The organism is Micromonospora sp. NPDC048999 (assembly GCF_040649295.1).
In the GTDB taxonomy this organism is placed as follows: Bacteria; Actinomycetota; Actinomycetes; order Mycobacteriales; family Micromonosporaceae; genus Micromonospora.
On sequence record NZ_JBEZFI010000014.1, the window covers coordinates 1 to 110613 of the forward strand.

The window sequence follows — 110613 nt, forward strand, 5'->3', positions numbered from 1 at the left end:
GGAACACGCCAGCCCGACCGAGGAGACCCTGCCCAACGCACGGCCTGCTTGACAACCGCCATTGAGACTCGTCCGGTAGGGCGCTCCACCTTGTCCCCGTCCGGGGAGGCTGGACGGTCTGACGACTGCCCGACGAGGAGATCCGCCTGCAAGCGCAGCCGGTGGCCGGTGGTATCAGCGATGCTGGCAATGCTCCATGCAGCCTGGCGGGCGCATGCGGTCATTGGCACACTGTCGCAGTGTCGGTTGCCCAGGAAGCCCGCCGTGCCGGGCATGCCCATCGTTTTCTGATCGCAGTCACGGCAAGCTGGCTCTCCTTGATGGCCTGCAACTACCTGGCATACCCGTTATACGACGCGCTGTCGCTGCTCGCTCTGCTGGTGATAGCCGCATGCTGGCTGTTGGCCGTGGGCGGTTCCGTGGCCGCTCTGGTCGCGCTGCTGCGCCGACGCGCGTACGGCTGGGCTGCCGGCGCCCTAGTCGTCGCCCTTGGGTCCGGGCTGGTCGTGGGGGCCACGAACTGGCAACGCACATACGTCGACAGCCAGTTCCGCCTGCACCGGAGCCAACTGGCTGAGCTGGCCGCAAGCCACCGAGCCGGCACGCTCCCGTCTGATGCCGTCTTGCCATGGCGGCTCAGGTATCTGTCCATCGACGGGCAGGCGCATCGGCGCGATGGCGCGCTGTATCTGCCGGTATGGCAGGACTGGCGAGCCGAGAGCGGAGTCGGTCTCGGGTACTTCCCGACCTCGCCGGGTCCGGACACGTTGATCGCTACCGCTGCCGGCGATAAAGGCCACCCCGTGCGGTATCTCGGAGACGGCTGGTGGTGGATCGCCTAGGTGTGGGCCATCCACGGGCCAGTAACCGTGGTGCCCAGCGGTCATGAGGGGGCACGACCGGCATCCGACTCTGCCGCCTGCCGCAGGCGTTTCGGGCATCGCGGTCGGTTGAGCACGCTCTTCCAAACTGCGGCTACGACCCGGCGCTGGGCCAAAACTCGTCGTCCTCCTCGTCCGGCGACGAAGGGGCGTACTGCCGCGGAGCGCCGTTGCGAATCATCCAGACGCGGAAGAACCAGTCCTCTTGGTCCATCACGAAGAGCTGCGCTGCGTTGGGGTTGTGCCAGGCAAGGGAACCGAAGTGGTCCACAACAGCAGCGAGGTCGGCATGGTTGAGCGCGCCGGCGTACACCTGGCATTCGGGGTTCTTGTGCCCGCCCCACTGACTGTTCGCGTCGGTGATCAGGCGCAGGTAGCCGCAGCCGCCCGGGCTCATGCCTACCTCACGACGGGGGCACTCCTTGTCGAGCCACTCGCTGAACGCCTCGGCGTTCAGGCGGTCCTGCGGGTACACCGACAGCATCACGTTGGCCACCCAGCTCACCACATCCCCCAATCCACGCCGAGACGGTACAGCCACCCGTACAGCCAAGACCACCCGCTGACACCGACGCGACCCGACAACGGCAGACGGGCTTACCAGGGAAGCAGGCACCTGGCCAGGCATCCGCGATCTTCTTCTAATCCCAAGGCCGTCGCCTGGTGGTCGGCGGTCCGCATCGAGTCCGCAAGAGGTTGGCGGACAGCGGACGAGTGGTGTGAGATGTCGAGAGGCGTTTCCGCTGCTAGACGCCCAGGTACCCAGGTCGACGGCGCGGGCAACTTGATCTCATAATCCCTTGGTCACCGTGCCATCCACGTGCCAGTAGCCCATACCCCCGACGGTCACCAGCGGGCACGAACGGTCCCCGCGTCCTGCGGCTGGCCTGCCCCACCAGGTCCTTGTCGGCCGTGATCTTCGACCTTCCAAACTGACGGTGCGGGTTCGATTCCCGTCGCCCGCTCCAACGGTCTCCGGCCCAGTCCAGAGGCTGCGTGCCCCGATTCCGGCACGACAAGTCGGGTACGAGGGCTCGGGTACGGAGAACCGCCGACGGGCCAGCTCCGCCACTGGCGCGTGCTCAGCGGTCCGCCATTCGGGCATCGCCCGCGTTGCTCGACATCACGGCCCACCTCCACCCAACGGCGCGTCTCATTGTCACAGGGCCAGGACCGGCAACGCCCTTACTGGGGCTCGACGCGTCCGACGCCAAGCCACTCGGGTGGCCAGCGAGCGCGTCGGCCGGTAGCCGGCGCGCTCAAGCGTTGCCTACGTACCGCCAGCCACTCGCGGCAGATCAGCGGACGGCGGGGCTGCGTACGATGCGAGGCCGGGCATCCCCTCGTCGGGTGGAGGTAGCGACGGATGTCAGGCCAGCAGGACGGATTCGCCCTCGGCGTCGATCTCGGCACCTCGAACACGGTGGCCGTGCTGCGCTGGCCGGACGGGCGTACCCGGCCGTTGCTCGTGGACGGGCAGCCGATCCTTCCCTCCGGTGTGTACGCCGAGGCCGACGGCCGCCTGCACGTCGGGCGGGACGCCCAGCGGCTCGCGCAGGCCGCCCCGGATCGGTACGAGCCGAACCCCAAGCGCCGGGTCGACGAGCCGCAGGTCGCGCTCGGCGACCGGCGGCACAGCCCGGCGGAGTTGCTGGGCGCGGTCCTGCGCACGGTCGGGGAGGCGGCGGTGGGCGCGGTCGGGTTCCTCCCGCCTGCGGTGGTCACCTGCCCGGCGACCTGGGACGCCGTACGAAGGCAGGTGCTGGCCGACGCGCTCGCGCTGGCCGGCTGGCCGCAGGCGGCCGAGCACACCATGTCCGGTCCCATCCCGCCGGGAACCCGGCTGCTGCGCGAGCCGGTGGCCGCCGCGCGCTACTACACGCAGGTGCTGCGGCGGCCGGTGCCGGTCGGCGACTGTGTGGCGGTCTTCGACTTCGGCGGTGGCACGCTGGACGTGGCGGTGGTCCGCAACGAGGGCGCCGACCCGTGGGGCGACTCCGGCTTCGCCGTGGTCTCCTGCGGCGGCCTGGCCGATCTGGGCGGGCTCGACCTCGACGCCGCCCTGCTGGCGCTGCTCGGCGCGCGGATCGGCGCCGCCCACGCGACGCAGTGGGCGCGGCTGGCCGAGCCGGTGAACGCCACCCAGTGGCGGGACCGGCTCCAGTTTGCCGAGAACGTGCGGGGCGCGAAGGAGATGCTCTCCCGCAGCACGCAGGCGCCGGTGGCCGTGCCGGGCATCGAGGTGGCCGTACCGCTGACCCGGGAGGAGTTGGAGCGGATCGCGACGCCGCTGCTGCGCCGGGCGGTCGCCGAGACGCGGCGGGTGGTCGCCGCCGCCGGGCTGACCCCGGAGCGGCTGGCCGGGCTGTTCCTGGTCGGCGGTTCGTCCCGGATCCCGCTCGTGGCGCGGCTGCTCCACGCCGAGCTGGGGATCGCGCCCACCGTGTTGGAACAGCCGGAGCTGCCGGTGGCCGAGGGCGCGTTGACCGACCTGCCGCTGCACCGGAACCAGCCGGCCGCGGCCCCGCTGCCGCTGGTTCCGGTCGGTGCCGGGCCGGGCGGCACACCGGACGCGGGCGTCGCGGCTGCCCGACCTGCCGGCACACTGCCGCTCGCTCCGGGAACGCCACCCGCCCACGCGGGCCGCATCCCGGCCGGGCCGGCCGGCACGCTGCCACTCGACCCGGGCACGCCGCCCTCCGTCGACCCGGCCATTCCGCAGCAGGCGGGGCCGTGGCCGGGCGTACCCGGATCGGGGGTGCCGGGCGTACCCCGGTCGGGCGTGCCAGGATCGCCGGCTGCGCCGGCCCGCGGCGACCGGCGACGACGGACGCTGTGGATCTCGCTCGCGGCGGTGGCGGCCCTCGCCGGGGTGACCACCGCGGCGGTCCTCTACCTGACCCGCGACCGGCATCCCGAGCTGGACTTCCACCCGCTCGACAAGGGGGTCCGGGTGGCGGCGGGCGAGCAGCGGCCGAGTGACATGTTCACCGCGATCGGGGGCGATCGGGCCTACCTGGCCTACCGGCGCGACGACCGTCGGCTGGCGGTGATCGCCGTGGACGCGACCACCCGCCGGGAGCTGTGGCGCGGGGAGAGCGCCGACCCCGCCGACCGGTGGCGTGGCATTGTCGCGCTGCCCGGCGCGGTGGCGCTCCTCGCGGATGGCTCGGGCAGCGATCCCGGACGGCTGGAGGTGCTCGACGCCACCTCCGGCAAGCCCCAGTGGCAGTACCCGGTGCGCAACGACGACGAAATCTTCGCCGGCGCCGAGGTGGTGGTCCTGGCCGACCGGACCGGCAAGCGGCTGGTCGGCTTCGACCTGCGCGACGGGAAGCAGCGGTGGTCGCGACTCGACCCGACCGACGAGTACGGCAACTCGCGGACCAGTGTGTACGCGGTGACCACCGAGGAGGACCTGGCCGGGCCGGGTTTAGTCGATGGTGCGCCGCGCGACCCGGCTCCGGTCCGGCGGCTCGTGCAGGTCAGCGCCGACCGCTCGGTGCGGGTGATCGACGTCAGCACCGGGAAGGTGCTGGGTCACCAGACCAACGTGGCCAGGCCGACCGACCTGGTCGCCGCCCACGAGGACCGGCTGTACGTGGTGGACGACAAGCTGCTGCTCGCGTACGACCTGGAGAGCCTGAAGCCGACGGTGCTCTACCGGTTCCCGGACGATCGGCGCCGGGCCAAGCGGCTGGTGCCCTGCGGCGAGCACCGGGCCTGCCTGCTGGAGATGGCGAACGTCGATGCGGAGACCGCGACGGTGGTGGCCGCGACCGAGGGGAAGGACGCGCAGCACTGGCCGGCGCCGGGCATGGACCAGTTGGTGCCGGTCGGCGCGCGGGTGCTGGCCGGGCGGACGTACCCGAAGCCGGCGGTCACCCTGTTCGGGCCGGACGGCCGGCGGGTGCTCGACGAGGAGGACGGGGTGGCCGTCCGGGTGAACGCCGGCAACCTGCTGCTCTTCGCGGATCGGCTGAGCAGCGGTGCGGACAACCGCAGCGTGGCCGGCGTGGGCGCGGCTTCCGGCAACGTGGTGCAGTTGGGCGGCCTGAGGGACGTACGCGGCGAATCCTGCTCGTGGAACACCGAGGTGATCGCCTGCGGTGCGGCGAAGGACTTCGTGCTGTACCGCTTCGTCGCCTGATCGCGCCGCGTCCCCTGGTGACGGGTCAGTGGCCGGTCACCCAACTCCAGGCCGCCATGACCCATTCGGTCTGCTGCAGGTAGGCGACGCCCACTCCGACCAGGAAGAGCGCGGTCACCAGGTGCGCGCCGCGGGCGCTGCGGCGTACCCGGCCGAGTTGCCGTTCCCAGACCAGCCGGCCGAGCAGCCGGGCGAGCGCGAAGAGGCCGGCCGACGTGAGCAGGCTGAGCCCGAAGGTGAGCAGTGGGGTGGTGAGGTTGCCCCGGCCGGAGATCGCCCAGATGCCCCAGCAGACGAAGGCGAACAGCGCGCCCGCGGCGCTCCACTCCCCGCCCCGGCGCAGCTGCGCCAGGTGCCAGCTCAGCGGGCGGCGCGGGGCGGGGCCACCGGACCAGTCGGCCGGTTCGGCGGTGGGGAACTGATCGGTCCGGGGCGTACGCGGCTGACCGACGGCGGCCACCCCGCGCCGGAACCCGTCCCGCTGCGGTGGCACCCCGACGCCGGACTGCGGCGGCACCTCCACGGTGCGCTCCGCCCACGGCTGTGTCTGGTCCGCCATCTGCTGCCTCCCCCTCGACCGACGCCGGGCACGGTACCGAGGGTAGCGAGCCGGCAAATGGGTAGCCGACCCCGAAGGCGATGGGTTACACACATCCGATGATCGACGCACTGGTGCCCCGGGCCGAGGACTTCGACGAGATCTCCGCACTGCTGGCGCTCGCCTTCGCGGGCGACCTCGATCCCGAGCTGTTGGAGGTCGACCGCGCCGTCTTCGAGCCGGAACGCTGCCTGCTGGTCCGCGACGGCGGGACCGCCGTGGCGCACGCCGGCGCGTACACCCGCGAGCTGACCGTGCCGGGCGCCGCCGTGCCCGCCGCGCACGTGACGATGGTCGGGGTCGCCCCCACCCACCGCCGCCGGGGCCTGCTCACCGGGCTGATGCGCCGGCAGCTGCGCGAGGTCCGCGACGCCGGCCGCGAACCGGTCGCGGTGCTCTGGGCCAGCGAGGGCCGGATCTACCCCCGGTTCGGCTACGGCCTGGCCGCGCAGCGGCTCACCCTGAGCTGCGACACCACCGAGCTGCGGCTGCCGGAACCGGCGTCCGCCGAGGGCACGCTCCGCCTGGACCGTCCGGCCGCGCACCAGGCCGAGCTGGCCCGGTTGTACGACCGGGTCCGCGCCGACCGTCCCGGCTGGTCCAGCCGGGACGAGCGCTGGTGGGCGTACGTGCTCGCCGACATCAAGGCCCGGCGGGGCGGCGCGACCGAGCGCCGGGTGCTGCTGCACGAGGGACCCGCCGGCCTCGACGGGTACGCGCTCTATCGAACGAAGGAGGAGTGGGGTCCGGGCGGCCCGCGCGGCGAGGTCCGGGTCGCCGAGGTGGTCGCGGCGAACCCGGACGCGTACCTCGCGTTGTGGCGGCTGCTGCTGTCGATCGACCTGACCCGGCGGCTGTCGTTCGGCCGGGCCGCCGTGGACGAGCCGCTGCTGTGGCTGGTGAACGAGCCGCGACAGCTCGGCGCTCACCTCGACGACGCCCTCTGGGTACGCCTCGTGGACGTCCCGGCCGCGCTGGCCGCCCGCCGGTACGCCACCGACGTCGACGTGGTCGTCGAGGTCACCGACGAACTGCTGCCGGAGAACACCGGCCGGTGGCGGCTGGTCGGCGGGCCGGCCGGGGCCGAGTGCACCGCCACCTCGGCGCCGGCCGGGCTCGCCTGCGACGTACGCGCCCTCGGCGAGCTCTACCTCGGCGGGGCCGGGCTGGGGGCGCTCGCCGCCGCCGGTCGGATCCGGGAACTCGTACCGGGGACGGTGGCCGCGGCCGGCCCGGCCCTCGGCTGGCACCGCGCCCCGGCCCCGATGGAGGTCTTCTGACGCCGGCCGGCCGGGCTCACCCCGGTGCCGGCCGGTCGCTCGGCCGTCGGGGCGGTACGGTCGAGCGATGGGTGATGCGGAGCGACGGCGGCGCCGGTTGCGGCACCACGGTGACGCCGGGCCGCCCGGCGACGAAGGCGCCTCCGGGCGGGCCGGCAGGCACGAGCCCGTCGGTGCCTTCGCGGAGGGGCCGACCGCGAGCACGCCAGCGGTGCACGACGACGACGGTTCCAGGTCGCGGCGTGGCGTCAGACGCGCCGAGCCGGAGTCGACAGAGCCCCGGGCACGCCGTACCGGGGCCGCCGAGGAGGGCGAGCGTGGGCTGCGCGGCCTGGTCGGTTCGGGCTCCTCGCAGGTGAGCGTGACCGCCGCGCTGCGGGCTCGGGACGCCGCCCGGCCGACCGACGCGGACCTGGCCGAGGCCGAGGCCCGCGTCGCGATCGTGCGCCGCAACTGGGTGCCCCGCGAGGAGTTGCCCCGCACCGGCCGATGACCGCCACCGGGCAGGCCCGGTGGGCGAGGGTGGCGTCAGGCGGGCAGGTCGGGCAGCTGACGGGTCTGCTCGTACGCGGCCACCTGGTCGATCCGGCGGGAGTGCCGGGGGTTGCCCGAGAAGGGCGTGGTCAAAAACGCCTCGACCAGGGCGGTCGCCTCGTCCAGGGTGTGCTGCCGGGCACCAACGGCGATGATGTTGGCGTCGTTGTGCTCCCGCGCCAGCTGAGCGGTGTCGATGTTCCAGGCGAGCGCCGCACGCACGCCGGCGATCTTGTTGGCCGCGATCTGCTCGCCGTTGCCGGAGCCGCCGATGACCACTCCGAGGCTGCCTGGGTCGTTGACCACCCGGTCGCCGGTGTGCAGGCAGAACGCCGGGTAGTCGTCGTCCGGGTCGTAGGCGTGCGGACCGACGTCGACCACCTCGTACCCCTGCTTGGCCAGGTGGTTGGCCAGGTGCCCCTTCAGCTCGAAACCGGCGTGATCAGATCCCAGGTAGACGCGCATACCGCGCAGTCTGTCAGGCCGGCCTCGGTGCCGGCGCGCGGGCGGCGGCACCGAGGCGGATTGTCACAGTGTCACCGGGTCAGCTCGGCGACGACCAGGCCGCCCCGCGCCTTGGGGGTGAACCAGGTGCTCTTGCGCGGCATCTTCTCCCGGGCCAGGTTGACCGCGACGAAGTCGTCCACGGTCACCGGGGCGATGAGGATCGCCAGTTCGGCCCGCCCGGCGTCGACCTCGCCGGTGAGCCAGCTCGCCGGGTAGTCGCCACCCACGTAGGTGATCCGCTTGTCGCCCGGGTCGAGGCCGAGCGCGTCGCGCAGCAGCAGCCGTTCGACGAGCGCGTGGTCCAGGTTCTCCAGCCGGCCGCCGTTGACGTGCGGCAGGGTGACCGCGTACCCCTGACCGGCGACGTGGAGGTGGACGGTGCCGCCGGTCGCCGGGACCTCGACCGGCCCTTCGACGGGGGTGACCTGCGCGCCGACGGCACGGAGCCGGTCGAGCAGCTCCGCCGGGGTGGTGGTCAGCTCGCCGACCAGCCGGTTGTAGGGCTGGATGGCGACCGAGGCCGGCGTGGTGATCACCGAGAGGAAGCGGGGCAGGCCGCCGGTCTGCGCGGCCAGGCTGCGGTGGTTGCCGTCCGCGACCACCAGCTCGCCGCCGCCCGCGAGGGCGGTCACCTCGTCCTGCTCGGGGCCCGGGCCGAGCAGCCAGATGGCGTGCGTCCGGCCGGCCTGGTCGACGTCGGTGGCGGCGGGTGCGCCGGCCGACTCGGTCGCCGCCGCGAGCGCCGCGTGCAGCTCGTCGCCGCGCCCGGTCTGGAGCAGCAATACGGGTGAGAGCAGGTGACCCAGCGCCTCGGCCAGGGCGACCCGCTCCCGCACCTTGGCGATGAAGACGTCCTCGTTGCGGATCACCAGGCCGGGCTCGTCGGCCCGGGTCGAGATCTGATCGGTGTCGACCATGGCGAAGAGGCCGCAGGCGGTTTCCTCCCCCGGCGCGCTGATCCGGTAGAGCACCACGACCTGCTCGGCCGGGGTGTAGCTGCCGTCCGCCTTGGCCTCGGCAAGCCGGGCCACCGCGTCGGGCAGCGCGTCAAGGAAGGACTTGCCGAGGCTGTCCGGTGCCCGGTGGGGCATCTCGATGCCCAGGGCACTGTGCGGGTTTGCCGCGACGATCGCGGTGATCTCCGCGTCGTCGGCGAACTCGTCGTAGTTCTGCGCGCCGGTGCCGCCAGTGGTGATCCAGGCCCGGGCGATCGGATGCACGACCGTCATGTTCGCTGACGCTACCCGCGCCGCCCACCCGCCAGCGCCGGACCCTCGCCGCTTCCACCTTATGAAAGGAGGGGCCCCTTCTTAACGCATTCGGTAGAGCAGGGGGCCCCGCTTAACAACCGGGTGAGGCGCTGCGCCCGGCGGTGGCGCTGCGGTGCCGGCCGGCGGCTGCCCGGCTGCCCGGTGCCGGGGTGGCCGGCCGGGCCACGGTGGACGCGGTGAGGCGTACGGTGGTCGCCCCCGGCGCCGGACGGCTGCCTGCGGCGCCGGACGGGCCGGTGCCGGTGGTCCGGGGCGGTAGGGCCGCGTCGGCGGGCGGGGTCAGCCGGGAGGTGGCCACCACCCGGGCCACCCCGACCACGATCGGCGGGGCGAGCAGGTCGACCATCTCCGCCGGCAGGGACGGTCGAACTGCGGGCCAGTCGCCGTCCGCCACGGACCAGTACGCCGCGCCGGAGTCATCGGTCGCCGTCTGCGGCGCCTCGTCGGGCATGAGGCGGTGCTTACTCATGGGATTGCCTCCAGGAGCTGCCGGGGTGCGGCCCGCACGGGCCGCCGGCTGGGACACCCGGTGAAACGAACCCCGCGCCGACCGGGTGACGCCGGCGGCACGGGGTTCGCGCCGTTAAGAAGGAGCCCCTGCTCCACCGGAGGCGTCAAGAAGGGGCCCTCCTTGCAAACTCAGTCGAAGACGGGGCCTAGTTCGCGGCTGCGCTTCAGCTCGTAGAAGCCGGGGGTGCCGGCGACCAGCAGGACGCCGTCCCACAGCCTGCCGGCGGCCTCGCCCTTGGGTGCCGGGGTGATCACCGGACCGAAGAAGGCGACCTTGTCGCCGTCCGGGCCGGGGGCGTGGATCACCGGGGTACCGACGTCGGTGCCGACCGGCCGCATGCCGGCCTCGTGGCTGACCCGCAGCGCGTCGTCGTACGCGGTGGATTCGGCGGCTTCGGCGAGCACCGGATCCAACCCGACGTCGGTGAGCGCCCCCACCAGCATCTCCCGGTCGAGCGGCTCCTTACCGAGGTGGATCCGGGTGCCCATGGCGGTGTAGAGCTTCGCCAGCGCCGCCGCGCCGTGCGCCTGCTCGACGGCGATGCAGACGCGGACCGGACCCCAGCCCTTCCGCATCAGGTCCTGGTACTTCTCGGGCAGGTCCCGGCCCTCGTTGAGCACGGAAAGGCTCATCACGTGGAAGCGGATGTCCATCTCTCGGACCTTCTCGACCTCCAGTAGCCAGCGGGAGGTGATCCACGCCCAGGGGCACAGCGGATCGAACCACATGTCCACGGCGGCACGTTCGGTCATGGTGAAATCCCTTCACGACTCTGCGCGCCGGATCTCCGGCGCCGTTTCCTCGATCCTCACCCCGACCGGCATCGACCGGCGCCGGAATGAGAGCGTGACCTCGGCCACCGAAGGGTGTCGGTGCATGGAAGACTCGGGTTCGTGCCGGCCGTCACGAGCGGGCCGGCGAGGCCGGTGCCGCAGGCGCGGCGATGAAGAGTGGGATGGAGACGACAGTGCCGGGAGTGCGCAACCTGACTCAGGTCGAGGCCACCGAGCGGGCCCGCCTGCTCGACGTGACCGGGTACGACATCAACCTTGACCTGTCCACCGCCGTGCAGGCCACCGGCCGCACATTCCGCTCGGTGACCGAGGTCCGGTTCCGGTGCGCCGAGCCCGGCGCGACCACCTTCATCGAGGCGGCGGCGGAGTCGGTGCGATCCGCGACGCTCAACGGGACGCCCGTCGACATCTCCGGCTGGTCGGCCGAGAAGGGCCTTACCCTGTCCGGCCTGGCGGCCGAGAACGTCCTCGTGGTGGACGCCGACTTCGCGTACTCGAACAGCGGCCAGGGGCTGCACCGCACGGTGGACCCGGTCGACGGCGAGACCTATCTCTACAGCCAGTTCGAGACGGCCGACGCGCAGCGGGTCTTCGCCTGCTTCGACCAGCCGGACCTGAAGAGCGTCTACACCTGGCACGCGACCGTCCCCGACCACTGGCGGGTCATCTCCAACATGCCGGTGGAGCGGGAGGAGCCGGCCGGCGAGGCGCTCAAGACCGTCCACTTCGCCGAGTCGGCGCGGATGAGCACCTACATCACCGCGCTGTGCGCCGGCCCGTACCACGAGGTGCGGGACAGCCACGACGGCATCGACCTGGGTGCCTTCTGCCGGGCGTCGATGGCACAGTACCTCGACTCGGACGACCTCTTCCTGATCACCAAGCAGGGCTTCGACTTCTTCCACGAGAAGTTCGGCGTCCGCTACCCGCTGCCCAAGTACGACCAGCTCTGGGTGCCGGACTTCAACGCCGGCGCGATGGAGAACTTCGGCTGCGTCACCCACGCCGAGTCGCACTACATCTTCCGGTCGCAGGTCACCGACTTCGAGTACGAGCAGCGCGCCAACACGATCCTGCACGAGATGGCGCACATGTGGTTCGGTGACCTGGTCACCATGCGCTGGTGGAACGACCTGTGGTTGAACGAGTCGTTCGCCGAGTGGGCCAGCCACTGGTGCAACACCCACGCCACCCGGTTCACCGAGGCGTGGACCACGTTCCTGTCGATCCGGAAGAACTGGGGCTACCGGCAGGACCAGCTCTCCTCCACCCACCCGGTCTACTGTGAGATGCCGGACCTGGAGGCGGTCGAGGTCAACTTCGACGGCATCACCTACGCCAAGGGCGCCAGCGTACTCAAGCAGCTCGTCGCGTACGTGGGCGAGGAGCCGTTCCTGGCCGGCCTGCGGGCATACTTCGCCAAGCACGCCTGGGGCAACGCCACCTTCGACGACCTGCTGTCGGAGCTGGAGGCGGCCTCCGGGCGGGAGCTGCGCAAGTTCGCCGCCCAGTGGCTGGAGACCGCGCAGGTCAACACGCTGCGTCCCGAGGTCACCATCGGGGCCGACGGCGCGTACGAGCAGGTGCTGGTCCGCCAGGAGGCGCCGGCCGGGCACCCGACGCTGCGTACCCACCGGATCGGCGTGGGCCTCTACGACCTGACCGACGGCCGGCTGGTCCGCCGGGAACGGGTCGAGGTGGACGTGACCGGCGAGGCGACCGAGCTGTCCGCGCTGCGCGGCAAGCCCGCCGCCGACGTGCTGCTGCTCAACGACGACGACCTCACGTACACCAAGCTGCGGCTGGACGAGCAGTCCATGGCGACCGTGGTGCAGCACATCGCCGGTTTCGAGTCGTCGCTGGCCCGGGCGTTGTGCTGGACCGCGGCCTGGGACATGACCCGGGACGCCGAGCTGTCGGCTCGGGACTATGTGGCGCTGGTGCTGGCCGGGCTGCCCGCGGAGACCGACATCAACCTGGTCACCGCCACCCTGCGCCAGGCGACCACCGCGCTCACCTTCTATGTCGACCCGGCGTGGGCGCCGACCGGCTGGGCCGAGCTGGCCCGCACCGCCAGGACGGCCCTCGCGGCGGCCGAGCCGGGCAGCGGCTTCCAGCTCGCCTGGGCCCGGGCGTACGCGTCGGCGGCCCGTTCCGACGAGGACCTGGCGGTCCTGCGCGGCTGGCTGGAGGGCGTCGAGGTGCCGGCCGGGCTGACCGTGGACACCGAGCTGCGCTGGACGGTCCTCCAGTCGCTGGCGGCCAACGGCGCCGCCGGGGCGGCCGAGGTGGACGCCGAGCTGGCCCGGGACCGCACCGCCAGCGGCGAGCGGGAGGCCGCGTACGCGTACACGCTGGTGCCGACGGCGGAGAACAAGGCGGCGGTCTGGGCGCAGCTCACCGGCGCGGAGGCGCTGCCGAACTGGCGCAACCGGGCGCTGCTGCAGGGGTTCACCCACCCGGCCCAGGTCGAGCTGGTGGCAACGTATCGGGAGAAGTACTTCGCCACGGTGGACCAGGTCTGGGCGAGCCGGGACAGCGAGCCGGCCCAGGAGTTCGCCCAGCTCGCCTACCCGGCGTACCTGGTCGACGAGGACACGGTGGCGGCCACCGACGCGTGGCTGGCGCAGGAGGGCCACCCGGCGCCGCTGCGCCGCTTGGTCGCCGAAGGCCGCGACGGCGTGACCCGCGCGCTGAAGGCCCGCGCCCGGGACGCCCGCACCGCCTGACCAGGGTCTGCGCCTGTTCAAGATCCGCGCAACTTCACCGAGGATGCTGCCTCGTCTCGCTGGGAGACAGCAGGATCCCCGAAGTTGCGCGGATCTTGCGGGCGAGGGGGAGGCTGAACAACGAGAAGCCCGCCCCGCGTAGTGCGCGGGGCGGGCTTCGTCGTACGGGAGAGGGCTCAGCCCTTGCCGGCGTGGGTGGCGAGCTGGTCGAGGCCCTGGATGATGCCACCGGCCAGGTCGCCGCCGCCGAAGGACGCCACCATGGAGAGCGCGGCGAGCTTGGCGTACGTGTCAGGAATGCGCTTGCGGGCGTACTTGCCGGTGACGATCTCCAGCTGCCGTTGGTTGGGCGACACCGCGATCAGCACGGACTTGTCCGGCTCGGCGAGCTGGCGGTGCAGCCGCTCGGTGTACGTCCGGATCGACTCGTCCTCGTCGAAATGGCCCACGTAGACCGAGAAGACCAGGCCGGTGCCCTGGTCGGCCAGGCGGAGCGCCTCGTCGATGCGGAGCAGCTGACGGGTCGAGAACGGCCCGTCCAGGACCTGGGGCGGGACTGCCGTACCCGTCTCGGCCTGCTTCTCACCAACGGTCACTTGCGCCTCCGGTTCCACCGGCCGGCGCTTCGCGGCCGGCCTGCTGCTGCTTGCGGCTGGTCAGCGCCGGCGCCTGCGCCCCGGCGGCCAGCGCGGTGCCGGCCGAGTCGGCCAGCTGCTCCGGACGGCCCAGGAACCAGACCGGAGTGAAATTGAAGGGTCGGCCCGGCCGGTAGCGCTTGTCGCCGCCACCGCCCTTGCGGCCACCGATGGCTGCCAGCCCGGCGATCACCAGCACCGCAGCCGCCGGGACGCCGACGAAGTACAGCAACGTGTCGGTAACAGACAATCCCAACGCCCCCAGGCGGAAAAGAGAGACCAGGAATGTTCGGGTCGGGTGGACGATCATGACGACGAGCGCCCGACTCAGCTTGTGCTGTTCACGTTAGCGGAGTCGGCCGCCCGCCAGATTGCGGGGTGCTGATCCCATCCGCCACAGCTGTGCTCCAGTTGCGCGGCAGTGGCCATCAATGTCCCGTCGTTGCCGTACCGGCCGGTGAGCAGCACCCCGACCGGCAGGCCGTCCCCCGTCCGACCAACCGGGAGCGAAACGGATGGATCGCCGGTCACGTTAAAAATGGCGCAGTACGGCGAAAAGCGACGCTGCCGGTCGAAGTCCTCGGCGGGTTCGAGCGCGGCGAACGCGCCCACCGACGCCTGCGGCGCGGCGAGGGTCGGGCAGAGCAGCAGGTCACAGCCGGCGGTGCGGTGCACGCCGCGGCGTACCTGGGCCTGGAGCTCGCCGAGGGCGGCCATCAGCTGGCCGGCGCCGACGGCCGCGGCCCGTGCCCGCAGGAACCGGGTGAGCGGCAGCAGCGCGTTCTCCCGCCCGGGCGGCACCGGGCTGAGCGCCAGCACGTACCAGATGGTCTCGAAGAGCGGCCACGCCTCGGGGCCGAGCGGCGCGGGCACGTCGACCACCTCGTGGCCGGCGGCGGTGAGCAGCATGGCGGCCCGGTCGACGGCGGCCACGCAGTCGGGGTGCACCGGCTCGTCGGCGAGCATCGGGGTGGTGAAACGGCCGATCCGCAGTCGGCCGGGAGCGGTGGCGCGGGCGGCGCCCAGGTAGCCGCCGGCGGGCGCGACCGGCGGCAGGTACGGCTCGCCGGGCACCGGCCGGGCCAGCACGTCGAGCAGCGCGGCCACGTCGCTGACGGTCCGCCCGAGGGGGCCGTTGGTGGGCAGCCCGAACGCGCCGAAGCCGAGCGGTCCGCCGGAGACGAGCCCCCGGCTGGGCTTGTAGCCGACCAGGCCGCAGAGCGAGGCCGGGATGCGCAGCGAGCCGCCGCCGTCGGAACCCTGCGCCACCGGCACCAGCCCGGCCGCCACGGCAGCCGCCGCGCCACCGCTGGAGCCACCCGCGGTGTACGCGAGGCCCCACGGGTTACGGGCGGGCGGCGCGACGAGGCCCTCGGAGTAGAGCGAACAGCCCAGCTCGGAGGTGGTGGTCTTGCCGAGGCTGATCAGCCCGGCGGCGGCCATGAACCGGACCACGTCGGCGTCCACCGGGGGCACGAATTCGGCGAAGGCGGCCGAGCCGAAGGTGGTGCGCACCCCAGCGGTCAGCGTCAGGTCCTTGATGGCGGTCGGTACGCCGTGCAGCGGCCCCCGCTCGTCCACGGGCACCGCGTCGGCGGCCCGGGCGGCTGCCCGCGCCCGCTCCGGGGTGACGGTGACGAACGCACCGACGGTGTCGCCGAGCGTGTCCACCCGGCGCAGGTGGTGCTCGACCAGTTCCACGCTGGACAGCTCGCCCCGGCGGATCGCGGCGGCCTGTTCCAGCGCGGTCAGGTCGTGCGGCTCGCCCATACCCCCATCCTGCCGTGCCGGGCCGCCGTGCGCGCGGCCCGACACGACCGTCAGCCCCGGCCGAGGAAGCGCAGGGCGTTGCGGGAGAGGAGCTTGTCGCGCTGGTCGGCGGTGAGGAAATCGGCCTTGCGGACCACCTGCCCGACCGGCCGCTCCCCCAACGGGTACGGGTAGTCACTGCCGAGCAGCACCCGGTCCTCGCCCATGGTGTCGACCAGCAGCCGCAGCGCGGCCGGTTCGAAGACCACCGAGTCGACGCAAAAACGGTCGACGTAGGAACTGGGCGGGGCGGTGGAGGCGCCGCGTACCAGGTCGCCGCGGCGGTGCCAGGCGTTGTCGGCGCGGCCCAGCCAGAACGGGAAGCTGCCGCCGCCGTGCGCGAAGCAGATCCGCAGCGTCTCCGGCACCTGGTCGAAGACGCCGCCGAGGATGAGCGCCAGCACCGACAGGTGGGTCTCGGCCGGCATCCCGGTCAGCCAGCGGGCCATCCAGCGGTCCAGTCGCGGCCCGCCCGGCATGTCCCACGGGTGCACGAAGACCGGCGCGCCCACCTGCGCGCAGTGGGTCAGGAACTGCACGACGCCGGCGTCGTCGAGGTCGCGGTCGCCGACGTGGTTGCCGATCTCCACCCCGGCGTGGCCGGCCGCGAGGCAGCGGTCGAGCTCGGCGCAGGCCAGGTCCGCATCCTGCAACGGCACCTGGCAGAACGGCACCAGCCGGTCGCCGCCGGCGGCGGTGACCTCCAGGGTGAGGTCGTTGAAGATCCGGGCCACCCTGACCGCCTGCTCGGCCGGGCGGTCGTAGCTGAAGAAGACCGGGGTGGGCGACACGACCTGCACGTCGACACCGTCGGCGGCCATGTCAGCCAGCCGGGTCTCCGCGTCCCAGCACTGCGCGCCGATCGGCCGGAACTCCGTCTCCCCCACCATGATCATGGCCGCGCGCTCGGAATCGACCCGCAGCCAGGGCCAGCCGGACCCACCGCACGCCGCGGCGAGGTCCGGCCACCCCTTCGGTACGACGTGCGTGTGCACGTCCACGACAGGTGACACCGTCAGCCCTTGCCCGGGTGCAGCGCGCCGCAGTTGGTGCAGGTCCGGGCCTTCTCGTCGGCATAGAACGCCTGGAAGACCGGGGGCAGGTCGGCGGCGATGTCCCGGACCTGGAGCTCCACCTCGTGCACCTGGTGGCTGCACTCAAGGCAGTACCACTGGAACTTCTCCAGCGTGCCCTCCTCGCGTACCCGCTCGATCACCATGCCGATCGAGCCGGCCTCCGGCCGCTGCGGGGAGTGCGGGGTGTTGCGCGGCAGCATCCACATCTGCCCCTCGCGGATGTGCACCGTACGTGGGCCCTCCGGGAGCATCAGGTTGACGTGCATGTTGCCCTTGACCTGGTAGAAGAACTCCTCGTACGGGTCGACGTGGAAGTCGGTCCGCTGGTTGGGGCCGCCCACCACCATCACGATGAAGTCGTCGCTGCCGGGCAGCATCTCCTTGTTGCCCACCGGCGGCTTCAGCAGGTGCTGGTTCTCCCCGATCCAGCCCTGGAAGCTGAACGGCTCGGCGATCTCACTCACGATTGACCTCCCGACGGTAGTAGGGCCACGGCCTGCATCTCGATCAGCAGGTGCGGATGCGGCAGCTGGTGCACGGCCACCGTGGTCCGGGTCGGCCCGGTGGCGTCGAAGAACTCCGCCCACACCTCGTTGTATCCACCGAAGTCGTTCATGTTGACCAGGTAGCTGGTCACCTGGACCAGGTCGGCCAGGTCAGCCCCGGCCGACCGCAGCAGATCACGGATGTTCTCGATCACTGCCCGGGTCTGCGCCCGGATGTCGAGGTCGGTCGTGCCGAACTCGTCCACCTCGACGCCGGCGAAGGTGTTGTCCGGCCGCCGGGACGACGTACCCGAGACGAAGACGAACCCGCCGGCCACCTTGACGTGCGGGAACGCGCCGCGCGGCACGGCCTTCCCGGCCACCACCCGGGCGGTCGGGCTGTCCTCGGTTCGCGACTGCGGGGCTCGCAAGATCGGCTCACTCCTCGCGCTCACGCCGCGGCCCGGAGCGATGCGGTGCCGAGCTTCTCGACGACGGCCCGGACGTGGGCGCCGGGACGCAGCGGAACGGCGGCGGTCGCGGCGCCGGCCAGGAAGACCCAGCCCTCGCGCAGCCGCACGCCGTGCCGACCGGCCAGCCGGAGCCCCTCGTCCAGCGCCCGGCGCGGGTCACCGAGGATCGCCGCGGTCGACCCGACCTGCGCCACCCGACCGTCGATCTCCAGCAGCACGCCGAGGTTCTCCAGCCCCGCCGGCACCGGCGACCAGGGCCCGACCACGAACGCGGCGGCCGAGGTGTTGTCGGCGATGACGTCCGGCAGGGAGAAGGTGAAGTTGGCGTACCGGGAGTCGATCAGCTCGAGCGCCGGGGCGACCGCGCGGACCGCGTCGGCGAACACGCCGACCGGCTCGCCGGGCTCGGGAAGGCGGTCCAGCAGGAACGCCACCTCCGGCTCGACCCGGGGGTGAATGAAGTCGGCGACGTCGACGGTGCCGCCGTCGGGGACCCGCATCGCGTCGGTGAGCCGGCCCCAGATCACCTCGTCCACCCCGACCTGGGCCATCTTCGCCTTGCTGGTCAGCCCCATCTTCAGCCCGACCAGTCGCTCGCCTCGGTCGAGGCGGCGCTGCAACAGCGCGGTCTGCACCGCGTACGCGGCGTCGACGTCGAGGCCGGTCTCGGCGGCGAGTTGCGGGATCGCGGCGGCCGTGTCGGCGGCCGTGCCCAGCTTCTCGGCGATCCCCGCGATATCCGGCCCGATCATGAGTTCTCCTTGCTCGCGAGGTCCAGCGCCACGTCGACGATCATGTCCTCCTGGCCGCCGACCATCCGCCGCCGGCCCAGCTCCACCAGGATCGAACGGACGTCCACCCCGTACTTCGCGGACGCGCGCTCGGCGTGCCGCAGGAAGCTGGAGTAGACCCCCGCGTACCCGAGGGAGAGCGTCTCCCGGTCCACCTGGACCGGCCGGTCCTGGAGCGGGCGGACGATGTCGTCGGCGGCGTCCATCAACGCGAACACGTCACAGCCGTGCTTCCAGCCGTGCAGTTCGGCGACCGCGACGAAGACCTCCAGCGGGGCGTTCCCGGCGCCCGCGCCCATCCCGGCCAGGGAGGCGTCCACCCGGACGGTCCGGCCGTGCGGGGCGTCCGGGCCGGCCGGGGCGGAGCCGATGATCCGGCCGTGCTCGACGGCGACCACGCTGTTGGCCACCCCGAGCGACAGGTTGTGGTGGGCGTGGATGCCGATCTGCGTCTCCGGCGCGAGGACCTGCCGGTACGCGTCGATCCGCTCGGCCACGTCGGACATCAGCAGCCGGCCGCCCGAGTCGGTGACGTAGACGCAGTGCGCCCCGTACGACTCCATCAGCTTGGCCTGGGCGGCCAGCCCAGCCGGGTCGTTCATGTGCGACATCATCAGGAACCCGGAGACGTCCATGCCGTTCTCGCGGGCCCAGGAGATGTGCTGGGCGGAGATGTCCGCCTCGGTGCAGTGGGTGGCGATCCGGACGCTGGTCACCCCGAGCGCCTTGGCCGCCTTCAGGTCGGCGATCGTGCCGATGCCGGGCAGCAGCAGGGTGGTGAGCTTCGCGTTGGTCAGCTCCTCGGCGGCGGCCGAGATCCAGTCGGCGTCGCCGGCCGCGCCGTGCCCGTAGTTGACGCTGGAGCCGGCCAGGCCGTCGCCGTGCGCCACCTCGATCGCGGCCACCCCGGCCGCGTCGAGCGCGGCGGCGATGGTCCGTACCTGGTCCACGGTGTACCGGTGCGCGATGGCGTGCATGCCGTCCCGCAACGTCACGTCCTGGATGTAGAGATCGGTCATCGGGCCGCCTCCGTCGTGGTCGAGCGCCGCAGGGCCACCAGCCGCTCCGCGGTGCGCAGCGCGGCCGAGGTCATGATGTCCAGGTTCCCGGCGTACGCGGGCAGGTAGTGCCCGGCGCCGGAGACCTCCAGGAAGACCGAGACCTGAAGCCCGGTGAACGGCCGCCCCAACGCCGGCACGTACGCCTCGACCCGGTCGAACTGCACGTCCTGCTTGAGCCGGTAGCCCGGGACGTACTCCTGCACGGTCTTGACCATGTCGGCCACCGAGGCGGCAACCGCGGCCCGGTCGGCGTCGGCGTCCGGGCAGAGGCAGTAGACCGTGTCGCGCATCAGCAGCGGCGGGTCGGCCGGGTTCAGCACGATGATCGCCTTGCCGCGCTCGGCGCCGCCGACCACCTCGATCGCCCGCGCGGTGGTCTCGGTGAACTCGTCGATGTTGGCCCGGGTGCCGGGCCCGGCCGACTTCGAGGCGATCGAGGCGACGATCTCCCCATACGCGACCGGGGTGACCCGGCCGACGGCGTGCACGATCGGCACGGTGGCCTGCCCGCCGCAGGTCACCATGTTGACGTTCGTTTCATGCAGGTGCTCGTCGAGGTTGACCGGGGGCACCACGTACGGGCCGATGGCCGCCGGGGTGAGGTCGACCACGGTCCGGCCGTGTGCCCGCAGCACCTCGTCGTGGCGCCGGTGCGCGCCGGCCGAGGTGGCGTCGAAGACCAGCTCGACGTCGGCGAACTCGGGCAACGCCACCAGGCCGTCCACGCCGTCGGCGGTGGTCGCCACCCCGAGCCGCCGGGCCCGGGCCAGGCCGTCGGAGGCCGGGTCGATGCCGGCCATCGCCACCATGCGCAGGCTGTCACTCAGCCGCAACACCTTGATCATCAGGTCGGTGCCGATGTTGCCCGACCCGAGCACCGCCACCCCGACTGTCATGCTGAGTCCCTCTCCGTTCGCGACTGCGGGGCTCGCAGGCTCACTCCTCGCGCTCACGAGACCCCCTCGGATGACGAGAAACAGGTACGCACCGAGCCGAGCCCGGAGATCCGCGCCTCGTACGCCGCGCCGGGGGTGACCGGCACCATCGGGCCGAGCGCCCCGGAGAGCACCACGTCCCCGGCGCGCAGCGGGTCACCGGCGCGGGCCATCGTCGCGGCCAGCCATTGCAGCGCGTGCAGCGGGTTGCCGAGGCAGGCCGCCCCGGCGCCGACCGACACCGGCTCACCGGCGCGCTCCAGCACCATTCCGCACAGCCGCAGGTCCACCTCGGCCAGCCGGCGTGGCGCGGTGCCGAGCACGAACAGCCCACTGGAGGCGTTGTCCGCGATGGTGTCCACGATGGAGATGTCCCAGCCGGCGACCCGCGAGTCGACGATCTCGATGGCCGGCAGCACGTGGTCGACGGCCCGGACCAGGTCGACGGTGGTGACCCGCTCGTCGGGCAGGTCCGCGCCGAGCACGAAGGCGATCTCCGCCTCCACCCGGGGCTGGAGCAGCCGGCCCATCGGCACCTCGACGCCGTCGCCGACCGCCATGTCGTCGAAGAGCACCCCGAAATCCGGTTGGAAGACGCCGAAGCTCTCCTGCACCGCCCGGGAGGTGAGGCCGATCTTCGCGCCCACCCGGCGGTGGCCCTTGCCGAGCCGCTGCCGGGTGTAGACCTGCTGCACCTGGTAGGCGGCTTCGATGTCGCCCTCCGGCAGCAGCCGCCCCCGCAGGGGCGGGCAGGGCTTCTCCTCCTGCCGGGCGACGGCAAGTTCCCGGTTGGCGGCCTCGATGTCGACGGTGGTCATCCCCGCTCCTCGCTGCGCTCGCTGACGGCCCAGTGCATTCTGCCCGCCGCGTGTCCGTCGCCCGCTCATGAGAGGTCCACGCAGACGTTGGTGAGCTCGGAGTAGAAGTCGAGCGAGTGGACCCCGCCCTCCCGGCCGATGCCGGACGCCTTCACCCCGCCGAACGGGGTGCGCAGGTCGCGTAGGAACCAGGTGTTCACCCAGACGATGCCGGCGTCCAGCCGCGACCCGGCCCGGTGCGCCCGGCCCACATCCCGGGTCCACACCGTCGCCGCCAGGCCGTAGTCGGTGCCGTTGGCCAGCGCGTACGCCTCGTCCTCGTCGTCGAAGGGGGCGACGTGGACAACCGGGCCGAAGATCTCCTCCCGGTTGGTGCGGGCGTCCGGCCCGAGCCCGGTCAGCACCGTCGGCTGCACGTACGCGCCGCCGTCGCGGGCGTCGCCGAAGCGGGGCACCCCGCCGCCGGCGCGCACCTCGGCGCCCTCGGTGCGGGCCAGGTCGTAGTGGCCGAGCACCTTGTCCCGGTGGGTGTGCGAGATCAGCGGCATGTTGACCGTGGCCTCGTCGGCCGGCCAGCCGTACGCCAGTTCGTCGGCGCGCTTGGCCAGCCGGGCGGTGAACTCCTCGAAAACCGGCCGCTGGACGTAGATCCGCTCGGTGCAGAGGCAGACCTGACCGCCGTTGGTGAAGCTGGACCGCACCGACCCGGCGACCGCCGCGTCCAGGTCGGCGTCGGCGAAGACCAGGCCGGCATTCTTGCCGCCCAGCTCGAAGCTGACCGCCTTCACCCCGTCCGCCGCGGCCCGCATGATGGCGCTGCCGGTGGCGGACTCCCCGGTGAAGGTGATCGCGTCCACGCCGGGGTGCCGGGTGAGGAACTCGCCGGCCGAGTCGGGGCCGAAGCCATGCACCAGATTGAAGACACCCTCCGGTACGCCGGCGGCGGCCATCACCTCGGCGAGCAGGGTGGCCGAGGCCGGGGTCTCCTCGCTGGGCTTGACCACCACCGCGTTGCCGCAGGCCAGGGCGGGGGCGACCTTCCAGGTGAGCAGGAGCAGCGGCAGGTTCCACGGCACGATCACCGCGACCACGCCGACCGGCTTGCGGACCGCGTAGTTCAGCGCCCGGCCGCCGGTCGGGGTAACCGTGGTGAACGACTCGGTCGGGGCGGTCGCCACGATCTCGGCGAACGCCCGGAAGTTAGCCGCGCCGCGCGGGATGTCCAGCGTACGGGCCTGGGAGATGCTCTTGCCGGTGTCGGCGACCTCGGCGGCGACCAGGTCGTCGAAACGCCGTTCCAGCTCGTCGGCGACCCGGCGCAGCACCTCGGCGCGCTCCCGCTCCCCCATCCGGCCCCACGGGCCGCGCAGCGCCGCCCGGGCAGCGGCTACCGCGTCGTCCACGACGGATGCGGAGGCCTCGACCACCTCGAAGACCGGCTCGCCGGTCACCGGGCTGCGCTTGGTGAACCGCGGACCGGCGTCCACAAAGGAACCGCCGACGAAGTTGCGCAGCAGGACAGGTCCGTCCGGCGCGCGCCCGGCCATCAGCCGGGGATCCCAGCGGGTCATCCACGCCTCCTTCGACCGATCGCCAGCGTTGCCCCGGCCAGCGCCGCCAGCGCGCCGGCCGCCAGGGCGCCCACCACCTGGTACTGCCGGCGCACCCGGCGGCGCACCTGGGCGTACGGCATGGTGGAGAAGGAGACCAGCTCGTACTGCGACACGTACCGGCCGGGCAGGGCCCGCTCCAGCGCGTGCTCGATCCGCCTGCGGGTCTGGAACACCGGGGAGGCGACCTTGTCCCGCATCTCCACGAAGTTGGTCAGCGCCATCTGCGCGATCGCCTCGGCGTTGGCCTGCCGCCGCTGCTGGAACAGCGGCAGCGCCGCCGACCAGTCGTCGCCGCACTCGTCCAGGCAGCGGTCCAACTCGACCACGTCCTCGAACGCGCAGTTCGCGCCCTGGCCGTAGAACGGCACGATGGCGTGCGCCGCGTCGCCGAGCAGGCCGACCTTCCCGTTCACCTGCCAGGGCGTGCAGCGGACCGTACCGAGCACCCCGACCGGGTTGTGCTGGTAGTCGTCGACCAGGTTCGGGGCGAGCGGAATCAGGTCCGGGTAGTGGGCGGCGAAGTACCGCTCGATGGCGGCCGGGCTGCCCAGCGACGCGAAGCTCGCGGTGCCGTGGGTGGGCCAGAAGAGCGTGCAGGTGAAGGAGCGGTCCGGGTTGGGCAGCGCGATCATCATCGAGGTGCCGCGCGGCCAGATGTGCAGGGCACCCGGATCCAGGGCGAAGTCGCCGCCGAGCGGCGGGATGGTGAGTTCCTTGTAGCCGTAGTCGAGGAAGTCCAGGCTCTCGGTCAGTGCGCCGTGCCCGAGGAGCTGCCCGCGCACGGCGGATCCGGCGCCGTCGGCGCCGAGCACCACCGACGCGGTGGCGGTGACCTTGCCCTGCGGGGTCTCGAAGGTCATCTCGCCGGTGGCCGGTTCGAGCCCGACCAGCCGGTGGTCGAAGGCGACCCGCACGTTCGGCAGCCCGGCGGCGGCGGTGAGCAGCGCGTTGTTCAGCGCGCCCCGGCTGATCGAGTTGATCGCCCACTCGCCGGTGCCGCTGTACGACTGGAACTGCTGCTCCCCCTCGACCGGGTGGATCATCCGGCCGCGCATCGGCAGCGCGTCCGCCATCACCTGCCGTTCCAGCCCGATCCGGCGCAACGCGTCCAGGCCGCGCTCGGAAAGCGCCAGGTTGATCGAGCGGCCCCGCTCGACCTTCCCGATACGCGGATCCGGCCGCCGCTCGTAGAGCGCCACCGGGTAGCCGCGCCGGGCCAGATAGCAGGCGAGCAGGCAGCCGGCCAGCCCGGCCCCGACGACCGCGATCTCTTCGCGCTCGCTCATCGGGTCACCTCCACGGTGGTGGCCAGCGCGTCGGCGACCCGCCAGCAGTCGTGGTACGTCGAGTAGAGCGGCACCGGGGCGAACCGGACGACGTCCGGCTCCCGCGCGTCGGCGATCACGCCGTGCTCGTGCCGCAGCCGCTTGGTCAGCTCGTTGGCGCTGCCCACCCCGATCCGCACCGAGAGCTGGCAGCCCCGACGGGCCGGGTCGCGCGGGGTGATCACGGACAGCGGCCGGTCGGCGGTCACCTCGTCCAGCAGCCGCTCCAGCCAGCCGGTGAGCCGGAGGCTGCGCTCCCGCAGCGCCGGCATGCCGACCGCGTCGAAAAGCTCCAGCGAGGTACGCACCGGCCCCATCGCGAAGATCGGCGGGTTGGAGATCTGCCACGCCTCGACGGTGGCCGGCGGCCGGGACACCGGGGTCATCTCGAACCGGGTCGCCGCCTCGGTGCTCCACCAGCCCTCGAAGCGGGGCAGCCGGGGGTCGCCGAGGTGCCGTTCGTGGACGAAGACGCCGGCCAGGGCACCCGGCCCGGAGTTGAGGTACTTGTACGAGCACCAGGCGGCGAAGTCGACGTCCCAGTCGTGCAGGGCGAGGGGCACGTTGCCGGCGGCGTGCGCCAGGTCCCAGCCGACCACCGCGCCGGCGGCCCGCCCGGCGGCGGTGATCGCCGGAATGTCCATCAGCTCGCCGGTCAGGTAGTTGACCCCGCCGAGCAGCACCAGCGCGACCCTGTGCCCCTCGGCGGCGAGGAAGTCCAGCACGTCGCCGGTGCGCAGGGTTTCCTCGCCGGGCCGCGGCTTGAGCCGCACCACCGTGGCGTCCGGGTCCAGCCCGTGGAAGCGGGCCTGGCTGCGCACCGCGTAGCTGTCCGAGGGGAAGGCGCTGTCCTCGATGACGATCCGGGTCCGCTCCCCCGCCGGCCGGTAGAAGCTCACCATCAGCAGGTGCAGGTTGACCGTGAGAGAGTTCATCACCACGGTCTCCGCGGGGAGCGCGCCGACCAGTCGCGCGGCCGGCGCGGTCAGCAGTTCGTGGTACGGCAGCCAGGGCCGTTCCGCCTCCAGGTGCCCCTCCACGCCCAGCCGGCGCCAGCCGTCCAGGTCGGCGAGGAGTTCGTCCCGGGTGGCCCGGGGTGGCAGGCCCAGCGAGTTACCGGCCAGGTACGCCACCTCGGGGTAGCGCCCGCCCTCGGCGGGCGGCACGTGGAACAGGTGCCGGTGGCCGGGATCGACCGCGTCGAGCTGGCGAGCTTCGTCTTCGGTGTGCATGTCCTTCTCTTTCGCTCACATCGCGGTCCGGGCCGACCACAGCTCCGGGAAGACCACCCGGGCCATGCTGCGCTGCAACCAGGCCAGCCCGGCGGAGCCACCGCTGCCGACCTTGGCGCCCATGGTGCGCTGCACCGCCTTGACGTGGTGCCAGCGCCAGTCGCCGAACCGCTCGGCCACCTCGGTCAGCGCCTCGCCCAGCAGCCGCAGGTGATTGTCCGGGCCGCCGTCGGCGTAGATCCGCACCCAGGCCGCCTCGACCGCCGGGTGCGGCTCGTGCTCGATCGTCACCTCTCGGTCGAGCAGCTCGGCGGGCAGGTCGAAGCCCCGCCGGGCGAGCAGGGCGACCACGTCGTCCCAGAGGCTCGGCGTGGCGAGGGCCGCGGTCAGCTCCGCGTACACCTCGGTCTGCCGGCGGAACGGACGGATCAGCGCCGGGTCGCGGAGGCCGAGCAGGAACTCCAGCTGGCGGTACATCGCGGACTGGAAGCCGGAGCCCTCACCGAGCCGGTCGCGGAAGCGGTTGAAATCGGCCGGAGTCATCCAGCGCAGCCCCTGCCAGGCGGCGTTGAGCCCCTCCAGGTGCAGGGCCGCGCGGCGCAGCGGGGGAAGCGCCTCCCAGATCCGGTTCGCCCGCAGCTCACGCTGGGCGTGCCGCAGCTCGTGGCAGGTCAGCCCGAAGTAAAGCTCCATGATCTGGCTGACCATCAGGAAGGACATCTCGCCCGGGTCGTCGCTGAGCGGCTGCTGCAGCCCGTGCAGCGTGCTCGCCCGCACGTACGCGTCGTAGGGCACCCGGTCGGCGAACTCCAGCGTCGGTTCGCCGCCGTTGCGGGCCGCCCGGGCCGCCCGCTGGCGCGGGGTCGCCGGCCGTACCGCCGAAGTCTGTTTCAACGTCATCTCCCTCCAACCGCGGGTAGACGACATGATCCCGCCAGTGGATCCGCGAATGGAATGCCTGTTCAACGGCGGTATCGTGGTTCAACCTGCCGGTCGTAAAGCCGCTGGGGCCACGGGTTGCCGAACGAAAGGTCACGCAGTGGACGACATGGACTGGGCGCTGCTGCGTGAGCTCCAGGCCGATGCCCGGCTCTCGTTCAGCGAGCTGTCCCGCCGGGTGCACCTGTCGCCGCCGGCGGTGGCCGAGCGGGTCCGCCGGCTGGAGGAGTCCGGGGTGATCACCGGCTACCACGCGCACGTCGACCTGACCCGCGCCGGGCGTACCGTGGTCGCCCTGATCCGGATGTCCTGCTACGGGTCGCGCTGCATCCTCAACGACCCGACGACGGCGGGCTGGCCGGAAATCATGGAGATCCACCGGATCACCGGCGACGCGTGCAGCATGCTGAAGGTGGCGGCGGGCTCGATCGAGGAGTTCGAGGGAGTCATCGACCGCCTCGCCCCGTACGGCCAGCCGTCCAGCACGATGGTCCTCTCCACCCCGCTGGAATGGCACCCGGTCACCCCGCTGACCCCGCCCACCCGCCGCCGGTGAGGAAGGGCCCCTTGTTAACGCCTCGTGCATAGCAAGGCCCCCTGTTAACCAACCGCCCCGGCGCGCCGGCCGGGTTTGCCTGGACGGGATCGGGAAAGCAGGCCGGGCTGCCCGTCAGCAGGATTCCGGTGCCGCGTCGCACCGGGAGGGGGGAATCATGCGAGGGCCCGTGTCGCACCGCGCCCTGTCCGCCGTCCTGAGCGTCCTCGGACTGGTCGCGATGTTCGTCCTGACGACCGTCAGCCCGGTGCGGGCCGGGGAGAACGTCTTCGTCGAGGTCACGCCGAATCCCGCGCAGGCCGGCAGCCGGGTGAACATCCGGGCCGGCTGCGACAACGCGAACAACCGGCAGGCCGAGGTGAACTCGGACGCCTTCGGGCGGGTGATGCTCCGACCGGACAACGGCTTCCTCACCGGGGCGGTGACCATCCCGGGCAACAAACAGGCCGGTGACTACCCGGTCGACCTGCGCTGCTCGAACGGGAACACGGCGTCGACCGTGCTGACCGTGCTGAACATGGCGCAGCCGAGCAAGGGACCGGCCACCGGTGGTGGCGGCACCGCGGGCGGCCGGGGCGTCGGCTCGCTGCTGCTGGTCGGCGGCCTGGTCGCGGTGGCGGTGGTGGCCGGCGTCGGCGCCCGGCGCAGGACCGGGCCGCGCGCCTGACGAGGTGGGGCCCATGGCCTGCGCACTGACCCGAGTCGTCCGCCAACGGGGGCAGGGCGATCGACGCATCGGCCGCATCCACGGCGATGGTCACCGACCTGGCCGCCGGAACCATCGGACCACGATCCACGGCGACCCCACCGGCCGCATCCACGGCGACGCCCACCGGCCCGGCCGACTGAACCACCGGACCGCCGCAATCCACCGCGATCCCACCGGCCGCATCCACGGCGACAGCCACCGGCCCGGCCGACTGGACGACCGGACCACCGCGAACCGTGGCGACGGCAGGACCCGGCGCGGGCCGGGGACCGGGCGCGGTCGCGGCGGGCTCCAGATAGCGCTCCGGCTGGCCGCCCGGGTGTCCCACCGGTTCGTCCGCGCCGCCGGCCATGCCTCCACGGCCAGCGTCGCCACGGCCAGCGTCGCCACCACCGGCTCGCCGGCTCCGGTGCCGGCGCGGCCCACCAGGGCCGCTGCCCGCTGGCGGTACGCCGCCCGGCGCGGCCCCGGTGCCCCCGTGCTGGTGATCGCCACGCTGATGGTGCTGATCGTGGCGATGCTCGGCGTCGAGCGGGTGACCGGCGTCACCGTACTGCCGGACCGGTTCTTCGCCGGGATTCGGCCGTCCCCGAAGAAGTTCCCGGTGCTGCCGGCGAGCCCGCCGACGGACATCACCATCAGCAAGCTCGGCCTGCGGGCGCCGGTGCACCGGGTGGGCATCGCCCCGGACGGCAGCATCGCCGTACCGGAGCTCGAGAAGGCCGGCGAGGCCGGCTGGTACGACCAGGGGCCGACCCCCGGGCAGTACGGCCCGGCGGTGATCGTCGGGCACGTCGACACCACCACCGGGCCGGCCGTCTTCCACGACCTGAAGAAGCTGAAGGACGGCGACCGGGTCGAGGTGGCTCGGGAGGACCACTCGGTGGCGGTCTTCGAGGTCACCTCGGTGCAGCGGTACGACAAGGAGAAGCTGCCCGCCAACGAGGTCTTCGGCGACTTCAGCCGGCCGAACCTGCGCCTCATCACCTGCGGTGGGCGATGGGTGGGCGGCGCCACCGGCTATGCCGACAACCTCGTGGTCTACGCGTCCCTGGTCCAGGCCCGCGGCCCGTGAGCCGGGCTCAGGCGGCCTCCGGCTCCGGCTCGCGCAGGTCCAGCCAGTCCGCCCAGCGCGGATCCGGCGCGCGGTGGCCGAGCACCCGCCACGCCGTCCCCTTCGGGGCGGCCGGCAGGCAGTGCAGCCGCCAGCCCAGCTCGGCCGGGGTCTTGTCGCCCTTGGTGTGGTTGCAGCGGGCACACGCGGCGACCACGTTCTCCCAGGCGTGCCGGCCACCCCGGCTGCGCGGGAAGACGTGGTCGATGGTCTCCGCCGGGCCGCGGCAGTAGGCGCAACGCCAGCCGTCCCGGGCGAACACCGCCCGACGGGAGAGCCCGATGTGGGTGCGGTAGGGCACCCGGACGTAGCGGGTGAGCCGGACCACCGAGGGGACCGGGAGCACGTTGCGCGCGCTGTGCAGGAGGCCGTCGCCGTCGGCGACACAGACGGCCTTGGCCGACAGCACGAGGATCGCGGCACGACGCACCGATACGACACACAGCGGCTCGTAGGTGGCGTTGAGCACCAGGGCACCGGAGCCTGCTGTGGGTCGTATGTCAGGCATCGTGCTCACCCTCCCGGTCCAGCCGCTCCTGCCGCTGTCGCGCCGGGCGAGCCCCGCAGGCAGCGGGGAGCCGCACCGACGCCGGCCGGATCACCGACGTCCGCTGCGCCAATCGTCCCTGATCGGGCCCCGGATTGCACGCACTAATCCGGGGTACCCTCATATGCCTTTGGTGGTGCGTGTCAAGATGACCGTTTCCGCCCCGCTGACCGGTGTCCTCCGCCGCGCCGGGGTGGGCCAACAGCCACCCCGCAGCGACCGTGCGGTACGAAAGCAGGGTGAGTGCCACCAACCTGATGCTCCACGCCCTGACCGCCGCGCCAGATCCCGGTCCGACACCGTCGGCCGACTGCCGGGCCGACGCCTTGTGCAAGAACCTGTTGGAGTTGACCGGCTCGACCTGGTTCGCCGAGGGCAGCTACTGGATCGTGCTGAAGCCGCTGCGGATCATCATGATCCTGCTGCTGGCCTTCGCCGCCCGCTGGGCGCTGCACCGGACCATCGACCGGTTGGTGCGGACCACGAGCGAGGGCGCGATGCCCACCCTGCTCAAGCCGCTGCGCGAGCGGATCCCCAGCGCCGCACCGAACCCGGAGCAGTTCGTGCCGGAGCGCCGGCGGCAGCGCGCCGAGGCGATCGGGTCGGTGTTGAGCAGCATGGTCAGCGCCTTCATCTTCGGCATCGCACTGCTGATGGTGCTGAAGGAGTTCAGCTTCGACCTGGCCCCGCTGCTGGCCAGCGCCGGCATCGCCGGCGTGGCGCTCGGCTTCGGCGCGCAGAGCCTGGTCAAGGACCTGATCGCCGGCCTGTTCATGCTGATCGAGGACCAGTACGGCGTCGGCGACACCGTCGACCTGGGCGAGGCGACCGGTGCGGTGGAGGCCGTCGGGCTGCGGGTCACCACCGTCCGCGACGGGCGCGGGGTGCTCTGGTACATCCGCAACGGCGAGATCGTCCGGGTCGGCAACAAGAGCCAGGGCTGGGCCCGCGTGATGGTGGATCTGCCGATCGGCTTCGCCTCCACCGAGGAGGCCACCGCGGTGCTGCGTACGGCCGCGGCCTCCCTGGCGATGGATCCCGAGATGGCGCCTCAGATCGTCGAGGAGCCGGAGGTCCTCGGCGTCGAGCAGATCACGGTGGACGGCGCGGTGATCCGTACGGTGGTCAAGACGACCGCGAGCGGGCAGTTCGCGGTCGGTCGCGAGCTGCGCCGCCGGCTGGCGGAGGCGCTGGAGAACTCCGGCATCACCGCGCAGATCGCGGCGGCCCGGCGGTATCCCGGGATGCCCGCCAGCGCCCCGGGCGAGACGGGTGCCGGAGGAGCGACCTGAGGCGCGCCACACGTCCGGTCACGGGGAGACGATTTCGGGGGTCGCGCGCCGGCCGGCCCCTCGGGTATCGTCCGTTCGTTCAGTCGGAGATGCGACGATCAACCGTTCGCCCTAGCCAGTTGTCGGACGATCGGGCAAAATCCGGTGAGCGCGCTCCGGTAAAAGTGGAAGCACATTCATGTCCTCGCTGATCCGTACATCTGACGACGGTCCCCGGTAGGGCCATCACGAGTGGCCGGCTCCGAGGACGATGGAGGCGACGGTGTCCGACGAGCGACCCGCCCAGGAGGGCCCGGCCACCTTCAGTGACGTCTTCGGCCTGGCCGAGTTCCGCGCCCTCTTCACGGCCAACGTCCTGTCCTGGATCGGCGACTACGTCGCCAAGGCCGCGGTCACCATTCTGGTCTACCGGGAGACCGAGTCGGTTGCGCTCTCCGCCGCCGCGTTCGCCGCCAGCTATCTGCCCTGGCTGCTCGGCGGCCCACTGCTCTCCGCGCTCGCCGAGCGGTACCGGTACCGGCAGGTCATGATGGCCTGTGACCTGGTCCGCATGGCGATGATGGTGCTGGTGGCCCTGCCGGTGATGCCCCCCTGGGCCATCCTCGCCCTGATCTTCGCCGCCACGCTGGCCAACCCGCCGAGCCAGGCCGCTCGGTCCGCGCTGATACCACACATCCTCACCGGCGACCGGCTGATGGTGGGCCTGTCGATCTCCACGAGCTCCGGCCAGGCCGCCCAGGTCGTCGGCTACATGGTCGGCGCGGCCATCGCCTCGGCCAGCCCCACCGCCGCCCTGCTGATCAACGCGGCCACCTTCGCCCTGTCGGCGGCGCTGGTCCGGTTCGGGCTCCGCGACCGGCCGCCCACAATGACCGCCGCGCACCGCAGCCACCTGCTGCGGGAGACCGCCCAGGGCTTCCGGCTCGTCTTCGGTCGGCCGGTCCTGCGGGCCATCGCCGTGCTGGTGTTCGGCGCGGTTCTCTTCTCCATCGTGCCGGAGGGGCTCGCCGCGGCGTGGGCCGCCGAGCGGAGCGGCGACCTGGACACCGGCGTCGCCCAGGCGGTCATCATGGCCGCCAACCCGGTCGGCTACATCCTCGGCGGCCTGCTGATCGGTCGACTCTTCGCCCCGGCCCGCCGGCTGACGCTGATCCGGCCGCTGGCGGTCCTCGCCCCGGTGGTGCTGGTCCCCGCGCTGCTCGACCCGCCGCCGCTGATGGTGGCCCTCCTCGCGGCCGCCTGCGGCTTCGCGGTGGGCGGATTGATGCCGATGGCCAACGGTCTCTTCGTCCGCGCTCTGCCGGAGGGCTACCGCGCCCGGGCGTTCGGCGTGATGGCCAGCGGCACGCAGGTCATCCAGGGTGCGGCCGTGCTGGCCACCGGGGCGCTCGCCGAACGGTTCACCATCCCCGTCGTGGTCGGTGGCTGGAGCGCCGCCGGGGTGCTCCTGATGCTCGTTGCCGCGCTCGCCTGGCCACGCCCGCAGACGGTGGAGGCGGCCGTCGAAGCCGCCCAGGCCACCTCGGCCGGGACGGCCGCCGCCGGCCACCACCTGCCCCCCGTGGCCCGGGCGGGCATCCCTGCGGCCCGCTCGACGGTCGGCGAGCGGAGCCGGCAGGCCGTGACCTGACGCCCAGCGGGCGGTGGCCGACGGCAGTGCACCGGCCGTACCTGGCAGGATGGAACGGTGACTTCCTCAGGCGAGTCGATGACCCTCTTCGAGGCGATCGGCGGCGAGCCCGCCTTCCGCAAGCTGGTGGACGAGTTCTACGCCGGCGTCGCCACCGACCCGCTGCTTCGGCCGATGTACCCGGAGGAGGACCTCGGCCCAGCGGCCGACCGGTTCACCCTCTTTCTCATCCAGTACTGGGGCGGCCCGCACACCTACTCCGAGCAGCGCGGCCACCCCCGGCTGCGGATGCGGCACGCCCCGTTCCGGATCGGCGCGGCCGAACGGGACGCCTGGCTGCACCACATGCGCCGGGCCGTGGACCGGCTGGACCTGCCGCCGGAGATCGCCACCGCGCTCTGGGACTACCTGGAGCGGGCCGCGTACTTCATGGTCAACGTCATGGAGGACCCGGCCGCCGGGGCCTGACGACGACCGGCCGCACCGGCACGGCCGCGGCTCGGAGCCTCGGCCGGCACGGTCAGAGCAGGGCACCCTCGTCGTGCAGCCAGTCAACGAAGGTGGTGGCCACCGCCGCGCCGCAATCGAGCATCTCGACCAGCAGGGCGTCGTGGGTGCCGGCACCGAGCGGGACCTGGAGTTCCGCATAGATCGGCAGTTGGCCCCGCTCGGTCGGGTCGCCGACGTACGCCTTGCAGAACCGTCGGGTGTGGTTCCACTCGTTGACCACCCGGTAGGCCCGGTCGGCCCAGTCCGGCGGCACCGTCGCGTGTGGACGAGCCCGCATCACCAGGATCTCGTCGTCCGGGCCCTCCAGGGTGACCAGCACCGCGTGCCGCTCCCACATGGCCAGCAGGTTGCCGTCGCCGTCGGCCAGGTAGCGCACGTCGAGCAGGTCAAGCGCGTCGCACACCCGGCGGAGGGTGACCGCAGCGACGATGGCCGGCATTTCCGCGATCACGGGCCGTTCGGCGGCCGGCGGATCATCCTCTGGCTGACGGGGGGCCGGTGGTCCGACCCGGACGGTCTCCTCCACTGTGATCCCGCTTCGAGTTTCCGGGTCGCCGCCAGCGGCGGAACCTGGGCGCCATGACCACCACGGCATCGCTCGCGCACCTCACTCCCCAGCGGATCCACTCGCCTACGGTGCGTTGGATCCGAGGATGGACGGTACCCGGACAGCCGAGCTGAGGCACCCCCCCAACGGTCGCCCCGGACCGGAAGGATGAGAATGGGTCACCCGTTTGGATGAACCGTAACGGGTTTTAGAGCGAGCTCTGCAACCTTCCGCGACCATGCCGCTCCGTATGGTCCAACCAGCCCGACCCATCGGCCGGCAACGCGTACCTGAACGTCACCGACGCCGAGGAAGCCCATCCGGACCAGACCCTGGATCAACCGCTGCGGCACCTCCACGGGCGCGTCCGGCACGTCGTCCGGGGTGACCACGACCGCGACGTGGTCCAGCAACGCGTCCCGCAGCACGCGCTGCCCCACCGCCCGGCCCGCCACGCCGTGGACGGCCGCCTCGCGCAGCGTCCCGGCCGCCGCGGCGGCGATCCGGCGTACGTCCTCGGCAGGCAGCGTCTCCACCGCCCGGCTCGCCACCGGGGGCAGCGCCCAGCGCCATCCGTCGTCGCGGCGCCGGGGCAGCGCGGCCCCACCGGCCGCCAACTCGGCCAGCAGCTCCCCAGCGGCGATCGTGACGTCACCCGGGGCCGTCCCGGTGACCGTACGGACCACGAGGACGTCCCACGGCAGCCGGGCCCAGAGGGCGGTACGGCCCGCCCCCGGGACCGGCCGGAGCCGGACCAGGGTGGCCGGGTCCAGCCGGACCAGCCGGGCCAGGAAGGCACCGGCGTCGGTCACCCCGTCCAGCCCGTGCCCGATGGTCATGCCGGCAGCCCGGGCGCGTACCGGAGCAGGAAGGCGTGCTCCTCCGGGGTGACCCGGCGGGGCCGCTGCGCGACCAGGTCGAACGGCACCAGCACCGAACGGGCCCGGCTGGCGAGCACGTCACCGTCGTACAGCTCGTAGGCGACGCTGAACGACGCCGCCCGGATCTCCTCCACCCACAGTTCGATCCGGACCGTCGGGGCCGCCTCCGCACTGGCCCGGCCCAGCGCGTAGTCGACCGGGCGCAGGTAGTCGACCTCGTGCCGGCGGATGACCACCCCGTCGGCGAACGAGCCCACCCCCCACGCCCGGCCGCCGGCGAACATCAGCGCCACCCGCGCCTCCTCGTACAGGGTGAGGAAGCGCGAGTTGTTGACGTGGCCGTACGCGTCCAGGTCGGACCAGCGCAGCGTGCAGTGGTAAACAAACCGGTCAGACAAGGGTCAGCACCGATCAGTCACGGGTGAGCTTGCGGTAGGTCACCCGGTGCGGGCGGGCCGCCTCGGCGCCGAGCCGGTCGATCTTGTTCTTCTCGTACGCCTCGAAGTTGCCCTCGAACCAGAACCACTTCGCCGGGTTCTGGTCGTCGCCCTCCCAGGCCAGGATGTGCGTGGCGACCCGGTCCAGGAACATCCGGTCGTGGGAGATGACCACGGCGCAGCCGGGGAACTCCAGCAGCGCGTTCTCCAGGCTGGAGAGGGTCTCCACGTCCAGGTCGTTGGTCGGCTCGTCGAGCAGGATGACGTTGCCGCCGATCTTCAGGGTCAGCGCCAGGTTGAGCCGGTTCCGCTCGCCACCGGAGAGGACCTTGGTCGGCTTCTGCTGGTCCGGCCCCTTGAAGCCGAAGGCGGCGATGTACGCCCGGGAGGGCATCTCGACCTTGCCGACCAGCAGGTGGTCCAGCCCGTCGGAGACCGTCTCCCAGACCGTGTTGTCGCCGGCCAGGCCGGCCCGGCTCTGGTCGACGTACGACAGCGAGACGGTCTCGCCGACCTTCACCGAGCCCGAGGTCGGCTCCTCCAGCCCGACGATGGTCTTGAACAGGGTGGTCTTGCCGACGCCGTTCGGGCCGATCACGCCGACGATGCCGTTACGCGGCAGCGAGAAGCCGAGGCCGTCGATCAGCACCCGCTCGCCGAAGGCCTTGGTGAGGTTGTTGACCTCGATGACCGTGCTGCCCAGGCGCGGGCCCGGCGGGATCTGGATCTCCTCGAAGTCCAGCTTGCGGGTCTGCTCCGCCGCAGTGGCCATCTCCTCGTACCGGTCGAGCCGGGCCTTGGACTTGGTCTGCCGGGCCTTGGCGTTGGAGCGGACCCACTGCAGCTCCTCGTCGAGGCGCTTCTTCATCTTGGCGTCGCGCCGGCCCTCGACGGACAGCCGGGCGGCCTTCTTCTCCAGGTAGGTGGAGTAGTTGCCCTCGTAGCCGATGGCCCGGCCGCGGTCCAGCTCCAGGATCCAGCCGGCCACGTTGTCGAGGAAGTACCGGTCGTGGGTGATCGCCAGCACGGTGCCGGCGTACTTCGCCAGGTGCTGCTCCAGCCACTGCACGCTCTCCGCGTCCAGGTGGTTGGTGGGCTCGTCGAGCAGCAGCAGGTCGGGCGCCTCCAGCAGCAGCTTGCACAGCGCCACCCGGCGGCGCTCACCACCGGAGAGCTTGGTGACGTCGGCGTCCGGCGGCGGGCAGCGCAGCGCGTCCATCGCCAGCTCGAGCTTGGAGTCGATGTCCCACGCGTCGGCGTTGTCCAACTCCTCCTGGAGCTTGCCCATCTCCTCCATCAGCTCGTCGGAGTAGTCGGTGGCCATCTGCTCGGCGATCTTGTTGAACCGCTCCAGCTTGGCCTTGGTCTCGGCGACCGCCTCCTCGATGTTGCCGAGGACGGTCTTGGCGTCGTTCAGCGGCGGCTCCTGCGCCAGCATGCCGACGGTGTAGCCGGGCATCAGCCGAGCCTCGCCGTTGCTCGGCTGGTCCCAGCCTGCCATGATCTTGAGGAGGCTGGACTTACCGGCGCCGTTCGGACCGACCACACCGATCTTGGCCCCCGGCAGGAAGTTCAGCGTCACGTTGTCGAGCACGACCTTGTCGCCGTGCGCCTTGCGCGCCTTTTCCAGGACGTAGATGAACTGGGCCACGGTGCGGGCTACCTCCGTCGGTTGCGATCGCGAGCTTGCGGCGCGCGGGCGCGGGCTGCTCTTCCGCCCGGCCGCCGCCGGCCAGGAGCCGGCCGGACGCACGCCATCGTCAATCCTGACAGGTACGCCCCGCTCTGCCCACATCACCCCGCCTTCCCGGTCACGCCGGGTGCCACCTTGCCGATGACCGGACCCGCCGATCACCGACCTTGACCAGCAGTTGTCAGTAAGATCACGTCTGCGGTTCGGTGGTCGTGGGACGGGTAGGTAACTCCGGCACGGGGGAACAGAGGCCGCAGCTACGCTCATTACGCTCATCGCGGTGGACCCGTCAGCACCCGGAGGTGGCCGATCGTGACCGTCCGTAGCTCCTTTGTCGTAGTGGCGAACCGCCTGCCGGTCGACGAGGTGAGCACACCCGAGGGACGGCAGTGGCGGCGCAGCCCAGGTGGGCTCGTCACCGCGCTGCATCCCGTCCTGGCCGCGCAGCAGGGCACCTGGGTCGGCTGGGCCGGCGGCACGGGCGCCGCGCCGGAGCCCTTCGACCTGGAGGGGATCCGGCTGCACCCGGTGCCGCTGAGCGCCGAGGAACTGGAGCGCTACTACGAGGGCCAGTCCAACGCGACGATCTGGCCGCTCTACCACGACGCCGTCGAGACGCCGACGTACAAACGCCGGTGGCGGGAGGCGTACCGGCTGGTCAACGCCCGGTTCGCGGAGGCCGCGGCGGACGTCGCAGCCGAGGGCGCGACGGTCTGGGTGCAGGACTACCAGCTCCAGCTCGTCCCGGCGATGCTCCGCGAGCTGCGTCCGGACCTGCGGATCGGGTTCTTCCTGCACATCCCGTTCCCGCCGATCGAGCTGTTCATGCAGATGCCGTTCCGCACCGAGATCCTGCGCGGCCTGCTCGGCGCCGATCTGGTCGGCTTCCAGCAGCGGCTGGCGGCGCAGAACTTCGTACGGCTCGCCCGGCACCTGCTCGGCCTGCGCTATGAGGGGCAGATGATCCAGGTCGACGGCCGGAGGGTCAAGGCCGGCGCGTTCCCCATCTCCATCGACACCGGGGAGATGGAGCGGCTGGCCGAGGACCCGGCGATCCAGGCCCGGGCCAAGCAGATCCGCGAAGAGCTGGGCAACCCGAAGACGCTCATCCTGGGGGTCGACCGGCTCGACTACACCAAGGGCATCGAGCTCCGGCTGAAGGCCTTCCGCGAACTCCTCGCTGACGGAAAGTTGACAGTTCCCGACGCGGTCATGGTGCAGGTCGCCACCCCGAGCCGTGAACGGGTCGAGCACTACCAGGCGCTTCGAGTGAAGGTCGAGCGCGAGGTGGGCAGGATTAATGGCGAATTCGGCCGAGTAGGCCTACCGGCAGTGCACTATCTGCATCAGTCGTACAGTCGCTCCGAACTCGCCGCGATGTACGTCGCGGCGGACGTGATGATCGTGACCCCGCTGCGAGACGGAATGAATCTGGTGGCCAAGGAGTACGTCGCATCGCGCGCCGACCAGGGCGGCGCGCTCGTGCTCAGTGAGTTTGCCGGCGCCGCGACAGAGCTGCGCCAAGCGTTTTTGTGTAACCCGCACGACCCCGACGCGGTCAAGGACGCGCTGTTGCGCGCCGTACACGTCGAACGACCGGAGGCCCGTAGGCGAATGCGGATAATGCAGCGCCATCTGCGTACCCACGACGTCGGCCACTGGGCCACGTCCTTCCTGACCGAACTCGGCGTGCCCGATGCGGAGGCCGCGTGAACTCCACCGCCACCACCACCTTGCCCGCCGGGGTGCTGGATCCCGAACTGCGCGCCGCTATCGGCCGGATCGCCCGCGTACCGCAACTCCTGGTCGCCTGCGACTACGACGGCACTCTCGCGCCGATCGTCGAGGACCCGAGCAAGGCCGTACCGCTGCCCGAGTCGGTGGCCGCGGTCCGCGCCCTGGCCTCGCTGCCGCAGACCACCGTCGCGGTCGTCTCCGGCCGCGCGCTGCGCGACCTGGCCGCGCTCTCCCGCCTGCCCAGCGAGGTCCACCTCGTCGGCAGCCACGGCTCCGAGTTCGACATCGGCTTCGTCGAGCGGCTCACCCCCGAGCTGATCGCGGTGCGCACCCGGCTGCGCGACGCGCTGCGCGAGATCGCCGCGGCCCACCCGGGCGTACGCCTGGAGCGCAAGCCGGCCAGCGTCGCCATGCACACCCGCGGGGTCGACCCGCAGGTCGCCGCCGCGGCCATCGAGGCGGTCCGCAACGGCCCCGCCACCTGGGCGGACGTGACCGTCACCCAGGGCAAGGAGGTCATCGAGCTGTCGGTGGTGGCCACCCACAAGGGCACCGCGGTCGACCAGCTCCGGACCCAGCTCGCGGCGAGCGCCGTGCTCTTCATCGGCGACGACGTCACCGATGAGAACGCCTTCGGAAACCTCCAGGGCCCGGATGTCGGCATCAAGATCGGCCCCGGGGACACCCAGGCCGACTACCGGGTGGCCGAGCCGATCGAGGCGGCCCGGGCGCTGGGCCTGCTGCTGGAGACCCGCCGACACTGGCTCTTCGGCGAGCGGGCGGTGCCGATCGAGCGGCACTCGATGCTGGCCAACGGGCGGACGGTCGCGCTGGTCACCCCCGAAGCGAAGATCACCTGGCTCTGCCACCCGAAGCCGGACGCGGCGGCGATCTTCGCCGACCTGGTCGGCGGCAGCCCCGCCGGGCACTTCACCGTCGGCCCCGAGCGCGGCGGCATCCCGCTCGGCCAGCGCTACCGCAGCGGCACGATGACCGTGGAGACCCGCTGGTCGGGCCTGACCGTCACCGACTGGCTGGACCTGCCGGCGAAGGAGACCACCCCGGACGGCCCGGCGGTCGTCACCGGCGACTCGGCGCTGGTCCGGCTGCTCACCGGCCGCGGCCGGGCCCGGATCGACTTCGCCCCGCGTCCCGAGTTCGGTCAGGTCGCGGTGCAGCTCCAGCCGATCGACGACGGCCTGCTGGTGCTCGGCTCCAACGAGCCGATGGCGCTCTACTCGCCGGGCGTTGAGTGGGACGTCACCAACGACGGGGTCAACGAGACGGCGAAGGCTGTGGTCGACCTCACCGCGGCGGGCGGGCAGGTGGTGCTGGAGCTGCGCTTCGGTACGCAGAGCCTGGAGCACCACCGGGTGCCGGTCCACGAGCGGCAGGCCGCCGCCGAGCGGCCCTGGAAGGACTGGGTGGCCGGGCTCCGGCTGCCCGACACGGCCCGCGACCTGGTCACCCGCAGCGCGCTCACCCTGCGCGGGCTCTGCCACGAGCCCACCGGCTCGATCCTCGCCGCGGCGACCACCTCGCTCCCCGAGGAGCTGGGCGGCGTCCGGAACTGGGACTACCGCTACTGCTGGCTGCGGGACGCGGCGATGACCGCGCGGGCGCTTGTCGACCTCGGCTCGACCGAGGAGGCGGAGGGGCTGCTGCGCTGGATCGACGGGGTCGTCGAGCGCACCGGCGGGCACCCGGAGCGACTGCACCCGCTCTACACCGTCGACGGGTACGAGCTGGGCGCCGAGGCGGTCATCGACACCCTGCCCGGGTACGCCGGCTCCCGGCCGGTCCGGGTCGGCAACCTCGCCAACCACCAGCTTCAGCTGGACGTCTTCGGCCCGGTCGCGGACCTGATCGCCGCCGTGGCGGACGCGCGCGGCTCGGTCCGCGAGGACGAGTGGCGGGTGCTGGAGAACATGGTCGAGGCGGTCCGCCGCCGCTGGCACGAGCCCGACCACGGCATCTGGGAGGCCCGCCTCCCACCCCGGCACCACGTCTTCTCCAAGGTCATGCTGTGGATGACGGTCGACCGGGCGCTGCACGTGGTACGGCAGCACGGCGGTGAGGACCGACCGGAGTGGGTGGAGCTGCGCGACCGGATCGGCGCCAACGTGCTGGAGTACGGCTGGCACGAGGAGGCCGAGGCGTACAGCGTCGCGTACGGGCACGAGGACATGGACGCCTCGTCCCTCTGGATCGGCCTGTCCGGGCTGCTCCCAGGGGACGACCCGCGCTTCCTGTCCACCGTGCTCAAGATCGAGGCGGACCTGCGCAGCGGCCCGGTCGTCTACCGGTACCACTGGGACGACGGCCTGCCCGGCCGGGAGGGCGGCTTCCACATCTGCACGTCGTGGCTGATCGAGGCGTACCTGCGCACCGGCCGGCGTACCGACGCCGAGGAGCTGTTCGCCCAGATGGTCGACACGGCGGGCCCGACCGGGCTGCTCCCGGAGCAGTACGACCCGCTCGCCGAGCGCGGCCTGGGCAACCACCCGCAGGCGTACAGCCACCTCGGGCTGATCCGCTGCGCCCTCCTGCTGGACGACGCGCTCAAGCAGTGACCTGACCAGCAACGACGGCGGCCCGGGACGACAACAGGTCCCGGGCCGCCGTCGGATCAGCTGTCCAGGGCGCCAACCACGTCGCCGACCACCACGATCGCGGGCGGGCGGAGACCCGCGGCCGTCACGTCGGCGGCGACCGCACCCAGCGTCGAGCGGAGCACCCGCTGGCCGCTGGTCGTGCCCTCCTGGACCACCGCCGCCGAGGTGTCCGCCGGGCGGCCGTGGGCGACCAGGGTCGCGCTGATCGCGGCGAGGTTCTTCAGCCCCATCAGGATCACCAGCGTGCCGCGCAGGCCGGCGAGGGCCTCCCAACGGACGAGGGAGGCCGGCGAGTCCGGCCCGACGTGCCCGGAGACCACCGTGAACTCGTGCGCCACCGCCCGATGGGTGACCGGGACACCGGCCACCGCGGGCACGGCGATCGCACTGGTCACCCCGGGGACCACGGTCACCGGCACGCCCGCCTCGGCGCAGGCCAGCAACTCCTCGCCGCCGCGGCCGAAGACGTACGGGTCGCCGCCCTTGAGCCGGACCACGACCTTGCCGGCCCGGGCCCGCTCCACCAGGATCCGGTTGATCTCCTCCTGGGCGCGAGACGGCCCGTACGGGATCTTCGAGGCGTCCACCAGCTCGACGTCGGAGCGCAGCTCGTCGAGGAGCAGCCCCGGGACGAGACGGTCGGCGACCACCACGTCGGCCTCGGTGAGCAGCCGCCAGCCCTTCACGGTGATCAGCTCCGGGTCGCCTGGCCCCGCCCCGACCAACGCGACGCGCCCGCCGGTGTTGACAGGGCGCCCCTGCTCTGTCGGAGACGTCAACCGGGGGCCCTCCGTTGCGAGCAGGGCGCGGATGGCGTCGCGGACGGTCATCGACCGGCGGGGGTCGCCGCCACCGAGCACGGCGACGGTTACCGGGCCGTGCCGGGTGACGGCCGGGGTCCACGCGGTGGCCGCCACCCGGTCGTCGGCGCGTACGCAGAAGATCCGGCGCTCGGCGGCGGCGGCGCTGACCTCGGCGGCGGCGGCCCGGTCGTCAACGGCCACCTGGACCAGCCAGGCGCCGTCAAGGTCGGCTGGTGCGAACCGGCGCGGCTCCCAGCGCAGCCGGCCGGCGTCGACGTGGCTCCGCAGCGCCGGAGTCAGCTCCGGCGCGACCAGCAGCACGTCCGCCCCGGCGTCGAGCAGCGCCGGCACCCGTCGGGTGGCCACCGCTCCCCCGCCCACCACGACCACCCGCAGGCCGGCCAGCCGGAGCCCGAGCGGGTACGGGTTGGTGCTCACGCCGCCGCCACGCTGCTGAGCCGAATGGTTCGCTCGCTCACTTCTCGGCCACCCCGGCCGAGTCGAAGGTGGCCACCTCGTGCAGCACCCGGACCGCGCCGGTGACGACCGGCAGGGCGAGCAGCGCGCCGGTCCCCTCACCGAGGCACAACCCGAGGTCGATCAGCGGATCGAGGCCGAGGTGGCGGAGGGCGGCGGTGGCCCCGGGTTCGGCGGAGCGGTGCCCGGCGACCATCGCGCCGACCGCGTCCGGCGCGAACGCGGCGGCGGCCAGCGCGCCGCTGACCGCGATCACCCCGTCCAGCAGCACCGGAACCCGGCGGGCGGCGGCACCCAGCACCAGCCCGGCCAGCGCCGCGTGCTCCAGCCCGCCGACCGCGGCCAGCACGCCGAGCGGATCGGCCGGGTCGGGCGCGTGCCGATCGAGCGCGGCCCGCACGACGCCGACCTTCCGGGCGTACGTCTCGTCGTCCACCCCGGTGCCCCGCCCGGTCGCCTCGGCCGGGTCGACCCCGGTGAACGCGGCGACCAGCGCGGCGGCCGGAGTGGTGTTGCCGATGCCCATGTCCCCGGTCAGCAGGATGCCCGCCCCACCGTCGACCAGCGTGGCGGCGACCCGGATGCCGGTCTCCACCGCCGCCCGGGCCTCGTCCCGGGTGAGCGCGGCGGTGACCGTCATGTCGCGCGTGCCGGCCCGCACGTTCGCCGCGACCAGGCGGGGGCCGGCCGCGTTGACGAACGCCGCCGGGTCGACCGGGAGTTCGACGACGGCCGCCGGGTCGACCGAGAGCGGGGTGGCCACCCCGACGTCGACCACGGTGACCGAGGCGCCGGCCTGCCGGGCGAACGCGTTGACCACCGCACCGCCAGCCAGGAAGTTGCCGATCATCTGGGCGGTGACCTCCTGCGGCCAGGGGCTGACGCCCTGGGCGTGCACGCCGTGGTCACCGGCGAAGACGGCCACCACGGCCGACTCGGGCAGCGGCGGGGGGCAGGCCCCGGCCAGCCCGGCGAGCCGTACGGAGAGGGGCTCCAGGGCGCCGAGGGAGCCGGCGGGCTTGGTCAACCGGCCCTGGAGGTCGCGGGCCGCCGCCATCGCGGGCTCGTCCAGCGGCCGGATCGCCGCCACGGTGGACTCCAACTTCATCCCTCTTCCTCCAGGATCTCCGCCAGCACGCCGACGAACGCGTCGGTCGTCGCCGGATCGCGCACCGCGATCCGCAGCCAGTCCGGGCCGAGCCCAGGGAAGGTGTCGCCCCGACGTACCGCCCAACCGCGCTCGCGCAGCCGTTCCCGCACGGCGGCGGCACCGGGCCGGTGAACCAGCACGAACGCGCTCGCCGGGCGGCCGACGACGCGTACGCCGGGCAGGCCGGACAGGCGGGCCACCAGGTGGTCGCGGTCGGCGGCGAGCTCGGCGGCGATGGCGCGCTCGGCGGCGACGGCGACCGGCGACGCGCAGGCGGTCGCGGCGGCGAGCGCCGGGGTGGAGACCGCCCACAGCGGCTGGGCGGCGGCGAGCCGGGCGAGCAGCGGGGCCGCACCGAGCAGGTAGCCGATGCGCAGCCCGGCCAGCCCCCAGGTCTTGGTGAGGCTGCGGACCACCACGAGGCCGGGCAGGTCGCGGCGGGCCGCCAGGGACTCGGGCTCGCCGTCGACGCCGGGAGCGCCGGTGGTGTCGGCGAATGCCTCGTCGACCACGAGCACGCGACCGGGGCGGGCCAGCGCGGCGAGCGCGCCGGCCGGGTGCAGCACGGAGGTGGGGTTGGTCGGGTTGCCGACCAGCACCAGGTCGGCGTCGGCGGGCACCCGGGCCGGGTCGAGCCGGAAGTCGTCGGCCGGGTCGAGCAGCACTCGGTCGACGGCGTGCCCGGCGGCCCGCAGGGCGGCCTCGGGCTCGGTGAACTGCGGGTGCACCACGACCGGACGCCGGGCGTCGCGCAGCGCCCGGGCGATCAGGACGAAGCCCTCGGCCGCGCCGGCGGTGAGGAGTACCTCTTCCGGGGGACGCCCGTGCCGGGCGGCGACGGCGGCCCGGGCCGGGCCGGGATCCGGGTACGCGGCCAGCTCGCCCAGGGCCGCCGTCAGCGGCGCGGCCAGCCAGGCGGGCATCGGGGCGCGGCGGACGTTGACCGCCAGGTCGACCAGCCCGGGGGTCGCCTCGGCGTCCCCGTGGTGCGCGAGGTCGGGCTCCCGTTGTGGGTTGCGCGACGTCGGCTGTTCGGCCGCCGCCGGCACCCCGGTCGCGGCCGGCGTTCCGGTCGACAGTGCACGCATGTCCGCGATCCTGCCGGGAAGCCGCCGCCGGGGACAGCGGATCCCGGCGTGGGTCGCGTCACCAGGCGAGGCTCTGATCGCCCGTTTACGAGTTTTTCTCATTTCCGAATCGGAAATGTCATAGCTTGGCCTCGTGAGCAATCGACCCCTTGCTTCCACTGGTCGTGCCGTTCCCCTCCTCCGCGCCGGGCTGATCGCCGGCATCGTGGTCGCCGCTGCGGCGTACCCACTCGCCGCCCTCACCGGCCTCGGGGCCAAGGTCACCGCGCACGAAGTGGAGCAGAAGACGAACATCCTGAAGACCGCGCTACCCGCCGAGACCTCGTACCTCTACGCGCCGGACGGCAAGACCGTGCTGACGATGTTCTACGAGGAGTACCGGCAGTACACCAAGATCGAGGACATGTCGCCGAACATCCAACAGGCGATCGTCGCCGCCGAGGACAACCGCTTCTACCAGCACCACGGCGTCGACCCGAAGGGCGTGGCCCGCGCCTTCGTGGCCAACTCCCGCTCCGGCGGCGTGTCCCAGGGCGCGTCCACGCTGACCATGCAGTACGTCCGGATGGCCCTACGGGACAGCGCGCAGACACCGAAGGAGGTCCAGGAAGCCACCCAGCAGACCAGCCTGCGCAAGGTCAAGGAGATGCGCATGTCGCTGGACATCGAGAAACAGCTCAGCAAGGAACAGATCCTGGAGCGCTACCTGAACTCGGCCTACTTCGGCCACCGGGCGTACGGGATCTACGCGGCCGCGCAGATCTTCTTCTCCAAGACCCCGGCCACCCTCACCCCGGTCGAGGCGGCCACCCTGGCCGGCCTGGTCAAGTCCCCGTCGGAGTACGACCCGATCACCTCCGACCAGAAGGACGCCACCGCCCGGCGCAACTACGTGCTCGACAACATGTCCCGCCTCGGCTACATGTCGCCGGACGCCGTCGCCGGGGCCAAGGCCGAGCCGATCCAGCTGAAGTTGACCAGCCCGCCGAACGACTGCGCCTCGATGCTGGAGAAGTACAAAGCGACCTGGGGCTTCTACTGCGACTACCTGAAGAACTGGTGGAGCTCCCAGCCCGCGTTCGGGGAGAACCGGCTGGAACGGATGGACAAGCTGCGCCGCGGCGGCTATCGGATCGTGCTCGCCCTCGACCCGAAGATCCAGGAGGCGGCGGAGAAGAACGTGGGCGCCAAGGAGGGCACCGGCAGCCCGTTCGCCAACGGGATCGTGGTCGCCGAGCCGGGCACCGGACGGATCAAGGCGATGGCGGTGAACCGGAACTACTCACTGGACGTGGCCGAGAACCCGAACAGTTCCAACCCGGAGGCCGACCCGAACGTGAAGGCGAACTATCCGAACACGGTCGCGCCGTTGCTCGGCGGGGGCACACTCCCCGGCTACCAGGCCGGATCGACGTTCAAGATGTTCACGATGCTCGCCGCGCTCAACTCCGGGACGAAGCTCTCCGACACCATCAACTCGCCGTTCAAGTACCAGTCGGCCATCTACGACGGGTGGGCGCCGGTCAACGCCAGCGGCGCCATGACCGGTGTGCAGACCATGTGGTCCGGCTTCGGCAAGTCGGTGAACACCTTCTTCGTGCAGTTGGAGGAGAAGATCGGCGCGGAGAAGGGGGTGCGCCTGGCCGAGCAGCTCGGGCTGCGCTGGCGTACCGACGTCGACCGCGAGCACGCCGCGCCGGACCAGGCGAACAAGTGGGGCGCGTTCACCCTGGGCGTCTCCGACGCCACCCCGCTGGAAGTGGCGAACGCGTACGCCGCCGTGGCCGCGGACGGCCGGTACTGCGAGGCCATCCCGGTGAACTCGATCCTGAACCGGGACGGCACGCCGGCCATGTACACCACGGCCGGCGGGGTGCAGCGGGAGGTCGCCAAGCCGCGCTGCCGGCAGGTGGTCAGCGCGGACGCGGCCCGGGCCGCCACCGACGCCGCCCGCTGCCCGACCGGCGACACCCCGGCCAAGGGCAGCTGTGGCGGCTGGTCCACCGCCGACAGCGTCCGGGGTACGGTCGGCCGCCCCGTCGCCGGCAAGACGGGTACCACCGACAGCACCCGATCCGCCTGGTTCGCCGGCTACACGCCGGAGCTGGCCGCGGCGAGCTTCATCGCCGACCCGGACAACCCGTTCAACGCGGTGGGTGACGGGCTGTCCCAGGTGCCCGTCGACGCGGTGGCGATGACCCTGCGCGACGCGCTGAAAAACCAGCCGGTCCGCCAGTTCACCCCGCCGTCCGACCAGATCGTCGGCTGAACCGGCGGCCGGCCCCCGGGGGTTGCGCCCGGGCCAGTGGATCAAGAGGTTCGCGGCACCCGCCGCGAACCTCTTGATCGCATCTCGTCGGTGCCCCGGGCCGCCGATCGGCGATTCCGCCCGGCCCAGGTCAGTGCCCTCGCACGTACGGGTAGCCTTGGCAAACGTGTATCGGTTCCTGCTGACCCCGCGCTGGCTGGGCTATCTCGCGCTGACCTTGGTCGCCGCCGCGGTGATGGTGTTCCTCGGCAACTGGCAGCTGGACCGCTACCGCGGCCGTACGGCGGTCAATGAGCGGATCGACGCCGGCGCCACCATGACCCCCGCACCGCTGCGCGACGCCCTGCCGGCCCCGACCGGCGGCCCCGGCAGCACCGGCCCGGCCCCGGCCGAGCGGGTCACCTGGAGCATGGCCACCGCCACCGGCCGGTACGACACCGCCAACCTCGTGCTGGTCCGTGGCCGGACGCTCGACACCGAGGTGGGCTACGAGGTGCTCACCCCGCTGGTCCTCGCCGACGGCACCGCCGTGCTGGTCGACCGGGGCTGGATCCCGCCCGTACCGGGCGGTGCCGCCACCGTCCAGCCGCCGGTGCCCGCCGCGCCGACCGGCGACGTGACGGTCACCGGCCGGGTGGTGTTCAGCGAGAGCGGCGGCGGCACGGTCGAGCGCCGCAACGGCAAGCTGGAGAGCCGGCGGATCAACATCCCCCGCATCGCCAGCGAGCTGCCGTACCCGGTGGCCGGCGGCTATCTGCTGCTCGACCAGCAGACACCCGCCGCCGACCCGGCGTTCCAGGCGGTCGCGATCGGGCACACCAACAACTGGCAAAACTTCGGTTACGTGGTCCAGTGGTGGCTCTTCGCCGGCATGAGCCTCGTCGGCTACGCCTGGGTGGCGCGCCGGGAGGCGCGGCAGGCGGCCGGCCTGGACAAGCCACGCACGCCCGTCGACCGGGCCGCCGAGCCGGCCCCCAGCGCCTCGGCCTGACCGGCCCCCGGGCCAGCCGCGGGCGGGTGCAGCGGGCACCCGGGGCACCGTGATCGCGGGTAGGGTCCCGGCCATGGTCAGCAACCGTGAGGGGTCCCGGTGACCTCTGATCCCACGCCGCCTCCGCCGCCCGCGGAGCCGCCGGCCCAGCCGCACCCGGCGTACGACCCGTGGACCGGCCTGCCGCCCGCCGACGCGCCGCCCACCGAGCGGTTTTCGGTGCCACCGGCACCACAGTCCGACGTGCCGGTGACCGCCCAGTTCTCCGTGCCACCGGCACCACAGCCCGGCATGCCGGTGACCTGGCCCGGGCCGTACCCGCCGGCGGGCCCGCTGCCGCCCGCGCAGTCCGTGGTGGCCGTGCAGATCGGCGAGATCATGGTGGCGCCGCCGGTGATCCGTACGCCGGCCGGCATGCTGCCGCTCGCCGGCGCCTCCTGGCACGTGGTCGACTACTGGCAGAAGGAGGAGAAGGTGGCGACCTGGGCGCTGGTCTGCGCCATTCTCGGCTTCTTCTGCCTGACCGTGTTCAGTCTGCTCTTCCTGCTGATCAAGGAGACCCGGCATCACGGGACCGTGCAGATCACGGTGACCAACGGCGGCCACCAGTACGTGGCCCGGATCCCGGTGGCCGACCAGTTCCAGGTCCAGCAGATCAACAATCAGGTCAACTACGCCCGGTCGCTGTCGGTCGGCTGACCGCCCGGGGCGCCGGAGGCGGTCCCCGTGTCCGCCTCCAGCGCCCCGGAATCAGCCAGCGCCCCGGACTCAACCGGCGGCACGGACTCAGCCCGCGGCGCGGCCGGCGTGGATGGCGCGTACGGCGTCGATGGTGTCGGCCTCGGCGGCGGTCTTGTCGTCCCGGTAGCGCACCACCCGGGCGAAGCGCAGCGCCATGCCGCCCGGGTAGCGGCTGCTCGTCTGCACCCCGTCGAACGCGATCTCGACCACCTGCTCAGGGCGGACCCGGACCACCCAGTCGCCCCTTTCCACGGCCAGGTCGAGAAACCGCTCGGTCTGCCAGCGCAGCACCTCGTCGCTGAGCCCCTTGAACGTCTTGCCCAGCATGACGAACTCTCCCGTACCGGGATCGCGGGCACCGAGGTGCAGGTTGGAGAGCCAGCCCTGCCGCCGGCCGCTACCCCACTCGACGGCCAGCACGACCAGGTCCAGGGTGTGCCGAGGCTTGACCTTGACCCAGGCCGCGCCGCGCCGGCCGGCCTCGTAGGGGGCGGCCGGGTCCTTCACCACCACCCCCTCCTGGCCGGCTTCGATCGCCGCCGCGAAAGCGGCCCCGGCCTGCTCCGGGCCGTCCACCTCCATCCGGCCGACCAGCAGCGTCGGGTCGACCGCACCGGCCAGCGCGGCCCACCGCTCCCGGCCGGGCAGGTCGATCAGATCCGTGCCGTCGAGGTGCAGCAGGTCGAAGAAGTACGGCGTCAGCACGGTCCCGCCGGCGCGCTCGGCGGCGGCGAGCACCGCGGGCGCCACCGCCGTACCCCCGGTGGTGCTGGGGGTGGTGCGCCGGGCCGCCCGGCCGGCGGTCTCCTGGAAGGGCAGTGGGCGGCCGGTGGCGTCCAGCCCGATCGCTTCGCCGTCGAGCACCAGTTCCCGGGCCGGCAGGGCGCGGACGGCCGCCACCACCTCGGGCAGCCGGGTGGTGATGTCGTCGAGGCTGCGGCTGAAGACCGCGATGTCCTGGCCGGACCGGTGCACCTGGATCCGGATGCCGTCGAGCTTCACGTCGACCACCGCGGGGACGCCGGTGGCGGAGAGCGCCTCGTCGACCGTCGGGGCGCTCTGCGCCAGCATCGGAGCCAGCGGACGGCCCACCTGGAGGCCGAAGCCGGCCAGCGCCGCCGCACCGCCGGAGAGCGCCGCCACCGCCACCGCCCGCAGGTCGCCGGCGAGCAGCAGGGCCCGCCGGACCGCCGCCACCGGCACCTCGGCGGCCCGGGCCACGGCGTCGGTGAGCAGGCCGGCCTGGGCACCCTGGCGCAGTTCGCCGCGGAACAGGCCGACCAGCAGCCGCTGCTCCTCGACGGTGGCCGCGGCGAAGAGCCGGTGCAGCAGGTCGCGGCGGCGGGCCTGCGAGCCGACGCCGCCGACGGCGGCAATCTCGGTGACGGCCGCGTCGACGCCGGCCACGGTCAGCGTCGGCTCGACGGCCGGCGGCGGCAGGTCGCGCAGGCTGTTCCAGCCCACGCCGGTCTGCCGCTGACGCAGCTCACCGGCGAGGTAACCGGCCCCCGCCGGAACCTCGGCCGGGTCGAGCGACCGCAGCGCGGCGGCGAGCAACTCCACCTTGGCCCGCCGGCCGCTGGTGGCCCCCACCGCCGCGGAGGTAACCGCCAGCTCGAAGAACCGCACACTCCCCTCCCACCACCCACCCACCCCGCCCCACCCCGGCCCAACAGCGTTGATCAAGGAGTTTGCGTCGGAGTCGATCTCCATCGAGACGCGAACTCCTTGATCAACCGCGTTCTGCGGGAGCGGGCGGGGCGGGGGCTAGGCCGAGACCGGCTCCTCGATCCGCAGGCCGCGCGCGCGGACCTCGTCGGCAACCCGGCTGAGCAGCGCGTCGAGCGTGACCAGCGTGGCCGAGAGCTCGCCGAGCTGATCCTTGAGCGTGTCCTCGGACCACGCGGAGACGTGAACATCTCCCAGGGCACTGACGGCGGCCTGCAGCCGCGCCATCTCGTTGTTCGTACGCATGTTCGAGAGGCTATAACAGCCCGGCGCCCGACACACCGCAAACTCCGACATTGGTGCCGAAGTTACGGTGTCGCCACCTCACTCCGGCTTCGCGCCCGCCTCGGCGACCTTGGCCAGCAGCAGCGCCTCGGCCAGGCAGACCCGGGCGAACTCGCCCAGGTGCAGGCTCTCGTTCGGCCCGTGCGCCCGGGCGTGCGGGTCCTCCACCCCGGTCACCAGGATCGCCGCCCCCGGGAACATCTCCTGGAAGGTGGCGATGAACGGGATCGAGCCGCCCACGCCGATGTCGACCGGGTCGGTGCCGTCCCAGGCGCCCCGGAAGGCCGCCCGCGCCGCCGCGAACATCGGCCCGGTGGCGTCGATGACGCAGGGGAAGCCGTCGTGCTCGAAAGTCACCGTCACCTGCGCGCCCCACGGAGCGTGCTTCTCCAGGTGGGTGGTGAGCGCGGCGTACGCCTTCTTCGGGTCGTCGCCCGGCGCCAGCCGTACGCTCAGCTTCGCCTTCGCCGAGGGGACGAGCGCGTTCGGCGCCTCGGCGGTGGCCGGGGCGTCGATGCCGAGCACCGCGAGGGCCGGCTTGGTCCAGAGCCGGTCGGTGATCCGGCCGGTGCCGAAGAGCTCGCCACCCTCGACCAGCCCCGCCTCGGCGCGGAACCGGTCCTCGGGGTAGTCGACGGTCGCGCCCTCCCGGCCGATCAGCCCCTCGACCGTCACGTCACCGGCGTCGTCGTGCAGCGTGGCGAGCAGCCTGACCAGCGCGGTGAGGGCGTCCGGCACGGCGCCGCCGAACATGCCGCTGTGCACGGCGTGGTCGAGGGTGCGCACCTCCACGAAGCAGTTGACAACGCCGCGCAGCGAGGTGGTCAGCGCGGGCACACCGACGTCCCAGTTGGTCGAGTCGGCGATCACGATGACGTCCGAGGCCAACTCCTCGCGGTGCTCGGCGAGCAGCCGCTCCAGCGAGTCCGACCCGAACTCCTCCTCGCCCTCGATGAAGAGGACCACACCGACCGGAAGCCGGTCGCCGAACGCGCGCAGCGCGGCGATGTGCGCCATGATGCCGGCCTTGTCGTCGGCGGCACCCCGGCCGTAGAGGCGGCCGTCCCGCTCCACCGGCTCGAACGGGTCGGACTCCCACAGCGTCAGGTCGCCGACCGGTTGCACGTCGTGGTGGGCGTACAGCAGGACGGTGGGCGCGCCGGGCGGGGCTGGCTTCGTTCCGATCACCGCCGGCTGCCCGCCGGAGCGCACGATCTTCGTGTCGAGGCCGCAGCCGCGCAGCAGCTCCGCCACCGCCTCGGCGGAGCGCTCCACGTGCGAGTGGTCGAAGCCGTCGAAGGCAATGCCCGGGATGCGGACGAGGCTTTCCAGGTCGGCGCGGACTCCGGGCAGCTCACGCTCGACGGCGGCCCGCACCTCGGACTCGGACATGATCGGTGTGGTCATGACCGGAATCGTATGCCGGCCTTACCGGGCCCCACCTTCCGAGTCCGTGCCCAGCTCAGGGACGGCGCACGTAGTAGTGGTCGGGGGCGTGCGGCAGGGTGGGGGCGGCGTCGACCACGAGATCCGCCACGGCCTCGGTGTCGTCGGCCGCGAAGTGCGCCCGCTCGCCGGCGTGCCAGCGGCGCAGCTCGGGCAGGATCTCCGCGCCGTCGCGGGCGAGTGCCCGGGCCAGCCGCAGCTCCGCCGGCGCGGTGACGAAGACCGACAGGGTCAGCTCCGGCCGGATCGCGGCGCGCGCGGCGCTCATCCCCTCGATGATCAGCACCGGCCCGGCCGGCACCGGCACCTCCCGGTCCAGGAAGCAGCGCCGCACCCAGCTGTACCGGCGGTACGCGCCGGGACGGCCCGCGCGTACCGGCCCGAGCACCTGCCGCTCCAGCCGGGGCCAGAAGGTGAGCTGGTCGTCCCAGCCGTCCAGCAGGTCGTCGGTCCGGACCACCGGTGGCCGCTCGCCGCCGGGCAACCCGGCGAAGGCGTCCGCGAGGCGCGTCGCGAAGAGGCTCTTGCCCGCGCCGCTCGGCCCGTCCACCGCCACCAGCCGGGTACGCCCCAACCGCGCCGGACCGGCGAGCACCCGCCGGGCCAACCCGACGTACGCCTCAACCACCCCCACTGTCACCGCCCAGACGCTAGTGCCGGCGGGTGCGGGGTTGGTGGGTGGTCCCCCGTCCGCTTGATCCTGCGGCTGAGCAGGCCGTTCGGCGGGTGGGCCGGCGTCGACACCGGCATCATCGGGTGGTGCTCCATGACGTGATGTGTCCGGGCGTCGACGCCCTGCTGGAACAGGCCAGGGCCGGGCTCCGCCGGCTCACCCCGCACGAGACCGTCGAGGCGGTCCGTGGGGGCGCCCTGCTGGTCGACACGCGTCCCGAGGCACAGCGCCGCACACAGGGCGAACTGCCCGGCGCAATCGTCATCGAGCGGAACGTGCTGGAGTGGCGGCTGGACCCGGCCAGCGCCTGGCGCATTCCGGAGGCGCTCGGGTACGACCGGCAGATCGTGCTGGTGTGCGCCGAGGGCTACAGTTCCAGCCTGGCCGCGGCCGGCCTGCAGGCGCTCGGCCTGCGCCGAGCCACCGACATGATCGGGGGCGTGCAGGGCTGGCGGGAGTCGGGACTGCCGATGTCCGACCGCCCCGCCGACGTCCGCTACTAGGGTGCGCCTGGCGGGATGAACGGCAGGCCCGGCGGTGGGCCGGACTCGATCAGCCGCCACAGGGCTTCGGTGTCCAGGTGCTCCTCGACCAGGTCGCCCAGCAGGTCCAGGGTCCGCTCGCGGGCGGCGGCGAACGCGGTGTCCGGGGCGACCTTGAAGCCGGTCCGCCCGGACAGTCGGGCAACCTCGGTGAGGAACCGGCGGCGGAACTCGTCGGACTCGAAGGCCCCGTGCCAGTGGGTGCCGTGCACCGCACCGAGCAGCGCTCCCTCGCCGACGCCGTCGGCGTACCGCAGCAGCGGCGACAGGCCCGGGTCGGCGGCGGAGACGTACCCGTGGTGGATCTCGTAGCCCTGGACGGGGACGTCACCGGCGGCGGTGCCGGTGGCGCGGCGGACCGTCTTACGCGGGTCGAAGGTGATTTCGATGGGCAGCAGCCCCAGCCCGGGAACGCTGCCCCGGCCGCTCTCCACCGGGTCGTGGATGGCCCGGGCCAGCATCTGGAATCCGCCGCAGATGCCGAGCAGCGGCCGGCCGGCGGCGGCGTGCGCCGTGACGGCGTCGGCCAGGCCGGTCTCCCGCAGCCAGGCCAGGTCGGCCACGGTCGACTTGGAGCCGGGCAGCACCACCAGGTCGGCGGCGGCCAGTTCGGCCGGCTCGATCGTCAGCCGCACCCGGACCCCGGGCTCGGTGGCCAAGGCCTCGACGTCGGTGGCGTTGCTGATCCGGGGCAGCCGGACCACGGCCACGTCGAGCCAGTCGGTGCCCCGGGGCGCCGCCGGCCGGCCGAGCACCCGGCCGTACGCGAGCGAATCCTCGGCGTCCAGCCACAGATCCAGCTCCCAGGGCAGCACCCCGTACGTGGGCCGGCCGGTCACCCGGTGCAGCATGTCCAGCCCCGGTTGGAGCAGCCCCACGTCGCCCCGGAACTTGTTGATCACGAAGCCGGCGACGAGGGCCTGATCGGCCGGGTCGAGCAGGGCGACGGTGCCGAACATCGAGGCGAAGACGCCACCCCGGTCGATGTCACCGACCACGATGGTGGGCAGCCCGGCATGCCGGGCCAGCCCCATGTTCACGTAGTCGCCGGCCCGCAGGTTGATCTCGGCCGGGCTGCCGGCGCCCTCGCAGATCACCACGTCGTACGCCGCCCGCAGCTCGGCCAACGCCCCGTACGCGGTCTCGGCGAGCCGGGGACGCAGTTGGCGGTAGTTGCCCGCGGTGACCGTGTCGACGGCCTCGCCGAGCAGCACCACCTGGCTGGCGTGATCGCTGCCCGGCTTGAGCAGCACCGGGTTGAAGCGCAGGTCGGGGGCGATCCCGCAGGCGGCGGCCTGCATCGCCTGGGCCCGACCGATCTCGCCGCCGCGCCCATCCGGGCCGACCACCACGGCCGAGTTGTTGGACATGTTCTGCGCCTTGAACGGCGCCACCCGGACGCCCCGGCGGCTCAGCCAGCGACAGATGCCGGCGGTGAGCACGCTCTTGCCGGCGTCGGAGGTGGTGCCGGCCACCAGCAGCCCGCCGCTCACCGCTCACTCCCCCGTCGCGCCAGGCCGTTGCCCACGCCCCGCAGCACGGATCGGGCGGCGGCGTTGACCAGGCGACCGGCGGTCAGCGGGTAGGCCACGGCGAGACCGAGCGCGGCCAGGCCGACCGCGCCGGAGATCCGGGCCGCCCGCCGCAGGTGCCGTGCCTCGGGCCGGGGCCCGTCGCCGAGGAAGGGCCGGGTCTCGGTACGCCCGAAGTAGACGTTGCGCCCGCCCAGCCGTACGCCGAGCGCGCCGGCCATCGCCGCCTCGCACTGGCCGGCGTTCGGGCTCGGGTGGTCGTTGCGGTCCCGGCGCCAGATCCGCCAGGCGCTGCTCCGGTCGCCAGGCGCGGCCGGCGCGACCGCGATGGTGAGCAGCCCGGTCAGCCGGGCCGGTGCCAGGTTGAGCAGGTCGTCCAGGCGGGCAGCCGGGGTGCCGAAGCGGGCGTAGCGGGGCGAACGGTGCCCGACCATCGCGTCGAGCGTGTTCGCCGCCCGGTAGCCGAGCAGGCCGGGCAGCCCGGCGACCGCACCCCAGACCAGCGGTGCGACGACCGCGTCGGAGGTGTTCTCGGCGACCGACTCGACGGTGGCGCGGGCCAGTTCCGGCTCGTCCAGCGTCGAAGGGTCCCGGCCACACAAATGGTTGAGCCGGCGACGGGCGGCGGGCAGGTCACCGTCGCGCAGCGCCCGGGCCATCACCGTCGACTCGTGCCGCAGGGTGCGACCGCCCAGCACGGTCCAGGTGCCGGCGGCCACCACCGCCGCGCGGGCCAGCGGCCGACGCCGGGTGGCGAGCGTAGCGGCGAGGCCGAGCAGCACCGGCGCACCGACGGCGAGCGCGGTGAACGCCGCTCCGGCCGACCGATCCGGCCGGTAGATCCGTCGCTCCAGCGCCCCGGCCGCCCGACCGAAGCCGGCCACCGGGTGCCACCGGCGAGGATCGCCCAGGAGCGAATCCAGGGCGTAACCCGTCACCAGTCCCGCAGCGTTCGCCATGGCGGTCGCCTGCCGCACCCTCACCACCTCCGGCCGGCCAGCCTAGTCGTACGGGCGGGGCGGCCACGTCGGCGTCGCCACCCCGCTCCCCTGAGCACGAACCGGTGCCTCAGGCCGGCACCGGCGTCCGCCGCCGACCCCGGCGACCCGGACCGGCCAGGGGGACACCGCCGCCGCCGTCGGTGGCCGCCTCGCCGGGCTCGTCGTCGGGCTCGTCGTCGCCCTCGTCGTCATCGTCGTCGCCGGCCGGCTCGTCGAACGGGTCCACCAGCCCGTCGAAGTCACCGGCCGGCCCGTCCGGATCACCCGACGGCCCGTCCGGGGCGCCCGGCAGCCCGTGCCCGGCGCGCGCGCCGGTGAACTCCGGCGGCTCGAACTCGTCGTCGAACGGCCGGTCGTCGAGGGAGGCCGGCGCCTGCGCGGTCGGCACCGGCTCGGTCGCCTCGCCGTGCACCCGGCGCTCCGCCTCGGCGTCCTCGACAGTGCTGGTGGCCATGCCGGGCCGATTGCGGAGGAACCGGCCCCGGCCCCGGGACAGGTCGTGGCCGACCGCGACCGCCTCCAGCTCGTAAAGGGTGCGGTGGTTGCCGGCGTCGTCGGTCCAGTCGCGGGTGTAGAGCCGGCCGGCGACGACCACCGGGTCGCCGACCATCACCGAGGCGGCCACCCCCTCGGCCAGCTTGCGCCAGCAGTTCACCCGTACGCGAAGGCTGTTGCCGTCGACCCAGCGGCCGCTGTCCCGGTCGAGGCGGCGAGCGGTGGAGGCGACCTTGAAGTTGGCCACCAGGGTGTTGCTCTGCGTGGTGCGCCGCCACTCCGGCGCGGTCAGCACGTTGCCGACGACGGTGACGTACGTATCGAACATCGCCCCTCCCAGGGACACTCGGCTTGTCGGGCCGAGCCTCGACCGACGGCGGGCCGGTCACCACCCGCACGGCCCGCGCCTGTGGACGACGGACCGGGCTGTGGACAACCGCCTGATCAAGGGTCCCGTCTGCTAAGGGCTGTGCCCGGGAGCAGGGCCTACCGCCGGGTAGCGTCGCGGCGTACCGTCGCGTTCGTGGAACCCGATGTGCTGGGACCGCCGTACGAGCGGCAGACGATCGACCTCGGCGTCGACGACGAGGGGCCGGTGGTCGCGACCCTGGTGCGCCGGCGGGCCGATGACCCCACCCGCCGGGCCGTGCTCTACGTGCACGGCTTCGTCGACTACTTCTTCCAGACCCACGTCGCCGACTTCTTCGCCGCGCGGGGCTGGGACTTCTACGCCCTCGACCTGCGCAAATACGGCCGCAGCCTGCTGCCGCACCAGACCCCGAACTTCTGCCACGACCTGCGCGACTACTTTCCGGAGCTGGACGCCGCCGCCGAGATCATCCGCGCCGACGACGGGCACGACACCGTGCTTGCGATGGGCCACTCCACCGGCGGCCTGCTCATCTCACTCTGGGCGCACGCCCGCCGCGACGCCGGCCTGGTCGACGGGCTCTTCCTCAACAGCCCGTTCTTCGACATCAACGCCCCGTGGCTGGTCCGTCGACCCCTCACGGCCGCCGTCGCCCGGCTGGGCCGCCGGGCGCCGCACCGCGTCCTCCCGCTCGGGCTGCACTCGGTGTACGGCGAGAGCCTGCACGCCGACCACCGCGGCGAATGGCGGTACGACCTGGCCTGGAAGCCGCTCGCCGGCTTCCCGGTGCGAGCCGGCTGGCTCAACGCGATCCGCACCGGCCAGCGGCAGCTCCGGGCCGGCCTGGACATCCCGGTGCCGGTGCTGCTCGCCTGCTCCACCCGCAGCTACCGGGGCACGAGGTGGCACGACTCCGCCGCCCTCGCCGACGCGGTGCTGGACGTGGAGCACATGGTGCGCTGGGCGCCCCGGCTCGGCCGGCACGTCACCCTGGCCCGCTTCGACGGCGGGCTGCACGACCTGACGCTCTCCCGCCCCGCCGTACGGGAAAAGGTCCTTGCCGAGGCCGGGCGGTGGGCGGAGGCGTTCGTCGGCGCCAGGCCGACCGGCCCTGCGCCGACCAGCCCGCCGGCGGCTCGCCGGCCGGTGGCTCGCCGGCCGGTGGAGGAACCAGCCGACGTCGCCGCCGAGGGCTGAGCCGTTCCAGGGGCCGTCAGGGCGCGACAGCCGCCGCGAGCGCCGACCTGATCCGGTCGAACGTCGCGATTCGGTGACCACCACGCTCGGCGGGCAGCACCAGGCCGAGGCAGTGCAGCGCCACCTCCCCCTCGGGGCGCGTCTCGGCGCCGAACACCGGCGCGCCGACGTACCCTCCAGGCAGTTCGGTGGTGACGCGCAGGTCGTCGCCGTCCCGCACCACCCGTTCGATCGTCGCTTCGAGGGGCCGCGACCCGCCGTCGGCGACGCCGAGCGCCAGCACGAACGCCGCGCTCGGGTCCGCGCCGACCCGGCCGATCGCGTCGGCCCGCGCGGCCACCGCGTCGGTCACCTGCTGGGTACGCCACCGCCAGCCCCGGTCCTCGGCGTACCCGTGCAGCCCGCCGGTGGGCATGGCGGCCACGCCGACCTCCGGAAGGTGCAGCCATCGGTTGGCGAAGTCGGGCAGCACGATGTGCTCCGACGCCGCGTCCGCCGGCTCGGTGATACTCGGCCGCAGCCCGATCTCCCCGTAGGCGGCGTCAGCAATCGCGTCGGCGGTCAGCAGCCACTCGTGCACCACGTCCCCGTCGTCCGTGGCGCCGACCAGCTCGGTGTAGAAGAAGGCGGTGCCGAACCCGTCGGCGCCCGCCCCAGGGCGGTCGGAACGGCTCAGCGGCAAAATGGCACGCCCGAGCAGCTGACACAGCTCGTAGGCGATCTCGTTCTCGGTTTCCTGATCGAGCAGCATCCCGCAGAGGGTACAAACCGGGCCGAGCGGCCGGCAGGCGGGGCGTAACCGGGCTGCCGACCAGGGGCATCTCGTGCGAACCTGGGCATCGACATGGCCGCGACCACCCGTTCCCCCGACGCGCCCGGGGGCGGCGGTACCCTCTTGGCGCAACACTCCACGCGCGCCCGTAGCTCAGCGGATAGAGCAGGGGACTTCTAATCCCAAGGCCGCAGGTTCGAATCCTGCCGGGCGCACCATCGTCACCCCAGGTCAACGGCTCGTCATTCCCGGTCCAGTAGATCACCACGCCCCCCGTACAGCCATTCGTACAGCCAAGTCAGCCGAAGAGGTGCCTCGCGGCCTCATCCACGGCGGCCCGCTGAATCTCTGGCAGGACGTGGGCGTAGGTGTTCATGGTCAGTCCGATCTGGCTGTGACCGAGCACCTTCATCACCGTCCGGGGCGACGCCCCGGCCAGCTGGCGACCTCCGGCCGACATCGGCCGGGCCGGCCGGCCACGCTGACGGACGACAAGACCTCGAAGACCTCGGGGCTCCGCCCCGAACCCCGGCCCTCCTCAGAGATCAGCGGGGCGGATCACCTCGCCGGGCACCACAAGGGCTACGAGCCTTCCCAACTGGAGCTGTTCCCATGCCACCATCGATCGGCAGCCGACGCGCTAAGCAGCGAGGCGCTTGACCATGATGTGCTCCCGACGGATGCCGTCGGGCATGAGATCGCCAAGCTCGCCCGTGTCCTGGAAGTCGTTCCGCTGGTAGAGCGCCCAGGCGTTCTTGTTGCCCTCCACTACGGCCAGCCGTAGCCTCCCTGCGCCCACCTGCCGAGCCCACTGCTCGACCGCATGCAGGAGGTGGTCGCCCACGCCTCGGCCACGTCCCACCGGTGCCACGTACATCGAAATCAGCTCGACGATGCCATCCTGATCAGTCGGCACTCCGCTGGCCATCCCGACGGGCTGCCCGTCGAGCATCGCCACCACGTTGTACGAGCCGGGGATGGCCAGCCGACCGCGCCAGCGTTCCTCGCGGTCGCCGTCGCCCTGCCAGTCCGCCAGCTGGGAACCGAAGGCGTACGGCGCCTCCGCCAGCGCGGCGAGCCGCAGTTCCCGCCAAACCTTCCAATCGCCCTCGGCGAGCAGATGCGTTTCGATCACTTTTGAAGGCTGCCGCAGGTCTCGGGATCAGGCAATGCGTTTTCGGCCGGGCCATCGACGGGCCAGTAATCACGAGGCCCAGTGGTCACGAGCGGCACGAGATGCCAACGGAACGGCCACCGAGAGCAGGCGTTTGGGGCACGGCCGTCTGAGGACGCTCTTCCAAACGGAGGGTGCCGACCCTGGTTGGGTCTACCATCGCCGCGTGCAGGACGACGACATCAGCGGGCACGTCTGGCGCGAGGAGGCTGCGAAGAACCGGCCGCTCGCGCAAGATGCCGAGGCGCTCGGTCGGCTGACCGACCACGACCAGGACCCGGCCGAGGTGTCCTACTACGAGGCGTGTGCAGACCCAGATGCGCAGGCGTTGGACGGTGCGCAGCGCTCCTACGCGGGGCAGTACCTCCGGAGGTTGCGGCGACTTCGCGAGCGCGACAGGCACGCCAAGACGGGCTCAGAGGCGTAAGCGCTGTACAGCCATCCGTACAGCCAAGGCCATCCGCTGACGCGGACGCCAGCCGACACCGGCGGACAGGCTGAGCAGAGGGACAATCACCCGACCAGCCATCAGCGATCTTCTTCTAATCCCAAGGTCGCAGGTTCGAATCCTGCCGGGCGCACCACCGTTACGCAGGACCACAGAGAGAGGCGCGCCTCGATCTAACCTTGCCGCATGGGGAAACGCCTGTGGGTCATGCTGGCGCTGGTCGTGGCTGGCGTGCTCGCCGTACCGGTCGCCGTGCTCGGTGTCCGCGTCACCCACCCTCGAGACGAGGACGGCTACCTGGCGTACCTCAAGCAGTACGGCGACCCGCAAAGCGACCAGCCGCTGCAGGTGCTGCCGCCGACCGGGGATCTAATCGCCGAGGGTGACGCGGCATGCGACTGGCTGCGCGAGCAGCCGTACGCCCTCTGGCGGCACGACCCGCAGTACCGCGAGTTGGCGGTCTATCAGCGCTACCTCCGGCACGTTGGCGACCGCTCGCCGAAGTGGGGCAACGCGCTGCCCGGTCTGGGATCGGTGACAGCAGCCGCTTGGAACCACCTCTGCTCGGCAGACCGGGAGCTACGGCAACCCCGCCGCCACCCCTTCGCCCCCAAGCCAGATTGAACGACGCCACCGCCCTGCTCGTGCCCCTACCGAACGGGAGCAGTAGCCAGCGCTAGACCGCTGCTGATCTTCGGCCGAAGCCCGACCGCCCCGGGGCCAACACATCAGCCGTGGGCACACCGCGCCAAACGTCGCAGCACCTGCGCCGTGATGGTTGCCTGGCGGGTGCTCAGCGCCAGCAAGGCCAGCGGATTCGGGTCCTTGGCGGGGTCCTCGTCGAACCCTTCCACGCATAGCACCGCCGGAAGGCCGCGCGGGTGATCAGCTTGGTGCAACACGAGTCGCACCACTGGGGATGCACAGGAACAGATTTCATACGTCGGCCCCTTGCAAGCGGTCAAGGCCCCGTTCGGTATCGCTCGGCATGGTCGGCACACCTCCGCCTGGTCAGAAGTAGGCCCGCCCTGGGGGCAGCGTCCATGCGTCGTGCTCCCCTGGACCGGATACCTCGGGTTTGCTGAAGTCCAGGAGAGCCGATCATGCCAACCAGACCACCCCACTACCGACGTGTAGCCGATGACATCGAAGCCAAGATTCGTTCTGGCGAATATGCGCCTGGGCAGCAGCTGCCCTCGGTTTCCGAGATCGGCGAGATCTACAACATCGCTCGGTCGGCCGCATACCGCGCCGTCAAGGAGCTACATGAGAGAAACCTCGTGTACGGACAGCAGGGGCAGGGCGTCTTCGTCGCGGAGCCGGAGTAGCCGGCATACATACGCGTAGAGAAGAAGTCGGTTGCCCGCCACCTCGCAACCGACTCCGGCAGCTCGGACGGGTCCGTGATCCCCACGCTCAGGCGTTCTTGTCACGCACACCGACGCAGTCGTGCCTCCAGAACGTCTCCGAATAGACGAACGTGCCGGTCATCCAGGGCTCGTATGCCGACAGCTTGACTACCTGAAAGGCCCAGTCAGGAATACGCAAGGACGGCTTACGGAAGCCGTGTTCCACCGCAGGACCAAAGCCAGCACGGGAGTAATACCGCGGGTCACCCTCTAGGAACACCAGCGGCACCCCGCGTTCATCAAGTTCCTGGAGGCCTCGGCGGATGAGCGCGGAGCCGATGCCGCGGCGCTGCCACTCTGGGGCGACGGCGAGCGGGCTCAGTGACGCGACGCCAACGGTTCGCCGCGCGGCGTCCAGCAGACACTGGCTGAACATCACGTGCCCCACGACCTCGTCCGCTTCCTCGGACACGAAGGACAGAGCGTTGGGATCGTCACGGCGCAGGGCGTCCACCAGCTCCGCCACGATCTCGCCGTGTCCGGTGCCGAAGGCACGCCGGTGGATGGACCCAATCGGTTCACGGTCGCGAATCTGTTCTACCCGAAGAAACATGGTCGGACCGTAGGGGGGACCGCCATAGGCGACAAACGAATAACTGCAGAGCCACCTCCCAACCTGCGAGCTACTGGCGTCCTCTGGGCAGCATCAGCCGGGCCGCCCAGCCATGCTGGGGTCGCGTCACGCTGTGCGCTGAAGCACGCGGCGGGTGACTCGGGTAGCGAGCCAGATGCCGTCGCCCAAAAGACTCAGACCGAACACGGCCACGACAATCTCGTACGTCCGAGAAGCATCGCTGAGCGACGCCCATCCGGTGGCATCCCATCCCAAGCGCTCCAAGCGCCATAGACGAACAGCACGCCGACAGATGCCAAGGTGAGCGCCACAACGAAAGACGCGGCCCGCCCGATCCACATCAACATCGCAGCCGTATCGCATCCGAAGCGGCCTCCGGGTCCCTGGTCGAAGCCCCTGCACCCGGCCGCCGAGCCGGCGGTGACCCTGACCAGGGTGGAGGGGGCGGCCGAAGCGACCGGGCACGGCGGCGCTGGACCTTGCGCCAGCCGATCCACGCGGCATCCGGGGCCGCCCACCGGTCAGGTAGGCGGCCCCGATGCCGAGTTCGGCCCACGCCAAGAAGGGTTGTCTGGCACCGCCTTCAAGTTGGCGTAACGCCTCGCCCTCTTGCTGTCAGGTCACTTGCCGGGCTTGTAGCGCCGCTCGACGTGGCCTTTGAGGTCGTCCGGGTAGAAGTAGACGGACCGGAGGTTGCCGCTCGCGTAGCGTTCGGCCTGGTCGGCGAAGTGCGGCGAGGCGGGGTTCCCGCTGTTGCCGCCCTCCCTCACCGCCCATGCACGCAGCCTCGGCCCGAACTCGACGACCGCCACGAAGGTGTTGCCGCTGGTGGCGTAGAAGCGCTTCGTGCCCGGCTGGCGAGCCCCCGGGTACGTGGCGAGGGCGCCCCAGGTCCCGGAGGTGAAGGGCACCGGGATGCTCGGCTTCGCGTCGTCGAACGTCTGGGTGATCGCGCCGTCGTTGCGCTGGAAGCGGTTGATCTCGCCCCAGGGCACCTGCCAGCTGCCGAAATCGGTGGTCAGCCGATCCACCGCGGCGTCGAGCGACGCGAGTCGCTGCGCATCGGTGGAGCGCGAACCCGCAGCCCAGAAGATGGCGAGCGACGTGGCAGTGGAAGCAGCGCTCCACCGATAGTTCCAGCCGCGAAGCAGGCCGATCGGGCCGGCGAGTCTCACCTTCTGCTGGTCGCCCTCGGGCAGCTTGTCCCATGCGGCGACGAGCTGTGGAATGAGGTCGGCGAATGCGCCGAGGTAGGTGTCGAAGGCAATATCGCGCAGCGCCTGCGGCGTGAGGTCGTTTCGCCCGGACATCAGCTGGATGACATGTCGCCCGCGCTCGTTCTCGCTGCCCGTGTTGAAATAGCGGGGAAAATCAGCGACGTTGGGGCTGTCCGCGCCGGCGGCGGTCCAGGGCCAGTTGTTCGTGTTGAACATCCAGCCGTTCTTCGGATTCACTACCTGCGGCATGTCCTCGAGGCTGTGCAGCCCTTGCCAGTCGGTCGCCGGATCGCTGCCGTCAACCGGCTGGGTGTAGTTGAAGCGATTGTCGCGGACCGGCATGAACTGCGGCAGCAGGAAGGCGGCGTTGCCCTTCGAGTCCGCGAACAACGTGTTGTTCGAGCTGTTGGCCTTGAGCTTCGCCACCTCCATGTAGTCCGCATAGTCCCGCGCCTTGGTGCGGAGGAAGCTCTGCTGCAGCGCCTCGACGGGCTTGTTCATCAGCGCGAAGGCGATCCACTTGCCGGACGCCTGGCGCACGATCGGGCCGTGATGCGTGGCGTAGGTGGTGAAGCTGCGCTGGGCCTGCCCTCCGTCGGCGGTGCGGTACGACAGGGTGATCGTCTTCGTCGTCACCGGCCGCAGCTGATCGCCGTAGCGGTAGGAGGGGTTGCCATCCGCCCCGGTCACGATGGTCTCGGTGAACTCATCGACGTTGTCGACCACGGCCGAGGTGTGCATCCAGCCCACGTTCTCGTTGAAGCCCTGGTAGATGAAGAACTGACCCCAGGTGGCCGCGCCATAGGCGTTGAGCCCTTCGTCGCTCGTCATGTGCAGTTCGGAGCGGAAGTAGAAGCTGGTGTGCGGGTTGATCAGCAGCAGGGCCCTGCCGTTTTGCGTGTGGCTCGCAGCGATCGCGATGCCGTTCGAGGCCTGGGACGGGCGGTACGGCGCTTCGGGCTCCATCTCGGCCATCGCCAGCGCACTGGTGTCGTAGAGGGCCCGGAGCTGGGTGAGCGACACCCGCTCGATGTCGCCGCCGATGCTGCCTTCGCTGAAGCTCAGCGCCATCCACGGCTCGAACCGGGTGATCACGCGCGGGCGCACCTCGGGGTGCGTCGCGAGGAAGTAGTTCAGCCCGTCGGCCCAGGCGTCCATCAGGCTGCGCAGCCAGGCCGGGCTGTTCGCGTAGAGGAGCTTCAGCACCTCGGGATCGATGAACAGCCGCTGGCGCAGGTCCTGCCAGATCGCGCTCTCACCCTCGGCCTCGGCGAGGCGGCCAAGGTTGACCAGATAGTTCCGCTCGATGCGGTTGAAGTCGTCCTCGGCCTGGGCGTAGATCATCCCGAACACCGCGTGGGCGTCGGTCTTGCCCACCACGTGGGCGATCCCCCAGTCATCGCGGGTGATCGTCACGTGCGCCGCTTGCTGGTTCCAGCGGGCGTGGTCGGGCGGGCCGGGTGCGGCGAACGCGGCGTCGGCCGGCAACCCCGCCGCGGTTACGACGGCTCCAGCGGCCAGTCCGGCTGCTCCGCCGAGGATGCGGCGCCGACTCAGCCCATTGTTATGCGCGTGTTCCATACGTTGGTCTACCTTTCTCAGGGGCAAGGGATCGTGCCCGGTTCACCGATATCTGCCGGGTGATGATTAACGATCAATGCGTTCTGAGATAGGTAGCATTCGCTCCGAGCGCAGAGCAATAGAGATCAACAAATATTCCACCGTGAGACATGCTCGTGATAATCGACGCCCATCGCATCGCGCCGTCGTGACTCGTTGCGGACGAGGTGTCAGCGCACGTGCTCGGGGCGTACGCCGATGCCGGCCAGCCGGGCGGGGAGGGCCTGCAGCCTTGGGAACCGCTTCAGCAGGCGGATCGGTACCGGCGACTCGATCCGGCCGGTGGCGTGCAGCAGCGGGTCGACGACGCGCCGCTGCGCGGCGCGCTGGATGTTCTGCGTTACCACGGTCGGGAAGCGTCGACGCTTCTGCACCGCGGCGAGGTCCGCGTCGGTCACCGGCTGCCCGGCGGCGAGCTTCGGACCCAGCATCCGGGCGGTGGCCGCCGCATCCTGCACCGCCAGGTTGATGCCGACGCCGCCGATCGGGGACATGGCGTGCGCGGCGTCACCGATGAGCAGCACGCCGGGCGCGTGCCACCGCTTCAGCCGGTCGACCTTCACCGTCAGCAGCTTGACGTCGTCCCAGGTGGCGAGCTCGCCGACCCGATCGGCGAAGATCGGCTGCCGCCGCGCCACCTGCTCCCGCAGCGCGTCCAGCCCGGCCGCGCGGATCTCGTCGTAGCCGCCCTTGGCGATGAGGTACGCGCACTGGTAGTAGTCGCCGCGGTCGCTGGCGAGCATCAACCCGCCGGAGCCGACCCGCATCGCCAGGCCGTCGTCGTCGGTGGGCCGGCGCGAGATCCGGAACCACAGCACGTCCATGGGCGCGCTGTAGTCGACCGGCCGCAGGCCGAGCTCCCGGCGTACCACTGAATGGCGGCCGTCGCAGGCGACGGTGAGCGAGGCTTGGATCTCCACCTCGCCCTCCGGGCCCACGGCCCGCACGCCCGCGACGGCGCCGGACGCGTCGCGGAGCAGGCCGGTCACGGCGGTGGAGCGGAGCAGCGTGAAGGCCGAGCACTTCGCCGCCTCGGCCGCGAGCATTTCCAGGAAATCCCACTGGGGTACGAAGTACAGATAGTTGCGCGGCGCCGGCAGGCGCGTGAAGTCCGCGACCGGGTAGGTGCCGTCGTCGAAGGTGACGCGCAACCCGCCGACCTTGCGCCCGGGCAGCGCCGCCATCCGTTCGCCGAGCCCGATCTCGTCGAGCATGTCCAATGTGGAGGGGTGCACGGTGTCACCCCGGAAGTCCCGGAGGAAGTCCGCGTGCTTCTCCAGCACCGTGACCTCCACTCCTTGACGGGCGAGCAGCAGCCCGAGCACGAGACCCGCGGGTCCGCCACCGACGACACAAACACTGGTCTGCATGAGCCTTCCCCAATCGCAACTCGTGTTGCTTTTTGCAGTCTGGCATGATGGGGCACGTAACGCAACAGCCGGTGCGATAAGGAGTTGTTCGATGTCCGTCAGCCAGCGACCGGGCGGGCGCAGCGCCCGCGTCCGGGCCGCGGTCCTCACGGCCACCCGCGGCCTCCTCGCCGACGGGTACGCCGAGCTGACCGTCGAACGGATCGCCCAGGCGGCCGGCGTCAACAAGACGTCGATCTACCGCCGGTGGACCGACCTGGAAGGGGTCCTCGGCGACCTGCTCAGCGAGTACGCCAGCGCGGTCGCACCCATCCCGGACACCGGCAACCTCGACACCGACCTTGAGGAACTGGCGCAGCTGGTCCGGCGCGGCATGACCGGCGAACCCGGCGAGCTGATCACGGCCCTGGCTGCGGCCGCCCCCCGCAACCCGCGCGCCGCGCAGATCGTCCGTGGCTTCTTCGCCGAACGGTTCGGACTGGCCAAGGCCGTCGTCGACCACGCGGTCGCCCGCGGCGAACTACCCCAGGACACCGACGCACCGGCCGCGATCGAAGTCCTGGGCGCGCCCTTCTTCCTGCGGATGCTCGTCATCGACGAGCCCATCGACGAGGAGTTCGCCCGACGTACGGCTGCTGCCGCCGCCGCAGCCCTCCGCGCCGGTGTCTTCAGCCCCGCGCTGCCGGCCTCGTCCGCATCAGCCCCATCGAATATCGAGGGTAATGCTTGCCCTTGAGAGCAAGGCGAAGGTGCCCCCTCACTTCGCCACGTCAGCGCGGTGCGCGCATGGCTGCTCGGCCGCCTGGTGCCAGAGGCTTCCCACCACCGCGACAGGGCTGCGGGCCTCTCTGACCTGCCGGTCGGCGGTCTCGACCGAGAACCGTATCGACAACGGCTCACTCTCGAACGCGGTCGAGCATTCGATGCTCAGCTTGACATTGATCCAGCCGGTACCGCCGGGGCGTAGCAGCTGAGACTGGCCGGTGTCACGGACCTGGATGCCGGAACGTTGACCGGTAACCGCCTGAATCGTGATCGGCGCGGGGCCAGCGCTGATCACCGCGAGTTGCGCGTCCAGCTGGAGGATCCCCGTGTCGTCCGTAGCCCCGCTGCTGACGGACGCGGGGAAGGCCACGAGGGAGACGGAAGCGTTCCGCTCCCGCTCCGCCCGCGAGTCCCGCAGCTCGTTGACGCCGACACCGCCGAGCACAACGCCGACCACGAAGCCAGTTACGACCCGTACCGCCATCTTCCGTCTGGCCATGAGTCGGCCGGGGGTGGCGCGGCCCGGCTCCGCCGGCCGGCGATCGTACTCGTCCAGGTCGATCACTTCGCGCTCCGCCGACATGGGCGTCAGCCTAAGGCTGTTTCCAAACCGCGCGGGTTGTCGCACCGCGGCACTACGGTGACCGGGTGACCGAGATCGTGTTGTTCCACCACGCCCTGGGGCAGACCCCGGGCTTCCTCGAGTTCGCCGACCGGTGGCGCGGGGCGGGCCACAGCGTGCACACCCCCGACCTGTACGACGGCGCCACGTTCGAGTCCGTCGAGGAGGGCGTGGCGCACGCCGAGGCGATCGGCTTCGACGAGATCGTCCGACGGGGCACGGCCGCCGCCGCGTCTCTGCCGGAGCGGATCGTCTACGCGGGCATCTCGCTCGGGGTGTTGCCGGCGCAGTCGCTCGCCCAGCGGCGTCCCGGCGCGCGGGGCGCGCTGCTGTTCGAGAGCGCGGTGCCGCCGGAGAGCTTCGGCGGGCCCTGGCCGGCCGGTGTCCCGGCGCAACTGCACGCGATGGCCGACGACGAACTGGCCGAGGTGCCGGTCATGCGGGAGGTGGCCAGCCAGATCGACGGCGCCGCGCTCTTCCTCTACCCGGGCGGCGGCCACCTCTTCACCGACCGCGCCACGAAGGCGTACGACGAGGCCGCGACCACGCTGCTCGTGCGCCGCACACTGGATTTCCTCGACCGGGTCGGCTGATCCCGTCATGGTGACCGAGACGGACCTCCGGCTCGGCGACGGCCGCACCCTGCACGTCTACGACACCGGCGGCGCCGGCCGGCTCGCCGTCTTCTGGCACCACGGCACGCCGAACATCGGCGCGCCGCCGGCGCCCCTTTTCACGGCCGCCGACCGGCTCCAGCTCCGCTGGGTCTCGTACGACCGTCCCGGCTACGGCGGCTCGACGCCGGTCCCCGGGCGGGACATCGCCTCCGCCGCCACGGACGTCGCCGCGGTGGCCGACGCGCTGGGCATCGCGCGGTTCGTGGTGATGGGCCACTCCGGTGGTGGTCCGCACGCCCTGGCCTGCGGCGCGCTGCTGCCCGACCGGGTGGTCGCCGTGGTGAGCGGCGCCGGGCTTGCCCCGTATGACGCGGAGGGGCTGGACTGGTTCGCCGGCATGGTGCCGTCCGGGGTGGCGTCGCTGCGCGCTGCGGCAGCGGGCCGGGCGGCAATGGTGGCACACGAGACCTCGGGCATCGAGTACGACCCCCAGTTCACCCCGGCCGACCTGACCTCGCTGCACGGCGACTGGTCCTGGTTCGACAGCGTGGTCGGACCGGCCACGAAGTCCGGGCAGGGCGGGCTGGTCGACGACGACCTGGCGTACGCCTCGCCCTGGGGCTTCCGCCCCGCGCAGGTCACGCCGCCGGTCCTGCTCCTACACGGCGACCGGGACGGGATCGTGCCGGCGGCCCATGGCGAGTGGCTGGCCCGGCACTGCCCCGCCGCCGAGTTGCGCCGCTACCCCGAGGACGGTCACATCTCGGTGCTCCGGCACGCCGAGTCGGCCCTGGAGTGGCTGCGCGAGCGAGCCGACGTCGACGCCGACATCGACCGGGGGTAGCGACTGTCACTGGCAGATCCGCCAGGTCCCGTTCTCCTTGGTCAGGGCGTACGTCTGCGTGGTGGGCATTCCCTGCCGCACGGTGTACCGCACGCTTGCCGACCCGAACACTCGGCCGTTGTTGTTCTGGACGTTCAGGCCGACGATCTCGTACCCGTCCACCAGTGGCCCATTCGACTGCTGTCGAGCGAAGTCGTCCTGGCTGAACCGGTCGCGCAACCCACCGCAGAGCTGCCCGTACGCGGTCGGGTAGTCGTGGCTGACCAGCGCGCCGGCAAACGTGTCCACGGTGGTCTTCGCCGGACCGGTGGCCTCCTCCACCGCGCGATAGATGAAGAAGCCGCCGATCGCACCGCCCATGCAACAGATCGCGAGCACGATACCGACGACGATGAGCACCGTGCGGGTCGTGTTCTTCTTCGGTGGCACCATCGCTGGCTCATACGTCATGCCGGCAGGGTAGGAGGAACACGCAATCGGAAACGGGATGGGCATGTGCATCTGGTCGACCTGGTGCCGGCGCACGGGCGACGTACCCGGAGTTGACGGCGACCGGGCGGGACAGCACCCGGCGCAGCGACGCGCCGCGCACCGAGGGTGACCCGTAGCGATTTGCATGGTATTCTCCGGCGTCGATCTAGGCCGCGCGGACCCGATGGGGTCGCTGCCGGAAGGACCCTCCCCCGATGCCGGTCGTTGCCGCCACGACCTCGCCACCGACCTCACTGGAACGGCCGGCCGGCGGCGCGTTCACCCGCGTTTTCACCACCGTGCCGGCGCTGCTCCGGCTGACCTGTGGCCTGGTCGGCGCCGTGGTGGCCCTGGCGGTTCGTACCCCGCCGGTTCGGGTCGAGTTGCTGGTGCCGGCGGTCGCCGTGCTGACCGCCTGGTCCGTCTGGTACGCCGTCCGCGCGCTGCGGCACGGGGCCACCGGCCCGCTGGTGGCCGGCGACGTCGCGCTCACCACGGCCGCCGGATTGGCGATCCCGTGGCTGGTCGCGCCGGAGGTGCTGCCCGGCGAGGTGAGCTGGATCGCGGTGCTCGCCAGCACGACCGTGATCAACGCGCAGACCACCGCCCCGGCCCGCTGGTCGGTTCCGGCCGGGCTGCTGGTCGCCGCGGGCTACGCGACCGGCGCTACCGCCGCCGGCAACCCGGCCGAGGCGCGGGCGCACGCGATGACGCTGCTGGCGCAGACCGGCATCGCGGCGGTGATGACGGCGGTGATTCGGCGCCGGATCGGCCGCGCCGACGCCGCGTTCACCGACTACCAGCGGCTGGCACGCGAGGCGGTCATGGCGCGGGCCGCCCGCGAGGCCGAGCGGCGGCAGAACCGCGACCTGCACGACACCGTCCTCGGCACGCTGACCATGGTCGGGCTCGGCGCGGTGGCCGGGCCTTCGGCCATGCTGCGTAAGCGGTGCGCGGCGGACCTGCGTACCCTCGCCGACCTGGCCGATGCCCGGTCGGCGCCGGTGACCGGCCCGGTGTCGCTGGACGACCGGCTGCGGGCGGCCCTGACCCGGCTGCCCGAGCTGCCGGTGGCCGCGACGCTCGCGCCGTGCGTGGTGCCGGCGGAGGCCGCCGGGGCGCTGGCCGACAGCGCCGCTGCCGCGCTGGCCAATGTGGTCCGGCACGCGCCGGGTGCCACCGCCATGCTTCGCCTGGCCCGGGACGCGGGCACCATCGTGGTCGAGGTGGCCGACGACGGCCCCGGCTTCGACCCGGCCACCGTTCCCGCCCACCGGTACGGGCTACGCGAGTCGATCATCGGCCGGATGGCCACGGTGGGCGGCCGGGCAGAGGTGACTTCCGCCCCTGGTGCCGGCACCCGGATCCGGCTGGAGTGGACCGGTGTCGACTGACCTGGGTGCGGCGAGCGCGGTGGCGGACGCCTCCGACCGGGCTGCGCGGATCGGGGCGATCACCATCGCGCTGGCCTGGCACCTGGCGATCGACCTGCCGGAGCTGCTCGGCGCCGAGACCGCGCCCGCCGCCACGGCGGTGATCGCCACGGCCTGGCTGGTGACCGCGGTGGTCGGCGGGGCGGCCGGCGTACGTCTGCTGCGCGGTGGCCTGCCGCCCGCCCGGCGGCTGACCGTGGTGCTGCTGGTGGTCGACGCGGCGGTCTTCGCGGCGGTCGGCGGGCAACTGTTCGCCACGGCGAACTGGGCGTGGGGCGGCCTGGTCTGGTTCTTCCTGCTGGTGCTCTGGCGGCGGCCGGTCGGATGGCTGCTGGCGGTGCTCGGCGCGCACGCGGCGATCGCCCTGGCCGCGATGCTCGCGTTCGACGCGACCGTCCCGGCCGACCTCACCCGCTACGCGATGTACGTCTATGGCACGTCCTCGCTGCCCGTCGCGGTCTTCGTCGGTGGCGCCGCGCTCGCGGCCCTGGCTCGGGACCGGGCCGGCACGGCCGCGGCGACGGCGGCGGTCGAGGCGGAACGGGTGGCGGCGGAACAGGCCCGGGCGGAGCGGCAGGCGCGGCTCGGCCTGGTCAGCGGCACCGCCGAGGAGGTGCTGGCCGCCGTCGCCGCCGGCGACGCCGACCCGACCGATCCGGAGGTGCGCCGCCGCTGCGTACTGGCCGCGGCGCGGCTGCGACGGCTGATCGCCGAGTCGGACGACGTGCCCGATCCGCTGCTGCACGAGCTGCGGGCCGCCGCCGACCTGGCGGAACGCAACGGCCTGCCGATCGAGCTGGTCGCCGTCGGCGTCCCACCGGAGCTGCCGGTCGAGGTCCGTCGGCGGCTGACCGAACCGCTCACCGCGGCGCTCGCCGATGCCCACGGGTGGGCCCGGCTGACCGTGGTCGCCGGCCCGGACGAGGTGGTGGTCAGCCTGGTCACCCCCGACCACGACGGGGCGGACGCGACCGGCCCGCCAGGCGGGGACGGCGATGGCACCGGGCCGGTGGAACTCGAGCATGAGCGGGACGGGGAGATCAGATGGACGCAGACCAGATGGCGCAGGACGTGACGGAGGGCCCACCAATCGGTGTGGCGATCGTGGACGACCACCCGGTGGTGATCGACGGGGTACGCACCTGGCTGGCCGGCGAGCCGCGACTGCGCGTACTGGCCACCGGGGACGATCCGGATGTGGTGCTGCGGGCCGCCCCGGAGGCCGAGGTGGTCCTGCTCGACCTGCGGCTGCACGGGCGGATGGCGATCGACAAGCTCGCCGAACTGAGCGCCGCCGGGCGGCGGGTGGTGGTCTACTCCGAGCACACCGACCCGGACACCATGCTCGCCGCGTTGGACGCGGGGGCGGTGGCGTTCCTCGCCAAGCACGAGGGGCGCGAGCACTGCGTGGCTACGGTGCTCGCCGCAGCAAGCGACCGCCCGTACGTCCCGCCGGCGCTGGCCGGGGCGATGGTCGGCGACCCACGGCCGGACCGGCCGGCACTGTCGGACAAGGAGCGAGAGGCGCTGCTGCTGTGGTTCCAGTCGATGTCGAAGGCGTCGGTGGCCCGTCGAATGCGGATCAGCGAACACACGGTCAAGCAGTACGTGGACCGGGCGCGGATCAAGTACACCCGGGCGGGTCGACCGGCCGCCACCAAGGCGGCGCTGCTCGCCCGGGCGATCGAGGACGGGCTCGTCCGGCCGGAAGAGATCGGCATCTACCGGTCGCAGGCGTCCACCGACCGGCCGACCCCCTAACGGGTGTCATGACAGCCGGCGTCCCGTCGGCCAGGCTCGGATTGTCGCCAACTGTCTCCGGGGAGGTCGTCACCGTGCAGGAGGACGCCGCACCCTTCTTCATCGGGCCGCACCGCTTCGACGCGGACGACCGCGCCCGTCCCACGCTCGACCGGCGGTACGCGCTGGTCCCCGAACCGGGCGAGCAGGTGCTCGCCCAGCACCGGCTCGGCGTGGCCGGTCAACTGCTCGGCCCCACCGAGAGCGTCTACGCCTGGAAGCTTTCCGCCCCGGCGACGGTCTCCGTGACCGACCGGCGGCTCGCCTACGTCTGCCCCGACGCCGAGCTGTCCCTGGTGGCCGGGCAGGACGGCCGGACGCACGCCCGGCACCGGCGTACGGTCCGGCTGTCCCGCCTGGTCAGCGGGCAGATCCGTTGGCAGTGGCCGTCCCGGCTGGAGCTGGCCGACGGTCCAGACGGCGACCCGGAGCTGCGGGTGGTCTGCGACGCCCTGCGGACCATCCGGCAGCCGACGCTCGCCCTCGCCGGCCCGGACGCGCTGATCGTCGCGCTGGCCCGACAGGTACGCCGAGCGGTGGCCGCGTTCCGGCTGGTCCACCCCGAGCTGGTGGAACTTTCCCCGCCGGAGCGGGACACGCTGCTGATCCGGGCCAGCGCGGCGCCCGGACCGGCCCGGGGTGCGGTGACCCTGCCGGGGTCACTGCCGGTGGAGTTCCTGTCCCGGGACGACTACTACCGCCCGGCACGGGACGTCTTCCCGGCCTGGCCGCGGCTGGCGTCCCCGGCGCAGAACCGGCCCGGCTCCGCCTGCTGACCCGACTGTTCGCCGGTAGCAGCACGCTGTCAGGCCTGCCGAGCGCGAACGCGCCGGCGCTCGATCCTGGTCGGCCGGGTGCCCGGGTGGCAGTCACCATCGTCCCCCGATGGGGAACGATCCGGTCAACCACCGGCCAGGGTCAGGAGGTACGGGCGTGGCGGCCCGGACGGTCCAGCTCGGCGGCCTCGGCCGGGGTGGGGGCGGTGCCGCCCAGGTGGGTCGGCAGCCACCAGGCGTCGTCGGGGCCGGCGGGCTGCTCCGGGTACTCCCGTTGGGCCCGGTCGACCAGGGCGCCGAGCCGGCTCTTCAGCTCGGCGGTCAGCGTGTTGGCGTCCGGGTAGCCGGCCGGGTCCATCGGCTCGCCCACCAGGATGGTGATCGGAACATGCCGGGTCAGGGTGCGCGGCCGGCCCTTGGTCCAGAGCCGCTGGCCGCCCCAGAGGGCGACCGGCAGCAGCGGCACGGACGCCTCCCGCGCCATCCGGGCGGCGCCGCCCTTGAGTTCCTTGACGGTGAACGAGCGGCTGATCGTCGCCTCGGGGAAGACCCCGACCACCTCGCCACGCCGCAGCGCGTCCACCGCGGTCTGGTACGAGCCGGCGCCGGCCGCCCGGTTCACCGGGATGTGCTTCATGCCCCGCATGAGCGGGCCGGAGACCTTGTGCCTGAAGACGGAGTCCTTGGCCATGAACCGGACCAGCCGGCGGGACTCGAGCGCGCCGAAGCCGCAGAAGATGAAGTCCAGGTAGCTGACGTGGTTGCTGGCCAGCACCGCGCCACCGGTACGGGGCACATGGTGGCTGCCCTTCACCGTCAGGCGCAGGTCCAGGACCCGGAACATCGTCTTGGCGGCGGCGATCACGGGCGGGTACACGAGCTCCGGCATGCGCCAACTTTACCCAGGGTGGGTTACGCACAAGTAGGAGTGGAAGCGGACCGGGTCACCCTGGACACCGTCCTGCCGGCCGCCTGTCCCGGCTACCGTCGGGGATATGCCCGATCTGGCCGCGATCGTCATCCACTGCCGTGACCCGTACCTGCTCGCGCCCTTCTGGAGCGCGATCACCGGATTGCCCGTGGTCGAGGAGGACCTGGTGAAGCTGGCCGACCGGTCGCTCGGGCCGACCGAGGCGGTCCTGCTGCGCGACCCGGCCGGGCACCGGCCGGACGTCTGGATCAGCCCCGCCGACGACCTGCCCGCCGCCGGACGGATCCACCTCGACCTGGTCGGTGACGCCGAGGAACGGGCCGCCGTGCTGGAGGCGGGCGCGCGGGTGGTCCGCGAGTTGCCCCGGTGGACCGTGCTGGCCGACCCGGAGGGAAACGAGTTCTGCCTGCTGCCGCGCAGCGAGTCGCACGCCGACGCGCTGCTGCCCGGCCACTGAGCGCGGCGCAGTCGGTAGCGCAGCGCAACGCCGCCAGCCCGGGGCCGGCGGCGCGCGGAACGCCCGGTCAGGCGGCGAGTTTGTCCAGGTCCAGCCGGCCCCGGGCGAAGGCGTCCACCTTGCCCCACCGGCCCGGAATGTCCAGCACCTCGATCCGCCCCATGCCGACCGGCAGGCGCGGGTCGACCGACAGGTGCCCCTCGTGCGGCTCCAGCCCGAGCATGGTCCGGAGCAGCAGCAGCGGTGCCCCCGTCGACCAGGCCTGCGGGCTGCACGCCGTCGGATACTCCACCGGGAACTTGGTCAGCTCCCGGTGGTAGCCGCCGAACGCCTCCGGCAGCCGGCCGTCGAAGTACCGCGCCGCCTCCAGGATGCCGTTGGCGATGCAGGCGGCCTCCTCGGCGAAGCCGTACCGGCGCAGACCCCAGGCGATGAAGGAGTTGTCGAACGGCCAGATGGTGCCGTTGTGGTAGCCGATCGGGTTGTAGCGGACCTCGCCCTCGGCCAGGGTGCGTACCCCCCAGCCGGAGAAGAGCCGCGGCCCGACCAGGTGCTCGGCGACCTTCGCCGCTCGGTCCTCGTCGACGATGCCGCTCCACAGCAGGTGCCCGATGTTGGAGCTGAGCACGTCGCACTGCCGCCCGTCGGGGTCCAGCCCGAGGGCGTAGTACTCGCCGTCGGCCACCCACCAGTCGCGGTTGAACCGCTCCTTGAGCGTGGCCGCCTCGCGTTCCAGCTGGTCGGCGTACGCCGGGTCGTTCCAGAACTCCCGGGCCAGCCGGGCGGCACGCATCTTCGCGTCGTACGCGTACCCCTGCACCTCGCAGGTGGCCCGTGGGAACGGCGGCAGCTTGCCGTCGGCGTACGAGATGGAGTCCCAGGAGTCTTTCCAGCACTGGTTCTCCAGGCCGGTGTCGGTGTTGCGCCGCTCGTACCAGATGTAGCCGTTGCCGACCAGGTCGGCGTAGGCGTCGACCCACTTCAACGCCGCCCGGCACTCCTGCTCCAACTCCTTGACCAGCGCGACGTCGCCGCTCCACTTCTCGTACTCGTCGAGGAGCACCACGAACAGCGGTGTCGCGTCCACCGAGCCGTAGTACGGCGAGTGCGGTTGTTCCTCGAAGGCGGCGGTCTCGCCGTACCGCATCTCGTGCAGGATCCGGCCCGGGTCCTCGTCCCGGAAGTCGTCGAACCGGGTGCCCTGCAACGCGCCGAGGATCCGAAGCGTGGTCTTGGACATGTCCGGCGCGAACGGCAGCACCTGGAGGCAGGTGAGGATGCTGTCCCGGCCGAACATGGTCATGAACCAGGGCAGGCCGGCGGCCGGCAGCGTCTGCCCGCCGAGGGAGATCGGCGAGAAGCGCAGCGCCGCCAGGTCGATCAGGCTGCGCCGGTACGTCGAGGCCAGTTCGCCGTGCTCGCTGTTGACCTTCGGGGCCCGGTCGATCCACTCCTCCAGGTCGCGCTGGAGGGCCAGCCGCTCCGTGCCGTGCGCCTGCAGCCCCATCCGCAGGTCCCGGCCGCCCGGGCCGATCGCGGTGGTGTGCACGTTGATGCCGGTGTTCCACTGCTCGTTGGGTTCCAGGTGGATGGTCCAGGCGAGCCCCTGCGGGTCGTATCTGGCGGGGACGGTGGTCGAGATGACGGTCTCCCGCTTGAAGTTGCCCCGCCGGTAGCCCAGCCGGAGCAGATCTTCCTCGGCCTCGGAGTAGATCTCGCCCTTCTTGTTCAAAATCTCGTCCTTCACCTGGAACAGGTCGGCGAAGTCCGAGCCGGCGTCGATCCGGATCTCCAGGTCTACGGCCTTCTCGTCGTGGTTGAGGATGGTCAGCGTCTCCCGGAAGCTGCCACCCACCGTCCGCTCCCGGATGATCGACAACTTGGCGTCGACGTAGTGCGTCGCCAGCCCCGGCACCAGGAAGAACCGGGCCTCGAAGTACTGCAGGTCGTCGTACGACAGCGAGTTGAGCCGTTCTCCGTTGACGGTGAGCACCCACTTGGACAGGTATCGGGTGTCGATGGCGAAGAGACCGGTCGGCTCGCTCGGCGTGGCCTCGATGTCGCCCGTGTCCTCGGAGACCACGAACGTGTTTCCGTCGAGGATCCGGACCGTGTTGGTGCCCGCCATCAGGACCCCTCCTTCCGGAACACGCGCCGCGGCCCGTGTGAGTCCGCCGGGCCGGGCAGCAGCCGTTCGACCTGGAGCAGCAGCCGCAGGTCGCCCGCGACGGTCATGTCGCCGCGGAGCAGGGCCGCGATGGCGTTCTCCCGGCCGGTGACCAGCTCGTCGAAGAGCCGAGGCGCGCTGCCCACGATCGTGTCGGCCTCCCGGTTCTCCTGCCGGACCTGGAGGTCACCCCGGTCTATCTGCAGCAGCCAGTGTGTCGTCTGCGCCCCCTGTTGCAGGTCGAAGCGCAGCGTTCCGGAACTCTTCGCCAACAGGGGTTCGAACCCCCGCCGGTCCAACTCCTTGAAGAACCTCGTGGTCGCGTCCACCATCCGGTCCACTCCTCCCGCGATCCGCGGCGTTCCACGTCCGTCGAGGAGGGGTCCCCGCCCGGGTACGCCGTCAACCTCGCCCGGATCGGGTGACCCGGCCGCCGATGGCGCGTCCGGCGGACGACCCGGGACGGGCCCGGACCGCGCGAACGCCGGCCCCCGGGACGGGAGGCCGGCGTTCACCGCGGCGGACGGGTCAGTTGTTGGGGTCGTCGGCGCTGATGTCGGCGAGCACCGACTGGGGCTCCCGCTCGACAGCGAGGTCACCCATCGAGATCAGCCCGACCAGGCGGCCGTCGTCGATGACCGGCAGCCGACGCACCGCGTACGTCCGCATCAGGTCGGCGGCGGCCACCGCGTCGTCGTACTGGCTCACCGTCACCACGTCCTTGCTGGTGATCTGGTTGAGCCTGGTCGTGTTGGGGTCCAGGTTCTCGGCCACGCCGCGGACCGTGATGTCCCGGTCTGTAACGATGCCGACCACGTTGTCGCCGTCGGTCACCACCACGTCGCCGATGGCGCTGTCCCGCATCTCCTGCGCCGCGGCGGTGAGGGTGTCGTTGCCGTCCATCGTCACCAACCGGGTCGTCATGAACTCTCCGACCGTTGTCATGGTGCTCCCCTCTCGGTTCGGCACCGCCGTCTACCCGCCCGCCTCGCCGGGGTAACCCGCCCGGGTCAGCGACGCGGGGGCATGCCGTAGACGCGCTCGACGTGCAGCCGCAGCACGAGCCGGCGCTCGGCGACCATGGCCCGCCGGAAGTCGTCCCAGTCCGGGTGTTCGCCCTGCACCGCGCGGTAGAGCCCGACCAGTTCCTCGACGGTCGGGTCGTCCGACCGCTCGGCGACCGGGGTCAGCTCGGCCCGCGCCTCCGCCACCGCGTACGCCCAGCCGTCCTCGCTGCTGACGTGGAAGCTGGCCCGGGGGTCGCGGCGCAGGTTGGCGGTCTTGGCCCGGCCGTCGGTGATCGACACGCGGATCAGGCCCGGCCCACGGTCGAAGGAGTAGACCACGTTGGACAGCTGGGGTCGGCCGTCCCGTTTGATGGTGGCGAGCGTGCCGAGCCACCGGCTCGCAATGAGGTCGGTCAGGGCGTGCCGGGTCTGTTCGTCCGTCATGGGGGCCTCCGGTGTCGGCTGATCGTGGTCGCCCCCCATTTCACCGCACTCCCGCGCCCGGCGTGCCCACCCGACGCGGGCGGGCACGTCGGAGGGAGTCAGCGCAGCTCGGCGGCGACCAGCTCGGCGAGCTGTACGGCGTTGAGCGCGGCACCCTTGCGCAGGTTGTCGTTGGCGCAGAAGAGGGCCAGGCCGTGCTCGACGGTCTCGTCGGCGCGGATCCGCCCGACGTAGGTCGGGTCCTGGCCGGCCGCCTCCAGCGGGGTCGGCACGTCGGAGAGCGCCACGCCCGGCGCGCCGTCGAGCAGCTCGCGGGCGCGGGCCGGGGTGATCGGGCGGGCGAAGCGGGCGTTGATCTGGAGCGAGTGGCCGGTGAAGACCGGCACCCGGACGCAGGTGCCGGAGACCTTCAGCCCGGGGATCTCCAGGATCTTGCGGCTCTCGTTGCGCAGCTTCTGCTCCTCGTCGGTCTCCAGGGAGCCGTCGTCGACGATCGAGCCGGCCAGCGGGAGCACGTTGAAGGCGATCGGGCGGGCGAACGAGCGCGGCGCGGGGAACTCGACGGCCGCGCCGTCGAAGGCGAGCCCGGTGGCGTGTTCGGCGACCTTGCGGACCTGCTCGTCGAGCTCGGCCACGCCGGCCAGGCCGGCGCCGGACACCGCCTGGTAGGTGGCGATGACCAGGCTGACCAGCTCGGCCTCCCGGTGCAGCGGACGCAGCACCGGCATCGCGGCCATGGTGGTGCAGTTCGGGTTGGCCACGATGCCCTTCGGCCGGTCGGCGATGGCGTGCGGGTTGACCTCGGCGACCACCAGTGGCACCTCGGGGTCCATCCGGAACGCCGACGAGTTGTCGATGACCACCGCGCCGGCCTCGACGACCCGGGAAGCCAGCTCCCGGGCACTGCCCTTGCCGGCCGAGAAGAGCACGATGTCCAGCCCGCGGTAGTCCGCGGTGGCCGCGTCCTCGACGGTGACCTCGCCGTCCCGCCAGGGCAGGGTCCGCCCGGCCGACCGCGCCGAGGCGAACAGCCGCACCTGCTCCGCCGGGAACTCGCGCTCCGCCAGCACCTGCCGCATCACGCCACCGACCTGGCCGGTGGCTCCCACAATGCCGATCCTCATGCCCGCGAGGCTACCCAGCCGGCCGGCCGAGCCGGGAAGGCTTTCCGCCACGCGGACCGCCCGGCCGGCGACCACGCCTCCCGCCGGCCGGGCGCATCAGCCGCAACGACGGCGGCCCGGGACGGTTCGTCCCGGAAGATCACCCGTCGGCGGCCCGCCCGGCCGGAGCATTCGCGCACCGCCCCGACGCCGGGCGGGGGCCGTCCGCGACCAACATCACACCCCCGCAGCCCGAGGCTGGTCAGGGGGTGTGATCGACGACCTCGCCCAGGCCGGTGGCGACCAGCTCGTCCCGGATGACCGCCGAGTCGCCCTCGACGACCAGGGTGAGCGACTCCGGGTGCAGGTGCGCCGCGGCCGCGGCCGAGACCTCGGCCACGTCGGCGGCGAGCAGCGACTCGCGCAACCGGGCGTGGTAGTCGTCCGGCAGGTCGTGCACGACCAGCGTGGTCAGCGCCGACGCGATCGCGCGCGGGGTCTGCAGCTCGACCGAGAGCTGGCCGGCCCGCCACGAGCGGGCCACCGCCAGCTCGTCCTCGGTCACCCCGGTCAGCTGGGTACGCGAGACCTCGCCGACCGACTCCACCAGGGCCGGCGCGGTCACCGCGGTCTGCACGCCGGAGCTGATCGCGAACCGGCCGAACCGGCGGGACGAGGCGAAGTCGCCCCGGATGCCGTACGTGTAGCCGTGCACCTCGCGGATCAGGTGGTTGAGCCGGGAGGTGAACGCCCCGCCGAGCACCGTGCCGGCGAGCGCCATCGGCACGTGGTCCGGGTGGGCGCGGTGCGGGGACGGATGCCCGAGGCGGAGCGTGGACTGCACCGAGCCGGGGCGGTCGACCAGGATGATCCGCCGCCGGTCGTGCCGCGGCACCTCGAACGGGCCGCCCTTCTCCACCGGCCCGCCAGCGGTGCCGGCGAACGCCGCGGCGCCGAGCGCGTCGAGGTCGAGCCGGTCCAGGTCGCCGGCGACGACCAGCGTCCCCGGGCGAATGAACCACTCCGAGTGGAAGACGGTCACGTCGTCCACGTCGAGGGCGGCCACGCTGTCCGGGTCGCCGTACATCGGGCGGCCCCAGCGGTTGTCGGTGCCGAAGATGTCGCCGCGGAGCACCGCGTCCGCCCGGGGGCCGGGGTTGGCCCAGTCCATCCGCAGCGCGGTCGCCTCGTCGTCGCGGACCCGCAGCACGTCGGCCGGGGCGAGCTTCGGGGTGCGGACGGCCTCGGCGAGCAGCTCCACGGCGGCGCTCAGCCGGTCCGCCGGCACCTGCACGCTGACCTGGAAGGAGTCCCAGTCCAGCCCGGTCACCAGCTCGGTGCCGAGCGCCTCGATGGCCAGCGCGTACGCGGTGGCGTCGCGCTGCGCGGTGCCCTCCTCCAGCGCCTTGGCGAGCACCCCGCCCAGCCCCTCCTTGCCGACCGGCTCCCGGCCCGCGCCCCCGTCGAGGAGCAGCAGCGCGACCGCGAGGTTCTGCCCCGGCAGGTGCGCGGCGACGACCTGCCCGCCGGCGACGGACCGGCGGACCACCTGCGGGAAGCGGTACGGACGGGCCAGGCCCGGCCCGGGACGGGTGGTGATCAGCGTCATGACTGCTCCTCGGGCTGATAGGTCAGGGTCACCCGGTCGGCGGCGCCGAGCAGTTCGGCGGCCTGCTCGGCGATCTGCTCAGCGGTGACGGCGAGCCAGGCGGGCAGCCGCTCGCCGGCCTTCGCCGGGTCACCGAACTGGGTGGCGTACCGGCCCAGCGTGTCCGCCCGGCCGTCGACCGTGGACATCTGCCGCCACCACTGGGTGCTCAGCAGCGCCTTGGCACGGTCCAGCTCGGTCGCGGTCACCGGCACGGTGGCCAGCTCGTCGACCACCTCGACCAGCCCGTCCCGCAGCCGCTCGGCGGTCACCCCGGGGCGGGCCGTGACGGTGGCGATCAGCGGGGCCGGGCCGTGCGCCAGGTCCACCCCGTACGCCCCGACCAGGTCCGGCTGGGCGATCCGCTCCCCGTCGGCGAGCCGCTGGTAGAGCCGGCTGCCCCGGCCACTGCCCAGCACGGTGGCGAGCACGGTGGTGACGTCGTACCCGGGAGTGCCGAACGGGTGGGTGCGGTGCGCGACGTACACCCGGGGCGCGGGCACGTCGGCGGTGACGGTCTCCGCCGCCGGGCGGCCGGTCGCCGGCACGGTGCGCCCGTCCGGCGCGGCGGGGATGTCGACGCGGGACGGAAGCCCGCCGAAATACTTGTCGGCCAGCGCGAACACCTCGCCGGCCGTGGTGTCGCCGACCACGGTGAGCACCGCGTTGTTCGGCGCGTAGTACGTCTCGTGGAACGCCTGGAAGGTGGGCAGGCCGGCGGCGTTCAGGTCGGCCATCGACCCGATCGTCGCGTGATGGTAGGGGTGGCCGGGTGGGTAGAGCAGCGGCAGCAGCCGCAGCCAGGCGTCGCCGTACGGGACGTTCTCGTACCGCTGGCGGCGCTCGTTCTTGACCACGTCCCGCTGGTTGTCCAGCGTCTCCTGGGTCAGCGCCGGCACCAGGCCGCCCATCCGGTCGGCCTCCAGCCAGAGCGCCAGCTCGAGGTGTTCGGCGGGGACGGTCTCGAAGTAGTTGGTCCGGTCCGGGTTGGTGGTCGCGTTCAGCGAACCGCCGGATCCCTGGATGAACCGCATGTGCTCGGTCTTCGCCACGTTCACCGAGCCCTCGAACATGAGGTGCTCGAAGAGGTGGGCGAAGCCGGTCTGTCCGTCCGGTTCGTGCCGGGAGCCCACGTCGTACCAGAGGTTCACGGCGACGGCGGGGGCGGTGCGGTCCTCGCTCACCACCACGCGCAGGCCGTTGTCAAGTCGGGTCGTCTCGATGGGCCAGGGGTAACCGCTGTCGGGCATGGCACGACGCTATCCGATCTCGCGGGCATAAAGGTGACGTGCGAGCATCGCCGGTCCGTGCCGGGGCATCCACCCGAGCCGCTCAGTCCGGTGGCTCGCTCGGGGTCACGGTCTGATCCGACGTGCGGTGCTCCAGCGTGGTGTCCTGGGCGACGTTCACGTCCTCCCGGATGTCCGACTCGGTGAGGATCGCGTCGGCCTGGGCCTCCGGGTCCTCGCTGCCCGCCGCGGCCTCCTCGGGCAGCAGGTGGGCACGTGACTCGATCCGCTCCTGGTCACTCTGCTCCTGGCTCATGCCGTCCTATACCCCTGCGGACGGTGACCGGAACGCCGCGCGTCGGGTAGGCTGGCCGGCGTGACGCGGTCGTATCGATGGTTTAGGCAGCCGGCTGGAGGAGCCGGTGACCTCACCATGAGCTGACGTCACTCCTCTTCGAGCCGGCCGGGCAGGGATTATTCCCTGCCTTTTCGCATTCAAGCAGCCGGCTCGACCCCCGGGCGCCGGCCCCGGGGCACGGTCGGCGGAAGGAACCCCACCGTGACGACCCCGGACCCCCATCGGGTCATCGACCAGCGGATCGACCGTGTCGTGCCGCTGACCACCCCGGCCCTGCTGCACCACCACCTGCCGCTGGACACGCCGCTCGCCGAGGCCGTGGTGGCCGGCCGGCGCGCCGTCGGCCGGGTGCTGGACCGCGCCGACGACCGGCTGCTGGTCGTGGTCGGCCCCTGCTCGGTGCACGACCCGGCCGCCGCCCTCGAGTACGCGGGCCGGCTGCGCGAGGCCGCCGACCGGCTCGCCGACGACCTGCTGGTGGTGATGCGGGTCTACTTCGAGAAGCCCCGCTCGACGGTGGGCTGGAAGGGCCTGATCAACGACCCGGGGCTGGACGGGTCGGGCGACGTCAACACCGGCCTGCGTACCGCCCGGGCGCTCCTGCTCGACGTGCTGCGCCTCGGCCTGCCGGTGGGCTGCGAGTTCCTCGACCCGATCACCCCGCAGTACATCGCGGACACCGTGGCGTGGGGGGCGATCGGCGCCCGGACGGTGGAGAGCCAGGTGCACCGGCAGCTCGCCTCCGGCCTGTCCATGCCGATCGGCATGAAGAACCGCCCGGACGGCAGTATCTCCACCGCGGTGGACGCGATCCGGGCGGCCGGCGTGCCCCACGTCTTCCCCGGCATCGACGTCTCCGGCACCCCGGCGATCATGCACACCCGCGGCAACGCGGACGGGCACCTGGTGCTGCGCGGTGGTGGCGGCCGGCCGAACTACGACGCGGAGTCGGTAGCTGGCGCGCTCGACCTGCTGCGCGCGGCCGGGCTGCCCGAGCGCGTGGTGATCGACGCCAGCCACGCCAACAGCGGCAAGGACCACCGCAACCAGCCGGTGGTCGCCGCCGACGTGGCCGCTCAGCTCGCCGCCGGCCAGCGCGGCATCGTCGGCGTCATGCTGGAGAGCTTCCTCCAGCCCGGCCGGCAGGACCTGGACCCCACCCGGGAACTTGAGTACGGAAAGTCCATCACCGACGCCTGCCTCGGCTGGGACACCACCGTCGAGGTCCTCACCGGTCTGGCGGAGTCCGTCCGCACCCGCCGCGCCACCCTCCCCACCCCCGCCTGAACAGCCGCCTTGTTGATCGTGGGGTTGGCGGCGTCCACGGAGATCCACATCGCCGCCAACCTCATGATCAACGAAGAGATCGGGGCGGAGGCTGCGGCGTTTGGGCGATTCGGGCGCGGGTAGGTGGGCGGGGTGAGTGAGGATGCGTCTGTGACCGAGCAGCCGGACAGCCGGTTGCTCGACGAACTGCTCGACGACATCTACCACGGCCAGGAGCGGATCAGCCAGGTGGACATCTACCGCCGGGCGGTCGCCGCCGAACTCCCCGCGCAACTGCTGGCCAGGATCGCCGCGCTCCCCCAGGGCGAGTACGCGGTCGACGAGGCGGCCGACCTGCTGGGCGGAACCGCGGGCTGATCCGGGCCGGGCAGCACGCGGCGGGCGGACCGGCCGGGGCCGTACGACGGAGAGGACAACTGGGATGACCAAGCGCGGCCAGGGGCAGCAGCACATCGAGGCGCTCGGCCAGCCGCCGACAGCGCCGGACCCGAACGCCGATCCGGACTTCTCCAGGGAACACGAGGAGACGGCGGTCGCGGACGAGATCATCACCGGCGAGGACGAGGGCGAGCGGGAGCCCGAGGCGTCGCGCGGCTGGGCCGGCGAGAACCACGGCACCCGGGCCACCTGAGCGCACCCGGGCCACCTGTGCCAAGGACCGCGACGCCGGTCACGAGCCGCGGTGTCCGCCCTCGGCCGCCCGCTGGGCGGCGGCGTACCCCATCTGCAGGAAGTCGGAGGCGGCCACCGCGGTCAGCGCGGTGGCAACCAGCCGGGTCAGCCGCGGCGCCAGCACCAGCCCCCCGGTGAGCCCGGTCGCGACCCAGACCGCCAGGCAGAACGGGCAGCTCAGCAGCTCACCGAGGGTGTGGCGGGTTGGGCTGCCCTCGTCGCGCACCTGCTCCATCACCTCGCCGCTGCCGATCGGGCGGTCGTAGCGGGTGAACGGTGCCCGCAACGGACTGGTGATGGCGTCCTTGGCCAGCAACCGGCTGAGCTTGTGGGTCGCGACGCCGAGCAGCACCACGTCACCGGGCGCAGGCCGCTCCGGCACCGGCCGCCCGGTCGCCTTCACGAGGCCCACCAGCGACGCGGTCACCGTCACGTAGGTGCCCATCGCCTTCAGGTAGCCCTCCAACGGCCGATGCTCGTGCGGCGCGTACGCCTGGCGCAGTCGCGCCACCCTCTGCTTCAGGCCACTCCCGGTCACCCGGCCTCCTCGGTCCTCGTGGCACCGCCGGCTCAGCCGGCGGTCAGGTTGTCGGCCACCTCGCGGGCGAGGTTGGCCAGGGTCTGCTCGGCCAGTCCGTCGGCGTCCGCGCCGGCCAGGTCCAGCCGCACCTGGGCGCCACCGGCGTCGACGGCCTCCACCCGGATCTCGGCCGACCAGCCGGGCGCCGAGTCGCTGCACCACCGGGCGCACATCTTCTTCCCGCTGACCAGCTCCGGGCGGCGGCCGCCGTCCTGCCGGAGCGGCTCGGGCAGCCACGCCGCCGCCCGGTCCGGGTCGGTGGCCGTGTTGAACACCACCTCGGGTGGCGCGGACATCCCCCGCTCGGCGTGCGCCGCCATCAGACGCCCCGCAGCCGGCTCGGGTCGACCTCCCGCCCCGGGTGTCGGGCGAGGTACTCGGTCTCCAGCTCGGCGGTGCGGCGCAGGTGGTTGGCGAGCGCCGAATCGGTGGCGTGTCGCAGGGTGTCGAGTCGGGTCCGGTGCAGGCTCTGCACCTCCCGGATCAGGTCCTCGTCGCCCAGCTCGGTGGGGTCCACCCCGAGCGGCTCGCCGTCGACGTCGCCGAGCCCGGGGTCGGTCTCGGCGCGGTCGTCGTCCCACTCGGGCATCCGCTGCTCCGGGCTGGCCTCACCGGTGCGGCGTACTGATTCGGTCATCGTCGCCCCCTCGTCTCGTTCGGGTTGGCGTCTGGACGGATGCCCACCCGGGATGCCACCAAACCCCGCCAGCTACGACACCGTGTCGGAGGAGGACGGCCGACGCCGGTAGGCTCGGTGACATGAGACGGCTCTGGACACCGGCGTGGATCGCCCGCCACGTGGCCATGGTCGTGCTGGTCGTGGGCTTCCTCGGGCTCGGCTGGTGGCAGGTCACCCGGGCCGCCGAGGGCAACGCGCTGAGCCTCGGGTACGCGATCGAGTGGCCGGTCTTCGCCGGCTTCGTGGTCTTCGTATGGTGGCGTGAGGTCCGGCACACGCTGCGCGGCGCGCCCGCGCAACGCCCCACCTCGGCGCCGCCGGCGGCCGCCAGGACCGAGCCGGCCGCCGCCACTCCGGTGGTACGCCGCCCCGTGCGGGTCAGCCGCGTGCCGGCGGCCCCGGCGGCGGGCGCCGAGGACGGCGACCTCGCCGAGTACAACAGCTACCTGTCATGGTTGAACGCCAACCCGGGCGCGAAGCCCGGCGACTATCCCGGCTGAAGGCCGGCTCGGAAGGACGGACGACGGTGGGCGGAGCCTTTACCCGGTACCGCGTGATCGCCTGGATCGTGGGCGTGGCGCTGGTGGTGCTGGTCCTGATCGGCATGCCGCTGAAATATCTTTTCGACGACGGAAGCGTGGTGGCCGTGGTCGGCACCGCGCACGGCTGGCTCTACATGCTCTACCTGGCCCTCACCTTCGACCTGTCACGCCGGGTCGACTGGCCGCTGAAGCGGATGCTGCTGGTGATGCTGGCCGGCACCGTGCCGTTCGTCTCCTTCTACGCCGAGCGCCGGGTGAGCCACTGGCTGGCCGACGGCGACCGGTCCCGGACCCCGGAGCCGATCGCCGGCTGAGTCAGCCTTTCGGGGGCGGCCGGGTCAGCGCCTCGGCCACCACGGATCGGCGGAGGCCTGGGGGTCCGCCCAGCCGCCCTGGCGAGCGCCCTCCCGGGCCCGCCGGAGGGCCCGGGCGACCTGGCCGAACTGCCGCTGGTCGTCGCTGCTGAACAGCAGCACCTCGGCGCCCTGGTGCCGCCCCCACAGCTCGTACGCCGGGGGTCGCCACCGGTCGCCGATCGCCACCAGCAGCAGCGGCAGCAGACCGACCGCGCCCAGCGCCAGGTACGCGGTCGCGGTGAGCCGTTGCAGCCCGCCGGTGAAGCCGAGCAGCACGCCGACCGTGCCGATCAGGGCGGCGGTGACCACGACCACCCGGAGGGCGAGCCGGTCGTGCGGCCCGCGGGCGGTCCAGAGCTGGGTGAGTTCGGCGACCCGCCAACTGTTGCGGCCGACGTTGAAGCGTTCGCTGGTGACGACGATGCCCGGACGGGCGTAGAGCAGGGTGGGGGCGGTCGCCCGCGGCGACCGGGGTGGACGGGTGGTGGAGCCATCGGTCTGCACGGCGCCTCCAGGGGATCGCCCGCCGGCTTCTCCGCGCAAGCGGCGAGCTGCGACGATGCCATTTGGTGGGATTCCCGCTTCGCGCTTCATTGTCTGGTGGTCACGCCAGCCCGACCCAGCGTTTGCCGGGCCTCGACGGGGGCCCGAGGCGAGGACCGCGCCGGAAGACGGGCCTGATTTCGGCCTTTGTCGCGATTTTGCGGCGCGTTACCTGTCGACATCCGCCCAGAACGACGAATCGGGCCAGCCGCGCGATCCGCTCATTCGACACAGCAGCCGCGACCCTCGGTCGGCAAATCGGTCACAGTGTGTCAGCGGCACCAGCGGCACTTCCTGACACATTGCCAACGTCCGCCCCTGCTTCGACTCCCCACCACTCCCGTCACGGGTTAGGTTGGGCAGGCCGGACCGGTCGACCGCCGTCCACCCGGATGGCCCCGGCCCGGTGTCGCCGGGTGCCCTGCGCTCCCCGGCGAGCGCCGGAGAGGAGCTTTCCGCTCTTGTCGTCCTTACGGATCCTGCTGCGCGCGCTCGCGGTCGCCGGCCTCTCGGCCGTGCTGATCGCCCCGGCGTCGGTGGCTCGGGCCGAGCCCACCCCCGCCGAGCTGACGAAGCAGATCGAAAAGTCCTCGACTGAGCTGGAGCGAATCGTCGAGTCCTACAACAAGCTCAACGAGGAGATCAAGGCCAACAAGGCCACCGCGGCCAAATTGCAGGCCAGGATCGGCCCGTTGCAGGCGCAGGTCGAGCAGAGCCGCGCCGACGTCGGCGTCCTCGCCGCCACCGCATACAAGACGGGCGGGCTACGCACCGCCCGCGCCCTACTCGATCCAGGCGGGCAGACCTCGCTGCCGGAACGGCTGGGCACTCTGGATCAACTGACCCGCCAGCGCCAGCAGGCCATCGACGGATTCACCGCGAGCCACCGCAAGCTGATCGACGAGAAGGCCCGGCTCGACACCACGCTGGCCAGGCAGGCCGCGCAGGCCAAGCAGCTCGCCGCCGGCAAGAAGAAGATCGAGGCGGACCTGGCCCGCCTCTACGAGCTGCGCCGGCAGGCGTACGGGCGGGCCACGGAGGCACCGGTGAAGACCGGCTCCGCCGGCAGCGCCCCGGCCGTGTCCGGCTCGGCCGGAGTGGCGGTGCGGTACGCGTACGGGGCGATCGGCAAGCCGTACGTCTACGGCGCCGAAGGCCCCGGCGGCTACGACTGCTCAGGGCTCACGCTGGCCGCCTGGCGGGCGGCCGGGAAGTCGTTGCCGCACAACGCGGCGATGCAGTGGAACGCCACCACCCGGATCAGCCGGGGCTCGCTGCAACCCGGTGACCTCGTCTTCTACTCCGGGCTCGGCCACGTGGCCCTCTACGTGGGCAGCGGCCAGATCATCGACGCGCCGAGCCCGGGGCGCAACGTCAACAAGCGGGGCATGGACGTCATGTCCATCGCCGGCTACGGCCGGGTGCGCTGACCGCCGGCAACGGCACGGGTGCGCTTACGCACCGGCTACGGCCGCCCGAAGCGGCGAAACGGCCGGCGTCCGTCTGTCGGACGCCGGCCGTTCATCTGTCGTCACTACCAGCTCAGGCCGCCTGGAGCCCCTCGGCCCGGGCCAGCTCACGGAGCCGGCCGAGGGCCTGGATCTCCAGCTGGCGGATCCGCTCCCGGGAGAGCGAGAACCGCGAGGCGACCTCGGTCAGCGAGTGCTCCCGGCCGTCCTCCAGGCCGTAACGGGCCCGCATGATGCCGGCCGAGCGGTCGTCGAGGTGGTTGAGCAGACCCTCGATCCGCTGCCGCTCCAGGGCGGTGAGGACGATCTCCTCCGGCGACGGGGCGTCGCTGTCGGCGACCAGGTCACCGAGGTTGGTGTCGCCGTCGTCGCCCACCGGGGTGTCCAGCGAGACGGTGTCCTGCGACCAGCGCCGCAGCTCGTTGACGCGCTCGACGGTGACGCCGAGCGACGCCGCGATCTGCTCCGGCTCCGGGTCGCTGCCCAGCTCGCGGGTGAGCTGCCGGGTCACGTTCCGCATCCGGTTGACGTCCTCCACCAGGTGCACGGGCAGCCGTACGGTCCGCTCCTGCTGGGCGATCGCCCGGCTGATGGCCTGACGAATCCACCAGGTCGCGTAGGTGGAGAACTTGTAGCCGCGCTCGTAGTCGAACTTCTCGACCGCCCGGACCAGGCCGGTGTTGCCCTCCTGGATGAGGTCCAGCATGGGCATCCCGGAGCGCACGTAGCGACGGGCGATCGAGACGACCAGCCGCAGGTTGGCGCGGATGAAGAGATCCTTCGCGCGCTCACCCTCGACGACCAGCCGCTCCAGGTCCTCCCGGTCGACGCCGGCCGGGACGCGGTCCTCGCCGAGCAGGTGCTCGGCGTAGAGCCCGGCCTCGATGGCCTTGGAGAGGTCGACCTCCTTGGCGGCGTCCAGCAGCGGCGTCCGGGAAATCTCGTGCAGGTAGACGCCGACCAGGTCCCGCTCCTCGGCGACCTCGTCGGTACGCATGCCGATGTTCTTGTCCACGATTGCCACGGTCCCCTCGCTCGCGCCGGTTGCCCGGTTCCTTGCCATCCCCACGTCCATCAGCCCTCCCCGTAACCTCCGCTGTGCCCGTAGGTGTTGACACCTACACAACAGATGAGACGCGTCTGGGATTCCATGCCGTGAGTCGAAAGTGTCACGAATGCCTGAGTGTCAGCTGAGAACCTGATCCATGTTCCCTGTCAGGGTCCCTGCCCAGCCGGCTCGCGTACGGCCTGGTCAGCGGCCGTCGGAGCAGCGGAATCATCGGCCGCCTCGGAAATCGCACCATTGCGAAATCCATGAACACAGCGACCCGCGTCACCGTGACATTGCGATCCTGGTCACTGAGAGATACGGCGGACCGGCCGGTTCAGCCACGGGTGAGGATTACCCCACGCCTGGTTGAACAATCCGCAGCGCGAACGACGTCCCCCCGGCGGCGTGACGCGCGTCGCACTGGGCGGGGCGGGGGCGGAACGGGGGCGGAGCGGGCGCGGGGCAGACGCGGGGGCAGGTGCCGCCGCGCCGGGAGCGGCTCAGGAGGCGAGCAGGGCCAGCGCGCCGCGCACCTGGTCGGCGGAGCGGGCCAGGGCGGCCCGGGCGGCGGCGACCTCCGCGCCGGAGACCAGGGAGACCAGCGCCGTCTTGAGGTCGCCGTCGGCCTCCTGCAGCGCGGCCTGGCAGACCTCCTCGGCGTGTCCCGTGGCCTCCATCAGGATCGAGATCATCCGGCCCCGCAGCTTGGCGTTGGTGGCGACCATGTCGATCATGAGGTTCGAGTAGACCCGCCCGAGGCGCACCATCACGGCCGTGGAAAACGTGTTGAGCACCAGTTTCTGCGCGGTGCCCGCCTTCATCCGGGTCGACCCGGTGACCACCTCGGGTCCGGTGTCCACCCCGATGAAGACATCCACCGCCGAGGCCGCGTCGGCCTCCGGATTGGCGCACAGCAGCACGGTCGAGGCGTCCCGCGTCCGGGACGCGCCGAGCGCCCCCAGGACGTACGGGGTGCGCCCGCTGGCGGCCAGCCCGACCACCAGGTCGCCGGGGCGTACGCACTCGGCGGCCTCGGCGGCGCCGGTACGGTCGTCGTCCTCGGCGTCCTCCACGGCCCGCCACATGGCGTCCGGGCCGCCAGCGAGGTGGGCGCAGAACCAGTGCCGCGGCGAGTTGAAGGTGGGCGCGAGCTCGGCGGCGTCCAGCACGCCGAGCCGGCCGGAGGTGCCGGCCCCGAAGTAGTGCACCCGGTGCCCGCCCCGCAACGCGCCGACCGCCAGGTCGACGGTCTCCGCGATCTCGTCGAGGACGGCGGCCACCGCGGCGGGCACCCGCCGATCCGCCTCGTTGATGACGGTGAGCACCTCCCGGGTCGACATCAGGTCGAGGTCGACGCTGTCCGGGTTGCGCCGCTCGGTGGGCGCGCCCACCCGCACCACGGGCCGCGCGGCCGCCTCGTCGCGCTCGACCCGGCCGGCCGTCATCCGCGCCTCCGCCCGGCGCCCACCCGGTGCGACCGGACGGCCTCGGCGGTCGCCTCGAGAGCCTTCCTGGTCCTGGCCCGGCTCCGCGCGGCCACCCCGACGAAGAGGCAGTCGACCACGGTGAGCTGGGCGAGCCGGCTGGCCGTCGCGCCGGAGCGGTAGGTGGTCTCCCGGGCGGCCGTGGTCAGCACGAAGTCGGCGACCTCGGTGACCGGCGAGCGGGGGAAGTTGGTCAGCGCGACGGTGGTGGCCCCCCGCACCCGGGCCTGCTCCAGCACCTCGATGACGTCGGAGGTGGTGCCGGTGTGCGAGATGCCGACCGCGACGTCTCCCCGGCCGAGCAGGGCCGCCGAGGTGAGCGCGGTGTGCACGTCGGGGAAGTAGAAGGCGGTCCGGCCGATGCGGTGCAGCTTCTGCTGGAAGTCGGAGGCGACGAAGCCACTGGCGCCGGCGCCGTAGACGTCGATCCGGCCGGCCGCGCCGATCGCCTCGACCACCTGCTCGCAGACGGCCGGGTCGAGCTGCTCGGCCGTCTCCTCGACGGCCCGCGCGTCGTTGAACGCTATGGTCGCGATGATCTGCGCCAGATCGGCGCCGGGCGGGATGTCCCCGCCGACCACCCGCGCGTCGGGCGGCTCGACCCGGCGGGCGGCCTCGGCGGCGAGCCGGATGCGCAGCTGCGGGTAGCCGTCCATGCCGACCGACCGGCAGAACCGGATGACGGTGGCCTCCGAGGTCTCGGCGGCGGTGGCGAGGTCGGTGATGGTGCGCCGGGCGGCGTCCGCCGGGTCGGCGACCACCAGCCGGGCGACCCGTTGCTCGGCCGGGGACAGCGACGGGAGCAGGCCACTGATGTGGACGATCAGCCCACCAGGCTCGTGACTCACAGAAATCTTCGGACTCTTCGCCACGGATGAAACTTACTTTCACGAGGCGTGACCGTCAACCATCACCGCGCGTATCGGGAAAAGTACCGCCATCCGCGCACGCCGGCCGCGGCAAGGGTCCCATTTCCGCAGCCCGGCCACCTCCTCCGCACCGGTCGACTCGCCCACGCCGGCCGACCGCCGCAGCCACGGTTGTACAGGTCAGACCGGCCGGACGGACCGCGCGGAGCCGCCGGACGGATGGTCCGGCGGACCGCCGACATCGACGTGGCCGAATCGCCCCCGGCGCTCGGGGTACGGGTCGTGCGGTTAGCGTGTCCCCATGGCGGAGCGCACGGCACTGGTGACCGGGGGCACGGGCGGGCTGGGCGGTGCGGTCACCGCGGCCTTCCTGAAGGCTGGCTGGCGGGTGGTCGTACCGGCACGGGAGAGCGGTGGGACGGCGCCGCCGGGGTCGATCCACGTCGCTGCGGACCTGCTGGAACCGTCCGGGGCCGCCCGCGCGGTGGAGGCGGCCGTCTCCGAGCCGGCGGCGCCGCTGCGCGCGGTAGTCAACCTGGTCGGCGGGTACGCCAGCGGCGGCCTGGTCCACGAGACCCCGGTCGAGGAGTTCGACCGGATGCTCCGGCTCAACCTGCGCCCGACGTACCTGGTGACCCAGGCGGCGCTGCCGCACCTGGTGGCGGCCGGCGACGGCGCGGTGGTCTGCGTCTCGGCACGGGCCGCGCTGGCACCCTTCCCGGGCGCGGCCGGCTACGCCACGGCCAAGGCGGCGGTGCTCGCGTTCGCCAACGCGGTCGCGGTGGAATACCGCCAGCGCGGGGTCCGGTGCAACACCGTGCTGCCGAGCGTCATCGACACCGCCGCCAACCGGGCCGCGCAGCCGGACGCCGACCACCGGCGCTGGGTCCCGCCGGCCGAGATCGCCGCGGTGATCCGCTTCCTGGCCTCCGACGAATCCGCACCGACCACCGGGGCGAGCATCCCGGTATACGGCCAGGCCTGACGACTTTCATCCGTTTCATCCCGTCTCCGCCCCGGGCGCGTCAACAACACGGTGTGGCCGACCGGTTCGCCGGGTACGCCACTCCAATCCCACCGCCACCCACGACGACGGGAGAACCAGATGGCCGAGCGCGGGGACGACCTGCTGCACACGCTCAAGAGGGTCGCCGCCGTGCTCAAGCAGGCCGAGGTTCCTTTCGCGCTCGGTGGGAGCTTTGCCGTGTACGCCCACGGCGGTCACTCCAGCGACCACGACGTGGACTTCCTGATCCGAGGGCAGGACGTCGATCGGGCCCTGGAGGCCCTGGTCGAGGCCGGCTTCACCGCCGAGCGCCCGCCCGAGGACTGGCTGGTCAAGGTCTACGACGAGGGGCGGATGGTGGACCTGATCCACCGGCCGATCGAGACCCCGGTGACCGAGGAGACCTTCGCCGACACCATCGTGCGCCCGGTCGACGCGATCCACATGCCGGTGCTCTCGGCCAGCCAGCTGATGGTGCACAAGCTGCTCAGCTTCTCCCAGCACTACTGCGACTTCGCCCGTGCCCTGCCGCTCGCCCGCTCGCTGCGGGAACAGATCGACTGGGAACGGGTACGGAAGGAGACGCAGCACTCGCCGTACGCCGAGGCCTTCCTGGTGCTGCTCGACCGGCTGGACGTGCTGCCCGGCGGCCCGTCCGGAGGAAGGGAGACACCGTGACCGAGCAGCAGGGCGGTGCGCCGCCGGACGCGTACCTCGAGGCGGAGATCCACCGCCTGTTGGCCGAGGACCCCTCCGTCGCCGAACAGGGCATCACCGCGGTCCACCGCGAGCGGGGCCTGGTGCTCTCCGGCGAGGTGGAGAGCCCACACCGGCGCGAGGAGATCCTGCGTCGGGTCGCCGAACGCTTCCCGGGCGTGCCGATCACCAGCGACATCGGGGTGATCCGTACGCAGGCGCCCAGCCAGGTCGAGGAGCTGCCGTGAGGGAGGCACGATGGTGATCCGGGTCGCCGCCGTGGGCGACGTGCACATGGACGAGGACGTGGTCGGCCGCTTCCGGCCGGCGTTGGAGGAGCTGCCCGACTGCGCGGACGTGCTGCTGCTCGCCGGTGACCTGACCCGGCACGGGACCGAGGCCGAGGCGCGGTGCGTCGCGCGGGAGTTCGGAAACCTCGGCGTGCCGGTGATCACCGTGCTCGGCAACCACGAGCACCAGTGCGACCAGGTGCCGCAGGTGGTGCAGGTGCTGGAGAGCGTCGGCATCACCGTGCTGGAGGGGGCCGGGATCGTGCTGGGGTGTGCCGGCGGACGGCTCGGGGTGGCCGGGGTGAAGGGCTTCGGCGGCGGGTTCGCCGGCCGGTGCGCCACCGACTTCGGCGAGCCGGAGATGAAGTCCTTCGTCAAGACCACCACTGACAGCGCCGACGCGCTCGGCCGAGCCCTACGCGGGCTGGACTGCGACCTGCTGGTCGCGCTCACCCACTACTCTCCGGTGCCGGACACGCTCGCGGGCGAGCCGCTGGAGATCTACCCGTTCCTCGGCTGCTACCAGCTCGGCCAGGCGATCGACTCGGCGCCCACCGCGTTGGCGCTGCACGGGCACGCGCACCACGGCACCGAGCGGGGCACCACGCCCGGCGGGGTACGCGTCCGTAACGTCGCCCACCCGGTGATCAAGCAGGCGTACAGCATCTTTCACCTGGGTGATCACCTCGACCAGCATCAGGTTTCTCGGATCGGACAGTCGGGTACTGCGCGCCCATGGAGCTGATTCTCTGGATTCTCGCTGTCGTACTGGTTGTTTCCGGCGTCCTCGCGCTGTTCCGCCGACAGATCCTGTGGGGCATCGTCCTCATCATCGTCGGCCTGCTGGTCGGCCCGGGCGGAGTCAGCGTCTTCCATTAGCGCGGTGCGGCCTCACCATCGCCCAGGTCGAGCACATTCGATGCAGCCCGCCGGCATGAGGGACGGCCACATCGACGAGAAGGTTTGCCGATCGACTCCGACACCCAAACGTGGGAGCGCGTCCACAATCGGTAACCGGGTTTCCGGATTGTTACCGGGCCGTGTCCGGCAGGGGATGGACCGACCAGGATGCAAGCGCTTACATGTGGTGGACGACCATCGGACCGGCGCAGCATCGACTTCCCCCACGCGCCGGCAAGGAAGGAGATCGGCATGGCGTTTGCCAGATCACGCCAGGCTCTCGCGATCGCCGGCGTTCTGGGCCTGGCGTTCGGCGTCACCGCCTGCGGCACCGGCAGCGACAAGAAGAGCAACAGCAAGGCGAGCTCTCCCGAGTGCGCCCCATACGACAAGTACCAGGGCCACAGCGGCAAGAAGGTCGCGATCTATTCGTCCATCCGGGACATCGAGGCCGACCGCCTGGCGCAGTCCTGGAAGCAGTTCGAGGACTGCACCGGCATCACGATCGCCCACGAGGGTTCCGGCGAGTTCGAGGCCCAGCTCGGCGTCCGGGTCGACGGCGGTAACGCCCCCGATCTGGCCTTCATCCCGCAGCCGGGTCTGCTCGAGCGCTTCGCCGACGCGGGCAAGCTCAAGCCGGCCGGCGCCGACACCAAGGCCATGGCGGAGCAGAACTACTCCCCCGACTGGCTGAAGTACAGCACCGTGGATGGCAAGTTCTACGGCGCCCCGCTCGGCTCCAACGTGAAGTCCTTTGTGTGGTATTCGCCGAAGATGTTCCAGGAGAAGGGCTGGACGATCCCGACCTCCTGGGACGAGCTGATCAAGCTGAGCGACACGATCGCGGCCAGCGGCATGAAGCCGTGGTGTGTCGGCTTCGAGTCGGGTGACGCCACCGGCTGGCCGGGCACCGACTGGATCGAGGACCTGATGCTGCGGACGGTCACGCCCGAGGTCTACGACCAGTGGACGACCCACGGCATCCCGTTCAACGACCCGCAGGTCGCCGCGGCGTTCGACAAGGCCGGCACCATCCTCAAGAACGACAAGTACGTCAACGGCGGCTTCGGCGGCGTGAAGAGCATCACCACCACCTCCTTCCAGGAGGCCGGCACGCCGATCACCGCCGGCAAGTGCGCGATGCACCGCCAGGCGTCGTTCTACGCCAACCAGTGGCCGCAGGGCACCAAGGTGGCCGAGGACGGTGACGTCTTCGCGTTCTACTTCCCGGCGGTCGACCCGGACAAGGGCAAGCCGGTGCTGGGTGGCGGCGAATTCGTCGCGGCCTTCGCCGACCGTCCCGAGGTCCAGGCGGTGCAGACCTACCTGGCCTCCGGCGAGTACGCCAACAGCCGCGCCAAGATCGGCGACTGGGTGTCGGCGAACAAGAAGCTCGACCTGAACAACGTCCCCAACCCCGTGGACAAGCTCTCCGTGCAGATCCTCCAGGACGACAAGTCCGTCTTCCGCTTCGACGGCTCGGACCTGATGCCGGCCGCGGTCGGCGCGGGCACCTTCTGGCGGGGCATGGTCGACTGGATCAACGGCAAGGACACCGCGACCGTAGTGAACTCCATCGAGAGCAACTGGCCGAAGAAGTGACCGGAGCCGGTGGTCCGGTCCGTGCGCGGACCGGACCACCGGCGGTCACTCCAACCCTGAGGGAGGGTCGATGGGGTTCGACCTCGCGGAGGAACAGCCCAAGTTCCTCATGCTGATGTGGGGGCTGATCGCCTTCGTCGCGGTGGTGGGCGGTCTGCTCCTGCTCCTCGACGCGGTGCCGGCCTGGTTCGCCCGCCGTCGGGAGGTGCGACTGGTCGCCGCCGCAGCCGGCGGCGCTCCCCTGCCCCGGCGGCGAAAGTCGCGGGAGGGGGTCTTCGCGTTCTTCTTCCTGCTGCCGACGCTGCTGCTGCTGCTCGTCGGACTGGTGGTGCCGGCGATCCGCACCACGCTGCTCTCCTTCATGGACTCCGGCAGCGAGCACTGGGTGGGGCTGAGCAACTACGGCTGGATGTTCTCCGAGGACTCGATCCTCCGGGTGCTGATCAACACCCTGATCTGGGTGCTCATGGTGCCGCTGGTCGCCACCGCGTTCGGCCTGATCTACGCCGTGCTGGTGGACAAGGCCCGGTTCGAGGCGGTGGCCAAGTCTCTGATCTTCCTGCCGATGGCGATCTCCTTCGTCGGCGCCAGCATCATCTGGAAGTTCATCTACGCCTACCGCAGCGAGGATCAGGACCAGATCGGCCTGCTCAACCAGATCGTGGTCAGCCTTGGCGGCGAGCCGAGGCAGTGGCTGCTCGACTCACCGTTGAACACCTTCCTGCTCATCGTGATCATGGTGTGGATCCAGGCCGGCTTCGCCATGGTGGTGCTCTCCGCCGCCATCAAGGCCATCCCGGCGGACATCGTCGAGGCGGCCCGCCTGGACGGGGTCTCCCCGTGGCAGATGTTCTGGCAGATCACCATGCCGAGCATCCGGCCGGCGCTGATCGTGGTGGTGGTGACGCTCTCCATCGCCACGCTCAAGGTCTTCGACATCGTCCGGACCGCCACCAACGGCAACTTCGACACCAGCGTGATCGCGAACGAGATGTACAACCAGGCGTTCCGGTACGGCCAGAACGGGCAGGGTTCCGCCCTGGCGGTATTCCTCTTCATCCTGGTCATCCCGATCGTGATCTACCAGATCCGTAACCTGCGCAAGCAGCGGGAGGGCTGAGATGACCACCGCCACGCCCACCGTCGGAGCCGGCGCCCAGGCCGGGGCGACCACCCGGGCCGGCCGGGTCCGCAAGCGGCTGAACAGCCGCTGGGCCACCACGGTCTCGATCGTCATCGCACTGCTCTGGACGGTCCCGACCTTCGGCCTCTTCATCTCCTCCTTCCGGCCGGAGGATCAGATCAAGACCACCGGCTGGTGGACGTTCTTCAGCGACCCGCAGTTCACCATGAAGAACTACCAGGACGTGCTGTTCGGCAGTTCCGCCTCGTCCGGCCAGCTCGCCAGCTACTTCATCAACTCGCTGGCGATCACCATCCCGTCGGTGCTCTTCCCGATCGCGTTCGCGGCGCTGGCCGCGTACGCGTTGGCCTGGATCAACTTCAAGGGCCGGGACTGGCTCTACATCGGGATCTTCGCGTTGCAGATCGTGCCGCTCCAGATGGCCCTGGTGCCGCTGCTGAGGTTCTTCTCCGCGGGCGTCACCGTCGCCGGCATCCAGCTGCTCCCGGCCTGGGAACTCGACGGCGCGCAGAAGTTCGCCCAGGTATGGTTCGCGCACACCTGCTTCGCGCTCCCGTTCGCCGTCTACCTGCTGCACAACTTCATCTCGCAGCTGCCCGGAGACCTGATGGAGGCGGCCCGGGTCGACGGTGCCACCCACCCGAAGATCTTCCGCACCATCGTCCTGCCGCTGATCACGCCCGCCCTGGCCGCGTTCGGCATCTTCCAGTTCCTCTGGGTCTGGAACGACCTGCTGGTCGCGCTGATCTTCGCGGGCGGCAGCAGCGAGACCGCCCCGCTGACCGTTCGGCTCGCCGAGATGGCCGGCACCCGGGGCAACGAGTGGCAGCGGCTGACGTCCGGAGCCTTCGTGTCGATCGTCGTACCGCTGATCGTGTTCCTGTCCCTACAGCGTTTCTTCGTGCGGGGCCTGCTCGCCGGTAGCGTCAAGGGTTGATCCGCTGTCCGCCGCCGTCGGCCGAGTCGGCGGCGGCGGGCACGGGCCGGAGCGGGGAACAACGATGACGAAGATTGACGATGTCGCCCGCCTGGCCGGGGTCTCCACGGCCACCGTCTCCCGTGCGCTGCGCGGCCTGCCCACGGTCTCGGCCGCTACCCGCCACCGGGTCCTCGCCGCCGCCGAGCAGCTTCAGTACGCGGTCTCACCGAGCGCGTCCCGGCTGGCCGGCGGCAAGACCGGCACGGTGGCGATCGTGGTTCCCCGGATCACCCGCTGGTTCTTCGGCACAGTCGTGGAAGCCGTCGAGGACTACCTCCACCAGAACGGCTACGACCTGCTGCTCTACAACCTCGGCGGGCGGGAGCAGACCCGGCAGCGGGTGTTACGCACCGCCAGCCTGCACAAGCGGGTGGATGCCATCATCCTGGTCGCCACCCCATTGCGCCCTCCGGACGTGACAGCGCTGACCAAGCTGGAGCTGCCGGGTGTGATCATCAGCTCCGGTTCCGGGGTGCCCGGCTGGCCCTGCGTCCGCATCGACGACGTGGCCGCGGCCCGGACCGCCACCCGGCACCTGCTCGACCTCGGGCACACCCGGATCGCGCACATCTCCGGTGACCCGGACGACGAGCTGGCGTTCACCACCCACCTGGACCGCCGCCGCGGCTACCAGGAGGCGCTGCGCGCGGCCGGGATCAGCCCCGATCCGAGGCTGGACGTCGAGTCCGGGTTCACCGTGGACGGCGGCACCCAAGCCGCCGTCGAACTGTTGACCCGGGGTGAGCCGCCGACCGCAATCTTCGCCGCCTGTGACGAGATGGCGATGGGCGCGATCACCGCGCTGCGCGACGCCGGGCTCCGGGTGCCGCAGGACGTCAGCGTGATCGGCATCGACGACCACGACCTGGCCGGGGTGATCGGGTTGACCACCATCGCCCAACCCGCGGCGGAGCAGGGGCGGCTCGCCGCCCGGATCCTGCTCGACCCGCTCGGCGTACGCAGCGCCGACCCGTACCCCGCCGCGGCGCCCCCGCCCGGCGGCGCCCACACCGGCGGTGGTCCGCCGACGCCGGTGATCCTGCCCACTCGACTGGTGGTACGGGAATCGACCGCCCCGCCGCGGGCACACTGAACGAATTCGTCCCGTACGCACGACAGGGAGAAGGCGCTGAACACCGACGCGACGCACCCCGCCACCGGCTGGTGGACCGAGGCCGTCATCTACCAGATCTACCCGCGCTCGTTCGCCGACTCGAACGGCGACGGCATCGGCGACCTCCCGGGCATCACCGCCCGCCTCGACCACCTGTCCGAGCTGGGGATCGACGCGGTCTGGCTGTCGCCGTTCTACCCGTCCCCGCAGGCCGACGCCGGGTACGACGTGGCCGACTACCGGGGCGTCGACCCGCTCTTCGGCACCCTCGCCGACGCCGACACGATGATCGCCGAGGCGAAGGCGCGCGGGCTGCGGGTGATCGTCGACCTGGTGCCCAACCACACCTCGTCGGCGCACCGCTGGTTCCAGGCGGCCGTCGCCGCCGAGCCGGGCAGCGTCGAGCGGCAGCGCTACGTCTTCCGGGACGGCCGCGGCCCGCAGGGCGCCGCGCCGCCGAACGACTGGCAGAGCGTCTTCGGCGGCCCGGCCTGGACCCGGCTGCCGGACGGCCAGTGGTACCTGCACCTGTTCGACCCCGGCCAGCCAGACCTGAACTGGGACAACCCCGAGGTACGCGCCGAGTTCCTGGACATCCTCCGGTTCTGGCTCGACCGAGGTGTCGACGGCTTCCGGGTGGACGTGGCGCACGGCCTGATCAAGCAGGCCGACCTGGCCGACTGGCAGGAGCCGCAGGAGATCCTCTCCGGCAACGAGGTCGACAAGCCGCGCCCACCGATGTGGGACCAGGACGGCGTGCACGAGATCTACCGGGACTGGCGGCGGGTGCTCGACTCGTACCAGGGCGGGCGCATCCTGGTCGCCGAGGCGTGGGTGGAGCCGGCCGAGCGGCTGGCCCGCTACGTCCGGCCCGACGAGATGCACCAGGCATTCAACTTCGAATACCTGCTCGCCTCGTGGACCGCCCCGGCCCAGTACGCGGTGATCACCCGCTCGCTGGAAGCCACCGATGCGGTCGGCGCCCCCACCACCTGGGTGCTCTCCAACCACGACGTGGTCCGACACGCCTCCCGGCTGGGATTTCCGGTCGGCACTCCCCGGCCCAACGGCATCGGCATCGGCGACCCGCAGCCCGACGCGGCGCTCGGCCTACGCCGAGCCCGGGCCGCCACCCTGCTGATGCTGGCCCTGCCCGGTTCCGCCTACCTCTACCAGGGTGAGGAGCTGGGGCTGCCGGAGCACACCGCGCTGCCCGACGAGGCCCGGCAGGACCCGACCTGGGAGCGCGGCGGGCACACCGAGCGGGGCCGGGACGGCTGCCGGGTGCCGATCCCGTGGGAGGCCGGCACCCCGTCGTACGGCTTCGGGCCGACCGACGCGAGCTGGCTCCCCCAGCCCCCGATCTGGGCCGAGTACGCCCTCGACCGGCAGCGCGGGGTGCCCGGCTCGACGTACGAGCTGTACCGGACCGCGCTGCGGCTGCGCCGCGAGCACGGGCTGGGCGCCGGGAGCCTGCGCTGGCTCTCCTCCGGCGACGAGGTGCTCACCTTCACCAACGGCGGGCTGACCGTGCTGACCAACTTCGGCGCCGCCCCGGTCCCCCTGCCGGCCGGCGCGGAGGTGCTGGTGGCCAGCGGCCCGCTCGACGATGGCGGTGCCGTCCCCACCGACGTCACGGTCTGGTACCGCGCCTGACCTCGCACGCCCGCATACTCCGGGGATCCCGGTCGCGCCTGTCTCGATCGAGCCGGGCCCCGGGTCCACCGGCGCGGCCAGGACCGCCGTTCCACGCCGACCTACCCGGCCGGCCGGCAAGTGTCGTCTCTCGCCCCTTTGGAGCTGACGTCGTAGACGACTCACCCTGCAGCCGCGGGATGGCGTCCTGCTCCGGGTGCGTTCCCGGTCGCGCCAACGGCAGGAAACGCACCCGACCGGGGCGAGCGCCCTGCCGGGCTTGAATCGCCTGCGCCATCAGCTCCAAAGGCGGCGCCGAGCATGTTCTCGCCGCGGAAGGCCGGGTGGACCGGGGCGGCGACCGCGCCGGTCAGAGCCGGTTGGCGCGGGCGTGCAGGAGGTCGTGGACCTGCGCGATGTCGCGAGGGGAGGTACGCGCGGCGAGCCAGTACATCAAGCCGGTCGGGATGAAGAAGAGCTGGAACACGGCCAGCCCGACGGCGTAGTTCAGCGGCGGCGGGAAGACCGCCCGCAGCCCGTGGAAGACCACCCCGACCAGGCCGTTGCCGGCCGCCCGGCCGACCCCGTTGACCAGGTTGCCAAGGCTGTAGACGGTGCCCCGGTGCTCGGGCGGGTTGACGTCGGCGATCAGCGCGAACCAGTTCGGCGAGTTGGCCGAGGTGAGGGCGAGCGCCAGCACGGCGGTCAACAGGCTCAGCCCGACCGTCGGCTCGGTGACCACGCTGGCCAGCACCGCGGCGATCACCGCACCAGAGCTGCCGCCCTCCGGCACGTCGATCCGGATCGGCACCAGGAACAGGACCAGGTAGAACGGCACGGCCGCGAGGATGCCCACCGCCGCGACCAGGGCCCGGCCGCTCGGCGTACGCCGCTGGAGCGCGTCGCCGGCCAGCCCGCCGAAGATGGAGAACACCCCGCCGAGCTGGAACAGCGTGGCGAACACGCTGCCCACCACCACGGCGGTGGCCGGCGAGTAGCCCTGCGCCTCGGCCCGCTGGGCGAAGAGCACCGGCAGCCAGACCAGCGAGCCGAACGCCGCCTGCGCGGTCAGCCCCTGCAGGATCAGCCAGCGGTTGGTCCGTCGGGCCAGGATCCGGGGCAGGTCGGCCCGACTGATCCGGTGGTCGTACTCGTCGCCGGTGTCGAACGCTGCGGCCAGCTCCGGCTCGCTCTGCCCGCGCCGGATGTCGTACGTGAACAGGTAGGCCACGGTGGCGACCAGGCCGAGCACGGTGAGCAGCAGGAACGGCCGCCGCCAGTCGGTGGCGCCGAGGATGCCGCCGGTGAGGGTGCCGGCGAGTGTGCCCACGCCCTGCGACAGCCCCCAGAAGCTCATCACGAGGCCCCGACGGCGGGGCGAGATCAGGTCGGTGACCACCGAGAAGCCGACCGAGCCGACCGCGCCCAACCCGATCGCGGCGACCAGCTGGGCGACCAGGAACGTCGAATAGTGCTGGGCGAGGGCGCTGCCGCCGGTACCGGCCGCCCAGATCAGCGTGCCGATCATGAGCAGCGGCTTGCGGTTGGTCCGGTCGCCCACGTACGCCCAGCCCACCGCGGCGACCGCGCTGACCAGGAAGCTCACCGCGGTGACCAGGCCGAGCAGGCGCTGCGGCACGCCCAGCGCGCCGGAGATTGGCCCGTACAGCGGGGGCACCAGCCCGATCGCCACGTTGTCCAGCGAGGCGAGCACCACGAACACCACCACGCTGTAGAACCGGTGGGCCGCGCTGCCGCGCCGGGAGATCGCCGTGCCGCTCATTCCCCGCAGCCAACCAGGCACAGATCACGACCGGATGACGAACCCCCCATCGTCAGAGGTAACCACCGATTTCGACCGGCACGGCGCCGGCCGAAGCCGTCCCGGCGCGCAGCGCGTACAGCTCCGCCAGCGTGGCACCCTGCGGCGGGACACCCGCCGAGGCACCGAGCCACTCGGTCGCCTCCGCGTACGACAGTGGGCCGACCTCGATCCGGGCCAGGCAGCGACCCGGCCGGACGACCGCCGGATGCAGCCGGGACAGGTCCTCGTTCGTGGTGATCGCCACCAACACGTCCCGTCCCTGCCCGAGCAGCCCGTCCGTCAGGTTCAGCAGCCGAGACAGCGCCTGCCCGGCCGCCTGCTTGGCCTCGCCGCGGATCAACTCGTCGCAGTCCTCCAGGATCAGCAGCCGCCAGCGGCGGCCCGTACCGCCCTCCTCGTCGTCCTCGTCGCCCACCGCGATGTCGGAGAGATAGGCCGCGTCGTTGAAGAGGACGTCCGGATCGAGGACGGCGTCCACCTGGCACCAGTCGCGCCACTGACGAGCCAGCGCACGCAGCGCGGTGGTCTTGCCCGTGCCGGGAGCGCCGTGCAGCAGCACCAGCCGCCCCGCGACGGCCTCCGGGGTGGCTGCCATCAGCGCGTCCAGGGCGGTACGCGCCGCCGTGGCGTAGTTGCGACGGATCGCGCTCCACTCCGGCGCGACGATCGACCGGAGGTCCCGCCGCGCACCCCGGCGCGGGTCGTGGTGCCAGAAGCCGATCCGTCCGGTGTCGGGATCCTCGGGCTCGGCGGCGCCCTCGATGATCCGCTCCAGGGCCGCCTGCCCGACCTCGTCGTTCACCGCGGTCACGGTCACCTCGGCGTCCCGCCCGTTCCAGGTGACCACCCGGGCCGTCCAGCCCTCGCCGTCGAGCAGCCGGTACCGCCGCCGGTGCTCGACGGCGGTGCGCAGGACCCGCGCGTCGGCGGGAGTCAACGTGGCATCGGCGCGGAGCCGGGACAGCCGGACCGTCCGCGCCCAGGGATGCCGACCGGTGACGAAGTCCGCCAGCGACAGCGCGTCGACCACGTCGCAAGGGGTGTCGGCGTCGTCGTACTGGAGGACCGAGGGCAGGTGGCTGTCAGCCGGGGCGGTACGCATCCCTGGATCATCGCCAGCGTCCGCCCCGGCCGTACAGCCCTTTACGCCGAGGCCTTGTCGAGGCGGTCGACGAACAGCTCCCGGGCCTGGGCATAGCGCCCCCGAATGGCCGGCACGCCGTCTGACGCGTACTCCTCGGTGTCGCCGACCGCCCATGTCGGTGGCGCCGCGCCACCGAGGGCGACCCAGGCGGCCTGGCGGGCGGCGCCGTCGGCGACGTACTCCCCGGGCGGCGGCACGACCACCGGCCGGCCGAAGACCTGCGGGGCGATCTGCCGCACCGCCGCCGAGCGGGCGCCGCCGCCGACCAAAATGATCCGGCGTACGGCGGCGCCCTGCGCGGTCAGCGCGTCGAGCCCGTCGGCCAGCGCGCAGAGCATGCCCTCGACGGCGGCTCGGGCCAGGTGGGCCGGGGTCGAGCTGCCCAGGGTGAGGCCGTGCAGCGACCCGGTGGCGGTGGGCCGGTCCGGGGTCCGCTCCCCCTCCAGGTAGGGGACCATGACCAGCCCGTCCGCGCCGGGCGGGGCGGCCAGGGCCAGCTCGCTCAGCTCGTCGAGGCCGACCCGGAGCAGCGCTGCGGCGGCGTCCAGCACCCGGGCCGCGTTGAGCGTGCAGACCAGCGGCAGGAAGCGGCCGGTGGCGTCCGCGAAGCCGGCCACCGCGCCGCTGGCATCGGCGGCGGGAGTGTCGGCCACCGCGAAGACCGTGCCGGAGGTGCCGATCGAGACGACCACGTCGCCGGGACCGGCCCCCACCCCGAGCGCGGCGGCGGCGTTGTCCCCGGTGCCGGGCCCGAGCAGCACCCGGCCGTCGGGCCCGGCACCGGGCCCGGCGCCGGGCCCGGCGCCGGGTGCCGCGCCGGTGAGCGCCGCCGGATCCAGCAGCCCCGCCGGCTGCGCCGGGCCGAGCACCACGGGCACCCGGACCCGCCGCCCGAAGGCGCGTTCCAGCAGGTCGAACCGGTATTCGCCGGTCCGCGGCGACCAGTAGCCGGTGCCGCTGGCATCGCCCCGGTCGGTACGCAGCGCGTCCAGGCCGGGGGCACCGGCCAGCCGCCAGGTGAGCCAGTCGTGCGGCAGACAGACCGCCGCCACCCGGTCCGCGTTCGCCGGCTCGTGCCGGGCCAGCCAGCGCAGCTTGGTCGCGGTGAAGCTGGCCACCGGCACGCTGCCCGTCGCCTCGGCCCAGAAGCGCCGGCCGGCCTCGCCACCGCCCGCCTCGGCGATCAGGTCCCGCGCGGCGTCGGCGGAGCGGGTGTCGTTCCACAGCAGCGCCGGGCGAACCACCTGCCCCGCCTCGTCCAGGCAGACCATGCCGTGCTGCTGGCCACCCACGGTGACGGCGGCGACGTCGGCCAGCCCGCCGGCCGCGTCGACGGCCGCCAGCAGGGCATTCCACCAGGCGTACGGGTCGACCTCGGTGCCCTCGGGATGCGGCGCGCGACCCTGCCGGACCAGCGTGCCGGTCTCCGCGTCCCGGACCACCACCTTGCAGGACTGGGTGGACGAGTCCACCCCGGCGACGAGCGGCATGGCGGCCCGCCTCAGCGCGCGCCGAGCAGGTGCTCGACGGCGAGCTGGTTGAGCCGTACGAAGCCGTAGCCCTTCGCCCCGGCCGCCTCCGGGTCGAACTCCTCGAACGCGGCGCGGTCGGCGAGCAGGTCTGCGTAGCTCTCGCCGGGGCTCAACGTCGGCGTGCCCAGCTCGGCGACCTGGCTGGCCGCGAGGGCCTCGGCCACCTCCGGGTCGGCCCGGAACGCCGCGGCCCGCTCCTTGAGCAGGAGGTAGGTGCGCATGTTCGCCTCCGCCGACGCCCACACGCCGGTGATGTCCTCGGTGCGGGAGGGCTTGTAGTCGAAGTGCCGCGGCCCGTCGTACGCGGGACCACCGTTCGGGCCGCCGTGCTCCAACAGGTCGACCAGGGCGAACGAGTTGAGCAGGTCGCCGTGGCCGAAGACCAGATCCTGGTCGTACTTGATGCCGCGCTGGCCGTTGAGGTCGAGGTGGAACAGCTTGCCCTGCCAGAGCGCCTGGGCGATGCCGTGGGCGTAGTTGAGCCCGGCCATCTGCTCGTGGCCGACCTCGGGGTTGAGGCCGACCAGCTCGGGGTGGGCCAGGGTGGAGATGAACGCCAGCGCGTGCCCGATGGTGGGCAGCAGGATGTCGCCGCGCGGCTCGTTCGGCTTGGGCTCGATGGCGAAGCGCAGGTCGTAGCCCTGATCGACGACGTACTGGCAGAGCAGGTCGACGCCCTCCCGGTAGCGGTCCAGCGCGGCGCGGATGTCCTTGGCCACGTCGTACTCGGCGCCCTCCCGGCCGCCCCACATCACGAAGGTGCGGGCACCCAACTCGGCGGCGAGGTCGACGTTGCGCAGCACCTTGCGCAGTGCGTACCGGCGCACGGACCGGTCGTTGCTGGTGAAGCCGCCGTCCTTGAACACCGGGTGGGTGAAGAGGTTGGTGGTGACCATCGGCACGACCAGGCCGGTCTCGTCGAGCGCCTTACGGAACCGGGTCACGTGGGCGTCCCGGGTGGCGGCGTCCGCGCCGAAGGGGATCAGGTCGTCGTCGTGGAAGGTGATCCCGTACGCGCCGAGCTCGGCGAGCCGGTGCACCGCCTCCACCGCGTCCAGCTCGGGGCGGGTGGCGTCACCGAACGGGTCACGGGCCTGCCAGCCCACCGTCCATAGACCGAAGGAGAACTTGTCGGCGGGGGTGGGACGGGGCGCCATGGCAAACCTCCGAGGGTGTCGACCGCAATTTGTTCAGCGATTGAATTAAATGAGGGCGGTGTGGCATTGTCAAGAGGTGATCAGTGCCAGCCCCACCGGGGCGGTCCGGCAGGGCAGCCTCCGCGAGCTCAACCTCGCGGTGGTGCTCCGGCGGATCGCCGCCGCCGACCGACCGCCCTCCCGGGCCGATCTCGCCGCGGGCACCGGGCTGACCCGGGCCACCGTCTCCGCGGTCGTCGACGACCTGATCGCCGGCCGGCTGGTCGCCGAGGCGGCGCCCGCGCCGCGTACCGGGGCCGGACGGCCGGCCCGCGGCCTGGTACTGGCCACCGACGGCCCGGCCGGGCTCGGCCTCGAGGTCAACGTCGACTACCTGGCCGCCTGCGTGGTCGACCTGAGCGGCGCGGTCCGTCACCACCTGGTGCGCCGCGCCGACCTGCGCCCGCTCTCCCCCGCTGCCGCCCTGGACCGGCTCGCCGGGCTCGCCGCCGAGGCCCGCGCCGCAGCCGTACGCGACGGGCTGACCCTCGCCGGCACGGCGCTCGCCGTGCCGGGCCTGGTCGGCGACGGCGGCCTGGTCCGGCTCGCCCCCAACCTGGGCTGGCGGGACGTGGACGTCCCCCGGCTGCTGGCCGGGCACCCGCTCGCCGAACCGGTCGACGGGATTCCCCCGCTGGTGGTCGACAACGAGGCGAACCTGGCCGCCCTCGGCGAGCTGCACGCCGGCCCCCCGGGCACCGCCAGCTTCCTGCACATCTCCGGCGAGATCGGCATCGGCGCCGGGATCGTGCTGGACGGCACGCTCTACCGGGGCACCCGTGGCTGGAGCGGCGAGATCGGCCACCTCCCGGTGCAGCCGCAGGGACGGCCCTGCCGCTGCGGCGGCCAGGGCTGCCTTGAGCAGTACGCGGGCCAGGAGGCCATCCTGGCCGCCGCCGGGCTGGCCGACGCGGATCTGCCCGCCGACACCGCAGCCGCCCGGCTGGCGGACCTCGCCGAGGCCGGCGACCCGGCCACCCTGGCCGCCCTGGCGGACGCCGGCACCGCCCTCGGAGTGGCCGTGGCAGGGGTGGTGAACCTGCTGGACCTGGACACTGTCGTGCTCGGCGGCGGATACGCACCGCTCGCCCCGTGGCTCTCCCCGCCGGTGCTCGCCGAGGTCTCCCGGCGGGTGCTCACCGCGGCCTGGGCCTCGGTTACGGTACGCCCGGCGGCGCTCGGCGCGCGGTCCGCAGCGGTCGGCGGGGCCGCCTCGGTGGTCCGCCGCATCGTCGACCGACCGGTCGCCTGGCTGGCCCGAGCCGGCTGATCCGTTCCGACATGGGTAGCGATGGGTGGCAGCCCAGCTGGTCGACACGCCGGGGAGAGTCCAGCCTGGGCGTCACCGATCACGCGGCGGCGGCGCGGCCGAGGTCAGGCGGTACGCGCTACCGGGGGCTCGTCGGTCGGCGGGATCCTCCCTGGCTCGGCCGGCGGGTCGCCGATCAGGCCGCCCGCAGGCTGGAGCACCGACAGGCGCTCCGCGGCGGCGGCAGCACCGCGCGCGACCTCGTCGAACTCGCACATCCCGTGCAGCAGCGCGGCCCGGCCCTCCGTGCTCATCCCGGTCAAGATCTGGTCCAGCCGGTGCCGGCGGTCCGCCCGCAGCTCACTGAGGAGCCGGGTCGCCGCCGGGGTGAGGTGCAGGGAGATCTCCCGCCGGTCGTACCGGCCCGGCTCCCGCTCCAGCATCCCCGCCGCCACAAGCCGGTCGCAGAGCCGGCTGGCCGAGGAGAGCAGCATGTCGGTCAGCGTGGCGAGGCGGCGGAGGTTGATCCCGTCGTACTGCTCGACGACCATGACCGCACGCAGCTGAGCGCTGGAGAGCCGGCTCGTCGTCCGCTCCCGGGCCGCCTCCCAGACAGCCAGCAGGGTTCCCGCCGCCTCGTCCAGTGCGGCGGCCATACTCGCATCAGGTCCGTGCGGACCGCGTTCTTCGGCCATGGTGCGCCCGAGATTACCGGGGCTCAGTACGCGCCGCGGCTGCGGATCACCGCGCCGAAGGTCTTCCAGAGGATGGTCAGGTCGGCGGCGAGCGACCAGTTCTCCACGTAGTAGAGGTCGAGCCGGATGCCGTCCTCCCAGCTCAGGTCGGATCGGCCGCTGATCTGCCAGAGGCCGGTCATGCCGGGCTTCACCAGCAGGCGGCGGGCCACGTCCCCGTCGTACCGGGCCACCTCGGAGGGGAGCGGCGGACGGGGACCGACCAGGCTCATCTGGCCGAGCAGCACGTTGGCGAGCTGGGGCAGCTCGTCCAGGGACCACTTGCGCAGCAGCTTGCCGACCCGGGTCACCCGAGGGTCGTCGCGCATCTTGAACATCAGGCCGTCGGTCTCGTTGCGCGAGGCCAGCTCGGCAAGCAGGGCGTCCGCGTTGACCACCATGGTGCGGAACTTGAAGACCCCGAACTCCTCGCCACCCTGGCCGACCCGGACCTGCCGGAACAGCACCGGCCCCCGGCTGTCCAGCTTGATGGCGAGCGCGATCACCACGAGCAGGGGCAGCAGCAGGAGCAGCGCCACCAGCGACAGCGAACGGTCGACCAGGCCCTTGACCAGCTTCCGCGCGCCCCGGAACTCGGGCGCCTCCACGTGGATCAGCGGCAGGCCGGCGACCGGTCGGGTGTGGATGCGCGGACCGGCGACGTCGGTCAACGTGGGGGCCACCACCAGGTCGATTCCGGTGCCCTCCAGTTGCCAGCCGAGCCGCCGCAGCCGGGTCGCGGTCAGCTCGCCGGAGGCGGTGACCGCCACGGTGTCCGCGCCGATCGCGGTGGCCGCCTCCGGGATGCCCCGGAACGAGCCGACCACCGGCACGTCGCCCAGCCGCTGCGGCACCGGCGCGAGCAGCGCGTCCGGAATGCAGGCGCCAACCACCTGGTAGCCGGCGTACGGCTCGCGGCGCAGGGTGTGCACCAGCTCCAGGACGTGCGCGGTGTCACCGACCACCAGCACCTTGCGGGACCAGCCGGCGCCTCGGTTGCGGGCCCGGTGCAGCCACTTGCGGGCGGCGAACCGGGCCACCTCCAGGCCCACCGTGCCGACCGCGAAGGAGATGGCCAGGAAACCCCGGGAGACCCCTACCTCGGCGATGTACCCGGCGATGGCGATAGCGCCGGCCAGCCGCAGGCTCGCCGCGCTGACCCGCCGATATTCGTCGGCGCCGTAGCCGAGCACCCGGTCGTCGTAGCAACGCAACACCCGCAGCGAGATCAGCCAGGCGAGCAGCAGCGCGGGTGCGACCACCACGTACGGGATCG

At 72.3% G+C, this 110613-nt stretch carries 109 protein-coding genes, 1 tRNA gene and 2 pseudogenes (1 of these 112 only partly in view); 47 read left to right on the forward strand and 65 right to left on the reverse strand.

All coding sequences use genetic code 11. The features are described 5' to 3' along the window. The first annotated feature begins 239 nt into the window (after positions 1–239). Complete coding sequence (locus AB0C02_RS16925) at positions 240–842, forward strand: hypothetical protein (RefSeq protein ID WP_357549076.1); 603 nt, start codon at positions 240–242, stop codon at positions 840–842. A 133-nt stretch (positions 843–975) separates the two neighbouring features. On the opposite strand, the gene AB0C02_RS16930 is transcribed toward AB0C02_RS16925, so the two are convergent. After that, positions 976–1377, reverse strand: coding sequence for a squamosa promoter-binding protein 15 (locus AB0C02_RS16930; protein ID WP_357549077.1), 402 nt, complete (start codon positions 1375–1377; stop codon positions 976–978). Positions 1378–2247: 870 nt separating this feature from the next. On the opposite strand from AB0C02_RS16930, the gene AB0C02_RS16935 reads away from it, so the two are divergent. Continuing rightward, positions 2248–5031 carry an Hsp70 family protein gene (locus tag AB0C02_RS16935; protein WP_357549078.1) on the forward strand — a complete coding sequence of 928 codons (2784 nt, stop codon included), beginning with the start codon at positions 2248–2250 and terminating at the stop codon, positions 5029–5031. Positions 5032–5056: 25 nt separating this feature from the next. Here AB0C02_RS16935 and AB0C02_RS16940 read toward each other — a convergent pair whose 3' ends face one another. Continuing rightward, positions 5057–5590 carry a hypothetical protein gene (locus AB0C02_RS16940; RefSeq protein WP_357549079.1) on the reverse strand — a complete coding sequence of 178 codons (534 nt, stop codon included), beginning with the start codon at positions 5588–5590 and terminating at the stop codon, positions 5057–5059. 98 nt (positions 5591–5688) lie between these two features. Between AB0C02_RS16940 and AB0C02_RS16945 the strand changes: the two genes are divergently transcribed. Continuing rightward, on the forward strand, positions 5689–6909 hold the full coding sequence (locus AB0C02_RS16945) for a GNAT family N-acetyltransferase (RefSeq protein WP_357549080.1): 1221 nt from the start codon (positions 5689–5691) through the stop codon (positions 6907–6909). A gap of 67 nt (positions 6910–6976) precedes the next feature. After that, a complete protein-coding gene (locus AB0C02_RS16950; RefSeq protein WP_357549081.1) occupies positions 6977–7402 on the forward strand; it encodes a hypothetical protein in 426 nt (141 codons plus the stop codon). Between the two features lie 35 nt (positions 7403–7437). On the opposite strand, the gene AB0C02_RS16955 is transcribed toward AB0C02_RS16950, so the two are convergent. The 4 genes from AB0C02_RS16955 to AB0C02_RS16970 form a co-directional block, all read right to left on the reverse strand. Then, positions 7438–7908 (reverse strand): ribose-5-phosphate isomerase, encoded by a 471-nt coding sequence (locus tag AB0C02_RS16955; protein WP_357549082.1) that lies wholly within the window; start codon positions 7906–7908, stop codon positions 7438–7440. Positions 7909–7979: 71 nt separating this feature from the next. After that, the gene (locus AB0C02_RS16960; protein WP_357549083.1) at positions 7980–9179 is read right to left on the reverse strand and encodes a DUF1015 family protein; all 1200 of its coding nucleotides are present in this window, start codon (positions 9177–9179) and stop codon (positions 7980–7982) included. A 112-nt stretch (positions 9180–9291) separates the two neighbouring features. Next, the gene (locus AB0C02_RS16965; RefSeq protein ID WP_357549084.1) at positions 9292–9690 is read right to left on the reverse strand and encodes a hypothetical protein; all 399 of its coding nucleotides are present in this window, start codon (positions 9688–9690) and stop codon (positions 9292–9294) included. A 170-nt stretch (positions 9691–9860) separates the two neighbouring features. Continuing rightward, positions 9861–10484: a disulfide bond formation protein DsbA gene (locus AB0C02_RS16970; protein ID WP_357549085.1), complete on the reverse strand. Its 624-nt coding sequence runs from the start codon at positions 10482–10484 to the stop codon at positions 9861–9863. A 224-nt stretch (positions 10485–10708) separates the two neighbouring features. Here AB0C02_RS16970 and pepN point away from each other — a divergent pair, with 224 nt between their 5' ends. Further along, entirely contained in the window at positions 10709–13255 is a 2547-nt protein-coding gene (pepN, locus tag AB0C02_RS16975; RefSeq protein WP_357549200.1) for an aminopeptidase N, read from the forward strand. 176 nt (positions 13256–13431) lie between these two features. Here pepN and AB0C02_RS16980 read toward each other — a convergent pair whose 3' ends face one another. The 14 genes from AB0C02_RS16980 to AB0C02_RS17045 all read right to left on the reverse strand — a co-directional run bounded on the left by AB0C02_RS16980 (position 13432) and on the right by AB0C02_RS17045 (position 26408). Beyond that, on the reverse strand, positions 13432–13851 hold the full coding sequence (locus tag AB0C02_RS16980; protein WP_357549086.1) for a DUF5130 family protein: 420 nt from the start codon (positions 13849–13851) through the stop codon (positions 13432–13434). Further along, complete coding sequence (locus AB0C02_RS16985; RefSeq protein ID WP_357549201.1) at positions 13838–14122, reverse strand: hypothetical protein; 285 nt, start codon at positions 14120–14122, stop codon at positions 13838–13840. The genes AB0C02_RS16980 and AB0C02_RS16985 overlap by 14 nt, the downstream gene beginning before the upstream one ends. 95 nt (positions 14123–14217) lie before the next feature. Then, positions 14218–15660 carry an amidase gene (locus AB0C02_RS16990; protein WP_357549087.1) on the reverse strand — a complete coding sequence of 481 codons (1443 nt, stop codon included), beginning with the start codon at positions 15658–15660 and terminating at the stop codon, positions 14218–14220. Between the two features lie 50 nt (positions 15661–15710). Then, positions 15711–16745 carry an amidohydrolase family protein gene (locus tag AB0C02_RS16995; protein WP_357549202.1) on the reverse strand — a complete coding sequence of 345 codons (1035 nt, stop codon included), beginning with the start codon at positions 16743–16745 and terminating at the stop codon, positions 15711–15713. Next, positions 16715–17239 carry a 3-hydroxyanthranilate 3,4-dioxygenase gene (locus tag AB0C02_RS17000; protein ID WP_357549088.1) on the reverse strand — a complete coding sequence of 175 codons (525 nt, stop codon included), beginning with the start codon at positions 17237–17239 and terminating at the stop codon, positions 16715–16717. The genes AB0C02_RS16995 and AB0C02_RS17000 overlap by 31 nt, the downstream gene beginning before the upstream one ends. Beyond that, positions 17236–17691 (reverse strand): RidA family protein, encoded by a 456-nt coding sequence (locus AB0C02_RS17005; RefSeq protein WP_357549089.1) that lies wholly within the window; start codon positions 17689–17691, stop codon positions 17236–17238. Before AB0C02_RS17005 ends, AB0C02_RS17000 begins: the two co-directional genes overlap by 4 nt. A 20-nt stretch (positions 17692–17711) precedes the next feature. Further along, positions 17712–18485: a fumarylacetoacetate hydrolase family protein gene (locus AB0C02_RS17010; RefSeq protein WP_357549090.1), complete on the reverse strand. Its 774-nt coding sequence runs from the start codon at positions 18483–18485 to the stop codon at positions 17712–17714. Continuing rightward, positions 18482–19543: a 4-hydroxy-2-oxovalerate aldolase gene (dmpG, locus tag AB0C02_RS17015; protein WP_357549091.1), complete on the reverse strand. Its 1062-nt coding sequence runs from the start codon at positions 19541–19543 to the stop codon at positions 18482–18484. Before dmpG ends, AB0C02_RS17010 begins: the two co-directional genes overlap by 4 nt. Continuing rightward, positions 19540–20481 (reverse strand): acetaldehyde dehydrogenase (acetylating), encoded by a 942-nt coding sequence (locus AB0C02_RS17020; protein ID WP_357549092.1) that lies wholly within the window; start codon positions 20479–20481, stop codon positions 19540–19542. Before AB0C02_RS17020 ends, dmpG begins: the two co-directional genes overlap by 4 nt. A gap of 53 nt (positions 20482–20534) precedes the next feature. Continuing rightward, positions 20535–21338, reverse strand: a complete 804-nt coding sequence (locus AB0C02_RS17025; RefSeq protein ID WP_357549093.1) for a fumarylacetoacetate hydrolase family protein — start codon at positions 21336–21338, stop codon at positions 20535–20537. A 65-nt stretch (positions 21339–21403) separates the two neighbouring features. Continuing rightward, on the reverse strand, positions 21404–22885 hold the full coding sequence (locus AB0C02_RS17030; protein WP_357549203.1) for a 2-hydroxymuconic semialdehyde dehydrogenase: 1482 nt from the start codon (positions 22883–22885) through the stop codon (positions 21404–21406). Positions 22886–22905: 20 nt separating this feature from the next. Beyond that, positions 22906–24237, reverse strand: coding sequence for an NAD(P)/FAD-dependent oxidoreductase (locus AB0C02_RS17035; protein WP_357549094.1), 1332 nt, complete (start codon positions 24235–24237; stop codon positions 22906–22908). Beyond that, positions 24234–25508 (reverse strand): kynureninase, encoded by a 1275-nt coding sequence (kynU, locus tag AB0C02_RS17040; protein WP_357549095.1) that lies wholly within the window; start codon positions 25506–25508, stop codon positions 24234–24236. Before kynU ends, AB0C02_RS17035 begins: the two co-directional genes overlap by 4 nt. 15 nt (positions 25509–25523) lie before the next feature. Further along, positions 25524–26408: a tryptophan 2,3-dioxygenase family protein gene (locus tag AB0C02_RS17045; RefSeq protein ID WP_357549096.1), complete on the reverse strand. Its 885-nt coding sequence runs from the start codon at positions 26406–26408 to the stop codon at positions 25524–25526. 139 nt (positions 26409–26547) lie between these two features. Between AB0C02_RS17045 and AB0C02_RS17050 the strand changes: the two genes are divergently transcribed. The 3 genes from AB0C02_RS17050 (at position 26548) to AB0C02_RS17060 (ending at position 28787) form a co-directional block, all read left to right on the forward strand. Beyond that, positions 26548–27003, forward strand: coding sequence for an Lrp/AsnC family transcriptional regulator (locus AB0C02_RS17050; RefSeq protein WP_357549097.1), 456 nt, complete (start codon positions 26548–26550; stop codon positions 27001–27003). A 157-nt stretch (positions 27004–27160) separates the two neighbouring features. After that, the gene (locus AB0C02_RS17055; protein ID WP_357549098.1) at positions 27161–27670 is read left to right on the forward strand and encodes a hypothetical protein; all 510 of its coding nucleotides are present in this window, start codon (positions 27161–27163) and stop codon (positions 27668–27670) included. Positions 27671–28007: 337 nt separating this feature from the next. Beyond that, on the forward strand, positions 28008–28787 hold the full coding sequence (locus tag AB0C02_RS17060; protein WP_357549204.1) for a class F sortase: 780 nt from the start codon (positions 28008–28010) through the stop codon (positions 28785–28787). 7 nt (positions 28788–28794) lie between these two features. On the opposite strand, the gene AB0C02_RS17065 is transcribed toward AB0C02_RS17060, so the two are convergent. Next, positions 28795–29334, reverse strand: a complete 540-nt coding sequence (locus tag AB0C02_RS17065; protein ID WP_357549099.1) for an HNH endonuclease — start codon at positions 29332–29334, stop codon at positions 28795–28797. Positions 29335–29630: 296 nt separating this feature from the next. Between AB0C02_RS17065 and AB0C02_RS17070 the strand changes: the two genes are divergently transcribed. The 3 genes from AB0C02_RS17070 (at position 29631) to AB0C02_RS17080 (ending at position 32763) form a co-directional block, all read left to right on the forward strand. Further along, positions 29631–30665, forward strand: coding sequence for a mechanosensitive ion channel family protein (locus tag AB0C02_RS17070; RefSeq protein ID WP_357549205.1), 1035 nt, complete (start codon positions 29631–29633; stop codon positions 30663–30665). A gap of 250 nt (positions 30666–30915) precedes the next feature. Beyond that, positions 30916–32295 carry an MFS transporter gene (locus tag AB0C02_RS17075; RefSeq protein ID WP_357549100.1) on the forward strand — a complete coding sequence of 460 codons (1380 nt, stop codon included), beginning with the start codon at positions 30916–30918 and terminating at the stop codon, positions 32293–32295. Positions 32296–32373: 78 nt separating this feature from the next. Next, entirely contained in the window at positions 32374–32763 is a 390-nt protein-coding gene (locus tag AB0C02_RS17080; protein WP_357549206.1) for a globin, read from the forward strand. A gap of 52 nt (positions 32764–32815) precedes the next feature. On the opposite strand, the gene AB0C02_RS17085 is transcribed toward AB0C02_RS17080, so the two are convergent. From AB0C02_RS17085 to ettA, 4 genes are all read right to left on the reverse strand, one after another. Next, positions 32816–33400 carry a YbjN domain-containing protein gene (locus AB0C02_RS17085; RefSeq protein ID WP_357549101.1) on the reverse strand — a complete coding sequence of 195 codons (585 nt, stop codon included), beginning with the start codon at positions 33398–33400 and terminating at the stop codon, positions 32816–32818. Positions 33401–33531: 131 nt separating this feature from the next. Further along, positions 33532–34191 (reverse strand): hypothetical protein, encoded by a 660-nt coding sequence (locus tag AB0C02_RS17090; protein ID WP_357549102.1) that lies wholly within the window; start codon positions 34189–34191, stop codon positions 33532–33534. Beyond that, complete coding sequence (locus tag AB0C02_RS17095) at positions 34188–34631, reverse strand: thioesterase family protein (RefSeq protein WP_357549103.1); 444 nt, start codon at positions 34629–34631, stop codon at positions 34188–34190. Before AB0C02_RS17095 ends, AB0C02_RS17090 begins: the two co-directional genes overlap by 4 nt. A 13-nt stretch (positions 34632–34644) precedes the next feature. Further along, a complete protein-coding gene (ettA, locus tag AB0C02_RS17100) occupies positions 34645–36321 on the reverse strand; it encodes an energy-dependent translational throttle protein EttA (protein ID WP_357549104.1) in 1677 nt (558 codons plus the stop codon). Between the two features lie 354 nt (positions 36322–36675). On the opposite strand from ettA, the gene AB0C02_RS17105 reads away from it, so the two are divergent. Both AB0C02_RS17105 and otsB read left to right on the forward strand, forming a co-directional pair. Continuing rightward, a complete protein-coding gene (locus AB0C02_RS17105; RefSeq protein WP_357549105.1) occupies positions 36676–38076 on the forward strand; it encodes a trehalose-6-phosphate synthase in 1401 nt (466 codons plus the stop codon). Continuing rightward, positions 38073–40673, forward strand: a complete 2601-nt coding sequence (gene otsB / locus AB0C02_RS17110; RefSeq protein ID WP_357549106.1) for a trehalose-phosphatase — start codon at positions 38073–38075, stop codon at positions 40671–40673. Before AB0C02_RS17105 ends, otsB begins: the two co-directional genes overlap by 4 nt. Positions 40674–40729: 56 nt before the next feature. Here the strand turns inward: otsB and cobA are convergent, their stop codons facing one another. The 3 genes from cobA to cobC are packed head-to-tail and all read right to left on the reverse strand — an operon-like array spanning position 40730 to position 44233. Beyond that, on the reverse strand, positions 40730–41956 hold the full coding sequence (cobA, locus tag AB0C02_RS17115; protein WP_357549107.1) for a uroporphyrinogen-III C-methyltransferase: 1227 nt from the start codon (positions 41954–41956) through the stop codon (positions 40730–40732). A 37-nt stretch (positions 41957–41993) separates the two neighbouring features. Continuing rightward, a complete protein-coding gene (gene cobT, locus AB0C02_RS17120; protein WP_357549108.1) occupies positions 41994–43103 on the reverse strand; it encodes a nicotinate-nucleotide--dimethylbenzimidazole phosphoribosyltransferase in 1110 nt (369 codons plus the stop codon). Beyond that, positions 43100–44233, reverse strand: coding sequence for an Rv2231c family pyridoxal phosphate-dependent protein CobC (gene cobC, locus AB0C02_RS17125; protein WP_357549109.1), 1134 nt, complete (start codon positions 44231–44233; stop codon positions 43100–43102). Before cobC ends, cobT begins: the two co-directional genes overlap by 4 nt. A 133-nt stretch (positions 44234–44366) precedes the next feature. On the opposite strand from cobC, the gene AB0C02_RS17130 reads away from it, so the two are divergent. From AB0C02_RS17130 to AB0C02_RS17140, 3 genes are all read left to right on the forward strand, one after another. Further along, positions 44367–46502: a transglycosylase domain-containing protein gene (locus AB0C02_RS17130; RefSeq protein ID WP_357549110.1), complete on the forward strand. Its 2136-nt coding sequence runs from the start codon at positions 44367–44369 to the stop codon at positions 46500–46502. Positions 46503–46668: 166 nt separating this feature from the next. Then, on the forward strand, positions 46669–47493 hold the full coding sequence (locus tag AB0C02_RS17135) for an SURF1 family protein (protein ID WP_357549111.1): 825 nt from the start codon (positions 46669–46671) through the stop codon (positions 47491–47493). A 99-nt stretch (positions 47494–47592) separates the two neighbouring features. Next, entirely contained in the window at positions 47593–48192 is a 600-nt protein-coding gene (locus AB0C02_RS17140) for a hypothetical protein (protein WP_357549112.1), read from the forward strand. 87 nt (positions 48193–48279) lie between these two features. On the opposite strand, the gene AB0C02_RS17145 is transcribed toward AB0C02_RS17140, so the two are convergent. The 4 genes and pseudogenes from AB0C02_RS17145 to AB0C02_RS17160 all read right to left on the reverse strand — a co-directional run bounded on the left by AB0C02_RS17145 (position 48280) and on the right by AB0C02_RS17160 (position 52533). Continuing rightward, on the reverse strand, positions 48280–49863 hold the full coding sequence (locus AB0C02_RS17145; RefSeq protein ID WP_357549207.1) for an ATP-dependent DNA ligase: 1584 nt from the start codon (positions 49861–49863) through the stop codon (positions 48280–48282). 138 nt (positions 49864–50001) lie between these two features. Further along, positions 50002–50208, reverse strand: coding sequence for a hypothetical protein (locus AB0C02_RS17150; RefSeq protein WP_357549113.1), 207 nt, complete (start codon positions 50206–50208; stop codon positions 50002–50004). A 78-nt stretch (positions 50209–50286) separates the two neighbouring features. Further along, positions 50287–51639, reverse strand: coding sequence for a dipeptidase (locus AB0C02_RS17155; RefSeq protein ID WP_357549208.1), 1353 nt, complete (start codon positions 51637–51639; stop codon positions 50287–50289). Continuing rightward, positions 51602–52533, reverse strand: a pseudogene (locus tag AB0C02_RS17160) (hypothetical protein). Before AB0C02_RS17160 ends, AB0C02_RS17155 begins: the two are co-directional and overlap by 38 nt. On the opposite strand from AB0C02_RS17160, the gene AB0C02_RS17165 reads away from it, so the two are divergent. After that, positions 52468–52869 carry a rhodanese-like domain-containing protein gene (locus AB0C02_RS17165; RefSeq protein WP_357549114.1) on the forward strand — a complete coding sequence of 134 codons (402 nt, stop codon included), beginning with the start codon at positions 52468–52470 and terminating at the stop codon, positions 52867–52869. The pseudogene AB0C02_RS17160 and the gene AB0C02_RS17165 sit on opposite strands and share 66 nt — an antisense overlap. Here the strand turns inward: AB0C02_RS17165 and AB0C02_RS17170 are convergent. The 3 genes from AB0C02_RS17170 to ssb all read right to left on the reverse strand — a co-directional run bounded on the left by AB0C02_RS17170 (position 52866) and on the right by ssb (position 56264). After that, positions 52866–54401, reverse strand: coding sequence for a cobyric acid synthase (locus tag AB0C02_RS17170; RefSeq protein ID WP_357549115.1), 1536 nt, complete (start codon positions 54399–54401; stop codon positions 52866–52868). The genes AB0C02_RS17165 and AB0C02_RS17170 overlap by 4 nt on opposite strands. Continuing rightward, positions 54398–55417, reverse strand: a complete 1020-nt coding sequence (locus tag AB0C02_RS17175) for a cobalamin biosynthesis protein (protein ID WP_357549116.1) — start codon at positions 55415–55417, stop codon at positions 54398–54400. The genes AB0C02_RS17170 and AB0C02_RS17175 overlap by 4 nt, the downstream gene beginning before the upstream one ends. Positions 55418–55508: 91 nt before the next feature. Next, positions 55509–56264, reverse strand: coding sequence for a single-stranded DNA-binding protein (gene ssb / locus AB0C02_RS17180; RefSeq protein WP_357549117.1), 756 nt, complete (start codon positions 56262–56264; stop codon positions 55509–55511). Between the two features lie 195 nt (positions 56265–56459). Between ssb and AB0C02_RS17185 the strand changes: the two genes are divergently transcribed. Then, the gene (locus tag AB0C02_RS17185; RefSeq protein ID WP_357549118.1) at positions 56460–57503 is read left to right on the forward strand and encodes an alpha/beta hydrolase; all 1044 of its coding nucleotides are present in this window, start codon (positions 56460–56462) and stop codon (positions 57501–57503) included. 16 nt (positions 57504–57519) lie between these two features. Here AB0C02_RS17185 and AB0C02_RS17190 read toward each other — a convergent pair whose 3' ends face one another. Next, positions 57520–58254, reverse strand: a complete 735-nt coding sequence (locus AB0C02_RS17190) for a hypothetical protein (protein ID WP_357549119.1) — start codon at positions 58252–58254, stop codon at positions 57520–57522. Positions 58255–58417: 163 nt separating this feature from the next. Here AB0C02_RS17190 and AB0C02_RS17195 point away from each other — a divergent pair. Beyond that, positions 58418–58493 (forward strand) — tRNA-Arg (locus AB0C02_RS17195). A gap of 422 nt (positions 58494–58915) precedes the next feature. On the opposite strand, the gene AB0C02_RS17200 is transcribed toward AB0C02_RS17195, so the two are convergent. Then, the gene (locus tag AB0C02_RS17200; RefSeq protein ID WP_357549120.1) at positions 58916–59410 is read right to left on the reverse strand and encodes a GNAT family N-acetyltransferase; all 495 of its coding nucleotides are present in this window, start codon (positions 59408–59410) and stop codon (positions 58916–58918) included. 220 nt (positions 59411–59630) lie between these two features. Here AB0C02_RS17200 and AB0C02_RS17205 point away from each other — a divergent pair, with 220 nt between their 5' ends. Beyond that, positions 59631–59876 carry a hypothetical protein gene (locus AB0C02_RS17205; protein ID WP_357549209.1) on the forward strand — a complete coding sequence of 82 codons (246 nt, stop codon included), beginning with the start codon at positions 59631–59633 and terminating at the stop codon, positions 59874–59876. A gap of 207 nt (positions 59877–60083) precedes the next feature. Further along, positions 60084–60521: a hypothetical protein gene (locus AB0C02_RS17210; protein ID WP_357549121.1), complete on the forward strand. Its 438-nt coding sequence runs from the start codon at positions 60084–60086 to the stop codon at positions 60519–60521. Positions 60522–60625: 104 nt separating this feature from the next. Here AB0C02_RS17210 and AB0C02_RS17215 read toward each other — a convergent pair whose 3' ends face one another. Further along, the gene (locus AB0C02_RS17215) at positions 60626–60751 is read right to left on the reverse strand and encodes a hypothetical protein (RefSeq protein ID WP_357549122.1); all 126 of its coding nucleotides are present in this window, start codon (positions 60749–60751) and stop codon (positions 60626–60628) included. Between the two features lie 249 nt (positions 60752–61000). Between AB0C02_RS17215 and AB0C02_RS17220 the strand changes: the two genes are divergently transcribed. Then, the gene (locus tag AB0C02_RS17220; protein WP_357549123.1) at positions 61001–61225 is read left to right on the forward strand and encodes a GntR family transcriptional regulator; all 225 of its coding nucleotides are present in this window, start codon (positions 61001–61003) and stop codon (positions 61223–61225) included. A gap of 88 nt (positions 61226–61313) precedes the next feature. Here AB0C02_RS17220 and AB0C02_RS17225 read toward each other — a convergent pair whose 3' ends face one another. The 3 genes from AB0C02_RS17225 to AB0C02_RS17235 form a co-directional block, all read right to left on the reverse strand. Beyond that, positions 61314–61859, reverse strand: a complete 546-nt coding sequence (locus AB0C02_RS17225) for an N-acetyltransferase (protein ID WP_357549124.1) — start codon at positions 61857–61859, stop codon at positions 61314–61316. A gap of 641 nt (positions 61860–62500) precedes the next feature. Continuing rightward, entirely contained in the window at positions 62501–64678 is a 2178-nt protein-coding gene (locus tag AB0C02_RS17230) for a penicillin acylase family protein (RefSeq protein ID WP_357549125.1), read from the reverse strand. A gap of 209 nt (positions 64679–64887) precedes the next feature. Beyond that, on the reverse strand, positions 64888–66087 hold the full coding sequence (locus AB0C02_RS17235) for an FAD-dependent oxidoreductase (RefSeq protein WP_357549126.1): 1200 nt from the start codon (positions 66085–66087) through the stop codon (positions 64888–64890). Positions 66088–66178: 91 nt separating this feature from the next. Between AB0C02_RS17235 and AB0C02_RS17240 the strand changes: the two genes are divergently transcribed. Then, on the forward strand, positions 66179–66823 hold the full coding sequence (locus AB0C02_RS17240; RefSeq protein WP_357549127.1) for a TetR/AcrR family transcriptional regulator: 645 nt from the start codon (positions 66179–66181) through the stop codon (positions 66821–66823). Positions 66824–66844: 21 nt separating this feature from the next. Here the strand turns inward: AB0C02_RS17240 and AB0C02_RS17245 are convergent, their stop codons facing one another. After that, positions 66845–67435, reverse strand: a complete 591-nt coding sequence (locus AB0C02_RS17245) for a hypothetical protein (protein ID WP_357549128.1) — start codon at positions 67433–67435, stop codon at positions 66845–66847. A gap of 47 nt (positions 67436–67482) precedes the next feature. Here AB0C02_RS17245 and AB0C02_RS17250 point away from each other — a divergent pair. Then, positions 67483–68067, forward strand: a pseudogene (locus AB0C02_RS17250) (dienelactone hydrolase family protein); the annotation flags it as partial. 7 nt (positions 68068–68074) lie between these two features. Then, a complete protein-coding gene (locus AB0C02_RS17255; RefSeq protein WP_357549129.1) occupies positions 68075–68935 on the forward strand; it encodes an alpha/beta hydrolase in 861 nt (286 codons plus the stop codon). A gap of 6 nt (positions 68936–68941) precedes the next feature. Here AB0C02_RS17255 and AB0C02_RS17260 read toward each other — a convergent pair whose 3' ends face one another. After that, the gene (locus AB0C02_RS17260; protein WP_357549130.1) at positions 68942–69385 is read right to left on the reverse strand and encodes a hypothetical protein; all 444 of its coding nucleotides are present in this window, start codon (positions 69383–69385) and stop codon (positions 68942–68944) included. Positions 69386–69621: 236 nt separating this feature from the next. Here AB0C02_RS17260 and AB0C02_RS17265 point away from each other — a divergent pair, with 236 nt between their 5' ends. The 4 genes from AB0C02_RS17265 to AB0C02_RS17280 all read left to right on the forward strand — a co-directional run bounded on the left by AB0C02_RS17265 (position 69622) and on the right by AB0C02_RS17280 (position 73415). Then, positions 69622–70800, forward strand: coding sequence for an ATP-binding protein (locus tag AB0C02_RS17265; RefSeq protein WP_357549131.1), 1179 nt, complete (start codon positions 69622–69624; stop codon positions 70798–70800). Next, entirely contained in the window at positions 70790–71914 is a 1125-nt protein-coding gene (locus AB0C02_RS17270; RefSeq protein ID WP_357549132.1) for a hypothetical protein, read from the forward strand. The genes AB0C02_RS17265 and AB0C02_RS17270 overlap by 11 nt, the downstream gene beginning before the upstream one ends. Beyond that, a complete protein-coding gene (locus AB0C02_RS17275) occupies positions 71884–72600 on the forward strand; it encodes a response regulator transcription factor (RefSeq protein WP_357549133.1) in 717 nt (238 codons plus the stop codon). The genes AB0C02_RS17270 and AB0C02_RS17275 overlap by 31 nt, the downstream gene beginning before the upstream one ends. A 74-nt stretch (positions 72601–72674) precedes the next feature. Beyond that, positions 72675–73415: a hypothetical protein gene (locus tag AB0C02_RS17280; protein WP_357549134.1), complete on the forward strand. Its 741-nt coding sequence runs from the start codon at positions 72675–72677 to the stop codon at positions 73413–73415. 142 nt (positions 73416–73557) lie between these two features. Here the strand turns inward: AB0C02_RS17280 and AB0C02_RS17285 are convergent, their stop codons facing one another. Continuing rightward, positions 73558–74304, reverse strand: a complete 747-nt coding sequence (locus AB0C02_RS17285; RefSeq protein WP_357549135.1) for a lysophospholipid acyltransferase family protein — start codon at positions 74302–74304, stop codon at positions 73558–73560. Between the two features lie 106 nt (positions 74305–74410). On the opposite strand from AB0C02_RS17285, the gene AB0C02_RS17290 reads away from it, so the two are divergent. After that, positions 74411–74803, forward strand: a complete 393-nt coding sequence (locus AB0C02_RS17290) for a VOC family protein (protein ID WP_357549136.1) — start codon at positions 74411–74413, stop codon at positions 74801–74803. Positions 74804–74870: 67 nt separating this feature from the next. Here the strand turns inward: AB0C02_RS17290 and AB0C02_RS17295 are convergent, their stop codons facing one another. The 8 genes from AB0C02_RS17295 to AB0C02_RS17330 all read right to left on the reverse strand — a co-directional run bounded on the left by AB0C02_RS17295 (position 74871) and on the right by AB0C02_RS17330 (position 82717). Continuing rightward, positions 74871–76931 (reverse strand): glycogen debranching N-terminal domain-containing protein, encoded by a 2061-nt coding sequence (locus tag AB0C02_RS17295; protein WP_357549137.1) that lies wholly within the window; start codon positions 76929–76931, stop codon positions 74871–74873. Further along, complete coding sequence (locus AB0C02_RS17300) at positions 76931–77302, reverse strand: SCP2 sterol-binding domain-containing protein (RefSeq protein ID WP_357549138.1); 372 nt, start codon at positions 77300–77302, stop codon at positions 76931–76933. The genes AB0C02_RS17295 and AB0C02_RS17300 overlap by 1 nt, the downstream gene beginning before the upstream one ends. A 196-nt stretch (positions 77303–77498) precedes the next feature. Continuing rightward, on the reverse strand, positions 77499–77915 hold the full coding sequence (locus tag AB0C02_RS17305) for a CBS domain-containing protein (protein ID WP_357549139.1): 417 nt from the start codon (positions 77913–77915) through the stop codon (positions 77499–77501). A 65-nt stretch (positions 77916–77980) separates the two neighbouring features. After that, positions 77981–78421 carry a PPOX class F420-dependent oxidoreductase gene (locus AB0C02_RS17310; RefSeq protein ID WP_357549140.1) on the reverse strand — a complete coding sequence of 147 codons (441 nt, stop codon included), beginning with the start codon at positions 78419–78421 and terminating at the stop codon, positions 77981–77983. Between the two features lie 98 nt (positions 78422–78519). Next, complete coding sequence (locus tag AB0C02_RS17315; protein WP_357549141.1) at positions 78520–79545, reverse strand: aspartate-semialdehyde dehydrogenase; 1026 nt, start codon at positions 79543–79545, stop codon at positions 78520–78522. Between the two features lie 241 nt (positions 79546–79786). Beyond that, on the reverse strand, positions 79787–81133 hold the full coding sequence (locus tag AB0C02_RS17320) for an insulinase family protein (RefSeq protein ID WP_357549142.1): 1347 nt from the start codon (positions 81131–81133) through the stop codon (positions 79787–79789). After that, a complete protein-coding gene (locus AB0C02_RS17325; RefSeq protein ID WP_357549143.1) occupies positions 81130–82422 on the reverse strand; it encodes a pitrilysin family protein in 1293 nt (430 codons plus the stop codon). The genes AB0C02_RS17320 and AB0C02_RS17325 overlap by 4 nt, the downstream gene beginning before the upstream one ends. Before the next feature lie 82 nt (positions 82423–82504). Further along, a complete protein-coding gene (locus AB0C02_RS17330) occupies positions 82505–82717 on the reverse strand; it encodes a hypothetical protein (protein ID WP_357549144.1) in 213 nt (70 codons plus the stop codon). A 243-nt stretch (positions 82718–82960) separates the two neighbouring features. Here AB0C02_RS17330 and AB0C02_RS17335 point away from each other — a divergent pair, with 243 nt between their 5' ends. The 3 genes from AB0C02_RS17335 (at position 82961) to AB0C02_RS17345 (ending at position 84677) form a co-directional block, all read left to right on the forward strand. Continuing rightward, complete coding sequence (locus tag AB0C02_RS17335) at positions 82961–84046, forward strand: 3-deoxy-7-phosphoheptulonate synthase (RefSeq protein WP_357549145.1); 1086 nt, start codon at positions 82961–82963, stop codon at positions 84044–84046. Positions 84047–84169: 123 nt separating this feature from the next. Further along, positions 84170–84403, forward strand: a complete 234-nt coding sequence (locus tag AB0C02_RS17340; RefSeq protein WP_357549146.1) for a hypothetical protein — start codon at positions 84170–84172, stop codon at positions 84401–84403. Between the two features lie 64 nt (positions 84404–84467). Next, the gene (locus AB0C02_RS17345) at positions 84468–84677 is read left to right on the forward strand and encodes a hypothetical protein (protein ID WP_357549147.1); all 210 of its coding nucleotides are present in this window, start codon (positions 84468–84470) and stop codon (positions 84675–84677) included. A 39-nt stretch (positions 84678–84716) separates the two neighbouring features. Here AB0C02_RS17345 and AB0C02_RS17350 read toward each other — a convergent pair whose 3' ends face one another. From AB0C02_RS17350 to AB0C02_RS17360, 3 genes are read right to left on the reverse strand one after another with little or no spacing between them, the layout of a single operon-like run. Further along, complete coding sequence (locus tag AB0C02_RS17350) at positions 84717–85256, reverse strand: DUF1360 domain-containing protein (protein WP_357549148.1); 540 nt, start codon at positions 85254–85256, stop codon at positions 84717–84719. 32 nt (positions 85257–85288) lie between these two features. Next, positions 85289–85618: a hypothetical protein gene (locus AB0C02_RS17355; RefSeq protein WP_357549149.1), complete on the reverse strand. Its 330-nt coding sequence runs from the start codon at positions 85616–85618 to the stop codon at positions 85289–85291. Then, on the reverse strand, positions 85618–85935 hold the full coding sequence (locus AB0C02_RS17360; protein WP_357549150.1) for a DUF6158 family protein: 318 nt from the start codon (positions 85933–85935) through the stop codon (positions 85618–85620). Before AB0C02_RS17360 ends, AB0C02_RS17355 begins: the two co-directional genes overlap by 1 nt. A gap of 122 nt (positions 85936–86057) precedes the next feature. On the opposite strand from AB0C02_RS17360, the gene AB0C02_RS17365 reads away from it, so the two are divergent. After that, entirely contained in the window at positions 86058–86477 is a 420-nt protein-coding gene (locus tag AB0C02_RS17365) for a hypothetical protein (RefSeq protein WP_357549151.1), read from the forward strand. Between the two features lie 26 nt (positions 86478–86503). Next, complete coding sequence (locus AB0C02_RS17370; protein WP_357549152.1) at positions 86504–86833, forward strand: DUF3817 domain-containing protein; 330 nt, start codon at positions 86504–86506, stop codon at positions 86831–86833. A 24-nt stretch (positions 86834–86857) separates the two neighbouring features. On the opposite strand, the gene AB0C02_RS17375 is transcribed toward AB0C02_RS17370, so the two are convergent. Beyond that, entirely contained in the window at positions 86858–87379 is a 522-nt protein-coding gene (locus AB0C02_RS17375; protein ID WP_357549153.1) for a DUF6232 family protein, read from the reverse strand. A gap of 500 nt (positions 87380–87879) precedes the next feature. Between AB0C02_RS17375 and AB0C02_RS17380 the strand changes: the two genes are divergently transcribed. Next, positions 87880–88848, forward strand: a complete 969-nt coding sequence (locus AB0C02_RS17380; RefSeq protein WP_357549154.1) for an NlpC/P60 family protein — start codon at positions 87880–87882, stop codon at positions 88846–88848. A 112-nt stretch (positions 88849–88960) separates the two neighbouring features. Here AB0C02_RS17380 and AB0C02_RS17385 read toward each other — a convergent pair whose 3' ends face one another. From AB0C02_RS17385 to AB0C02_RS17395, 3 genes are all read right to left on the reverse strand, one after another. After that, positions 88961–89950, reverse strand: coding sequence for a sigma-70 family RNA polymerase sigma factor (locus AB0C02_RS17385; RefSeq protein WP_357549210.1), 990 nt, complete (start codon positions 89948–89950; stop codon positions 88961–88963). A gap of 488 nt (positions 89951–90438) precedes the next feature. Beyond that, entirely contained in the window at positions 90439–91383 is a 945-nt protein-coding gene (locus AB0C02_RS17390) for an N-acetylmuramic acid 6-phosphate etherase (protein WP_357549155.1), read from the reverse strand. Next, positions 91380–92294 carry a MurR/RpiR family transcriptional regulator gene (locus AB0C02_RS17395; RefSeq protein WP_357549156.1) on the reverse strand — a complete coding sequence of 305 codons (915 nt, stop codon included), beginning with the start codon at positions 92292–92294 and terminating at the stop codon, positions 91380–91382. Before AB0C02_RS17395 ends, AB0C02_RS17390 begins: the two co-directional genes overlap by 4 nt. Positions 92295–92592: 298 nt before the next feature. On the opposite strand from AB0C02_RS17395, the gene AB0C02_RS17400 reads away from it, so the two are divergent. The 10 genes from AB0C02_RS17400 (at position 92593) to AB0C02_RS17445 (ending at position 101678) form a co-directional block, all read left to right on the forward strand. After that, on the forward strand, positions 92593–93276 hold the full coding sequence (locus AB0C02_RS17400; RefSeq protein ID WP_357549157.1) for an SDR family NAD(P)-dependent oxidoreductase: 684 nt from the start codon (positions 92593–92595) through the stop codon (positions 93274–93276). A 51-nt stretch (positions 93277–93327) separates the two neighbouring features. Further along, positions 93328–93975, forward strand: a complete 648-nt coding sequence (locus AB0C02_RS17405; protein WP_357549158.1) for a nucleotidyltransferase — start codon at positions 93328–93330, stop codon at positions 93973–93975. Continuing rightward, on the forward strand, positions 93972–94241 hold the full coding sequence (locus AB0C02_RS17410) for a BON domain-containing protein (protein ID WP_357549159.1): 270 nt from the start codon (positions 93972–93974) through the stop codon (positions 94239–94241). Before AB0C02_RS17405 ends, AB0C02_RS17410 begins: the two co-directional genes overlap by 4 nt. 10 nt (positions 94242–94251) lie before the next feature. Further along, entirely contained in the window at positions 94252–95028 is a 777-nt protein-coding gene (locus tag AB0C02_RS17415) for a metallophosphoesterase (RefSeq protein ID WP_357549160.1), read from the forward strand. Continuing rightward, a complete protein-coding gene (locus AB0C02_RS17420; protein WP_357549161.1) occupies positions 95019–95162 on the forward strand; it encodes a GPGG-motif small membrane protein in 144 nt (47 codons plus the stop codon). Before AB0C02_RS17415 ends, AB0C02_RS17420 begins: the two co-directional genes overlap by 10 nt. Positions 95163–95435: 273 nt before the next feature. Then, complete coding sequence (locus AB0C02_RS17425; protein WP_357549162.1) at positions 95436–96785, forward strand: ABC transporter substrate-binding protein; 1350 nt, start codon at positions 95436–95438, stop codon at positions 96783–96785. Positions 96786–96855: 70 nt separating this feature from the next. After that, on the forward strand, positions 96856–97905 hold the full coding sequence (locus AB0C02_RS17430; RefSeq protein WP_357549163.1) for a sugar ABC transporter permease: 1050 nt from the start codon (positions 96856–96858) through the stop codon (positions 97903–97905). Position 97906: 1 nt separating this feature from the next. Next, the gene (locus AB0C02_RS17435) at positions 97907–98866 is read left to right on the forward strand and encodes a carbohydrate ABC transporter permease (protein ID WP_357549164.1); all 960 of its coding nucleotides are present in this window, start codon (positions 97907–97909) and stop codon (positions 98864–98866) included. A 64-nt stretch (positions 98867–98930) separates the two neighbouring features. Beyond that, positions 98931–100001: a LacI family DNA-binding transcriptional regulator gene (locus tag AB0C02_RS17440; protein WP_357549165.1), complete on the forward strand. Its 1071-nt coding sequence runs from the start codon at positions 98931–98933 to the stop codon at positions 99999–100001. A 36-nt stretch (positions 100002–100037) separates the two neighbouring features. Further along, positions 100038–101678, forward strand: a complete 1641-nt coding sequence (locus tag AB0C02_RS17445; protein WP_357549211.1) for a glycoside hydrolase family 13 protein — start codon at positions 100038–100040, stop codon at positions 101676–101678. Positions 101679–102027: 349 nt separating this feature from the next. On the opposite strand, the gene AB0C02_RS17450 is transcribed toward AB0C02_RS17445, so the two are convergent. Genes AB0C02_RS17450 through xylA form a run of 4 tightly spaced genes read right to left on the reverse strand, consistent with a single transcriptional unit; the run spans position 102028 to position 107315 of the window. Further along, positions 102028–103440, reverse strand: coding sequence for an MFS transporter (locus tag AB0C02_RS17450; protein WP_357549166.1), 1413 nt, complete (start codon positions 103438–103440; stop codon positions 102028–102030). Positions 103441–103492: 52 nt separating this feature from the next. Then, a complete protein-coding gene (locus AB0C02_RS17455) occupies positions 103493–104584 on the reverse strand; it encodes a DUF5925 domain-containing protein (protein ID WP_357549167.1) in 1092 nt (363 codons plus the stop codon). Positions 104585–104625: 41 nt separating this feature from the next. Further along, positions 104626–106116, reverse strand: a complete 1491-nt coding sequence (xylB, locus tag AB0C02_RS17460) for a xylulokinase (protein WP_357549168.1) — start codon at positions 106114–106116, stop codon at positions 104626–104628. Between the two features lie 11 nt (positions 106117–106127). Further along, positions 106128–107315, reverse strand: coding sequence for a xylose isomerase (gene xylA / locus AB0C02_RS17465; RefSeq protein WP_357549169.1), 1188 nt, complete (start codon positions 107313–107315; stop codon positions 106128–106130). A gap of 49 nt (positions 107316–107364) precedes the next feature. Here xylA and AB0C02_RS17470 point away from each other — a divergent pair, with 49 nt between their 5' ends. Beyond that, positions 107365–108624, forward strand: a complete 1260-nt coding sequence (locus AB0C02_RS17470) for an ROK family protein (protein ID WP_357549170.1) — start codon at positions 107365–107367, stop codon at positions 108622–108624. Between the two features lie 104 nt (positions 108625–108728). Here AB0C02_RS17470 and AB0C02_RS17475 read toward each other — a convergent pair whose 3' ends face one another. Then, positions 108729–109259, reverse strand: a complete 531-nt coding sequence (locus tag AB0C02_RS17475; protein WP_357549171.1) for a MarR family transcriptional regulator — start codon at positions 109257–109259, stop codon at positions 108729–108731. Between the two features lie 62 nt (positions 109260–109321). After that, on the reverse strand, positions 109322–110613 hold the 3' portion of the coding sequence (locus tag AB0C02_RS17480) for a sugar transferase (protein ID WP_357549172.1). The gene runs 190 nt beyond the window's last position; the window shows 1292 of its 1482 coding nt (coding positions 191–1482); the start codon falls outside the window, past its right edge — the gene reads right to left on this strand; its stop codon occupies positions 109322–109324.

What these genes read in the sequence shown, in the direction of transcription:
- AB0C02_RS16935 (WP_357549078.1), top strand. Translation starts at nt 2,248, where the DNA reads ATGTCAGGCCAGCAGGACGGATTCGCCCTCGGCGTCGATCTCGGCACC.
- AB0C02_RS16940 (WP_357549079.1), bottom strand. Translation starts at nt 5,590, where the DNA reads ATGGCGGACCAGACACAGCCGTGGGCGGAGCGCACCGTGGAGGTGCCG.
- AB0C02_RS16945 (WP_357549080.1), top strand. Translation starts at nt 5,689, where the DNA reads ATGATCGACGCACTGGTGCCCCGGGCCGAGGACTTCGACGAGATCTCC.
- AB0C02_RS16950 (WP_357549081.1), top strand. Translation starts at nt 6,977, where the DNA reads ATGGGTGATGCGGAGCGACGGCGGCGCCGGTTGCGGCACCACGGTGAC.
- AB0C02_RS16955 (WP_357549082.1), bottom strand. Translation starts at nt 7,908, where the DNA reads ATGCGCGTCTACCTGGGATCTGATCACGCCGGTTTCGAGCTGAAGGGG.
- AB0C02_RS16960 (WP_357549083.1), bottom strand. Translation starts at nt 9,179, where the DNA reads ATGACGGTCGTGCATCCGATCGCCCGGGCCTGGATCACCACTGGCGGC.
- AB0C02_RS16965 (WP_357549084.1), bottom strand. Translation starts at nt 9,690, where the DNA reads ATGAGTAAGCACCGCCTCATGCCCGACGAGGCGCCGCAGACGGCGACC.
- AB0C02_RS16970 (WP_357549085.1), bottom strand. Translation starts at nt 10,484, where the DNA reads ATGACCGAACGTGCCGCCGTGGACATGTGGTTCGATCCGCTGTGCCCC.
- AB0C02_RS16990 (WP_357549087.1), bottom strand. Translation starts at nt 15,660, where the DNA reads ATGGGCGAGCCGCACGACCTGACCGCGCTGGAACAGGCCGCCGCGATC.
- AB0C02_RS17010 (WP_357549090.1), bottom strand. Translation starts at nt 18,485, where the DNA reads ATGATCGGGCCGGATATCGCGGGGATCGCCGAGAAGCTGGGCACGGCC.
- dmpG (WP_357549091.1), bottom strand. Translation starts at nt 19,543, where the DNA reads ATGACCGATCTCTACATCCAGGACGTGACGTTGCGGGACGGCATGCAC.
- AB0C02_RS17020 (WP_357549092.1), bottom strand. Translation starts at nt 20,481, where the DNA reads ATGACAGTCGGGGTGGCGGTGCTCGGGTCGGGCAACATCGGCACCGAC.
- AB0C02_RS17025 (WP_357549093.1), bottom strand. Translation starts at nt 21,338, where the DNA reads ATGACCACCGTCGACATCGAGGCCGCCAACCGGGAACTTGCCGTCGCC.
- AB0C02_RS17030 (WP_357549203.1), bottom strand. Translation starts at nt 22,885, where the DNA reads ATGGCCGGGCGCGCGCCGGACGGACCTGTCCTGCTGCGCAACTTCGTC.
- AB0C02_RS17035 (WP_357549094.1), bottom strand. Translation starts at nt 24,237, where the DNA reads ATGAGCGAGCGCGAAGAGATCGCGGTCGTCGGGGCCGGGCTGGCCGGC.
- kynU (WP_357549095.1), bottom strand. Translation starts at nt 25,508, where the DNA reads ATGCACACCGAAGACGAAGCTCGCCAGCTCGACGCGGTCGATCCCGGC.
- AB0C02_RS17045 (WP_357549096.1), bottom strand. Translation starts at nt 26,408, where the DNA reads ATGACGTTGAAACAGACTTCGGCGGTACGGCCGGCGACCCCGCGCCAG.
- AB0C02_RS17055 (WP_357549098.1), top strand. Translation starts at nt 27,161, where the DNA reads ATGCGAGGGCCCGTGTCGCACCGCGCCCTGTCCGCCGTCCTGAGCGTC.
- AB0C02_RS17065 (WP_357549099.1), bottom strand. Translation starts at nt 29,334, where the DNA reads ATGCCTGACATACGACCCACAGCAGGCTCCGGTGCCCTGGTGCTCAAC.
- AB0C02_RS17070 (WP_357549205.1), top strand. Translation starts at nt 29,631, where the DNA reads ATGCTCCACGCCCTGACCGCCGCGCCAGATCCCGGTCCGACACCGTCG.
- AB0C02_RS17075 (WP_357549100.1), top strand. Translation starts at nt 30,916, where the DNA reads ATGGAGGCGACGGTGTCCGACGAGCGACCCGCCCAGGAGGGCCCGGCC.
- AB0C02_RS17080 (WP_357549206.1), top strand. Translation starts at nt 32,374, where the DNA reads ATGACCCTCTTCGAGGCGATCGGCGGCGAGCCCGCCTTCCGCAAGCTG.
- AB0C02_RS17085 (WP_357549101.1), bottom strand. Translation starts at nt 33,400, where the DNA reads ATGCCGTGGTGGTCATGGCGCCCAGGTTCCGCCGCTGGCGGCGACCCG.
- AB0C02_RS17090 (WP_357549102.1), bottom strand. Translation starts at nt 34,191, where the DNA reads ATGACCATCGGGCACGGGCTGGACGGGGTGACCGACGCCGGTGCCTTC.
- cobT (WP_357549108.1), bottom strand. Translation starts at nt 43,103, where the DNA reads ATGAAGTTGGAGTCCACCGTGGCGGCGATCCGGCCGCTGGACGAGCCC.
- cobC (WP_357549109.1), bottom strand. Translation starts at nt 44,233, where the DNA reads ATGCGTGCACTGTCGACCGGAACGCCGGCCGCGACCGGGGTGCCGGCG.
- AB0C02_RS17150 (WP_357549113.1), bottom strand. Translation starts at nt 50,208, where the DNA reads ATGCGTACGAACAACGAGATGGCGCGGCTGCAGGCCGCCGTCAGTGCC.
- AB0C02_RS17155 (WP_357549208.1), bottom strand. Translation starts at nt 51,639, where the DNA reads ATGTCCGAGTCCGAGGTGCGGGCCGCCGTCGAGCGTGAGCTGCCCGGA.
- AB0C02_RS17165 (WP_357549114.1), top strand. Translation starts at nt 52,468, where the DNA reads ATGTGTCCGGGCGTCGACGCCCTGCTGGAACAGGCCAGGGCCGGGCTC.
- ssb (WP_357549117.1), bottom strand. Translation starts at nt 56,264, where the DNA reads ATGTTCGATACGTACGTCACCGTCGTCGGCAACGTGCTGACCGCGCCG.
- AB0C02_RS17190 (WP_357549119.1), bottom strand. Translation starts at nt 58,254, where the DNA reads ATGCTGCTCGATCAGGAAACCGAGAACGAGATCGCCTACGAGCTGTGT.
- AB0C02_RS17210 (WP_357549121.1), top strand. Translation starts at nt 60,084, where the DNA reads ATGGGGAAACGCCTGTGGGTCATGCTGGCGCTGGTCGTGGCTGGCGTG.
- AB0C02_RS17220 (WP_357549123.1), top strand. Translation starts at nt 61,001, where the DNA reads ATGCCAACCAGACCACCCCACTACCGACGTGTAGCCGATGACATCGAA.
- AB0C02_RS17225 (WP_357549124.1), bottom strand. Translation starts at nt 61,859, where the DNA reads ATGTTTCTTCGGGTAGAACAGATTCGCGACCGTGAACCGATTGGGTCC.
- AB0C02_RS17230 (WP_357549125.1), bottom strand. Translation starts at nt 64,678, where the DNA reads ATGGAACACGCGCATAACAATGGGCTGAGTCGGCGCCGCATCCTCGGC.
- AB0C02_RS17235 (WP_357549126.1), bottom strand. Translation starts at nt 66,087, where the DNA reads ATGCAGACCAGTGTTTGTGTCGTCGGTGGCGGACCCGCGGGTCTCGTG.
- AB0C02_RS17240 (WP_357549127.1), top strand. Translation starts at nt 66,179, where the DNA reads ATGTCCGTCAGCCAGCGACCGGGCGGGCGCAGCGCCCGCGTCCGGGCC.
- AB0C02_RS17245 (WP_357549128.1), bottom strand. Translation starts at nt 67,435, where the DNA reads ATGTCGGCGGAGCGCGAAGTGATCGACCTGGACGAGTACGATCGCCGG.
- AB0C02_RS17255 (WP_357549129.1), top strand. Translation starts at nt 68,075, where the DNA reads ATGGTGACCGAGACGGACCTCCGGCTCGGCGACGGCCGCACCCTGCAC.
- AB0C02_RS17260 (WP_357549130.1), bottom strand. Translation starts at nt 69,385, where the DNA reads ATGACGTATGAGCCAGCGATGGTGCCACCGAAGAAGAACACGACCCGC.
- AB0C02_RS17265 (WP_357549131.1), top strand. Translation starts at nt 69,622, where the DNA reads ATGCCGGTCGTTGCCGCCACGACCTCGCCACCGACCTCACTGGAACGG.
- AB0C02_RS17275 (WP_357549133.1), top strand. Translation starts at nt 71,884, where the DNA reads ATGGACGCAGACCAGATGGCGCAGGACGTGACGGAGGGCCCACCAATC.
- AB0C02_RS17285 (WP_357549135.1), bottom strand. Translation starts at nt 74,304, where the DNA reads ATGCCGGAGCTCGTGTACCCGCCCGTGATCGCCGCCGCCAAGACGATG.
- AB0C02_RS17290 (WP_357549136.1), top strand. Translation starts at nt 74,411, where the DNA reads ATGCCCGATCTGGCCGCGATCGTCATCCACTGCCGTGACCCGTACCTG.
- AB0C02_RS17295 (WP_357549137.1), bottom strand. Translation starts at nt 76,931, where the DNA reads ATGGCGGGCACCAACACGGTCCGGATCCTCGACGGAAACACGTTCGTG.
- AB0C02_RS17300 (WP_357549138.1), bottom strand. Translation starts at nt 77,302, where the DNA reads ATGGTGGACGCGACCACGAGGTTCTTCAAGGAGTTGGACCGGCGGGGG.
- AB0C02_RS17305 (WP_357549139.1), bottom strand. Translation starts at nt 77,915, where the DNA reads ATGACAACGGTCGGAGAGTTCATGACGACCCGGTTGGTGACGATGGAC.
- AB0C02_RS17310 (WP_357549140.1), bottom strand. Translation starts at nt 78,421, where the DNA reads ATGACGGACGAACAGACCCGGCACGCCCTGACCGACCTCATTGCGAGC.
- AB0C02_RS17315 (WP_357549141.1), bottom strand. Translation starts at nt 79,545, where the DNA reads ATGAGGATCGGCATTGTGGGAGCCACCGGCCAGGTCGGTGGCGTGATG.
- AB0C02_RS17320 (WP_357549142.1), bottom strand. Translation starts at nt 81,133, where the DNA reads ATGACGCTGATCACCACCCGTCCCGGGCCGGGCCTGGCCCGTCCGTAC.
- AB0C02_RS17325 (WP_357549143.1), bottom strand. Translation starts at nt 82,422, where the DNA reads ATGCCCGACAGCGGTTACCCCTGGCCCATCGAGACGACCCGACTTGAC.
- AB0C02_RS17330 (WP_357549144.1), bottom strand. Translation starts at nt 82,717, where the DNA reads ATGAGCCAGGAGCAGAGTGACCAGGAGCGGATCGAGTCACGTGCCCAC.
- AB0C02_RS17345 (WP_357549147.1), top strand. Translation starts at nt 84,468, where the DNA reads ATGACCAAGCGCGGCCAGGGGCAGCAGCACATCGAGGCGCTCGGCCAG.
- AB0C02_RS17355 (WP_357549149.1), bottom strand. Translation starts at nt 85,618, where the DNA reads ATGGCGGCGCACGCCGAGCGGGGGATGTCCGCGCCACCCGAGGTGGTG.
- AB0C02_RS17360 (WP_357549150.1), bottom strand. Translation starts at nt 85,935, where the DNA reads ATGACCGAATCAGTACGCCGCACCGGTGAGGCCAGCCCGGAGCAGCGG.
- AB0C02_RS17365 (WP_357549151.1), top strand. Translation starts at nt 86,058, where the DNA reads ATGAGACGGCTCTGGACACCGGCGTGGATCGCCCGCCACGTGGCCATG.
- AB0C02_RS17385 (WP_357549210.1), bottom strand. Translation starts at nt 89,950, where the DNA reads ATGGCAAGGAACCGGGCAACCGGCGCGAGCGAGGGGACCGTGGCAATC.
- AB0C02_RS17390 (WP_357549155.1), bottom strand. Translation starts at nt 91,383, where the DNA reads ATGACGGCCGGCCGGGTCGAGCGCGACGAGGCGGCCGCGCGGCCCGTG.
- AB0C02_RS17400 (WP_357549157.1), top strand. Translation starts at nt 92,593, where the DNA reads ATGGCGGAGCGCACGGCACTGGTGACCGGGGGCACGGGCGGGCTGGGC.
- AB0C02_RS17415 (WP_357549160.1), top strand. Translation starts at nt 94,252, where the DNA reads ATGGTGATCCGGGTCGCCGCCGTGGGCGACGTGCACATGGACGAGGAC.
- AB0C02_RS17420 (WP_357549161.1), top strand. Translation starts at nt 95,019, where the DNA reads ATGGAGCTGATTCTCTGGATTCTCGCTGTCGTACTGGTTGTTTCCGGC.
- AB0C02_RS17425 (WP_357549162.1), top strand. Translation starts at nt 95,436, where the DNA reads ATGGCGTTTGCCAGATCACGCCAGGCTCTCGCGATCGCCGGCGTTCTG.
- AB0C02_RS17430 (WP_357549163.1), top strand. Translation starts at nt 96,856, where the DNA reads ATGGGGTTCGACCTCGCGGAGGAACAGCCCAAGTTCCTCATGCTGATG.
- AB0C02_RS17435 (WP_357549164.1), top strand. Translation starts at nt 97,907, where the DNA reads ATGACCACCGCCACGCCCACCGTCGGAGCCGGCGCCCAGGCCGGGGCG.
- AB0C02_RS17440 (WP_357549165.1), top strand. Translation starts at nt 98,931, where the DNA reads ATGACGAAGATTGACGATGTCGCCCGCCTGGCCGGGGTCTCCACGGCC.
- AB0C02_RS17450 (WP_357549166.1), bottom strand. Translation starts at nt 103,440, where the DNA reads ATGAGCGGCACGGCGATCTCCCGGCGCGGCAGCGCGGCCCACCGGTTC.
- AB0C02_RS17455 (WP_357549167.1), bottom strand. Translation starts at nt 104,584, where the DNA reads ATGCGTACCGCCCCGGCTGACAGCCACCTGCCCTCGGTCCTCCAGTAC.
- xylB (WP_357549168.1), bottom strand. Translation starts at nt 106,116, where the DNA reads ATGCCGCTCGTCGCCGGGGTGGACTCGTCCACCCAGTCCTGCAAGGTG.
- xylA (WP_357549169.1), bottom strand. Translation starts at nt 107,315, where the DNA reads ATGGCGCCCCGTCCCACCCCCGCCGACAAGTTCTCCTTCGGTCTATGG.
- AB0C02_RS17470 (WP_357549170.1), top strand. Translation starts at nt 107,365, where the DNA reads ATGAGGGCGGTGTGGCATTGTCAAGAGGTGATCAGTGCCAGCCCCACC.
- AB0C02_RS17475 (WP_357549171.1), bottom strand. Translation starts at nt 109,259, where the DNA reads ATGGCCGCCGCACTGGACGAGGCGGCGGGAACCCTGCTGGCTGTCTGG.